The sequence below is a fragment of the Pseudomonas sp. PSPC3-2 genome, assembly GCF_049897085.1.
GTDB classification, from domain to species: Bacteria; Pseudomonadota; Gammaproteobacteria; order Pseudomonadales; family Pseudomonadaceae; genus Aquipseudomonas; species Aquipseudomonas paraveronii.
In genome coordinates this window covers 57450-172792 of record NZ_JAFCVO010000005.1, presented here as the reverse complement: position 1 = coordinate 172792, position 115343 = coordinate 57450, and the positions used below count along the sequence as shown (strand labels likewise).

The window sequence follows — 115343 nt, the reverse complement described above, 5'->3', positions numbered from 1 at the left end:
AGGATCGACGGGATGTCCGGCGATTTCAACACCATGAACCCGGCCTGTTCCACGCGCTGTTTGTGCAGCGATGTCACGCGGCCGATGTTGCTCAGGACTTTCTGCCCGACGTTCAAGCTGGAGGTCAGCGAGGCGGTCATCGACAGGTCGAGCAGTACACCGGCAAGCATCTTGTCCTTGTCGTCGAGGGACACGTTGCCGGCCCCGCCAATCAAGTCGGAACGGTTTTCACTGTCGGCCAGCCAGCGGGCCGTCTCGGACGTGGCGCCGCGATCCGACAGGGCAAACACCGAGGCGCCGAAGGCGGCGGACGAAGGCGCGGCGTCGGCGTGGATCGAGACGAACAGGTCGGCGCCCTTCTTGCGCGCGATTTCGGTGCGGCCGCGCAGCGGGATGAAGTAGTCGCCGGTACGGGTCAGCTCGGCGCGATAGCCTTTCATGCCGCTGACCTGGCGCTGCAATTCACGGGCGATGGCCAATACCACGTCTTTTTCATGCTGACCACGCGAGCCGGAAGCGCCCGGGTCTTCGCCGCCGTGACCGGCGTCGATTACCACGATAATGTCACGTTTACCCGCAGGCGCCGGCGGTGGCGGCGGCAACTTGACCTGCGGTTGCGACTGACTGACCGGCACAGCCGGCACGGTTGCCACACTCGGCGTCGGCGCGGGCGGTGGCGCGGCATCGGCGGCGTTGTCGTACAAGTCAACCACCAAGCGGTTGCCGTACTGGGCGTTGGGCGCCAGGGAGAAACTTTTCGGGGTCACGGCCTTTTTCAGGTCGATGACCACGCGCAGATCGGTCGGCGTGCGCTGGGCCGAGCGCATGCTGGTAATCGGGGTGTTGGCGGTAGACACCTTCAGCGGCGCGGCCAGGGTCGCACCGTTGATGTCGATCACCAGGCGATCAGGCGCCGTCAGGGTAAAGACGCTGTGCTGGACCGGGCCAGACAGGTCGAACACCAGTCGCGTGTTATCCGGCGCTCGCCACAGGCGAACACTCTTCACCTGTGAAGCAGCCAGAGCATTCACAGTCATTGCCGCAAGCAACACCCCTACGACAGCAACCAACGCGCGAAAGCGCATACCTAACCCCACCAATTATTTGAATTCCAATGCCAGAGCGGCGCACCACGACTCACCGCGCGCGCCCTGGGGCAACAACTTCAGCCGACGTCCGTGATCATGCGGCGTAATGGTAATGGTCAGGTCCGGCTTTGGCAAAAAGCCTGTGCCTTTATCTGGCCACTCGATCAGGCACAGCGCGTCATCCTCGAAATAATCCCGAATACCCATGTACTCCAGCTCTTCGGGGTCTACCAGGCGATAGAGGTCAAAGTGGAAGGCTCTTATCGCACCGATCTCGTAAGGCTCGACCAACGTAAAGGTCGGACTTTTCACCGCCCCCGCATGGCCCAACCCGCGAATGATCCCCCGGGACAGCGTGGTCTTGCCCGCCCCCAGGTCGCCTTCGAGAAAGATCAGCCCCGCCCCGCCCGTCACCTGGGCAATCCGATGACCGAACGCAACCATTGCCTCTTCATCTGCCAGGAAAAGGATTACTTCAGACACGGTGACTGTTCCTCAAGCAATTGACGAATGGCGGGTATCAGGTCGCTGGCAGCCAGGCCGCGACCAAAGGTGCCCTGCCGAGCTCCCGCCGTGGCGTGCAACCACACGGCCAGGCAACCGGCGTCATAAGCGGGCATGCCCTGCGCCAGCAACGCACCCACCAGGCCGGCCAAAACGTCGCCGAGCCCTGCGGTCGCCATGGCCGGATGGCCTTGGTCGCAGCGCGCAACGCGGCCGTCCGGGCTGGCAATCAAACTGCCCGCCCCCTTGAGAATAGCCACTGCGTTGAATTTCTGGCTCAACGCGCGCGCCACGTTAAGACGATTCGCCTGAACCTCTGCTGTCGACATCCCCATCAAACGCGCAGCTTCGCCTGGATGCGGGGTGATCAAGCAGTTGGCAGGAAGGCTTACGCTGCCGGTCGCCAGTTGATTCAAGGCATCGGCGTCCCAGACTTGCGGCTGTTTGGCATTAGCGGCGACGGACAGCAGGCTCTTGCCCCAGGCGGCATCACCCAGGCCCGGGCCGATGACGATAACCGAGATTTTTTCCAGCAACCCCATCAACTGGTTGGCCGAACTCACACCGACGGTCATGACTTCCGGCAAGCGCGCCAATGCGGCGGGCACATGTTCAAGGCGGGTCGCCAGGGACACCATGCCCGTGCCGCTGCGCAGCGCACTTTCGGCACTGAGCAACGCAGCGCCGCCAAAGCCTCTGTCACCACCAATGACCAGCAAGTGACCGAACTGGCCTTTATGGGCGTCCGGGGAACGCGCAGCCAGTCGCGGCAAATTGCCGGGCAACAGGGGCTGAACGTCGGTTATTTCGTGTTTTGTCTGCGGCATACGTCTTCAAGCTCCGATGTCTGGCAGAATTATACCCATCTAACCTGTGGTTTCCCGTGTCTCATGCCTGCTATTACCTCCGATCTGCCCGCGCTCGCCCAATCGATCAAAGACTGGGGCCGCGAGCTGGGCTTTCAACAAGTCGGCATCAGCGGCCTGGACTTGGCCGAGCATGAACAGCACCTGCAACGCTGGCTCGACGCGGGCTACCACGGCGAGATGGAGTACATGGGCGCCCACGGCAGCAAACGCTCGCATCCCGAAGAGTTGGTGCCGGGCACCTTGCGCGTGGTCTCGCTGCGCATGGACTACCTGCCCGGCGACACGCACATGGCGCAACTGCTGGCCCAACCGGAAAAAGCCTACATCTCCCGTTACGCCCTCGGCCGCGACTACCACAAGCTGATCCGCAAGCGCGTGCAGCAACTGGCCGAACGCATCCAGGCGCAAATCGGCCCCTTCGGCTTTCGCGCCTTTGTCGACAGCGCACCGGTGCTCGAAAAAGCCATCGCCGAAAAAGCCGGGCTGGGCTGGATCGGCAAAAATACCCTGGTCCTCAATCGCAAGGCCGGCAGCTACTTCTTCCTGAGCGAGCTGTTTGTCGACTTGCCGTTGCCGGTCGATCCGCCTCACGCTACCGAACATTGCGGCCGCTGTACCGCCTGCCTGGATATTTGCCCGACCAACGCGTTCGTCGGGCCCTATGTGCTGGACGCGCGGCGCTGCATTTCCTACCTGACCATCGAACTCAAGAGCGCGATCCCTGAAGACTTGCGCCCACTGATCGGCAACCGGGTTTTCGGTTGCGATGACTGTCAGATCGTTTGCCCATGGAATCGTTTCGCCCGCTCCACCGCCGAAAGCGATTTCAAGCCACGGCACAACCTGGATAACGCGCAACTGGCCGAACTGTTCATGTGGGACGAGGATAAATTCCTCAGCAGCACCGAAGGCTCGCCCCTACGCCGCGCCGGCTACGAGCGCTGGCTGCGCAACCTGGCGGTGGGCCTGGGCAACGCGCCATCAAGCATTCCGGTGCTGGAAGCCTTGAAGGCGCGCCGGGACTACCCCTCGGAGCTGGTGCGCGAACACGTGGAATGGGCGCTGAAGCAGCACGCCGAGCGTCAATGAACGTCGTCGTTGTAGACGAACTTGGGCATTTCCCAGTGAAAACGGATCGCCAGCAGGCGCAGGAGAAAGCCGCTGAACAGGGTGAGTAAGATCGCCTGCTCGCTCGGCAACTGCAGGTAGAGACACAGCAAGTAGAACCAGGCGGCGAGGAATGACACGCTGGCGTATAGCTCACGGCGAAAGATCAGCGGGATGTCGTTGCAGAAAATATCCCGCAGGATGCCGCCAAACACCCCGGTGATCACACCGCTGACCGACGCCACCAGCATACCGTGGCCCATTTCCAGGGCGGTCATGCAGCCGATCAGGGTGAAGGCAACCAAACCCACCGCATCCAGCGCCAGAAACAGCGAACGCAGGCGGCGCATGAGCGGTGCGATAAAGATCGTCACCAGCGCGGCGACGGACGTCAGCACCAGGTATTCCGGGTGCTTGACCCAGGTCAGCGGGTAATGCCCGAGCAGCACATCGCGCACCGAACCGCCGCCCAACGCCGTCACGCAGGCGATCAGCACCACGCCAAACCAGTCCATGCCGCGCCGACCGGCAGACAAGGCACCGGTCATCGCTTCGGCAGTGATGGCGATGAGGTAGAGCATCAACAGCATGATGGCGATCCTTACAATGTGGCGAGGGCGCTTGCTCCCGTTGGGCTGCGCAGCAGCCCCAGGTATCGGAGAATGGCGTGTGGCAGGTAGATCCAGATGGCTGAACCGAGCGTGCTGCGCACTCTAGCGGGAGCACGCTCCCTCGCCACAGAGAGCCGGCATCAAGCCTTGATGAAGTGCTTGCGGTAGTGCTGCAACTCGGCGATCGACTCACGAATATCATCCAGCGCCAAGTGAGTGCTGCCTTTATGGAAGCTGTCTTTGACTTCCGGCGCCCAGCGCGCGGCCAGCTCCTTAAGAGTGGACACATCCAGGTTGCGGTAGTGGAAGTAGCTTTCCAGTGCCTTCATGTGGGTATAAAGAAAGCGGCGGTCCTGGCAGATGCTGTTACCGCAGATCGGCGACTTGCCTTTGGGCACCCACTTTTCCAGGAAGGCGATGGTTTCGGCTTCGGCTTCGGCCATGCTGATGCGGCTGTCACGCACGCGCTGGGTCAGGCCGGAGTTGCCGTGGGTGCGGGTGTTCCACTCGTCCATGGTGGCGAGGATGGCGTCGCTGTGGTGGATGGCGATCACCGGACCTTCGGCCAAGGTATTGAGGTTGCTGTCGGTGACAATGGTCGCCATCTCGATGATGACGTCGGTGTCGGGGTTCAGACCGGTCATTTCCAGATCGATCCAAATCAGATTGTGTGGGTTTTGCATGGCTTGATTCTCTTGGCACCTTGGCGTAGCCGCACAGTTTAGCAGGCGGGGCCGTGCTAGACTCGCGACCGTTTTACCTAACCTTTGCATTATCGACACGGAACACCAATGGCCAAACGCCAGCTCAACCGTCGCCAAAACTGGCGCATCGAAAAGATTCAGGGCGAACGCGCCGCACGCGCCGCCAAACGTGAATCCTCCGCCGTGGAAGCGCTCGAGGGCGGCGACCTGGGCCCCGAACAAACGGGCCTGGTGATCGCGCACTTTGGTGTGCAGGTCGAAGTCGAGGCGCTCGAAGGCGAACTCGCCGGCCAGGTCTTCCGCTGCCACCTGCGCGCCAACCTGCCGGCGCTGGTGACCGGCGACCGCGTGGTGTGGCGTGCCGGCAACCAAGGCATCGGCGTGATCGTCGCCCAACTGCCGCGCACCACCGAACTGCGTCGCCCCGACAGCCGCGGCCAGTTGAAGCCGGTGGCGGCCAACGTCGACATGATCGTCATCGTCTTCGCGCCCCTGCCCGAGCCCCATGCCAACCTGATCGACCGTTATCTGGTCGCGGCCGAGCATGCGGGCATTCGTCCGCTGTTGTTGCTGAACAAATTCGACCTGATCGACGAACAGAACGCCCCGGCGCTCAACGCATTGCTGGCGGTCTACCGCACCCTGGGCTACCCGGTGCTGGAAGTGTCGGCCCATCACGGCAATGGCATGGAACAGCTACAACAGCAGTTGGACGGGCGCATCAGCGTGTTCGTCGGCCAGTCGGGCGTGGGCAAGTCATCGCTGGTCAACAGCCTGCTGCCGGAAGTCGACACCCGTGTCGGCCCGCTGTCGGAGCTGTCCGGCCAGGGCACCCACACCACCACCACCGCGCGGTTGTTCCACTTCCCCGGCGGCGGTGAGCTGATCGACTCCCCGGGCATTCGTGAATTCGGCCTCGGTCATGTCAGCCGCAGCGACGTGGAAGCCGGTTTCATCGAGTTCAACGACCTGATCGGCACCTGCCGCTTCCGCGACTGCAAACACGACCGCGAACCCGGTTGTGCCCTGCTCAAGGCGCTGGAAGATGGCCGCGTACAGCAACAACGGATGAACAGCTATCGGTCGATTATTGCGAGTTTGCCTGAGAGCAGTTACTAAACAGCGCATACAACAAGGCCGCGTTTATCGCGGCCTTGTTGTATGCAGCTTACGAGCCCTTGACAGGCGCCGTCGGGTCTTTCGCGCCGCCATCATCAAACAGGTTCAGCTTCTGCCGTAGCTCATGCGCCGGCAATGGCTCCTGCCCCGGCGGGATCGCGTTCGGGTCGACCGGTGCTCCGCCCTGCGCGCCCGCATCTGGGGTCGGAGGCGGTGGCGGCTGATCACCTTCAATCGCGCGCTGAGCCTTTTTGGTCAGCACAACAATATCGATCCGGCGGTTGATCGGGTTGAACGGCTCCTTGGCATCAAACAGCTGCGACGAAGCAAAACCCACCACCCGCGCCACTTGCGAGTCCGGGTAGCTGCCGGCCACCAACGCACGCCGGGCGGCGTTGGCGCGGTTGGCCGAGAGCTCCCAGTTGCCAAAGTCGCCTTGCCCCGCATACGGCTTGGCATCGGTATGGCCGCTGACGCTGATCTTGTTCGGCACGGCCTTGATCGTGTCGGCCATGGCCAGCAGGATGTCTTCAAAGTACGGTTTCAATCGCGCACTGCCGGAGTCGAACATCGGCCGGTTGGCGGCGTCGGTGATCTGGATGCGTAAACCGTCCGGGGTGATTTCGAACGAAATCTGATCCTTGAATTTCAGCAGCTGCGGGTTTTCGTCAACCTTGGTCTGCAACTCCTTCAGCAATAATTCGAGGCGCTCCTGCTCGACCTGTTCGGCCAGGCTTTCAACGGTTTTACGCTCGATCGGAATGTTTTCCTGCGGTGCCTCAGTCTTGACCTCAGGGTTGATGGTGCGCTCCGGCGCCAACTGCGGCGAACCGCCCAGGTCGATCACGAAGGGCGTGCCGCTTTCCGAGAAACCAATCGGGTCTTTGAAGTAACCGGCGATGGCGATCTTTTGCTCGGGGGTCGCGGTGGACATCAGCCACAGCACCAGGAAGAACGCCATCATCGCCGTTGCAAAGTCGGCGAAGGCGATTTTCCAGGCGCCACCATGGTGCCCCGCAGCGAAGCGCTTGACGCGCTTGATGATTATCGGCTGGTTGTTTTCCATGGCTTAGCGACCGCGAACCGCTTGTTCCAGCTCGGCAAAACTCGGGCGATGTTTCGGGTACAGCACCTTGCGACCGAATTCCACCGCCAGTGAAGGCGGCATGCCGGAGGCCGAAGCCACCAGGCTGGCCTTGATCGCTTCGTACAGATTGATTTCTTCCTTGGCATCGTGGGCCAGGGAGGTCGCGAGCGGGCCGAAGAACCCGTAGGCCGCGAGAATACCGAAGAACGTACCGACCAGCGCCGCACCCACGTGCATGCCGATGGCCGCCTGGTCACCCTCGCCCAGGGAGGCCATGGTCACCACGATACCGAGTACCGCCGCAACGATACCGAAGCCGGGCATGCCGTCGGCAACGCCGGTGACCGCGTGGGACGGGTGTTCCAGCTCTTCTTTGAGGCTGAACAATTCCATGTCGAACAGGCCTTCCAGCTCGTGGGGGGCCATGTTGCCGGAGGACATGATGCGCAAGTAGTCGCAGATGTAGGCGGTCATGCGCTCGTCTTTGAGCACTGCCGGGTACTTGGCGAAAATCGGGCTCGCCGAGGCGTCTTCGATGTCCGCTTCGATGGCCATCATGCCTTCACGGCGACTCTTGTTGAGGATCTCGTAAACCAGCCCCAGCACTTCCATGTAGAAGGTGTGGGAGAAGCGCGAGCCAAACATGCCCAGCGACTTCTTGATCACGTGCATGGTCATGTAGCCGGGGTTGGCCTGCAGGAATGCGCCGAATGCCGCGCCGCCAATAATCATCACTTCGAAGGGCTGGATCAACGCAGCAATCTTACCGTGAGATAGGACATAGCCACCGAGCACGCTTGCAAGGACGACGATGATGCCGATTATTTTAGCCATAGGGAATTTGTACTTGCGCCGTCGGGTTCATGGACATATTTGGAGGAACTGGAAAACTCTTGTTCTACTTATCGGCAAAACTGCGCCAGACTATAGACCGTCAAGGCGAAAAGCCAGTTCGGCCCGTTTAGGGCGTGTTGAAGTAAGTGATGATCGCGCCCCCAATCATGGCCAATGAAAAGACAGACCCATCTGTAAGACCCCTCTCTCTCGCGGCTTGGATCAAGTGCCTGGACGACGTTCGGCTGCCGGTTCCCCAGGCCAGCCACGACCGCGTGTGCAAAGCCATCCGCGATAGCCGCAGTTCTTTGCGAGATATTGCCGAGCTGATGCAGGGCAGCCCGTCGCTGGTACTCAGCGTGATGCGCGAGGCCAACAGCCACACCCATGGCAGCATGGCGGAACCGGCAGAAAACCTTGAAGTGGCACTTAACCGTCTCGGCCTCAAACGCGCCGAGGACCTGCTGGCACGCCTACCGTCAGTGCCGATGAATGAAATCCCCGTCGCCTTTCGCCAGCTGGTGCTGGTCAGCCGGCACGCGTCGCAGCAAGCCAGCGGTTTGTTCGCCAGCCGCCTGGCGCGGCTGTGGCAGGACATCCACTGGGGCAGCCTGCTGTTTCTGGCGCCGTTGTGGCCGATGGCGGTGGCCTACCCCAAGCTCCTGGAAGAATGGGAGCTGCGGGTGATCCACAAAGGTCAATCGGCGCGCCGGGTCGAGCAGGAATTGTTCGGCGTGCGCCTGCTGGACCTGTGCCTCGGCTTGACCGAAACCTGGCACCTGCCGATCTGGGTATCCCAGGGCTATCACCTGTTGCTGACCGAGCAACGCTTGCTGGTCAAGGCATTGCGCATCGCCCGCGAAGACGACCCACTGCGCCAGCAACAACTGCTGGATGCCGAGCCCAGTTTGCGGCGCTGGCTGAACCAGCCGGCCAATACAGTGTTGTTGGCTAACGGCCTGGCGATGTCGGCCCAGGAATCCTGGACCTGCCCGCATACCGAGCGCTGGCAATACCTCACCGCGCTGTACCTGCAACAGCCGTTGAGCGAGGTGCAGCAACAGGTTCACCAGCAAGCGGTGATCAACGCTCGCGCCACCTTGATGCCCGACCTCTGGCACCCGGCGCTGTCGCTGATCTGGCCGTGGCATGTACAGAAAATCCATCGCGGCCTGCTGCCCGCACCGCCGCCGACGGCCGAGGCCCTGGCCGTTTGGCGCAAGCGTTGCACCGAATTACTGGTGGAGCCGAGCCGCTTCGCCAACGCCATGCACCTGACCACCTGCGCCAAGGAAGCCCTGGAGGCCAGCGGCATGCAGCGCGTCTTGCTGTTCATGGCGGATCGCGCCCTGAGCACCTTGCGCGTCCACCAGGCCGCCGGCCTGCCGAGGGACGCCACGAACTTGAGCCTGGACGTGGTCAACAGCACGCTGCTGCAACGCATGCTCGAAAAACCCGCCCAAGTGCGCTTCACGCCCGACAACCACGCGCAATTCGCCGCATTGTTGCCGCCGATCCTGCGTCGCCTGTTCAACGGCGAACACCTGCTGTTGCGCTCACTGAGCTGCAATGGTCGGGTGGTCATGGTGATGATCGCCGACCAGGGTGGTGGGCCGCTCTCGGAAACCACCGTGCAGGCCTTCGGTAAAACCGCTCAATGCATCGAAAAAGCCCTGCACAGCTTTACCAACCGCACCGGTTGATGCTTGCGCTACAATCGCCGTCTTTTATCGCCAACATTTGTGCCCAGGAGACCTCACATGCCTGACTTCTCTGGCTTGCCGCTGGTGATCGAATCCAGCGACCTGCTTGGCCGCCTCGATGCCGACCAACTGATTCTGGTGGACCTCACCAGCGCCGCCCGCTACGCCGAAGGGCATATCCCCGGCGCGCATTTCGTTGACCCCAAGCGCACCCAACTGGGCCAGGCGCCAGCTCCCGGTCTGTTGCCGAACAAGGCTGATCTGGAGAAACTGTTCGGCGAACTGGGCCACACCCCGGACGCGACCTACGTGGTCTATGACGACGAAGGCGGTGGCTGGGCCGGGCGTTTTATCTGGCTGCTCGACGTGATCGGCCACACAAAATACCACTACCTCGACGGTGGCCTGCTGGCGTGGCTGGCAGACAAGCACCCGCTGTCTACCGAAGTGCCGGCCCTGGCTGGCGGGCCTGTCAGCCTCACCCTGCATGATGGCCCCACCGCGACCCGCGAATACCTGCAAAGCCGTCTCGGCGCTGCCGACCTGGGCATCTGGGACGCACGCGGCCCGCTGGAATATTCCGGCGAAAAAGTCCTGGCAGCCAAGGGCGGTCACATCCCCGGAGCCGTGAACTTCGAATGGACCGCCGGCATGGACAAGGCGCGCAACCTGCGCATCCGCCGCGACATGCCGCAGATCCTCGAGAACCTCGGGCTGACCCAAGATAAAGAAATCATCACCCACTGCCAGACTCACCACCGCTCTGGCTTCACCTACCTGGTGGCCAAGGCGCTCGGTTATCCGCGAGTCAAAGGTTATGCCGGTTCCTGGGGCGAATGGGGCAACCACCCCGACACCCCCGTCGAGATTTAAGGTTTAAGGACAGTTAATGAAAAAGCAGTTGTTCATCCTCAGCCAGTACTTGCTGCCGCACCACCTGCTGTCGCGTCTGGCCGGTTGCATTGCCGAGTGCCGCGTGCGCTGGTTCAAGAACGCCTTCACCACGTGGTTCGCCAAGCGCTATCAAGTGGACATGTCCCAGGCCCTGGTTGAAGACGTGACGGCCTACGAGCACTTCAACGCATTCTTCACCCGCGCCCTGAAAGACGGCGCGCGCCCACTGGATCAAACCCCGGGCGCCGTCCTGAGCCCCGCCGATGGCGCCGTCAGCCAGCTCGGCCCGATCGAACATGGTCGCGTGTTCCAGGCTAAGGGCCACAGCTTCAGCGTGCTGGAATTGCTGGGCGGCGATGCGGCCGTGGCTGCGCCGTTCATGGGCGGCGATTTCGCCACCATTTACCTGTCGCCGAAGGACTACCACCGGGTGCATATGCCACTGGCGGGCACCTTGCGTGAGATGGTCTACGTGCCAGGGCGGATTTTCTCGGTCAACCAGACCACCGCCGAGAACGTGCCGGAGCTGTTTGCGCGTAACGAGCGTGTTGTCTGCCTGTTCGACACCGAACGCGGCCCGATGGCGGTGGTATTGGTCGGCGCGATGATTGTGGCGTCGATTGAAACCGTATGGGCCGGCCTGGTCACGCCGCCCAAGCGCGAGCTGAAAACCTTCCGCTACGACGAAGCCGCGCGTGCGCCGATTCACCTGGAGAAAGGTGCGGAGCTGGGTCGCTTCAAGCTGGGTTCGACTGCAATCGTGCTGTTCGGGCCAGATCAGGTGACGTGGGCAGAAGCACTGGTGGCGGGTTCGCCCGTGCAGATGGGCCAGGGTATCGCATTGCCGAAAGCCTGATCCGAAACCTGCAAAAGTTTAATGTGGGAGGGGGCTTGCCCCCTCCCACATTTTTGACCACATTTGTCAGTTACAACTGACCATCGCGGTCGCGAAAGCCCAGCAAATACAGCACACCGTCTAACCCAAGGGTCGAAATCGCCTGCTTGGCCGATTGTTTGACCAGCGGCTTGGCACGAAACGCCACACCCAACCCGGCAATTGCCAGCATCGGCAAGTCATTCGCACCGTCGCCGACCGCAATGGTCTGTTCCAGACGCAAACCTTCCTTGTGCGCCAACTCCCGCAGCAAGTCAGCCTTGCGCTGCGCGTCGACGATCGGCTCCACGGCCACGCCGGTCACCTTGCCATCCACCACTTCCAGCTCGTTGGCGAACACATAGTCGATGCCCAGCTTGGCCTGCAATTGCTTGGCGAAGTAGGTGAAGCCGCCGGACAGGATCGCGGTCTTGTAACCCAGGCGCTTGAGTTCGGCGAACAGCGTTTCGGCGCCTTCGGTCAGGCGCAGGGAGGCACCGATCGAGTCCAGCACGCTGACATCCAGGCCTTTGAGCAGCGCCAGGCGCTCCTTGAAACTGGCGCGAAAGTCCAGCTCGCCGGCCATGGCGCGCTCGGTGATTGCGGAGACTTGCTCACCGACACCGGCGGCCTTGGCCAACTCGTCGATGACTTCGGCTTCGATCAGCGTGGAGTCCATATCGAACACCGCCAGGCGGCGGTTGCGGCGAAACAGCGAATCTTCCTGGAAGGCGATATCGACATTCAGCTCCTGGGCCACGCTCAGGAAGTCGGCACGCAAGGCTTGGGGGTCGGCCGGCTCGCCGCGCACGGAGAATTCGATGCAGCCCTTGCCCTGGTCAGCCGGCGTGTCCAATGGCATGCGGCCCGACAGACGGTCGATATGGTCGATATTCAAACCGTATTGCGCGGTGATCGAGCTGACGCGCTGCAACTGCTCGGCCGTCACTTTGCGGGTCAACAAGGTCACGATATGGCGCTTTTTGCCCTGGCCAGACACCCACTGCCGGTAATCCTCTTCGGACACCGGGGTAAAGCGCACCTGCTGATCCAGCTTGTACGCGGTAAACAGGATGTCCTTGAGGACGGACGACGCCTGCTCGGTGCTGGGAATTTCCACCAGAATCCCGAACGACAAGGTGTCGTGGATCACCGCCTGGCCGATATCGAGAATGTTCACACCACCCTGGGCCAAAACACCGGTAATGGCGGCGGTGAGACCTGGCCGGTCTTCCCCCGTGATGTTAATCAGGACAATTTCGCGCAAAGCGCACCCCCAGGCTGGAAAAAAACCGCATTCTACCCACTTTCAGTGACCACCGGGCACAGCCAACGCTTTGCCGGTCTTGGGCCTGTCGCTATACTGCGCGTCAATTTCACGGACTAAAGAGCCGAGCTCAAGTGAACCGGCCCACGCCAGTAAAAACCGATAACTTCTTCCTGCTGATCTTCCGGGCACTGCGCCACCGCCGTGTACCGATCGCATTACGCATCGCCAGCCATAACGTGATCCTGGTCGCTCTGGCACTGGTGATCTACGCCTGCGTGATGGGTTTGCAGTTCAAACAGGCCATGCACGAGCAAGCCGATGCCCTGGGCGAGAGCTTGACCACCCAGACCGCCACCTCGGCGACCGAACTGTTGGTGTCCAACGACATCCTCAGCCTCAACGTGCTGCTCAACAACCTGACCAAGAACCCGCTGGTGGCCCACGCCGCCATCTACAGCGTGGACAACCGGATCATGGCCGAAGCCGGGCAACGCCCGAAAAACGGCCTGTTGGGTGAAGCCGAAGGCCTGTACCAGAGCAATATCACGTTTCAGGATGTGAAAGCCGGCCAATTGCGCATCAGCCTGGACATGCAGCAATTCCAGCAGCCGATGACCATCAGCCTGCAAAGCATGGGCATCCTCAGCGCGATCCTGCTAGCCCTGGCCCTGGCCTTGAGCCTGCGCCTGGGGCGGCATATCTCCACGCCGCTGATGCAACTGCGCATCTGGCTGCGGGATATCGACGAACACACCCCGGCCACCGATCGTCAGGACGAGATCGGCGACCTTGCGCGCCAGCTTCACGCCAGCTTCGCCCCGGAACCGGTAGCGCCCGAGGTTGAACCCGAGCCCGAGTTCGACGACAGCGATTACGACGACGAGCCCGCCTTTGAAGTGCGCAACCTGCGCGACCCGGGCTTTGACGAAAGCGCGCCGGTCGCTGGCTTGAAACCGGCACCACGCCATGTGATCACGGCCGAAGAAGACGAGCTGGACGACGAAGATCCGTTCGCCGACCTGCGCGACACCTCCGCCAGCAGCCCGGTCGTCGCGCCGAAGCCCGCACCGGTAAGGAACGCCGAGCCCCAGCACAGTGCCGTCCTGGCCGTGCAACTGGGTGCCCAGGACCAACTGCGCCGCCTGCCCCGCGCCCGCCTGACGGAATTACTGGAACGCTACCGCGACTGCCTCGACCAGGCCGCCTCGCTCTACCAGAGCGAACTGCACACCTTGAACGATGGCAGCACACTGATGCTGTTCCACAGCGAAGACAGCGGCGAAGACTACCTGACCAACGCCATCTGCTGCGGCGAGCTGCTACGCGCCCTGGGCCATGAGTTGCAGATCGAAGTGGCCGACAGCGGCATCACGTTGCAGTTGCAACTGGGCCTGACCGTCGGCGACGACCTGTTCGGCATGAGCCAAATCGACCTGTTGCTGACCGAGATCGCCCAGGACGCCCTGGCCCTGTCCCAACACAGCCGCAACCTGTTGCTGGTGGAGCGCAAGATCAGTGAAGACACACTGATCCGCCAACGCGCACGTATCCGCCCGATTGCCAGCCCTGAGGGCGCCAGTTGCGTAGAACGCTTGATGGAGCCGTACCCATCGATGCTGGAGCGGCAATTGGCGCGAATGCACGAGACCCGTGCCAAGCACTGACTGACATGTGGGAGGGGGCTTGCTCCCGATGGCGGAGTGTCAGTCAAAACGGCTGCAACTGACACATCGCTATCGGGGCAAGCCCCCTCCCACATTTGGACTCCACACGCCTCAAGTAAATCGCGCACAAACAAAAGGCCCGCTGAATAAGCGGGCCTTTTTTGTTGGAGCCATTCAGATCAGAACCTGAACACTTCCATGTCCGTGCGGATCGGCGTAGCCATCGGAATTTTCGGCTTTTCCGGTGCAGCCGGCTTGGCCTGTACTGGCGCTTGCTTGCGCGGCGCCTCGGCGACCGGTGGCTGGTTGGCCAATGGTTTGAGGGCCACCGACAATTGCTGAGCCAGATGCTGCAACAGCACGCCCTGGGCCTGGACCTGGGACGCAGTGGTGCCGGCATGCTCTTCCTGCAGATGCACGATGCGGCTATCACGCACCTGGCCGCGGCGGTCGATCAAGCGCCATTGCGCATCGAGAATCGCCGGTTGCGAGGTACCGGAGTCGAGTCGGGTAATGGTCAGCAACACCTGCACATCCGGAGAAAAACCGGTGGGCGCAGGCGCCAGGACCACACGTTGACTGTCCAACTGACCCGCCACCTGGCGCAACATCAGTTGGTTGATGTCGGACGACAAGCTGCCCGCCCAACGACCATCGGTGGAACCTTGCAGGCTGCCGTCGTTCTGACGTTGCAGCAATGTTTCGCGTTGCAGGTAGTCAGCAACAACAACCGGGCCCAGCAAGACGGCCATGCCAGCGGCTTGAGCTGGCTGAGCCGGACTTCCGCTGTCCAGCTGGTACAGCGACACCGGCTGGTGTGTGCTGCAACCCGCCAGCCCGAGAAGGCCAGCGAGCACGAAAATAAAAGGAAGGCGTGGAGCAGTCATCATCCCATCCAGGCGGCTGCCACAAGGCAAACCACAATGTAATACTAAAAATAACCTAAACACGCTCGGCCACGCCGGCGCTGGAAAGGCCATATCATCCGTGAATATGCGCCATGACTCCAGCGCGAAAGCGTCGATCTACGCGTTAAATCGTAGATCGAGAGCTCTAATCCGCGCTAAACGGGCGTTTCCACCAGTAAAGCATCCACTCGCTGGAAACCACGAGGCAATTTATTGCCGCGCCGGCCGCGCTCACCCTTGTAGTGTTCAAGGTCGTCAGGGCGCAGCGACAACGTGCGCTTGCCGGCCTGAAGCACCAGGGTAGAGCCTTCAGGGATCACCGCGATGTCCGTCACGTACTCTTCGCGACTGGCTACCCGCTCGCCGGGAATACCGATGATCTTGTTACCTTTACCTTTACCCAACTGCGGCAGGTCGCTGATCTTGAACACCAGCAAACGCCCTTCAGTGGTCACCGACGCCAGCCAATTGCCCTGGCGATCGTCCACCGGACGCGGCAGGATCACTTTGGCGTTGTTCGGCAGACTCAACAGCGCCTTGCCGGCCTTGTTCTTGGCCTGCAGGTCTTCGCCCTTGACCACGAAGCCGTAACCCGCATCGGAGGCGATCACATACAGTGAGTCATCTTCCGGCAGCAACACACACTCGAAACTCGCCCCCGGTGGCGGCGTCAGGCGCCCGGTCAGCGGCTCGCCCTGCCCGCGCGCGGATGGCAAGGTGTGCGCCGGCACCGAGTAACTGCGCCCGGTGGAGTCGATAAACACCGCAAACTGGTTGGAACGCCCGGCAGCGGAGGTCTTGAAGCCATCGCCAGCTTTGTACGACAAGCCCGTCGCATCAATATCATGCCCCTTGGCGGAACGAACCCAACCCTTTTCCGACAGAACGACCGTAATTTTCTCGTTTGGCAACAGCTCGGTTTCTGTCAGTGCTTTCGCGTCTGCGCGCTCAACGATAGGCGAACGACGGTCGTCGCCATAGGTCTCGGCGTCTTTGATCAGCTCACTGCGCACCAGCTTCTTGAGCTTGGCTTCGCTGCCCAGCAGGGCTTGCAGCTTGGCTTGTTCCTTGAGCAACGCGTCCTGTTCGTCGCGCAACTTCATCTCTTCCAGTCGCGCCAATTGACGCAAACGGGTGTCAAGGATGTAGTCGGCCTGGATCTCGCTCAGTTCAAAACGCGCGATCAGGTCGGCTTTCGGGTGCTCGGCGGTGCGGATGATGTGAATCACTTCATCCAGGTTGAGGTAGGCAATCAGCAAGCCGTCCAACAGGTGCAGGCGGCGCTCGACCTTGTCCAGGCGAAATTGCAGGCGGCGACGCACGGTCTGCACGCGAAACTCCAGCCACTCCACCAGCAGATTGCGCAGGTTCTTCAGCTGCGGCTTGCCGTCCAGGCCGATGATGTTGACGTTGACCCGGTAGCTGGACTCCAGGTCCGTGCTGGCGAACAGATGCTGCATCAGCACTTCATGGTCGACCCGGCTGTTGGTCGGAATAATCACGATGCGGCACGGGTTTTCGTGGTCGGACTCGTCACGCAAGTCAGTGACCTGCGGCAATTTCGACGGCTTGGCCTGCATCAGCGCGGCGATCTGCTCCAGCACCTTGGCGCCGGACACTTGGTGCGGCAGTGCGGTGACGACAATGTCGCCGTCTTCGACGTGGTAGACGGCACGCATGCGCACCGAGCCCTTGCCGGTTTCGTACATTTTCAGCAGGTCGGCGCGCGGCGTGATGATTTCCGCTTCGGTCGGGTAATCCGGGCCCTGGATATGCTCGCAGAGCTGCTCGACCGTGGCTTTGGGCTCATCGAGCAAGCGCACGCAGGCCGCGGCGACTTCCCGCAGGTTATGCGGCGGTACGTCGGTGGCCATGCCAACGGCGATGCCGGTGGTGCCATTGAGCAGGATATTCGGCAAACGTGCCGGCAACACCAGGGGTTCGTCGAGAGTGCCGTCGAAGTTCGGGCCCCAGTTCGCGGTGCCCTGGCCCAGTTCGCTGAGCAGCACTTGCGAATAACGCGACAGGCGCGCCTCGGTGTATCGCATGGCAGCGAAGGACTTGGGATCATCCGGCGCACCCCAGTTACCCTGGCCATCCACCAGCGTGTAGCGGTAGCTGAACGGCTGGGCCATCAGCACCATGGCTTCATAGCAGGCCGAGTCGCCGTGGGGGTGGAACTTACCGAGCACGTCACCGACGGTACGCGCCGACTTCTTGTGCTTGGAATCTGCGTCCAGGCCCAACTCACTCATGGCGTAGATGATGCGCCGTTGTACGGGCTTCAGGCCGTCGCCGATATGCGGCAAGGCACGGTCCATGATCACGTACATGGAGTAGTTGAGGTAGGCATTTTCGGTGAAGTCAGCCAGCGACCGGCGTTCTACGCCGTCTAAGCTGTCTGCGAGGATGTCACTCATGCGGGCCTCATCATTGTTTGGTAAGGCGCCGCGGAAATGCCGCGGCGCCGGGTCAATTCAAAACAGGGGTGGCTCATGGCTGGGCGCTCCAGCCACCGGCGGGGGCGGCGAAACGATAGACCACCGGGCGTTTCTCACCATCGGCACGCGCGCCGAAATTATTGTCGATGCCCAACCAGGCACCGTCTGCGTCAAGCACCAGGGCTTCGGCCAGGCCATATGGCTGGGCGTAGCGCCGCTCGGGCGTCAGGGTTTCGTCGGCAAACGACCAGCACAGCTCGACCTTAGCGGTGACCGCATCGCGCCGACAAATCTGAAACGCATTGCGCTCCAGGGTAAACAACTTGCCGTTGAACAGCGCCAGGTCGGAAAAATCCTTGGAGACCGCCTTGGCGTTGGGGAACTGCGCCGGCTGCATTTCCTGGCCGGCCTCGCTCAACAGCACGCATGCGCCGTCGCAATCCCATAGGCTTTGCGGGCGTTTAATGGAGATCAGCCCACGCCGCTCACGCTCCGCCGCCAGCCAGATCTGATTGCCTTCGGGGTTCACCGCCAGGCCTTCGAACAAGGCATTGAAATGCAGCAACATACCGCTGGCGCGGGCTTCACGCACCATGCCGGGGGCGATTTTCAACCACTCGGGCGCACCGCTCGCCGGTACTTTCAGCACCGCCGCATGGGCTTCGCTGACCACGTAACGGTTACCGGCGGCATCGCAACTGATGCCTTCAAAATCCAGGTCGCCACCGCGAATCAGCGACGCGGCCTTGGTGCGCGAACGCAGCCCCCAGGGCAGGCCGGAGTCGGGCACCGGCGGCACGTCGATCGTCACCGTTTCGGCCTGCCAGGTCGGCGCGCTGATATCCAGGCGGTAGATCTGGTCGTCATCGCGGTCGGAAACCGTCCACAATTCTTTGCCACACAAGGCCAGGCCCGACAGGTTACCGCCGCGCATGCCGTCCACCGGGTGTTCGGACACCAGTTTGAGCTCAGCCACGGGCGCGGCGACCACCTGGGTGGCCGCCAACCCGCTCAACATCAGGATCGCCAGGGCGAAACCTGTGCGCATCAGCCCAGGACCTCGGCGAGGTTGCCTTTGGACTCCAGCCAGGACTTGCGGTCCGGCGCGCGTTTCTTCGCCAGCAGCATGTCCATCATTTCCGAGGTGGCGGCGAAGTCGTCCAGGGTCAACTGCACCAGGCGCCGCGTGTTCGGGTCCATGGTGGTTTCGCGCAGTTGCGGCGGGTTCATCTCACCCAGGCCTTTGAATCGCGTGACCTGTGGTTTGCCGCGTTTCTTCTCGGCGATCAGGCGGTCGAGGATGCCATCGCGCTCGCCTTCGTCGAGGGCGTAGAAAATTTCCTTGCCCAGGTCGATACGGTACAGCGGCGGCATGGCGACGTAGACGTGACCGGCATCCACCAACGGACGGAAGTGCTGCACGAACAGCGCGCACAGCAGGGTGGCGATGTGCAGGCCGTCGGAGTCGGCGTCGGCGAGGATGCAGATCTTGCCGTAGCGCAGTTGGCTGATGTCCGCCGCGCCGGGGTCGACACCGATGGCCACGGCGATGTTGTGCACTTCCTGGCTGGCCAGGACTTCGCTGCCATCGACTTCCCAGGTGTTGAGGATCTTGCCGCGCAACGGCAGGATCGCCTGGAATTCCTTGTCCCGCGCTTGCTTGGCGGAACCGCCGGCGGAGTCACCTTCCACCAGGAACAGCTCGGAACGCATCGGGTCCTGCCCGGCGCAATCGGCCAGTTTGCCCGGCAGTGCCGGGCCCGCGGTGATGCGTTTGCGCTCGACCTTCTTGCTGGCCTTGAGGCGACGCCCGGCGTTGTTGATCGCCAGCTCCGCCAGGGCCAGGCCCAGTTCCGGGTGTTCGTTGAGCCACAGGCTGAAGGCGTCCTTGACCACACCAGAGACAAACGCCGCCGCCTCGCGGGACGACAAGCGCTCTTTGGTCTGGCCGGAGAATTGCGGCTCCTGCATTTTCATCGACAGCACGAACGCGATGCGCTCCCACACGTCTTCCGGCGCGAGCTTCACGCCACGCGGCAGCAGGCTGCGGTATTCGCAGAATTCGCGCATGGCGTCGAGCAGCCCCTGGCGCAAACCGTTGACGTGGGTGCCGCCCTGGGCGGTGGGGATCAGGTTGACGTAGCTTTCCTGCACGCTGTCGCCGCCCTCGGGCAACCACAGCAGCGCCCAGTCAACGGCTTCTTTGTTCCCGGCCAGGCTACCGCAGAATGGCTCGTTGGGCAGGCGCTCGAAGTCGCTGACAGCGTCTTCCAGGTAGGAGCGCAGGCCATCTTCGTAGTGCCACTCGACCTTTTCGCCAGTGCCTTTGTCTTCAAAGGTGACCAGCAGGCCCGGGCACAATACCGCCTTGGCCTTGAGCACATGCTTGAGGCGGCTGATGGAGAATTTTGGCGAATCGAAGTATTTCGGGTCCGGGGCGAAGTACACGCTGGTGCCGGTGTTGCGCTTGCCAACGGTGCCGATCACCTGCAGGTCGGTGGCTTTGTAGCCATCGGCGAAGGTCATCTCATATTCGTTGCCGTCGCGCTTGACCCTGACCCGCACCAACGTCGACAAGGCGTTGACCACGGAAATACCCACACCGTGCAAGCCACCGGAGAACTGGTAGTTCTTGTTGGAGAACTTGCCGCCAGCGTGCAGTTTGGTGAGGATCAGCTCGACGCCCGACACGCCCTCTTCCGGGTGAATGTCCACCGGCATGCCGCGACCGTCGTCGGACACTTCCAGGGAGTGGTCCGCGTGGAGAATGACATGCACCGACTTGGCGTGCCCGGCCAAGGCTTCGTCGACGCTGTTGTCGATGACTTCCTGGGCAAGGTGGTTCGGCCGACTGGTGTCGGTGTACATGCCAGGGCGTTTACGCACCGGGTCGAGGCCCGAGAGGACTTCGATGGCGTCGGCGTTATAAGAGCTAGCGCTGGGAGTGGCCATGGGGTCTCGTCGTGATTCGTTCGATTAAAAAGTAACCTGGGATTTGCAAGGCAATTACAGTGCCGCGAAATCGAAGGATTGATACTGATCGGCGCCAATGCCGGCAAAGCTCAACAGCGCCGGCAACTGCCGGGCAAAACCCTGGTAACCGTGGTCGCCACCGGCCTGGATGCGCAAGGCACAGGCCCGGTAATACTGCTGGGCGAGGCGATAATCCAGGGTTTCGTCCCCGGTCTGCAACCACACCTGATAACGCGCGGCGTCCTGGGGGGCAGGGACTTCCAGCTCGGCCAGCGCCGTGACGTGATCGTGGGTCAGTTCCCAGGTTTCATCGGTGTAGAGGTTCTTCTGTGTGCCCAGGTAACCGTCGAACATCCGATGGGGGCTGACCGCCGGGTTGACCAGCAGCGCCTTGAGGCCATGGCGTTCAGCAAGATGGGTTGCATAGTAGCCGCCGAGGGAGCTGCCGACCAGCAGTGGCCGCCCCAGTTCCGCGATGGCCGCCTCCAACTGAGGAATCGCCTGACGGGGATGGTGATGCAGGGCCGGCACGCGCAACTGGTCGGCCAGGCCGAGGGTGTCCATCACACCGATCAACTGGCTGGCCTTATTGGACGCCGGCGCGCTGTTGAAACCGTGGATATACAGGATCGAAGCGGACATGCCGGGCTCTCCGTGCTTGCGCCAAAAAGGCGCAGTTTACAGGGATCGGAGTGGCGAGTCCCCTGTCTTCCAGTCACAGCGGAACCCATGTGGGAGGGGACTTGCTCCCGATGACAGGCTGCCAGTTGATACACGTGGCACTGAACCACCGCTATCGGGAGCACCCCCCCTCCCACCTTCAGTAGCCGTTGCTGGCGTAATCGACGGTAAAAGCAAAGTCTTTGACGCGCTCGACCCCAGTCTCCAACCGCCCGTCGGCATGCAGGCGCAGCCAGCGATAGCCTGGCGCCTCGGTGCTGACGTTGAAGTCTTCGCTGCCCGGCGCGAACTGGATGCAGGTGGACGGCGAGGCCAGCAGGCGCACGCCGTTGCGCTGGCGGTCGATCTCCTGGTGTACATGGCCCCAGAGCACGGCCCGGACCTGGGGAAAACGGTCCAGGACGGCAAACAGCGCCTCCGGGTTGCGCAAGCCGATGGGTTCCATCCACGCACACCCGATGGGCACCGGATGATGGTGGAAACACACCAGATGATGACGGTGCGGCGCTTCGCTCAAGGCTTGGGCCAGCAGTTGCAGTTGGCTGTCCTGCAGATAACCGGGCACCGAACCGGATACGGCGGAGTCCAGCAGGGTAATGCGCCAATTGCCAATGTCGACCACTGGTTCCAGCAGGTCGCTGTGCAGGGCGGCGTGGGCCATGATCTGCGGCTCGTCGTGGTTGCCGGGAATCCAGCGCGTCGAGACACCAAAGAACGCGGTCATCTCACGAAAGTGCTGATAGGAGGCCAGCGTACCGTCCTGGGACAAGTCCCCCGTGGCCAGCAGCAAGTCGACCTGGGGCTGCTGCTCGCGCACGAGGTCGATCACCCGTTGCAAACTTTCGCGGGTGTTCATGCCCACCAGCGTGGCGTCGGCCTCGGCAAACAGGTGGCTGTCGGACAACTGCACCAGCAACGCCGGTGCATCGTGGGTCACGGTGGATACGCGGGGCAAGGCGCTCTCCCAAGGCAATCACAGGAATGGACGTGTGGCGCGATTATGCTGGGCAGGACACAAAGAGGAAACCCAAGGAAGCAGACGCAGTTCACATCTACCGCACCACTGCGAACTCATGGCCCAGGGCCAGGCAGTGGCTCAACCATTCACCGAGGAACACATTGAGTTGTGCTTTCTCATCGGGCTGGTGCATGAACACATTCGGGTAAGGATAGATGCTGCGAAAGCGTCGCGCATGTTCGGCGCTGATGACTTCGGCCATTCGCGCATCGTGGTACACCTGTACTTCCAGTTGCGGCACCGGCAGCCACGGCAGGCTGTGTTCCTGGCGCACGCGCAGGGTGGTGGTGTAGGGGCAATTGACGATGACTTCCAGGGTCAGCACGCCGAGCATCTGGTCGCCATGGGTCACGGCGATGCGCCGCGCCTCGGGGGCGTGGCGCATGTCGGGCAGCAGGCGCATCAGCCGCGCATAGTTGGCCTCGCAGGCGGCTTGCAGCCCGATCAGGTCAACTCGGTATCGTTCCCGTGCCTTTACTGCCATAACCCCCTCACTTCCGCGCGATTGAGCGCTAGCCATTGCAAGGCAATAATGCTGGGTGCATTGGATATCCGACCATCACGCACCGCTTGCAAGGCGTCTTCGAAAGCCCAGGTGCTGACGCGGATATCTTCTGCTTCTTCTTCCAGTCCATGGACGCCACCGGCGCCCGAACTGTCGCAACGCCCCAGGTACAAGTGGACGAATTCGGTACTGCCGCCGGGCGAAGGGAAATATTGAGTGATCGGCCACAGTGCGGAGAATGTCAGCCCAGCTTCCTCTTCGGCTTCGCGGTGTGCAACCTCCTCCGGCGCTTCATCCTTATCGATCAGGCCGGCGACCATTTCCACCAACCACGGGTTAGCGGTACGGCCCATGGCGCCGACGCGAAACTGCTCGATCAGCACCACTTCATCGCGCTGCGGGTCATAGGGCAGCACGCACACGGCGTCATGCCGCACGAAGACTTCGCGGTTGATCACCCGGCTCATGCCACCGTCGAATTTTTCGTGGCGCAGTTGTACGCGATCGAGCTTGTAGAAACCCTGGTAGGCATTGTCGCGCTGAACGATCTCAATCGTGCTCGGCGTGGATTTCGCGATGTCCGTCATATCCTTCCTCGTTATGCCCGTGCAATTCGCGCCATCCTAACGCGCTCTCGCCGGTTGGCGCAGCCCCTTTCCGGTTGCCGGGATAGACGGCGGGCGTCAAACTCACTCTAATCAGCTTAGTGGCGAACTGACTGCCATGCCGGTAGTCGAAGCTCCATAAATTTCGCGCTTATCGACGGACGAAGACCCTACATGTCGCTTTTAAAAATCGCCTCCGTGGCGTGTATCGCCTTGACCCTCGGCGCCTGCCAGAGCCTGTTCCAACCGAGCTATCGCACCCCGCTGGACGCCACCCGCGACGCCAGCGAGCAAAGCAAGCCGGACTGCACCAACGCCGATTGCCCGCTGGTGAATATCGACACCGTGCATTTTGCCAAGGAGCCCAGGCTCGACGCGCTGATCGAACAACGCCTGCTGGAAATGACCCGCACCCGGTCGAGCGACCCGCTGCCGTCGAGCCTGGCGACCTACCGCGAGCAGTTCCTGAGCACCGCCGCACCACGCAACAGCATGTACTTGCAGGCCAAGGTACGTGAGCAGCATGACGGCTTGGTGATCGTCGAACTGTCCAGCTACCTAGACCAGGGCGCCACCCACGGCGAACCGGGCCGCGCCTTCATCAACTATTCGCGCCAGCAGCAAAAAGCCCTTTCGCTGAGCGACATGCTGCTGCCCGGCAAGGAAGAGGCCTTCTGGAAAGCCGCCCAGGTCGCACACAACAGCTGGCTGATCAGCACCCGCCTGAGCCTGGAGCCGGAATTCGTCAAGAGCTACCCGTTCCAGAAAACCCCGAACGTGGCGCTGACCTCCGGTGGCGTGACCCTCAAGTACCCCACCACCACGATCGCGCCCTATGCCCTGGGCCATGTCGAGCTGCAGATTCCTTACTCGCGCCTGGAAGGCATCATCAAGCCTGAGCTGGTGCCTGCACGCCGTTGAAGGCGCGCCCGAGGATGAACTGCAACAGCCCTGCCAGCACCAGTGCCGGCAGGGTCGCGCCGATATCCGGATACAGGTTGGCCAGCAGGTGGTAGGTGCCTATGCCACCCAGCCAGGCCAGCAGCGCCGTCCAGCGTAGCGTGGCGAGCACGCCCTGGCCGCGGCGGCGCAGGATGAAATGATCGACCAGCACCACGCCAAACAGCGGCGCGAATACCGAGCCGATCAACAGCAGAAAGTTCTGGTACTGCGCCAACGGAGCAAAGCAGGCGATCAGCGTGCAGAGCACACCGATGGCCAAGGCCAGGTGCTCGACTTTCAGGCGCAACAGAATCCCGCTGGACACCGCCGCCGAGTGAATATCAGCAAAGGCGTTTTCCGACTCATCCAACAGGATCAGCAACAACGGAATCCCCAGCCCTGCGCCAGCCAGCGCCAGCAACAGCGCGTTCACTTCACCGCTCGGCGCAAACGCCAGGGTGTAGGCCACACCCAGGCTCATCAGCCAGAAATTACCGATAAAGAAGCCCAGCGCCGTGCCGCCGAACACGCTTTTCGCGCGTTTACCGAAGCGCGAGTAGTCGGCGATCAGCGGCAGCCACGACAGCGGCATGGCGATGGCGATATCAAACCCCACCGCGAAGGGCATCGATCCGTCACCGGGCTGGGCCCACAGTGTGGCGAGGTCGGCCTTGGCGAACAGGTTCCAGGTCTGCCACAGGCAGGCCGCTAGCAGCAGCCAGATGCCCCATTTGCGCAGGATCTGCCTTACGAACGTCAGTGGGCCACTGACCGCCAGCAGGGTCGCCAAGCCACCGAAAAATAGGGTCCACAGCAGCGGGCTGGCAAACAGGCTGCCGTCGCTGAACGCCCGCGCGCCCAACAGGCTGGCGGCATCGCGCATGACGATGAGTTCAAACGCGCCCCAGCCGATCAGCTGCAGCAGGTTCAATAATGCCGGCAGGCTCGCGCCTTTGGCGCCGAGGCTGAGCTTGAGCGCGGCCATGGCGGACAAGCCGGTGTCGCTGCCGATCACACCGACGGCGGCGAGCAACAGCACGCCGACCAGGGTGCCGAGGAAAATCGCCAGCAACCCACCGGCCAGGCCCAGGCCCGGTGCGAGTAGCGCGCCGGTTTGCAGGACCATCAGGCCGATGCCGAGGGAGAACCACAGGGAGAAGAGGTCGCGGGCGCCGAAGACGCGTTTGTCAGTCGGCACTGCGATGTCGGGGGAATAGGTGCTGGGTTGAATGCTCAAGGATGGAATCTCTGAGGGGCATTTGTTGTTTGAAAGATTGTTATCGGGGGCAAGCCCCCTCCCACATTTTGAATGGTGAACACGTTCAAGTGTGGGAGGGGGCTTGCCCCCGATAAGGCCATTAAAAGCGCCTACAACCTCGGATCAGACCTTCTTGTAGAGCTGGCTGCCTTCCTGCTTGAACCGCTCCGCCTGTTCGGCCAAGCCCTTGGCCACTTCCACATCTACCGCATCGATGCGCTGGTTGGCCGCGTATTCACGCACTTCCTGGGTGATTTTCATCGAGCAGAACTTCGGCCCGCACATCGAACAGAAATGCGCGACCTTGGCCGAGTCCTTCGGCAGGGTTTCGTCGTGATACGAGCGTGCAGTGTCCGGGTCGAGGCCGAGGTTGAACTGGTCTTCCCAACGGAACTCGAAGCGCGCCTTGCTCAGCGCGTTATCGCGGATCTGCGCGCCGGGATGCCCTTTCGCGAGATCGGCTGCATGCGCGGCGATCTTGTAGGTGATGATCCCGGTCTTCACGTCATCCTTGTTGGGCAAGCCCAGGTGTTCCTTGGGCGTGACGTAGCAGAGCATGGCGCAACCGAACCAGCCGATCATCGCCGCACCGATGCCGGAGGTGATGTGGTCGTAACCCGGCGCGATGTCGGTGGTCAGCGGGCCGAGGGTGTAGAACGGCGCCTCGTCGCAGCATTCGAACTGCTTGTCCATGTTCTCCTTGATCAGTTGCATCGGCACGTGGCCGGGGCCTTCGATCATGGTTTGCACGTCGTGCTTCCAGGCGGTCTTGGTCAGCTCGCCGAGGGTTTCCAGCTCGCCGAATTGCGCGGCGTCGTTGGCGTCGGCAATCGAACCTGGGCGCAGGCCGTCGCCGAGGGAGAAGCTGACGTCATAGGCCTTCATGATTTCGCAGATTTCGTCGAAATGCGTGTAGGTGAAGTTCTCTTTGTGGTGCGCCAGGCACCACTTGGCCATGATCGAACCGCCACGCGAGACGATGCCGGTGACGCGCTTGGCGGTCAGCGGCACGTAGCGCAGCAGGACGCCGGCGTGGATGGTGAAGTAGTCGACGCCCTGCTCGGCCTGTTCGATCAGGGTGTCGCGGAACAGCTCCCAGGTCAGGTCTTCAGCGGCGCCGCCGACTTTTTCCAGGGCCTGATAGATCGGCACCGTGCCGATCGGCACCGGCGAATTGCGGATGATCCATTCGCGGGTTTCGTGGATGTGCTTGCCGGTGGACAGGTCCATCACCGTGTCCGACCCCCAGCGAATGCCCCAGGTCAGTTTCGCCACTTCTTCTTCGATGGACGAACCCAGGGCGCTGTTGCCGATGTTGCCGTTGATCTTCACCAGGAAGTTACGGCCGATGATCATCGGTTCCAGTTCGGTGTGGTTGATGTTGGCCGGGATGATCGCGCGGCCACGGGCGATTTCTTCGCGCACGAATTCCGGGGTGATGATCTTCGGCACGCTGGCGCCGAAGCTGTAGCCGGCGTGTTGCTGATCGAGCAGGCCGCTGGCGCGGGCTTCTTCGAGCTTCATGTTTTCGCGGATGGCGACGTATTCCATCTCAGCGGTGATGATGCCTTTGCGCGCGTAGTGCATCTGGGTGACGTTGGCACCGGCCTTGGCACGGCGCGGGTTCTTCACATGGGCAAAGCGCAGCGCGGTCAGTTCGGCATCCGTGAGGCGCTGCTGGCCGAAGTGCGAGCTCAGGCCGGACAGGCGTTCGGTGTCGCCACGCGACTCGATCCACGGCGAGCGCACATCGCCCAGGCCCTTGCGCACGTCGATGATGACGTTGGGGTCGGTGTAGGGGCCGGAGGTGTCGTAGACCACCACGGGGGCGTTGATCTCGCCGCCGAAATCGGTGGGGGTCACATCAAGGCTGATTTCGCGCATCGGCACAAGGATGTCCGGGCGGGTGCCTTGCACGTAGATTTTTTGCGAGCGGGTAAAGGGTTGCACGGAGCCGGAGTCGACCTTGGCCGATTCACTCAAATGCACGGTATTTTTTGGTGTTGTACTCATCACGGGCTCTCCAACTATCCAGGCGGTGGATTTTTGTCGGAGCGAACCTGTGACGGATGGACGCACTGAAAACAGTGCTGTGCTCGGTACGCGAGAGCTGTTCGATGGTCGAACGTTCATCCCGGACGAAGCACAAGAGGACTCGCCGGGTGACGAGAAATCTTGTTCCCTACGCAGGCGCTAACCTGATCAGGTTCAACGGGATCCGGTATTTACCGATCTCAGCCTTCCAACAAGGCACCCCGACAAGAACGCGGCCAGTCTAGACCAGGGTGGGGGCAAATTGCCAATAGCGGAGCAAACGGCGTGATGAATGGCGCAATTGCAGGATTGTTGTGCCGTGTAACCGCCACTACACTCGGGGACTGCCCCAATGCTTGACGCCAGGAATGGCCAGCCGTAGCGTTGGGCGATAAATTATTACCGTAATATTCACACTAGGGATCAATTCATGCTGCGCAAACTCTCACTGGCGCTTGCCGTGTCTTGTGCGACCAACGGAATGGTCTGGGCAGCTGAAGCGCCCTTGTCCGCCAGAACCGACCTGGTCAGCGTTTACCAGGAAGCGGCGAACAACAACGCCGACCTGGCCGCCGCCCGCGCCCAATACGACGCGCAAAAAGAAGTGGTGCCCCAGGCCCGCGCAGGCTTGCTGCCCAACCTGTCGGCCGGTGCCGATATCAACAATTCGCGCACCCAGATCGACACCCCGGCCGCCACCGCCAACCGCGATGCGCATTCCTGGCGCGCGACCTTGAGCCAACCCTTGTTCCGTGCCGATCGCTGGTTCCAGCTGCAAGCCGCCGAAGCCGTCAACGAACAGGCTGCGCTGCAACTTTCGGCCACCGAACAGAACCTGATCCTGCAAAGCGCCGAGAACTACTTCGCCGTGCTGCGTGCCCAGGACAACCTGGCTTCTACCAAGGCCGAAGAAAACGCCTTCAAGCACCAACTGGACCAGTCCAACGAGCGCTTCGATGTGGGCCTGTCGGACAAGACCGACGTGCTGCAATCGCAGGCCAGCTACGACACCGCGCGAGCCAACCGGATCGTCGCGCAACGTCAGGTGGATGACGCCTTCGAAGCACTGATCACGCTGACCAACCGCCAATACAACTCGATCCAGGGCATTGTGCATACGCTCCCGGTGCTGCCGCCGCTGCCGAACGACGCCAAGGCCTGGGTCGAAACCGCCGGCCGCCAGAACCTGAACCTGCTCGCCAGCAACTACGCGGTCACCGCTGCCGAGGAAACCCTCAAGCAGCGCAAGGCTGGGCATGCGCCGACCCTGGACGCCGTGGCGCAGTACGAAAAAGGCGATAACGACGCCCTGGGCTTCAGCAACCCGAATGCCTTCGGCACGCCTTACGGCGGCGATGTCTCGCAACGCACCATCGGCCTGCGCCTGAATATCCCGCTGTACAGCGGCGGCCTGACCAGCTCGCAAGTGCGCGAATCGTATTCGCGCCTGGGCCAGACCGAGCAGCAACGCGAAGGCCTGCGCCGCCAGGTGGTGGAAAACACGCGCAACCTGCACCGCGCGGTCAACACCGACGTAGAGCAGGTCCAGGCACGCCGCCAGTCGATCATCTCGAACCAGAGCGCGGTGGAAGCCACGGAAATCGGTTATCAGGTGGGTACGCGTAATATCGTCGACGTGCTCGACGCCCAGCGCCAGCTCTATGCGTCGGTGCGCAACTACAACAATAGCCGCTACGACTACATCCTCGACAGCCTGCGCTTGAAGCAGGCAGCGGGCACGTTGAACCCAGGAGATCTGCAGGACCTGGAGCGCTATCTCAAGGCCGACTACAACCCGGACCGCGACTTCCTGCCGCCGGACCTGGCCAAGGCCGCCTCCGAGCAGTTGAAGGCCCGACCTGGCTACTAATGTGAGAGGGGGCTTGCTCCCGATAGGGCGTGTCAGGTGCACCAATGTTGACTGACGCACCACAGAACCGATGTGGGAGGGGGCTTGCTCCCGATGGCGGCGTGTCAGTTGACATGACTTCATCTGGCACACCGCTATCGGGGGCACGCCCCCTTCCACATTTAGTGCGTTATCAGCCTATCCAGGCCATCCAGTAAACGGGTTAGCGCGCCCTGGTTGGCCTGCATCACCTTAAGCCCCGCCTGCGCCATCCGCTGGGCATCCTGCGGCAGCTCGAACAACTGCCGCACGGCCTCGGCCAAGCCTTCGGCGTCATCCACCTCACGCAACGCCCCGGCGTCGCGCAGCATCGCGCTGATTTCGAGGAAGTTGAACCGGTGCGGCCCCATGATCACCGGCTTGCCCAACGCCGCCGATTCCAGCGGGTTATGCCCGCCAGTCGCCACCAGGCTGCCACCGACAAACGCGCTGTCGGCCAAGGCATACAGAAACAGCAACTCGCCCATGGTGTCACCGAGTAATACGTTGGTGTGCGCGGTGACCGGCTCGCCACTGGAGCGGCGCACCGTGGTGAACCCTTGTTGCCCGCACAGCTCAAACATCGGGCCGAAGCGTTCCTGATGGCGCGGCACCAGAATCAGCAGCGCATTGGGGTAGCTGGCGAGCAGTTGGCGATGGGCCGCGAGCACCACCGCATCTTCGCCCTCGTGGGTGCTGGCGGCGATCCACACCGGGCGCTCGCTGGCACCCCACTGCTCGCGCAACGCGGCCGCGCGCGCCAGTAGCTCGGGGTCGATGGTCAGGTCGAACTTGATCGAGCCGGTCACTTGCACCGTGTCCGGCCGCGCGCCCAGGCTGCGAAAACGCTTGGCCTCGGTCTCAGTCTGCACAGCAAACAGGCTCATTTCTGCCAGCATCGGCCCTGTCAGCTTGGCGAAACGTGCATAGCCCTTGGCCGAACGCGCCGACAACCGCGCATTGGCCAGCGCCACCGGAATCCCGCGTTGCGCGCAGGCGTGGATGTGGTTGGGCCACAGCTCGGTCTCCATGATCACGGCCAGTTTCGGCTGTACACGGTCGAGAAAACGCTTGGCCGCGCAGGGCACGTCATAGGGCAAGTAGCAATGCTGGACGCGCGGTTCATTCGCGAACAACGCCTGGATACGCTCGGAGCCGGTCGGCGTCATGCACGTGACGGTCATCGGCAGCTCTGGATAACGCTCCAGCAGGGCACGGATCATCGGCGCGGCGGCGATGCTTTCGCCCACCGACACGGCGTGCACCCAGATCCCGCCCGGTTGCATCAGCGGCAAGCCGTAAGAGAACCGCTCGCCCACGCGTTTGGCATAGGCTGGCGCCTTGCGCGCACGCAGCCACAGACGTAAAGCCACCAACGGCAGCGCCAGGTAAAACAGACAGCTGTAGAGAGTTCTATTCATGGCGGCGGAGTTTATCGGCTTTTTCAGTCGATCGCCTGCAAGCACTCGGCAAAACGCTCGGCGAGAAAGCGCGCGGCGGGGCCCAAGGGTTCATCGCGGCGCCATACCAGCTCAACAACTAGGGCCGGCGGGGTCCATTCGCTGTCGAGTTCGACCATCTGGTTCTGATAGGCCGGGTATTGCACGACATGCCGGGGCAACCAGGCCCAACCCAGGCCACGGATAAGCCATTCGGCCAGCACGTAGAAGCTGTCGGCGCGCCACACCTGCGGGCTGGCAGCCTCGCTGCCGGGGTAGACGCTGGTCTGGGTCGACATCAGCAACTGGCGATATTGCGCCAACCCCTGGCAGTCCACGGTTTTCTGCGCCGCCAGCGGATGGTTGCGCCCGCACACCGTGACCATTTCCACACTGCCGACGACCCGACGCTCCAGCGCTTCGGGGATTTGATCGTGATAGAACAACATGCCCAGATCGGCCCTGCGTTCCACCAGCTTGCGTGCGACATCGCCTTGGGCCGCGCTGGAAAGCTGCACTTCAAGGTTGGGAAATCGACCGGCCAGGGCGTCAAGGCTATCGAGGACCGGCTGATAAAGCATCGCCTCATCCTGGGCCAGCCGCAGGCAGGCTTCTTCGCCGCGCACCAACGACATCGCGCGGCCATTGAGGCGTTCGCACTGGCGCAGCACTTCCCTGGCCTCTTCGAGCAGCACCGTACCAGCCTCGGTCAAGCGGGGCTGACGGCCACTGCTACGCTCGAACAGGCTGACGCCCAGGTCCGCTTCGAGCAAGGCGATGCCGTTGCTGACCGCCGACTGGGCCTTGCGCTGCTGACGCGCCACGGCCGAAAACGAGCGCTGCTCGGCGACGCTGACGAACAGGCGCATCTGCTCCAGGTTCCACTGCACACTCATGGCGTGACCCATCTTTAATTCGGATAGGTAATGACTTTACCCCATCTGGCGACGCGCTAAAATGCCGACCTTATCCAGCGCGCTCTACACCGAGGACTGCCCCATGACTCCTGCTTACTATTACCTCGCCATCGCCATCTGCTCGGAAGTGATCGCCACCGTTTCCATGAAAGCCATCAAGGGCTTGAGCACACCGATCCCGCTGCTGCTGGTGATCGTCGGCTACGGCGTGGCGTTCTGGATGCTGACCCTGGTGGTGCGCACCGTGCCGGTGGGTGTGGCCTACGCGGTGTGGGCCGGGATGGGCATTGTGATGGTCAGCATTGCGGCGCTGTTTATCTATGGGCAAAAGCTCGATCTACCGGCGATGCTCGGGATGGGATTGATCGTGCTGGGCGTGGTGGTGATTCAGTTGTTCTCGAAAACCGCCGGGCACTGACAGCCCTCCTAATATTGATCCCGGGCAAAAATCGATCCATTGAGCCTGTATACTTGGCACCTTGATTTGAACACTGAGGTTGCCCATGCCATCCGTTATTTCCACCGACGTTCTGATTGTCGGCGCCGGGGTTGCCGGCCTCTGGCTGAATGCGCGCCTGCGCCGCCAGGGGTTTTCCACGGTGCTGGTGGAGAACGCCACCCTGGGTGGCGGGCAAAGCGTGAAGTCCCAGGGGATCATTCACGGCGGTGCGAAATACGCGCTACACGGCGCCCTCACCGGGGCCTCCGAAGCGATTGCCGATATGCCGCGGCGCTGGCGCGAGGCCCTGGCCGGTAACGGCGAGCTGGACCTGACTGGCGTGCGCCTGCTCTCCGAAGCCCATTACCTGTGGTCCCCCGGCACACTCGCGGGCAATCTCACCAGCTTCTTCGCCAGCAAGGCCGTGCGCGGCCGTGTCGATCAGGTCAAAGGCGACGACCTGCCGCCGGCCCTGCAAGACCGTCGCTTCAAGGGCAAGGTCTATCGCCTGGCGGAATTGGTCATCGATGTACCCAGCCTGATCGAACGCCTGGCGCACCTGGCCGGCGACGGTTTGCTCGCCGGGCAGCACATCGAACCGCTGCGGGAAAACGACACACTGGTCGGCTTGAAAGTCGACGGTCGCGAGATCCGCGCCCAGCGCATCATCTTGAGCGCCGGCGGCGGCACTGCCGACCTGCTCGCCGCCCTGGGCCTGAGCCAGCCGGCCATGCAAATACGCCCGCTGCACATGATCATCGCCAAAGGTCCGGGCTTGAAGCCGCTGTACGCCCACTGCCTGGGCGGCGGCACCAAACCGCGTATCACCGTGACCACGCACCCGGCCGCCGATGGCAACTGGGTGTGGTACATGGGCGGTGATATCGCCGAGGCCGATGGTGTAGCGCGCACGCCTGAAAAACAAATCGCCACGGCCCAGAAAGAGCTGGCGCATCTGCTGCCGTGGATCGACATGAGTCACACCGAATGGGCCACCCTACGCGTCGACCGTGCCGAGCCGCTGCAGTCGGGCCTGACGCGCCCCGACAACGCCTTCCTCGCCGAACAGGGCCGCCTGCTCGTAGGCTGGCCGACCAAACTGGCCCTGGCGCCGGACTTCGCCGACCGGGTGATCCACGCCCTAGAACGCGACGGCATCCAACCCGGGCCTGCCACTCCGCTGCCCGAGTTGCCCAAACCGGCCATCGGCCAACCGGCCTGGGAGCAACTGTTGCCATGAGCCTGCCCACCCTGCACGACCTGCACCGCCCGCTGGGCAGTACCGGCCTGCTGGTGTCGCCGCTGGGCCTGGGCACCGTCAAGCTCGGTCGCGACCAGGGGGTCAAATACCCTAGCGGTTTCCAGATTCCCGATGATGACGAAGCGCGCCTGCTGCTGCGCCAGGCCCGTCAGTTGGGCATCAACCTGATCGATACCGCGCCGGCCTATGGCCGTAGCGAAGAACGCCTGGGGCCGCTGTTGCGTGGACAGCGCAAAGAATGGGTGATTGTCAGCAAGGTCGGCGAAGAGTTCGACAATGGCGTGTCCCGTCACGATTTCAGCGCGGCGCATACCCGGCTGTCGATCGAACGCAGCTTGAAACGCTTGGAAACCGACTTCATCGACCTGGTGCTGGTGCATTCCGACGGCAACGACCTGCACATCCTCAACGATTGCGAGGTTTACCAGACCCTGGCGGACTTGAAACAAGAGGGCAAAATTCGCGGTTTCGGCTTCTCCGGTAAAACCGTCGAAGGCGGCGTGAAGGCTCTGGAACAGGGTGATTGCGCGATGGTCACCTACAACTTGAACGAACAGGCCGAGAAAGCCGTCATTGATTATGCGGCCGCCCATGGCAAAGGCATCCTGGTAAAAAAAGCCCTCGCCAGCGGCCATGTGTGCCTGGAGCCGGGAATGGACCCCATACGTGCCAGTTTCATGTTGTTGTTTGCGCAAACGGGCGTCGCCAGTGCTATTGTCGGGACCATTAATCCGCTACACCTGGCTCACAACGTGGCGACCGCTGCCCAGGTCATTCGTCAACTATGATGCCGCCGACGCGGCCGCCCCGACGTTAGAAGGAGCCGACATGTCGCGAACGCTCATAAGAAAAAACCCCAGCAACTTCAAGACTCTGCCACTGCACGTTGAAGCCACCCCCGAAGGCCTGAGCTACCAGAGCGTGGGCATGCCGCTCAACTTTGCCCAGACCCTGCAACGGCGCAAGCCGGTAGACGTGGCAGACCCTGAGCGTTTCGCCCTCGAACTGGCCAACCTCGGCGTGTCGGTACGCCTGACCCTGCATTGGCAAAACAAGGATTACTGGGTGCTGGTACGCCAACGCCGCCAGGACCGTGGCGACGTAGTGCTCAAGCTGATTTCCGGCTACGTCCCCGCCCATGAACTGAACCTGCCGCTGCACACCGCCATCCAGGAAATTGCCGAAGAGTGCCTGCTGGAGACGCCCGAAGGCTGGCTCAGCGGGCGCTTCAACGACACCTGGCTACCGGCGCCGTACTCCACCGCGCTGCATTACCGCGAAGCCCTGCCGTTTCGCTTGAGCCCCTTGTCCGGCGCAGCCCGCCCGGTGCGCTGCGCGACCACGCAACTGATAGAGCGTCCACGGGCCTACGTCCACTTGCCCACAGCGTCACTGCAGTTGATTTATGACTTGCGCCTGGAAGTGCCCAAGGAAGCCAAGTCCCTGAGCCTGTTCCATGTGGATGAGCGACTCGAAGGCGATCAACTGGTCGCACGCCTGGACCGCCAGCGCCCGGACCTGTACCTGATGCCATTGAAGGACGGCCAACCCCTCGCCGAGCTGTACACCGTCAAGAAAGATCAGCTCTACCCGGCCAGCACGCGGGGTTTGTACCTGGCGGAGAGCTTCGCCCAGCAGGAAGGCTGGGTGGTGCGCGACGAGCGGATTCGTTGGAAGGATTGGCTCAGGCAGCAAGGCCTGGCAGCCCCGGAAAAAGAGTCGAAACTCAAGCGCCTGACCGGCAAGGCGCGGCAGATGTTGCGTAAGATCGTGCCGAAGAAAAACGCCAACAGCTAAAGACCGACACCAAAAACTGTAGGAGCGAGCTTGCTCGCGCCTACAGATACAGGGCAAACGATCAAGCCTTGAGCAAACGTTCCAGCCCCACTTTCAACGGTGTGGGCTCGGGCAGTTTGAAACTGGCCAGCAACCGTTGATTATTCGCCCGCGAGTGGCGGATATCCCCCGACCGCGCCGGCCCGTAGGTCACGGCAGGCAGCGCGCCCACCGCTTCTTCCAACGCCTGCAGCACCTGCTTGAGGGTGGTGGTGCGGTTCCAACCGACGTTGATCGCCCCCAAAGGCGCGTCGGCGGCTTCGATGGCCTGCACCAACACGTCCACCAGGTCTTCCACATACATAAAGTCGCGGGTTTGCTCGCCATCGCCGAACACGGTAATCGGCAAGCCTTGCTGGGCACGTTCGCTGAAGATGCTGATCACGCCGGAATACGGCGACGACGGGTCCTGGCGCGGCCCGAAGATATTGAAGAAGCGGAAAATCACCGGCTCCAGGCCATGCTGGCGGCGGTAGAAATCCAAGTAATGCTCACCGGCCAACTTGTCGGAGGCATAGGGCGTCAATGGCGCCTTGGTGGTCTCTTCGTCGATCGAAGCGCCTTCGCCGTTGTTGCCATACACCGCGGCGCTGGAAGCAAACACCACGCGTTTGACCCCGGCCTTGCGCATGGCTTCGCAGACATTCAAGGTGCCGACGAAATTGCTCTGGTGCGTGCTGACCGGATCATCCACCGACGCCTGCACCGAAGCCACCGCTGCCAGGTGCACCACCGCCGTCATGCCGATGGCGGCACGCGCCACCTGATCGGCGTCGGCCACATCGCCTTCCAGCAGTTCGACACGAGGATTGTCCAGCGGCAGGTTGCTGCGTTTGCCGGTGGACAGGTTATCCAGCACCCGCACCGCGTAGCCCTTGGCAAGCAATGCATCGACCAGGTGCGAGCCGATGAAGCCAGCACCGCCGGTGATCAGGACGCGCTTCTTGGCTTCACTCATTGTTGCGGATCTTCTCGACAATAGCGGTGGTCGAGCTGTTCTCGACCAACCCCAGCACTTTGACCTTGCCGCCGTAGGCGCTGACGATGTCGGCCCCTACCACCTGATCGACGGAATAGTCGCCGCCCTTGACCAGTACGTCGGGCTTGACCTGGGCCAGGAGGTTTTCCGGGGTCGCTTCCGGGAAGCTGATTACCCAGTCCACCGCGCCCAGGCCAGCCAGGACTGCCATGCGTCGATCGACACTGTTGATCGGACGACCCGGGCCCTTGAGGCGGCTGACCGACGCATCGTCGTTGACCGCGACGATCAGGCGATCGCCTTGGGCGCGCGCCTGCTCCAGGTAAGTCACGTGGCCGGCGTGCAGGATGTCGAAGCAGCCGTTGGTGAACACAATGCTTTCGTGGTGGGCCCGCGCATCGTCAATCGCCAGCAGCAATTGCTCGAGACTCAACACGCCACGCTCCGAGCCTTCGGAACGCTGGATCGCACGACGCAGTTCGGGCGCGCTGATCGCGGCGGTGCCGAGCTTGCCGACTACGATGCCCGCCGCCAGGTTGGCCAGGGCCACAGCGTGGGGCAACTCCTCCCCGGCCGCGATGGAGGCAGCCAGGGTGGAAATCACGGTGTCGCCGGCGCCGGTGACATCAAATACTTCACGGGCCCGCGCCGGCAGGTGCATCGCCGCGTGGCCTGGGCGCAGCAAGGTCATGCCGTGCTCGCCGCGGGTCACCAGCAAGGCACCCAGGTCGAGGTCGGCCATCAGCGCCGCGCCCTTGGTCACCAGCTCGTGCTCATCGGCGCAACCGCCGACGATGGCTTCGAACTCGCTGAGGTTCGGCGTGATCAGGCTGGCGCCGCGATAGATCGAAAAGTCCTTGCCCTTGGGGTCGGCCAGCACCGGGATATTGCGAGCCTTGGCGGCCTGGATCAGCATCTGGTGGTTCTTCAGGGCGCCTTTGCCGTAGTCGGACAACACCAGCACCTTGATGCCTTCGAGCAACTCATCGACCTGCGCACTGAGGGCCAGGGCGTCGGTGGCGAAGGGCTCTTCGAAATCGATACGCAGCAGTTGCTGGTGACGGCTCATGACCCGCAGCTTGACGATAGTCGGCTGATGGGCAATGCGCTGGAACAACGCGCGCACGCCAGCACCGCGCAAGCTGTTGGCCAGGCTGTCGGCGGCTTCGTCGTCGCCGGTCACGCCCACCAGGGAAGCTGGGGCGCCGAGGGCGGCAATATTGAGGGCAACGTTGGCAGCGCCACCTGGACGGTCTTCGATTTGCTCGACCTTGACTACCGGTACCGGCGCCTCAGGGGAAATCCGTGAGGTTCCGCCATGCCAGTAACGGTCGAGCATGACATCGCCGACCACCAAGACAGGGGCTTGATCGAATCGCGGCATGGACAACTTCATGGAGCAACCCACATACAAAATGAACAGGGGCGCGATATTAGCACAGGGTTACAAGAGGCTTGTGGGGGTGTGACAGAAGATGTTGCAGGAACCTGGGTGAGGCGGATTGCCCGCCTCACCCGGCTTGTCAGGTGATATCCGCCGACACGGGTGCATCCAGGCCCATGGAATGCAGGCGGGCGTAATAGCCGTTCAGTGCGAGCAATTGGGCGTGGGTGCCGCGCTCGACAATACGACCGTCGTCCATCACCAGGATCAGGTCAGCCTTCTCGATGGTGGACAGGCGGTGCGCAATCACCAGGGTCGTGCGGCCTTGCATGACCTTGTCCAGCGCCGCCTGAATGTGGCGCTCGGACTCGGTGTCGAGGGCGGAGGTGGCCTCGTCGAGAATCAGCAGCGGCGCATTCTTGAGCAAGGCGCGGGCAATTGCCAGCCGCTGGCGTTGACCGCCGGACAGCAGCACGCCGTTTTCGCCGACCTGGGTGTCGAAGCCTTTAGGCAACTGGTCGATGAAGTCCTTGGCGTAGGCATCCATCGCGGCAGCTTCGATGTCGGCCCGTGGCGCGCCGGCCAGGTCGCCGTAGGCGATGTTGTTGGTCACGGTGTCGCTGAACAGGGTCACGTGCTGGGTCACCTGGGCGACGTGCTTGCGCAGGTTGAGCAGTTTGTAGTCTTCGATCTCGACACCATCGAGCAGGATTTCACCGTGTTCATGGTGGTAGAAACGCGGAATCAGGCTGGCCAGGGTCGACTTGCCGCTGCCCGAGCGTCCCACCAGAGCAATCATCTGCCCAGGCTCAGCGGTAAAGCTGATGTCCTTGAGCACATGGCGTTCGGTGCCGGGGTAGGTGAAGTTGAGGTTACGCACTTCCAGGCGGCCACTGACCTTGTCGCGTTCGATTGTGCCTTTGTCGACTTCAGGCTCTTCGTCCAGTTGCTCGAAAATGCTTTCGGCGCCCGCCACACCCTTCTGGATGGTCGAACTGACTTCCGACAGTTGGCGGATCGGCTTGGGCAGCAGACCGGCAGCGGTGATATACGCCACCAGATCACCCGCCGTGGCCTCACCGCGCAGCAGCAGCACCAGGAACATCAGTGCGGCCATGGCGGTGTAGATCACCAGTTGCAACATCGGGGTGTAGACCGCACCGGTCTTGTTCATGCGCAGTTGTTTATCGGTGTTGCCTTGGCTCGCGGCGGCAAAGCGACGCTGCTCATAGCTTTCGCCACCGAAGCTGCGCACCACACGATAGCCCTGGATGGTCTCGGAGGCCACATGGGTCACGTCCCCCATCGCCACCTGGATTTTCTTGCTCTGCTTGCGAAATTTCTTGCTGGTGCTGCCGACCATCAGCGCAATCATCGGCAGGATCGCCAGCATTACCAGGGTCAGCTTCCAGTTCATCCACAGCAGGTAACCGAACAGAAACACCACCGTCAGACCTTCGCGGATCACGACCTTGATCGCATCCGTGGCCGCCCCGGTGACCATGGTGACGTTAAAGGTGATGCGCGAAATCAGGTGCCCGGAGTTATGGGTATCGAAATAGCGGTTGGGGAGCACCAGCAGCTTGTTGAACAGTTGAACCCGCAGGTCGTGCACCAGTCCCAGGGAAACCTTGGCCAGGTAATAGTTACCCAGGAAAGACCCCAGGCCCTGCCACGCGGCGATCAGGATGATCAGCAGCGGCACGGCCATCAGCAACTTCAGGTCCTTGAACAACGGAATATTGGGCAGGAACACCACATCGGGATTGCTCAGGCCATCCACGAAATACTTGAGTATCCCGGCGAGCATGGGCTGGGTGGACGCAAAGATCACGAAGCCCACGATACTCAGCACGAACATGCCGATATACGGTTTCACATAGCCCAGCAGCCTGAAATAGATTTTCAGGCTGGATTCCTGGTCCGCTTTGGGCGGTGCGTCACTCATGTGTCGAGCTCACTGATTGGATAAGACACGAACTTTATCACAAGCGTCGGGTTTGGCCCGAGCCCAGACCAAGACACTGGCCAGCGCAATCGGCAACCACGAGATGAACCACTCGGCCCGTGGCGTACCCGTGAGGCTTGCAGCATCGAACTGCATGGCCAGGAACGAGAACACCCACATGCCTATGATGCCCTTGCCATAGAGAGTGTCGCGGGCCTTCCAGGCTTGCCACAACACACCGAACCACAGCCCGCACCACAGCAGCAGCCCCGGCAGGCCCAATTCGATGGCCACGTGGGTGAACAGGTTGTGGGCGTGGTCGAAGTAGAGATTATCGGCAAAGACTTTGTAATCACCGCCCAAGCCCAGGCCGGCCCACGGATGCTCGGCGATCATCTGCAAGGCGGCCATAAATATCTGTGGCCGGTAGGAGACACCACGGGCCAGCATCAACGATTGCATGGCAAAGAACACCGCCAGCGCGGCCACGACCGCGACGACGGCAATCACTGCGGAACGACGGTCACGGCACCAGGCGGGCATGGCCACGACCGTCAGCAGCAGTGCCAGTGCGGCCCCGCGGCTTTGGCTGAGCACCACGAACAGACCGAGCAGCGCGATGGACAAGACCCACGCCACTTGCATCCAGCGACCACGCGGCAACCAGTGCAATAGCCAGACTGCCGCCAGGCCAATCACGTAGGCGCCAAGAATCGGATGATCCAATTGCCCCAACCCGCTGAGACGGGCGTTCCAATCATTATGCTCAAGACCATAAAACTTGATGATTGCCAGCAGCGACGACAAGGCGAGCCCGAAACCACCCCACTGCATCACGCGAATGACCTGCTCGGTACGGCCACAGGCGAATACCGGAAAAAACAGCAGGAACACGCCGATATACAGCATACGCTTGGCTTCGCGCGAAGGATCTTCGGCATTGGTCCACGTCAGGCTGACTGCACCCCAGACGGCGAGCGCTGCGACCATCAGGCACATCCAGCGCTGTTCGCGCCAGACCTCCTTGAGACGCTCACGCGCCGACCAGGCAAAGACCATGGCCGGCAACCAGAGAAACAGGGTCAACCCTTGTTGATAAATCTTGTTGGTCGGCGCGAAGGCAATCGCTAGCAAAAACCAAAGCAACCCAAAAAACATCCATCCCTGCGCCCAACGACTTGCCTGCATCACCCGCTCCTGAATACGTTCAACCCGCCACCCGGCATGGTTAAAACCTGAAATTTTCGGCATTATTACCGACCACTGTGCCCCGCGACTCCCACAAGGCTTTCCAACAATGCAATGTTCAAGGCTTGCCCAAGTCGATTTAACCGCGATGATTGAAGGCGCCAGAGTCCTAGAGAAGGACAGCTACGGCCCGAAAGTCTACCTGCTGGCCGACGGGAATATCCTTAAACTGTTTCGTCGCAAACGTCTGTTTTCGTCCGCGCTGTTTCGCCCGTATTCCAAACGGTTCATCGACAACGTGGCGCAACTGCAGCAACGCGGCATTCCGACCTTGACCGTTCTTGCATTCTTTCAACTGGCAGCGCCCGGCATGACCGCCGTGCTGTATCGACCGTTGCCGGGGGAAACCCTGCGTCAGATTTCCAACAAGGAAGGCTTTGACTGGCAATCGAACCTCGACCCGCTGGTGGCACTCATCCGTCGATTGCATGCTGCGGGCATCTACTTCCGCTCATTGCACCTGGGCAATATTGTCGTGACGCCAGACAACGAAATGGGGCTGATCGACGTGGCCGACATGCGCTTTCTGCGCGCCCCCCTTAGCCCGGAACTCGCACGACGCAACTTGCAGCACTTCGCGCGTTATATTGCACGCGAGAAGCTGAACGATCGCTTTCCAATGCCCGCACTGGAGCAAGCACTGCTAGCGGCATGAAAACAGGCGCTGGGAGGTTTCACTGAAGTCTTTCCAGGCTTGCTCCGGCGCCAGCGCCCGCGACTGAGCCGCGAGCACCTCCCGCGCGGACGTGGCAAATGCATGGGCCATCAGATGGCCCCAGGCCTGCACATCGCCCGATGGGGCGTACCAGCCCGCATCCGCCAGCTGTTCGCGGAACACCGCCAAGTCACTGGTCAGCACCGGCACACCGGCCATCACCGCTTCCTGCAGGATCAACCCCAAACCTTCTTGCGTCGACGGAACGGCCACCCAGTCAAAGGCCCGGTAAAGCGTCGCCGCGTCCGACAGATGACCAGACAGTGACACCTTGCCCTGCAAGCCGAGCTGCTCGATACGCGCCTCAAGGGCAGACCTCGCCTGCCCCTCGCCGACGATCACCAGGCGCGCATCAGGCCAATCTGGCGACACGCCGGCGAATGCCTCCAGCAAACAACCAAATCCCTTGTCATCGACCAGCCGACCGACCGCACCCAGCACCGGCGCAGCGTCCAACGGCAGTCCCAGGCGCATCCGGGCCTGCTCCCGAGAAAGCGCGGCAGCACAAAAAGCGACAGGGTCGAAAGCGCTGCGCAGCACCGCCACAGGCCGTTGCAGGTAACACTCAAGCGAGTCAGCCAGCGTTTGCGACACCGCCGCCAGCGTCAACTGCGCCGCCGGGAACTGCCCGAACAGCGCCTGGTCGGCCCGACGCAAGCGCGTGGCACCATGAAATAAAACCACGGCCCGCACCTGCGGCAAGCGCTTGAGCATCGGCAGCATCACCCGGGCGACGCCCACGCCGTCGAGCAGTACGACCTCCAAGCCGTCGGGCAGCGCCTTTTGAAAACGCGCCCGCAACCTCGGCATCAGCAACTTCCACAGGTGTTTGCCCTTGATCTGGGCCGAGGAGAGTTTCCACTCCAGCGCCGGCTCGCCCGCCGCTGCACTGCCCTGAAGCAGCCAGGTGTCGCCCGGCGCAAGGCCGACGACGTGGGACAGTATCTGTTGATGAACCTTCTGCACCGAGGCGTAAGCAGTTCCACCGGCCCACATGATGTTGAGGATACTCATCGAAAAAATGACCTTATGCGGCGTTGTGGTGGCTTGTCATACGTAACTAACGGATCAACCAGCCGATACCAACACCCAGTATCAGCATGGCTACCAGCTTGATCCGCTCTCGACGCTTGCGCCGAGCCTTGTTCAAGCGTTCTTCTGCTGTCGCCACATGCAGGCCGAAGCCGGTATGCAGGACCGCATCGCCTTCCAGGGTCACAGCGCCCAGATTCAACTGCGCGTACCGCCTGGAAAGCCCCTTTTCACCCTCGAACCCTGCATAGGGTGCGCACAACCGGTACTCCTTGATCCGCCGCAGGCCCGGGTTCAGCGAGAAGCCCTGCCACTCTGGCTTGTCGGACAACAAGGGATAACAAGGCACACCGCCGATCACTTCGCGCGGCCCCAGATGGATGTAGGGACTGTGCACCTGCAAGTCGTACACGTAGTTGCGCAACCAGACTTGAAGAATGTCGGGACGTAGCTCCAGCACCACCTTGGAATCCTCGACAAAACCGGGTCGATAAAACGCCCAGTCATCTTCGCAGTGGAATATGTAGGGGGTATTGACCGACTCGTAAGCCAAATCAATGGATGCTAGTTGCCCAAGTTTCGGGCGGTTGATCAAGAATTTGCAATGACTGCGCCAGTGCTCAGGAATCGCCAGGCGTACGGCCTCATCGCCGGAGTCTTCGGTAATAAAGACTTCGCGTATATCGGCGGTATTGAACAGATCGAAGGACTCAAGCGTACGCTTCAACAAATCGAAGCGACCGCAACTGGTCACCACGAGCGTTATGTTGCTTTGATCGGAGAATTGCATGCCTGCCTCGATGATACCATAAAGCCACTATTTTAGGCCAGGTTGACCGCCATCAAACGCCCATCGTCAAACGTAACCGCTCCAGTAAACTCAAGGGCGCCCGGGGCCGCAGGGGTGGCTGGAGTGCATCGACAATGCGCTGGCCGATACGGGCAAAGCTGAACTGGCTGACAGCCAGGTCTTGCCCGTTACGTGCGATGTCTGCCGCCAACTGCGGGTCGGAGCGCAACACCGACAGCTTTTCCTGCAACTGCGGGATGTCTTTGTAGAACACCACATTGACCATGTCCTTGAAGCCAAGGGCCTGGTTTTCGGCGGCACCTTGATCGAACGCCAGCAACACGCAGCCGCAGGCCATGGCCTCGAAGTTCTTGATCATGTACTCGCCCATGCCCACATCGGCACTGATGAAAAAACGGATACGGTTGAGGGTCGCGCAGTATTCCTCACCGGACTTGGTACGTGTCACCACCAAAGGTTCAACCTGTGCCAACTGATCAAGCAACGCTTTGCGACCACTGTAAGCCACGCTGTTGGTGCTGCCGACAAACGCCAGCTCGATGTCGCGCTCGCGCCGTTCTTCGACTGGCGGTGCCTGCAACAGCGCCTGGTCGTAGCCCTTGGGCACAAATACCGCGTCAAAGCCTTCCGCGCGCAGGCGCTCGGTGACCATATAGCCGGAGCTGATAACCCGTGCCCATGGCAAACGGCGGTAGTGCGCGCTGAACTTGCCAGTGTACTTGCAGGGAATGTAGTTCTGGTAAGCATCGTGCTCGAGGATCACCAGATTAGGGATCGAACGAATGAACCCGGCCTGGCGGATTTCCTGTTTGAAACGCAGGAAGAAGACAATGCGGTCATAGCGGATCACGTCGACTTCACGGCGGAAGTAGGCCCGCAGGTTGCGCTGCTCGTCGCTGCTCAACCAGCGCGTATCGCACTCGCAGTGCGCGGCCACGCCTTCGTAGAGACGATCCAGAATGGCGCGCTGTTCTTTCTGCACCAGAAACAAAACTTTCATGACTTTCCCTTTCACAAATGCCAGAACAACTCATGCCGTCGTACGGCCTTGCGGAAAAACTCGTTCTCACCATAGGGCGACGGCGCACGACCCGCCAATACACGCTGCAGCCAGCGTCGGACACGGCGCTTGAGCGGCGGCGTGGGCTGCAGGTCATGCATCATGCCCAGCGCCATGGCCTTGTCGCGCTGTTGGGCCAGCGAAAGCGGCAGGCTGCAGGGCCGCAGCTCCAGCGTGTCGTCGAACAGCGGCGGCAAGGCAATCCCGGCGCCCGCGTCACCCATGGGCCAGCGGTCGTTGTCGTGCAGGTGGTTGGCATAACCCAACACAGTCGTGGGTTGCCACGCCAGCCCTTGCAGGGCCTCGATCACCGCTTGCTGCGCGCAGACATGGTCCGGGTGCGGGTCGAGCACCGGGTGGGGCAACACGATCACCTCGGGACGTGCGGTCAGCAGCAATTGGCGCAGGTCCGCCAGCAGGTTGTTCCAGGTCGGCAGGCCGTCATGGTCCGCCGGCAACGGGAAAGAGTTGAATTGGCGAAACAAGCGGATATCCGACAGATCCGCCTCGCGCGAAGCGATGGGCTGATCCGGCGCGGCGCGCATCGCCGACAATTGCAGGCAGAAATAACCCAATTGCACGCAATGCTCCTGCGGCACGCCAGCCCAACGCGGCACGGCGATGCTGTCCCAGGCGCGCAGACGTCCTTTGATCCGCGCAGCTTCGACCGAGTCCAGGCCCATCTTCTGAAAGTGCTCGGCTTCGATTTCGCCCGCAGTGAGGGTCACGATCCAGGGCTTCTCGGCCTGACTGTAAAGACCGAAAGCCGCCAATTCGGCATCGTCGGCATGGGGCGCGATGACCATTACCCGTTGCTCCGAATAATCTGGAGTGGCCCAGGCCCACAGCCGTGGTGCGCCCTGCAGGCTGCAAAAACGCCCGTGCAGGCGCAGTTCGCCTGCCATCAGGGCCGGGGCCAGGCCGCTGAGGTTGAGGTAACGGACGCCATTCACGCCGCGCTCGAATGTCTGCCGGTCGCTGCTGTCTGCACCGAGGACGTCAATGGCCGGGTCCAGGAAGCGCCCCAGCCAGCCGCTCTTGACCTTGACGGCCAACACCAACGTCGCATCGGCTTCCAGGGGCGAATCAACCCGCAGTCGCCCGCCCTCGAAGCGAACATCAGTGCGCTGCGCGTCCGCCGAAAAACGGTATTGATAATCTTCGCGTGGCTCATAGAACAGGTGATCAGCAAACCAGGCTTCATGGGCTGCCCAGGCCAGCACGCCGAGTACAAACGGCAGCCACCAGGCAACACAGATACCGATCAACACCAGCAGCACCAAGCCGATCAATACGCCGATGCGCTTGTTGCGCCGGTGGCGCTTGAGCAGTTGCTGTTTGCGACTCATACGGTCAGCACCGGCACAGGGTTGCACCAACGGTCCTTGTACTCCCGGTCGGCGCGCCCGAAGGAAAACCGCAGCGGCTTACCGACTTCACGCGCCTGCTCCCAGGCGCTCTGGGTGTTGAGGAAACTCAGCACGCTGCCCGGGCTGAACGCACGGGTTTCGGGATCGACGCCGCCGTTGACGTATTCCACGCTGATCCACTCAGGCGACTCGACCCGATACACCAGTTGGACCGCAATCGGCGCATCATTAAGGAAAATCACCGAGCCGATCAGCCACTCGCGCAGCAGCTCAATCACCTCGGCCATGTGCTCGGCACCCGTAGCGACAAAACCCCAGCGCCGCAGGAACAAATCGCAGTAGATCGCCGCCAGTTCCTGGCTGGAAAACTCACTCACCGGCCGCACCACGCCACCGGCCTCTTCCAGCAGGCGCAGTTCGCGGCGCTGGTTGTAGCGGAATTTCTTCGACAGTTCTTCCGGGGTACGGGCCATGGCCAGTTGCTCGGCCTGGGGCTTGAGGCCGCTGAAGCGGCCTTCGTTCAGGGTCGACAGGTAACGGGCGCGGTGCCGCAAGGGCGCCTGGGCGTCAGGTGCGGCGGGCAGGATCAACTCGGCATTGCCCAGGTCGAACAGGCCCTTCTTGCCCCGTCGTTTGAGCACATCCTTGGACAACGCCAGGTCCCGCCCCCAGGTGGCGATGCATGCCTTGAGTGCGCCCTCTTGCTCCCAGGCCAGGTAACGCACCGGGATGTCGGCCAGCCCCGCCAAGCGCTCGATCACCTGGGGATGGGTGGCGACACTGCCGCCAAAACGCTGCCAAGCCTCGTTGTAGAAAGGCGCGTCAACGACGGACCAGCCCCGTTCGCGCCAGCCTTGAAATCGATTGAGCATCAAGCCCCCGCGGTCAGTTCAATAACGTGCGGCAATTGCCAGAAGGTATCGCGTACCGCCTGATCCGAGAAGCGCGTGCGCAGGCGCTCCAGCATCATCTCGGCGCACTGCAGTTGCTGGTGGTGATCCATCGCCGCCAGATGCTGCAGACCCTGGGCAAGATGTTCGGCATCGCCGAAGGGAAACAGGATACCGACACCTTCGACCACTTCCTTCGCCCCGCCGCAGGCCGTGGCCAGCAAGGGCACGCCGGCCGCCATGGCTTCCAGCAGCACCATGCCGAAAGGCTCATGGTCGGAGCTCAGGGCAAACACATCAAAGGCCCGGAAATACCGGCGAGCCTCAGGCACCTGGCCGAGGAACAGCACCTTGTCGGCGATGTTCAGCTCATGCGCCAGGTGCTTGAGGTCTTGCTCCAGGCGCCCGCTGCCGAGGATCGCCAGGCGGCTTTCGGCCGGCAAGTGCGGCAGCGCCAGGGCAAAGCCCTTGAGCAGCGTGGCCTGGTCTTTGTCCGGATGCAGGCGACCGACATTGCCGACCACCCATTCGCACGGCGACAACCCCAGCGCAGCGCGCGCCTCGTGCACGGGCACCTGGCTGGCCTGCATGGCCTCGACGTCGATACGGTTATACAAGGTCTGGATACGTGCCGTCGGCCACGCTAGCAGGCAGCGGCGCATGTCGTCACGCACCGCGTCAGACACCCCCAGCAGGCTCAGGCGCTTGCGGAAAATCCCGGCAAACAGCTTGCGACTGCGGCGCTGGTAGTCACCGAAGGCGTGATGCACGCCAATCACTGGCAGCCGCGTGCCGAGCAACGCGATATAGATCGGCTTGAAACGGTGGGCAATGCAGAAACTGAAGTTGCGCGACGCGGCGATCTTGCGCAGCTTGCCGATGGCGCCCAGCTTCAGGCCACGAATGGCCTTGGAGCTGAATTCCATGAACAACACTTCATCAGATGCGCAACCAGCGGCCACTTCGGGATCGGCGACCCCGGTGAGAAACACCGTGGTCACCTTGTAGCCGGTGCCTGCAAACAAACTAGCGTACTGCCGGGCGCAGTCCAGGAACGGCCCGTCATAGCCGTGGCAGAACTGCAGAATGTGGCGGTCAGCCGATCGCGTCATAAGGGTCCACGCCGTCCTTGACCACCAGGATGTCTTCCATGATCAGGTACTGCAGATCGGAACCGAAGAACATGTTCAGCGCGTCGGTCGGCGAGCAAATCATCGCTTCGCCACGACGGTTGAGCGAGGTGTTCAGGGACACGCCGTTACCGGTCAGCACTTCCAGCTCTTTCATCATGTCGTAGTAGCGCGGGTTGTATTCGCGCTTGAGCACCTGGGCGCGGGACGTGCCATCTTCATGGACCACCTCCGGTACGCGGGCCTTCCACTCTTCCGACACTTCAAAGGTGAAGGTCATGAACGGCGCCGGGTGATCGACCTTGATCATCAGCGGGGCCACGGTGTCGAGCATCGAGGGGCAGAAAGGCCTCCAGCGCTCGCGGAACTTGATCTGATGGTTGATGCGGTCAGCCACGCCGGTGGCGCTCGGGCAACCGATGATCGAACGACCGCCCAAAGCACGCGGGCCAAACTCCATGCGGCCCTGGAACCAGGCCACCGGGTTGCCGTCGACCATGATCTTGGCGATGCGTTTAGGCATGCTGTCGATCTTGCGCCAGTTCGGCTTGCTCGGGTGCTTGGCGCAGGCGGCGATCACGTCTTCGTTGCTGTAGGACGGGCCGAGATAGACGTGCTCCATCTTCTCCACCGGCACACCACGGGCGTGGGACACGTAAGCGGCTGCGCCCACGGCGGTGCCGGCATCGCCGGACGCCGGCTGCACGAACAGCTCCTTCACGTCGTTACGGGCAATGATCTTCTGGTTCAGCTTGACGTTCAGCGCACAGCCGCCAGCGAAGGCCAGCTTGCCGGTTTCCTTGAGGACGTCGCCCAGATAGTAGTCGATCATCTGCAGGGACAGCTTCTCGAACAGCGCCTGCATGCTCGCCGCGTAGTGGATGTAAGGCTCATCGGCGATGTCGCCTTCGCGCTTGGGACCCAGCCACTCGATCAGCTTCGGCGAGAAGTAGAAACCCTTGCCCTTCTCTTTGTAGCGACGCAGGCCGATGACGTTGGCATAGTCGGTGTTGATCACCAGCTCGCCGTTTTCAAAGGAGGCCAGGCGCGAGAAATCGTACTTGCTGGCATCGCCATAAGGCGCCATGCCCATGACCTTGAACTCGCCGTCGAGCATCTCGAAACCGAGGAACTCGGTGACCGCGCCGTACAGGCCGCCGAGGGAGTCCGGATCGTAGAATTCCTTGATCTTGTGGATCTTGCCGTTTTCGCCGTAGCCAAAGAACGTGGTGGCGTACTCACCCTTGCCGTCGATCCCCAGGATCGCGGTTTTCTCCTTGAAACCGGAGCAGTGGTAGGCACTGGAGGCGTGGGCCAAGTGGTGTTCAACCGGCTCGATCTTGATTTTCTTCGGATCGAAGCCCAGTTGCTCCAGGCACCAGACGATCTTGTTGCGGTAGCGCTTGTAGCGACGGTTGCCCATCAGGATCGCGTCAAGGGCGCGGTCCGGGGCGTACCAGTAACGCTTGGCATAGTGCCAACGCGCTTCACCGAACAGGCTGATCGGTGCGAACGGGATCGCGACCACATCAACGTCGGAAGGCTTGATACCGGCCTGTTCCAGGCAGAACTTCGCTGATTCGTAGGGCATGCGGTGCTTTGCATGCTTGTCGCGAACGAAGCGTTCTTCCTCGGCGGCCGCAATCAGCTTGCCGTCGATATACAGGGCTGCGGAAGGATCATGGCTAAGGGCGCCGGACAGGCCAAGAATCGTCAATGCCACAGGGGTCTAGCCTCTTTTAGTCTGCATGCAGGCGCGCTGCGCCTGAAAAAAGTGTGCTTCCCGTCTGGGCAGGAAACAGCTAAAGGGCGGGATTATAGCTTAAAAGCAGGGGGAAGCTGTTAGCGGCAAGCATCAAGGAGGCTCAGCGGAAGATCTCGATGCTGCCGTCCTTGTTCTGACGGTAGATCGTATAGGGCAGGACCAGCGTATCCAGCACGCTGGAGCCGATGAACTCGATAGCGATGATCGGGAAGGCATTGTTCTCGTGGTCCGACAGGGCTCGCTCATTCAGGCTTTTTTCAGGGACGGGCTCGGCATTGAGCGTACAAAACCCGTAGATCACCCCGCTGTAGATGCGCGGGATGTTCTCGCAGTAGCTGCGAGATTCCTTGAGGTTCTGACTGGCGACGGCGTCCGGGCGAAAGACGGTGTTGATCGTTCCGCAACCGCAGAGCGTCAGCAGGGTTGCGGCCAGCAGCACTTGGGTTCCATGGTTCACGAAACACTCCTTTGATACCGCAGACCCGACACGCCGACGCGCCGTGCAAGAAAGATCCGAAGCGGTCAAGCTCGCGATGGGATTGAAGGCCTTCTTCAACCGGCAGCGCCGATCTCCCTCGGCAAGCGCTGATCGATGACCTGATACAGTGCACTGCCTTGCGGCCAATTACGCATAAAGCGTGCGCGGTCCTTGGCAAACGCCGCGGCGAAGCTGGCGACGGAGCTGTGCTGATGCATCGCATCCAGGTCGATCAACGCCCAGCGGCCGTCGTGCCAGAACAGGTTGTGGCCCTTGAAATCGCCATGACTGATGCGCTCGCGTATCAGCTCGGCGAACAGATGGTCCAGCGCGAGCAGTTCGTTTTCAGGCGCGTCGCCCTGCTCCACATACGGCGCAAAGCGTTCGATGATGTCCGGCCCTGGCAGGTATTCAGTGACCAGGTAAGCACGGCTGCGCAGCCAGAAAAAACGTTTTTCCAGCACGGCCAGCGGCTTGGGCGTGGCAATGCCGAGGAACGCCAGGCGATTGCCTTCGCGCCAGGAATGCCAGGCGCGGCTCGGGCGCCAGAAGCGCTTGAGCCAATGGGCAAAGCCCTTGATGTTGTAACGTTTGATCACCAGCGGGCGGCCGGCCACCTCGACCTTGGCCACGCTGGCCGCACCGCCGGTCTTGTACAAATGCCCCTGGTCGAGCAACGCATCGGCCTGCTCCAGCACCGGGAGCATCGCGGGTTCTTCCTCGCGACGGATCGCACGCAAGCCAAACGCGCCGCGCACCACGCTGAACAGCGTGCATTCGCGGCCGACCTTGTCGAGGAAGTCCTTCAGGCGCCAGTTGCTGACCTTGCGCACCTGCTTCTCCAGGGCTTCCAGCGGTAACGCGTGCTCGCCGTTGCTCAGCAAGTAATACACCAGCAATTCTTCGGTAAACGGTGCGAGGTTTTTCGGCAACTGAGCGAAAAACACCCCGAGGTTTTCCAGCACCCGGTTGCGCGACAGCGGCTGGCCCGCCTGTTCCACACAGATCCCGCCGCCATCGATCAGGTACAGCTTGCCGCTCTGGCGCAGCAGGTTGTCCAGGTGCAGGTCTTCCTGCCACAGGCCCTTGGCGTGCATGCGGGCAATCGCGCCCAGCGCTTCAGCGAGCACGGCGGTCTGCTCATCGGCCAACGGCGGCAAGCCTTCGACCGCCTGCCAGGCATCGGCCAGGCTTTCGGCGCCGTCGATAAACTCAAACAGCAGCCAGCCGCCCTCGCCTTCCTGCAAACCATCGGCCAGCAGCAGCGGCGTGGTCAGGCCTTGTTCGGCCAACAGGCGCACGCCCTTGAGCTCACGCTGAAAATGCCGCGCCGCCTTGCTGCCCACCAACAACTTGGCCAACACCGCGCGACCGCGCCAAACGGCCGCGCCCACATAGCGCTGGCCCGGCAGCACGCGCAACAGGCTGAGCAATTGCAGTTGGCCGGGGCCCGCCGCGTCCGCCAGTTCGATCGTCATCGGCAGGCTCGGTGTGCGGCCGGCATTTTTCAGCGCGGATAAACGCATCAGCGGCTCTCCTTGTGACTGCGGCGAGCGGTCAGGCGCTGCTGCCAGGTGGCGACCAGCGGGCTGTCTTCAGGGTGCTCCAGATATACCGCGAGCAGGTGACGAATTTGCGCATCCGACCACTGCGGCGCACGGCGCAACAGCGGCTCCAGGTCCTTGACCCGGTCACGCCACCCAAACAGCAGCGGACGGGTTTTTTCCAGGTCGATCAGCTGCGCGGTGTAACCGTCACCGGTGGCCCGCAGGAAAATATGCTTGGGGTAAAAACAACCGTGGACCTGACCCACGCTGTGCAGGCGGCGCGCCAATTGGCCGCAGGCCAGCAGGATCGCACGATGCTGGGCGTCGCTCAGTTGCGACCACTGCTCGAGCAACGAGTCCAGGTCATTCCAGCCGTCCAGGGCGCGGGTCAGCAGCATTGCGCGGTGCTCGCCGGCGACTTTGCGCTCACCGTAGAACGCCGCCTGCAAGGCCGGGATGCCCAACGTGCGATAACGACTGATGTTGCGAAACTCGCGGGAAAAACTCGGCTCGCCAAACGGTCGGTGCAAGCTGCGCGTGAGGTAGTTGCTCTGGCGCTTGAGGTAATAACCGCAGCCGTCGAGCTCCAGACGAAACACGCTGCTCCAGCCGCCATGGCTGGTGTTCGGCTCGTCCACCGCGTCCAGTTGCTTGGCCCACAGGGCATCGAAGTGGGCGAGGCCGTTGCGCTCCAGCAGGGCGCGGTCTTCGGCCGCCAGGAAATCACTCATTCACGTCCCTCGAAAAACTTCACCACATGGCGAATTCGCTGCTTGTCCGACGTACTCAGGTGCGCGCGTTCGCGGTATTGCAGGTAGAAGCGCAGGCGCTGGGTGGCCGACAGGTGATACTTGGCCACCTTGTCCAGGCAGGCCAGGTCTTTGGTGATGCGGTATTTGAGCCAGAACCCGCGCCAGAAGTCGCCGTTGGGGCAATCGATCAGGTACAGGGTGCGCTGATCATCGATCAGCAGGTTGCGCCATTTCAAGTCGTTATGGGTAAAGTGATGATCGTGCAGGGTACGCGTGTATTCGGCGAGCTGGCGGCTGACCGCATCGACCCACGCAGGGTCTTTGAGGCGCACATCGTTGCGCTCGGCCAGCACCGACAAGTCCTCGGTCCTGGGCAACTCACGTGTGATCAGCGCACCCCGGGCGTACGCCAGGCCATTACGCTCCAGACCCCAAGCGACCACGTCGGCAGTGGGAATGCCCCACTTGGCGAAACGCTTGAGGTTCTGCCATTCGGACTTCACCCGCGGCTTGCCCAGGTAGCGGCGCAGGCCCTTGCCGGCACCGACATAGCGCTTCACGTAATAATTGACCCCACCACGCTCCACCCGGATCACTTCCGACAGCGGGTCGCGGGTCAGCCGCTCGCCTTGCAGGGCGAACACCGCTTCAAGGCTTCCAAAATCATTCGCCAGGCCAGCGTATGCGGGTTCCAGGTTCCAACCCGCCATCAGAGCGCATCTCCGTAACGTTGTTTGCGCGCATAGAGCTTGTCGGCCTTGCGTTGCATCAGGTCCAGCGACGCCGATTGCTCGGCCAGGATCTGGCGTAGCGGCTGGCGGAAGTAGCCCTTGAGGAAGCGCAGTTTGTCGCGTCGGGTCAGGCCGATATCCAGTGCCGAATAATACAACGCGGACAAGTCCTTATCGCGCCAGCGCAGCGGCAGATGGGCCCGCAGTTGGGCGCGGTGCAGGTCGATGACCGAGAGTTTGAGGTTGCGCGCATCGATCGGCTGTGAAGTGTCCAGCAGGAAGTGGCAGAGGTAGCAGTCGCGGTGATTGACGCCGCCCCGGTGCATGTCACCGACCATGCGCGCGAGTTCCGCGGTCAGGGCATGACGCAGCGCAGGGGACGGCGGTTCGGCGACCCAGTTGACGGCCAGGTCTTCCAGGCTGATGGTCGGCGCCAATTCTTCGGTGATGATGAACGAGTGCTGATCGGCCGGATTGTTGCCCTTTTCGCCGAAAGCCACGCCAGTCATAGTCGGCACGCCGAGGTCCTGCAGGCGATGGATAGCCGCCCACTCGAGGCCGGCACCCAGCACCGGCAACTTGGCGGTGATCAGGTTCTTGAAGATTTCGCCCCAGCCGATGCCCCGGTGGATCTTCACGAAATACGGGCGACCCTCAACCTCGGTGCGCAATGTGCGACGCGCCGCCAGTTCGCGAAATACCTGGCCTTGCAGTTTCTCGACTTCGGCAAAGGCATCGAGCCCGTCCCATAAGGTCTTGAACGGTTCGGCAAGAATCAACTTCATCGTTTTGGCTCCGCCAGAATCACATCCGCAGCGCACTGCGGCATGCTGTAGAGGTCGGCCGTCTCGGCAAAGGCCAACCCATTGCGGCTCCAGGCCGTGCGCTGTGCAGTGTCGGTGAGCATACGGGACAGGTACTCATTGAGCTGCGCTTGTTCGAACGGCTCATCCAGCACCAGGCCGCTGTCGGCTTCGGCGATGTAATGGGCATACCCACACACTTTCGATACCAGCACCGGCAAACCGGCCACCAGAGCTTCGAGCAGAACGGTGCCGGTGTTTTCGTTGTACGCCGGGTGAATCAACAGGTCGGCGCCCAACAGGAAACGCGGGATATCGCTGCGGCCCTTGAGGAACTGCACGTTATTGCCCAGCCCCAGAGTAGCGCTTTGCAGTTGGAATACTTTGGGGTCGTCCTGGCCGATGACAAGCAGGCGCGTGCGTTTTTTCAGCTCGGCCGGTAACGCGGCCAGGGCCTTGAGGCTGCGGTCCACGCCCTTGGTCTTGAAGCCCGAGCCGATCTGTACCAGCAGCAGGTCATCGTCGGCCAGGTGGAATTCCTGGCGAAAACCTTCGCGGATTTCGGCAGCGTTCGGTGGTGCGCGGCGGTCCTGGGCAATGCCCGGCAGCAGCAGGTGGAAGCGCTCCAACGGGGTGTCGTAATGCTTGATGAACAGCGGCTGCTGCACTTCGGAGATCATCAGGATTTCGGTCTTGGCGTCCTTGGCGAACACCGCGCGCTCGTACTCGGCAAAGTGGCGATAGCGGCCAAAGCAGCGGTACATCGAGTGACGCAGGTTTTGCGCCTTGTCTTCGAAGCAGCCGTCGGCGGCGTAGTAAACGTCCAGCCCCGGCATTTTATTGAAGCCAACCACGCGGTCCACCGGGCGCTTGGCCAGGTCGGCCTGAATCCAGGCGTAGAGTTTTTCGTTGCGTCGATGGTTGAACAGCGCCTTGACCGGCGCCACCAGCACTTCGAAGCCGGGCGGCACATCGCCCTCCCAGATCAGGGTGTAGACACGGATCTGATGACCGCGCTGCTGGCACTCCAGGGCGATACGCATGAAGTCGCGTTGCAAGCCACCGAACGGGAAATACTTGTACAGAATAAACGCCAGTTGCATCAGTGCATCTCCTCGGCCAGTAACAACGTGCTCAGCCGGCTCGCCACACGCTCGGGGTTTAGCCGCGTGAAGCACAGGGGCGATTCGCGCTTGAGGTCGAACCGACGCAGATCGTCGGCCGTGGGTTGATAAGTACATTGCTTTTGCAGGCAGGGCGCACACGGGAAGTCGCTGGCCAGGTGAATCTGGCGCTTGCCGTAGGCGCCGGTCAGGCCAGGGTTGGTGGGGCCAAACAGGGAAATGGTCGGCACGTCCAAGGCCGCGGCCAGGTGACCGAGGCCGGTGTCTACCGCGACACAGGCGCGGGCGCCAGCCAGAACACGGGCGACGCCGGCAAGGTTCAATTTGGGCAGCACCTCGGCGTTATTCAAGCCGTGGGCCAGGCGTTCGGCGCGGGCCTTTTCGGCGGCATTGCCCCACGGCAACTTCACGTCCACGCCCAGGCGGCCCATGCGTTCTGCCAGCTCGCGCCAGTAGGCTTCGGGCCAGTGCTTGGTGTCCCAGGTGGTGCCGTGCAACAACAACACAAAGGGTTTTTTCGGCGGCAGGCCGAGCAGCTTGTCGACACTCAGGCCGTAGTCGCCCAAGGCCTTGGGCAAGTCATAACCGAGGGCGACGGCGAACAGTTGGCGCAAGCGCTCCACCGCATGCTGCCCACGGGCTACGGCCAGGCGCCGTGAATAAAAGTGCGCCGCGATCGGTTCACGGGCCGAATGCTTGTCGAAACCGGCCACCGGGGCACGCACGTAGCGAGTCAGCCAGGCACTTTTCAACAGGCCTTGGGCGTCGATCACCAGGTCGTATTTGGTCGACTGGATACGTTGTTTGAAGCGCCGCCATTCGCCACTTTTGAAGGTTTGCCAGAGGTTTTTGCGCCAGCGGCGTATCGCCACCGGAATCACCTTGTCCACCGCCGGGTGCCAGGTGGGGATCTCGGCAAAGCCTTCTTCCACCACCCAGTCGAACCGGATGCCCGGGATCGCCCGCGCCGCATCGGTCAGTGCCGGCAACGCATGGATCACGTCGCCCAGGGATGAGGTCTTGATTACCAGTACCCGCAACTCAGTGAACCTCGACCACAGTGCCCTGCAACCGCTGCAAGGCATCGCTGACCGGTTGCGGCAGCAACTGGCGCAAGCAGTTGTAGTGGCCGAAACGGCAGGTGCGTTCAAAACACGGGCTGCAATCCAGGCCCAGGCGCACCACTTCGACCTTGTCGGCCAACGGCGGCGTAAAGCCTGGGGAAGTCGAGCCGTACACCGCGACCAGCGGGCGGTTCAACGCCGCCGCGACGTGCATCAGCCCGGAGTCGTTGGACACCACCGCATCCGCGCAGGACAGCAAGTCGATAGCCTCGGCCAGCGAGGTGTCGCCACTGAGGTTCACTGCCTCTTCGCGCAGGCCGGGGATAAGACGCTGGCGAATGTCTTCACCCACCGCATGATCGTTTTTCGAGCCGAACAGCCACACCTGCCAGCCTTCGCGGACCTTCATCTCCGCGACTTTGGCGTAATGCTCCGACGGCCAGCGCTTGGACTCGCCAAACTCGGCGCCGGGGCACAGGGCGAGCACCGGACGGTCGAGGGCCAGGCTGAACTTGGCCAGGGCCGCGTCGCGGGTGATCGGGTCGATCTGCAGGCTCGGGCGCGGGTACGGCGTCGGCAACTCGGCACCCGGCGCGTAAGCCAGGGCCATGAAGCGTTCGATCATCAGCGGGTAGCGCGCCTTGTCGAGCTTGCGCACGTCATTGAGCAAGCCGTAGCGAAACTCGCCGCGCCAGCCGGTGCGCTGGGCAATGCCGGCGAAAAACGGCACCAGCGCCGATTTCATCGAGTTGGGCAACAAGATCGCCTGGTCGTACTGGCCGGCCAGGGATTTGCCGATGCGACGGCGGGTCGCCAGTTCGAGGGCGCCATGGCCGAGCGGGAAGCTCAAGGCCTTGCGCACTTGCGGCATGCGCTCAAGGATCGGCCGGCTCCACTCAGGGGCGAGCACGTCGATTTGGCAGTCGGGATGACGTTGTTTCAGGCACTGGAACAGTGTCTGCGCCATCACCATGTCACCGACCCAACTGGGCCCAACGATCAGAATATTCATGTAGTTTCCACAAACGATGCGGGGAGGCTTACGCCTCCCCGCCTCGATGATTACTGTAGGGCGTGCAGTGTGTGGGAACAGGCTTGCTCGCGATAGCATCACCGCGGCCTGATAGACAGACCGTAGCGCCTGCACCGCGAGCAAGCCCGCTTCCACATAAAGCCGGTTTCCACATTAGATTGGCGTCGCTCATTAAATCGAGTGTCAGCTTAACCCCAGTGCCTGCCAGATTCGCATCACCTGGCGCCGTTCGTCGGCGAACTGATCCCCGGCCACCGTACCGGCCTCTTTCTGCAAGGCCTGGCGGTGAGCCGCGGAACGGTAAGCTTTATACACCTCGCGCAGCAAATGGGCATCGGCGGCGGGCATCAGCCCGACCTGCTCCAGGCCCTCTAGAATGCGGATATTGTCGGTGTAGCGCAGCAACGATGGATGTTGCGCAGACCACGCCAAAGCCGCGTATTGCACCATAAATTCAATATCGACGATACCTCCGGCGTCCTGCTTGAGGTCGAACGCCACTGTGGGTTCGAAGGCATTGGCGCCGGTACCGGCCGCCGTGGCCCGGGTCCCCAGGTTGTCGCGCATCTTGGCGCGCATCTCGCTGACCTCCTGGCGCAGCTTCGTCAGGTCGCGCTCACGACCCAACACCTTGGCCCGCACCTGCTCGAAGGCGCGGCCCACATCCTGGCTGCCCACCAGCACCCGCGCGCGGATCAGCGCCTGATGTTCCCAGGTCCAGGCTTCGTTTTCCTGATAGCGCGCGAAGGCACCGAGGGAGCTCACCAACAAACCGGATGCGCCCGAAGGTCGCAGGCGCATATCCACTTCATACAATTGCCCCGAGTTGGTCTGCGTGGTCAGCAAGTGAATGATCCGCTGGCCCAGGCGCGTAAAGAACTGCGCGCCGTCAATCGGCTTGGCGCCATCGGTTTCGGCCTGCGGGTCGCCGTCGTGGATAAACACCAGGTCCAGGTCAGAACCATGCCCCAATTCGATACCGCCGACTTTCCCATAACCGACAATGATGAACCCAGGATCGCACAAGGTGCCGTCCAGCCGTTGCGGCGCGCCGTGGCGAGCGACGGTCTGGCGCCAGGCCAGGGCCAGCACTTGTTCGAGGATGGCTTCGGCGAGCCAGGTCAGGTAGTCGCTGACTTTCATCAGCGGCAGGCTGCCGGCGATTTCCGAGGCGGCCACCCGCAGGCGGTGGGCTAGCTTGAAGTGCCGCAGGGCTTCCATCTGCTGCTCAAGGTCATCTTCGGGGATGCGCGTGAGGCGTTCGCGCAATTCGGCGGCGAGTTCCGGCGCCAACGGCGGTTTGAACAAGCGGCCCTCGTTGAGCAATTCGTCGAGCAACAGCGGGAAGCGGGTGATCTGTTCGGCGATCCACGGGCTAGCGGCGCACAGGGTCAGCAGGCGGCGTAGGGCGTCGGGGTTTTCCGTGAGCAACACCAGATAGGCGGACCGGCGGGCGACGGCTTCCACCAGCGGCAATACGCGCTCCAGCACCAGGTCCGGGCTGACGTGCTCGACGGCCTGGGCCAGCAGACGCGGGATAAACGCATCCAGGCGCTCGCGACCGAGGCGTTGCATGGCGCGCAGTTGCGGGCTCCCGCGCAGGCCGGCCAGGGCTTTGAGCGCTTTGGGCGCGTCGGTGAAACCGCCTTCGGCCAATTGGCGGCAGGCCGCGTCTTCGTCCTGGGACTCTTCCCATAACGGCAACCATTCCCCGCCGACGACCAATTCGCGTTCTTCGCCGTCTTCTTCATCCGGATCAGCGATCACCTGGCGGAAATGCCAGTCCACCCGCCCACGCCAGTACATCAGGCGCTCATGGAACGCGGCCCAATCGGCAAAGCCGAGCATAAAGGCAATGCGCGCCTGGTCTTCGGGGCTGTCCGGCAGCATCTGGGTCTGGCGATCGGCAATCGCCTGGATCGCATGCTCGGTGTAACGCAGGAATTCGTAGCCATCGCGCAACTCGGCGATCACCGCCGGCGGCAGGTAGCCCTGCCCTTCCAGGGTGCCCAGCACCTTGAGCAATGGCCGTTGTTGCAGGCTGAGGTCGCGCCCGCCATGGATCAGCTGGAACGCCTGGGCGATAAATTCCACTTCGCGGATGCCGCCCGAGCCGAGCTTGATGTTTTCGGCCATGCCCTTGCGCCGCACTTCCTGCTGGATCAACTGCTTCATGGTGCGCAGCGCTTCGATGGCGGAGAAGTCCAAATAGCGGCGGTAGACGAACGGTCGCAGCATATCGAGCAACTGCGCACCGGCCACCTGATCGCCGGCCACGACGCGCGCCTTGATCATGGCGTAACGCTCCCAGTCGCGGCCCTGGTCCTGGTAATACTGTTCCAGCGCATTGAAGCTGAGCACCAGCGCGCCGGCTGAGCCGTAGGGCCGCAGGCGCATGTCGACCCGGAAGACAAAACCGTCGACGGTCATCGGGTCGAGGGCCTTGATCAATTTTTGACCCAGGCGAATGAAAAATTCCTGGTTATCCAGGGCGCGCTTCACGCCCACCGTCTCGCCGCCCTCGGGATAGGCGAAGATCAAGTCGATATCGGATGACAGGTTCAGTTCCACCGCACCGAGCTTGCCCATGCCGAGGATCACCATGTGCTGCGGCTCACCGCTGCGGCCCCCGGTCGGCGTGCCGAATTGTGCGCAATGGCGTTGGTACAGCCATTGGTAGGCCTGGTCGATGCTGGCGTCGGCCATGTCGGAGAGCTCGCGACAGGTTTGCACCAGGTCCGCCTGGCGGGTCAGGTCGCGCCAGATGATGCGCACTTGCTGGCGGGTGCGCTGGCGGCGTAGGACGCGGCCCAGCTCATCTTCTGTTTGGGCCTGTTGCACAGCACCGGCGATTTGCCCGCACAGCTCGCCCGGCGCAAAGCCACGGTCCAGCTCGCCCCAGGCGACCAATTCGAGCAACATCAAAGGGTCACGAACACTCTGTTCAATGACGAAATCACTGGCGGCGCACACGCGGGCGAAGTCGGCCCAGCGTTGCGACGTCCACGCGCAAAGGCCATGATCGTCGTCCAGCGCAGCCACTGCATCACGAAATGACTGCACTGCCCGATCGGCGAACGGCAAAAGAATGGCCGGCAGTTCGGCCAGCGTTGGAAGGCTCATGGTCTATCCTTGATCGGCGTGTTATGGGCTTGTTGCTGTGAACGCAGGAACCACGCTCGGCAAAGGACTGTCGAACAAAAGTTATAAATAGCTGAAAATTCATAAATTTTGGCAGGCAACATTAAACTTCTACCTTTTCTTGTTCGCAAAAGATCAACGATAACGATTATGCTCACCTAACTGACCGAGTACCCCGCTCAGTTTTGTGTAGTTTTACTACTCGTATATACATTCGAAAGGCTGAAATGGCCGACGATTTGTAGTAAAACTACAGGACGCCGGAACAACCTCCGGCCATCCAAGAATCTATGTCGTCTGCCCACAAGGCCAGTCGCAAACTTCAGGCAACCGATTCTGGTAGCCTTTCCGCCCTGGAGCAAGCCATGCAAGACCTCGATCCCGTCGAAACCCAGGAATGGCTGGACGCCCTGGAATCGGTTCTCGACAAAGAAGGCGAAGACCGTGCTCACTACCTGATGACCCGTATGGGCGAACTCGCGACCCGCAGTGGCTCGCAACTGCCCTACGCCATCACCACGCCATATCGCAACACCATCCCTGTTACCCACGAAGCACGCATGCCTGGCGACCTGTTCATGGAACGCCGCATTCGCTCGCTGGTACGTTGGAACGCCATGGCGATGGTAATGCGCACGAACTTGAAAGATTCTGACCTGGGCGGTCACATCTCCAGCTTCGCGTCCAGCGCAACCCTGTATGACATCGGCTTCAACTACTTCTTCCAGGCCCCGACCGACGAACACGGTGGCGACCTGATCTACTTCCAGGGCCACACCTCGCCAGGCGTCTACGCCCGTGCGTTCATGGAAGGTCGCATCAGCGAAGAACAGATGAACAACTTCCGCCAGGAAGTTGACGGTCAGGGCCTGTCGTCCTATCCGCACCCTTGGCTGATGCCTGAGTTCTGGCAGTTCCCGACGGTTTCCATGGGTCTGGGCCCAATCCAGGCGATCTACCAGGCGCGCTTTATGAAGTACCTGGAAGCCCGTGGCTTCATCCCCGAAGGCAAGCAGAAAGTCTGGTGCTTCCTGGGCGACGGCGAGTGCGACGAGCCGGAATCCCTGGGTGCCATCTCCCTGGCCGGCCGCGAGAAGCTGGACAACCTGATCTTCGTCATCAACTGCAACCTGCAGCGCCTCGACGGCCCGGTTCGCGGCAACGGCAAGATCATCCAGGAACTCGAAGGTGTGTTCCGCGGTGCTCAGTGGAACGTGACCAAAGTCATCTGGGGCCGTTTCTGGGACCCACTGCTGGCCAAGGACGTCGACGGTATCCTGCAACGTCGCATGGACGCAGTCATCGACGGCGAGTACCAGAACTACAAAGCCAAAGACGGCGCGTTCGTGCGTGAACACTTCTTCAACACGCCGGAACTCAAGGCGATGGTTGCCGACCTGTCCGACGACGAGATCTGGAAACTCAACCGTGGCGGCCACGACCCGTACAAGGTCTACGCGGCGTACCACGAAGCGGTCAACCACAAAGAACAACCGACTGTCATCCTGGCCAAGACCATCAAGGGTTATGGCACCGGTGCCGGCGAAGCGAAGAACACCGCGCACAACACCAAGAAAGTCGATGTCGACAGCCTGAAGTTGTTCCGCGACCGTTTCGACATCCCGGTCAAGGACGAAGAGCTGGAAAACCTGCCGTTCTTCAAGCCGGAGCCGAACAGCGCCGAAGCCCGTTACCTGAGCGAGCGTCGTGCCGCACTGGGCGGTTTCGTGCCACAGCGCCGTGCCAAGAGCTTCAACATCCCGACACCTGCGCTGGATACCCTCAAGGCTATCCTCGACGGCTCGGGCGACCGTGAGATCTCCACCACCATGGCCTTCGTGCGAATCCTCGCGCAACTGGTCAAGGACAAGGAAGTCGGTCCGCGCATCGTGCCGATCATCCCGGACGAAGCCCGTACCTTCGGTATGGAAGGCATGTTCCGTCAGTTGGGCATCTACTCCTCCGTCGGCCAGCTCTACGAGCCAGTCGATAAAGACCAGGTGATGTTCTACAAAGAAGACAAGAAGGGCCAGATCCTCGAAGAAGGCATCAACGAAGCGGGCGCCATGAGCTCCTTCATCGCTGCCGGGACCTCGTACTCCAGCCACAACCAGCCGATGCTGCCGTTCTACATCTTCTACTCGATGTTCGGCTTCCAGCGTATCGGCGACCTGGCCTGGGCAGCAGGCGACAGCCGTACCCGTGGCTTCCTGATCGGCGGCACCGCCGGCCGGACCACGCTGAACGGCGAAGGCCTGCAACACGAAGACGGTCACAGCCACATCCTGGCGGCCACCATTCCGAACTGCCGCACCTTTGATCCAACCTACGGCTATGAGCTGGCGGTGATCATCCAGGACGGCATGAAGAAGATGACCCAGGAGCAGCAGGACGTTTTCTACTACATCACCGTGATGAACGAGTCCTACCAGCAACCTGCCATGCCGGCCGGTGTCGAGGAAGGCATCATCAAGGGCATGTACCTGCTCGAAGAAGACACCAAGGAAGCAGCGCACCACGTGCAACTGATGGGCTCCGGCACCATCCTGCGCGAAGTGCGTGAAGCGGCGAAGATCCTGCGTGACGACTTCAACGTCGGCGCCGACGTGTGGAGCGTGACCAGCTTCAACGAACTGCGTCGCAACGGCCTGGCCGTAGAACGCAACAACCGCCTGCACCCGGGCCAGAAGCCTGAGCTGAGCTACGTCGAAGAATGCCTGACTGGCCGTAAGGGTCCGGTTATCGCGTCCACCGACTACATGAAGCTGTTTGCTGAACAAATTCGCCAGTGGGTCCCGTCCAAGGAATTCAAAGTCCTGGGCACCGACGGTTTCGGCCGCAGTGACAGCCGCAAGAAGCTGCGTCACTTCTTCGAAGTCGACCGTCACTTCGTGGTGTTGGCAGCCCTGGAAGCCTTGGCTGACCGTGGTGAGATCGAACCCAAGGTGGTGGCTGACGCCATCGTCAAGTTCGGGATCAACCCGGAAAAACGCAACCCACTGGACTGCTGAGGAGACTTTTTGTGAGCGAACTCATTCGCGTACCTGACATCGGCAGCGGTGAAGGTGAAGTAATCGAGCTGTTTGTGAAGGTCGGCGACACCGTCGAAGCCGACCAGAGCATCCTGACCCTGGAATCGGACAAGGCGAGCATGGAAATCCCGGCTCCCAAGGCCGGCGTGGTCAAGAGCCTGAAAGTGAAGCTGGGCGATCGCCTGAAAGAAGGCGACGAACTGCTGGAGCTGGAAATCGAGGGCGCCCCCGATGCGGCTCCGGCTGCTGCCGCTGCTGCAGCGGCGCCGGCTGAAAAACCTGCTGCTGCCGCCGAGGCCCCAGCGGCCCCAGCGGCCCCGGCTGCTGCACCGGCTGCGGCCACCGTTCAGGACATTCATGTCCCGGACATCGGTTCGTCGGGCAAGGCCAAGATCATCGAGCTGCTGGTCAAGGTCGGCGATACCGTCGAAGCCGACCAGTCGCTGATCACCCTGGAGTCCGACAAGGCCTCCATGGAAATCCCTTCGCCGGCTGCCGGCGTGGTGGAAAGCATCGCGGTCAAGCTGGAAGACGAAGTCGGCACTGGCGACTTCATCCTCAAGCTGAAAGTCCAAGGCGCTGCGCCGGCGGCTGCTCCAGCACCGGCCGCTGCGCCGGCTGCCAAGGCTGAAACCGCCCCTGCTGCCGCTGCTCCGGCACCGGCTGCAAAAGCCGAGGCCGCACTGGCCCCGGCGGCTGCACCGGCGCCAAGCGGCGCCAAGGTTCACGCCGGCCCTGCTGTGCGCCAACTGGCCCGTGAATTCGGCGTCGAGTTGAACGCCGTCGCGGCCACCGGTCCTCATGGTCGAGTGCTCAAGGAAGACGTGCAGGTTTACGTCAAATCCATGATGCAAAAGGCCAAGGAAGCCCCGGCTGCCGGCAACGCTACCGGTGGCGCGGGCATCCCGCCGATCCCGGTCGTGGACTTCAGCCGCTTCGGCGAAACCGAAGAAGTGGCGATGACCCGTCTGATGCAAATCGGCGCGTCGAGCCTGCACCGCAGCTGGCTGAACATCCCGCACGTGACCCAGTTCGACCAGGCCGACATCACCGACCTGGAAGCTTTCCGTGTTGCGCAGAAAGCCGTGGCCGAGAAGGCCGGCGTGAAACTGACTGTGCTGCCACTGCTGCTCAAGGCCTGCGCGCACCTGCTCAAGGAGCTGCCGGACTTCAACAGTTCGCTGGCGCCAAGCGGCAAGGCGATCATTCGCAAGAAGTACGTTCACATCGGCTTTGCGGTCGACACCCCGGATGGCCTGCTGGTGCCGGTCATCAAGAACGTCGACCAGAAGAGCCTGCTGCAGCTTGCGGCCGAGGCTGCTGCGCTGGCGGCCAAAGCCCGCGACAAGAAGCTCACCGCAGACGACATGCAAGGCGCGTGCTTCACCATTTCCAGCCTCGGCCACATTGGAGGCACTGGCTTCACGCCAATCGTCAACGCGCCGGAAGTAGCGATCCTGGGTGTTTCCAAGGCGACTATCCAGCCGGTATGGGACGGTAAAGCGTTCCAGCCGAAGCTGATGTTGCCACTGTCGTTGTCCTACGATCACCGTGTGATCAATGGCGCGGCGGCTGCACGCTTCACGCAGCGCCTGAGCCAACTGCTGAACGATATCCGCACCATCTTGCTGTAAGCCGCGATAGGCCTCCCTGGTAACCGGGAGGCCTGATTGCATCGATTTCCGAGCGCCACGCTCGTTCCTCAACCCCGCCACTTGGCGGGGCTTTTTTTGTACAAATAAACAGGTTTGTACACCTTCCGTCGCCTCGACTGCAGAAATCACCTACGCAACCGATATAATCCATATAGCACTTAGCCTTCATCCTCTCTTGTCAGCCCGGCCTGCATGATGCAACCTTGCGGCAGGCAACAGTAAAGAGGGCGAGAGCCCGGCGCCGTGTGCGTTTTTTCAAGTGAGCTTCCCCATGAAAAGCCAACCCGATGTTGCCCGGACGGCGGCCGAGGTAGTGACGCAATTACCGGTGCCTTCGCGCCTCGGTATGCTGCGTTTCGAGCGGCAGAATGAGGCAAGCTGGGCCCTGCTCTACCTAGACCCCAATTGCGAGCGCCCATTCGGCCTGCCGGCGGTCGAACTGTGCGCCTTGATCGGCTCGCCCTACGCCAGCCTGATGGAGCCGCAGGCGCGCTATCAACTGCACGATGCGATCCAGCAGCAACTGACCGAGAGCCCTCATTACCTGGTGCGCTACACCCTGCACACCAACGACGGCCCCCTGAGCCTGCTGGAAATGGGCGAAGCCTACAAACAACACAATCGCCACCTGCTGCGGGGCTACCTGATGGTGGTCGACGGCGTGTTCAGCGAGAGTCCGTCGACGACGCCAACGGCAGACCTGGAAAGCCAGAACAGCCGCCTGCAGATCGCCCTGGAACTCAACCAGCGCGCGCAACAGGAACAGTTGCTGCACCTGGAACGGGTGCGCGCCCAGCAAGCGTTGATCCTGCTGCTCGCCCGCCAGCGCTACACCACGAACAATTCGCTGCAGGAAGCCGCCGAGCTGATCACCCGCAGCGCCTGCGACATCTACCAGATCGATTGCGCCAGCATCTGGAACCTCGAAGACCAGCGCCTGGTGCCGATCTCGGCGTACCACCGCGCCGATCAGCAGCACCACTTGCCCGAGCCGATTGACGCCAGCGGCTTTCCGGACTACCTCGAAGCCCTGCAAACCAGCCGTGCGATCGACGCCAGCAACGTCAAGCCCGACCTCCGCACCCGCGAAATGGCCGAATCCCTAAAGGCCAAAGACACACATGCAATGCTCGACGCGAGCATCCGCGTCGATGGTCAGGTCGTTGGCGTGTTGTGCCTGGAACAAGGCGGCGACACGCGCGTCTGGCAGTCCGACGAAATCGCCTTTGCCGGCGAGCTGGCGGATCAGTTCGCGCAAGTGATCAACAACCACAACCTTCGTGCCGCCACCAGCGCGCTGCACCTGTTTCAGCGCGCCGTGGAACAAAGCGCCAACGCCTTCCTGCTGGTCAATTGCGATGGCGTGGTGGAGTACGTCAACCCCAGTTTTACCGCGATCACCCAATACAGCACCGAAGAGGTCCACGGCCATCGCCTGGCGCAATTGCCGGCGCTGGAAAACCTCAACGAGCTGTTGTTCGACGCGCCATCGAGCCTGGCCCAGAGCAACAGTTGGCAGGGTGAATTCAAAAGCCGGCGCAAGAACCTGGAACCCTATTGGGGCCAATTGTCGATCTCCAAGGTCTATGGCGACAATCACGAGCTGACCCACTACATCGGCATCTACGAAGACATCACCCAGACCAAGCTGGCGCAGCAGCGCATCGAGCGCCTGGCCTACACCGATAACCTGACCAACCTGGGCAACCGCCCGGCGTTCATCCGCAACCTCGACGAACGCTTTGCCCGCGACAGCGACAGCCCGATCTGCCTGTTACTGGTGGACATCGACAACTTCAAGCGGATCAACGACAGCCTCGGCCACCAGACCGGCGACAAGCTGCTGATCAGCCTGGCCCGGCGCCTGCGCAACAGCCTCAGCGCCGGCGGCAGCCTGGCGCGCTTTGCCAGTAACGAGTTTGCGGTATTGCTCGACGAGACCGACCTGGAGAGCGGCCAGTTCGTCGCCAGCCAACTGCTGGCGACCCTCGACAAGCCGATGTTCGTCGACAACCAATTGATCAGCGTCACCGGCTCCGTGGGCCTGGCCTGCGCGCCGTTGCATGGCCGCGACCCGCAAACCCTGATGCGCAACGCCGGGCTAGCCCTGCACAAGGCCAAAGCCAACGGCAAACACCAGGTGCAGGTGTTTACCGAAGCACTGAACGCCGAGGCCAGCTACAAGCTGTTTGTGGAAAACAACCTGCGTCGCGCCCTGACCCAGAACGAGCTGGACGTGTTCTACCAGCCCAAACTGTGCCTGCGCAGCGGCCGCTTGCTGGGCATGGAGGCGCTGCTGCGCTGGAACCACCCGGAAAAGGGCATGATCCGCCCCGACCAGTTCATCAGCGTGGCCGAAGAAACCGGCCTGATCATCCCCATCGGCAAATGGATCGCCCGCCAGGCCTGCCGCATGAGCAAGCAACTGAGCGCCGCCGGCCTGGGCAACCTGCAGGTGGCGATCAACCTGTCGCCCAAGCAGTTCTCCGACCCGGACCTGGTGGCCTCGATTACCGCGATCCTCAAAGAAGAAGAGCTGCCGGCCAACCTGCTCGAGCTGGAGTTGACGGAGGGCCTGCTGCTGGAAGCCACCGAGGACACCCGCCTGCAACTGGACCAGTTGAAGAGCCTGGGCCTGACCCTGGCCATGGACGACTTCGGCACCGGTTACTCGTCGCTGAGCTACTTGAAAAAATTCCCGATCGACATCATCAAGATCGATCGCAGCTTTATCCACGAAATCCCGGACAACCAGGACGACATGGAAATCACCTCCGCCGTGATCGCCATGGCCCACAACCTCAAGCTCAAGGTCGTGGCCGAAGGCATCGAGACCGCCGATCAGTTGGCGTTCCTGCGTCGGCACCGTTGCGACGTCGGCCAGGGCTATCTGTTCGACCGGCCTATTCCCGGTTCAGAGCTGCTCGAGAAGCTTAAACGCTATCCTCGCGGGCCAATCGCCTGACAGCGCTGTAACACTCGGGCACACTGGCTGTCTGACTCTTTACTGTTAACTCAACCTGACGAGAGGACTGCTCATGGTCTTGCGCTCGGAAATTCTGGTGAACAAAAACGTGCTTCCTACTGCAGAACAAGCTTTGCCCGGCCGTGAAACCCCGATGACCCTGCCGGAAACGCACTTCGTCAACGGCAACCCGCTGCTCGGCCCGTTCATCGACGACGTCGGCTTCGCGATCTTCGGCCTGGGATGCTTCTGGGGGGCGGAGCGCAAATTTTGGCAGCGCGATGGCGTGGTCAGCACCGTGGTCGGCTATGCCGGCGGCTACACGCCGAACCCGACCTACGAAGAAGTCTGCTCGGGCCTGACCGGCCATAGCGAAGTGGTGCTGGTGGTGTATGACCAGGCCAAGCTGAGATACGAAGACTTGCTGAAGATGTTCTGGGAGCTGCACAACCCGACCCAAGGCATGCGCCAGGGCAATGACATCGGCAGCCAGTACCGTTCAGTGATCTACGCCACCACGCCGGAGCAATTGACGGCGGCGCAGGCCAGTGCGCAGGCGTATCAGCAAGAGCTGAGCAAGGCCGGCCTGGGCACCATCACCACGGAAATCGACGAAGCCCCGACGGTGTACTTCGCCGAGGCGTATCACCAGCAATACTTGGCGAAGAATCCGCAGGGCTACTGTGGGATCGGCGGCACCGGCGTGACTTGCCCGATCTAAAAAAATGTGGGAGGGGGCTTGCCCCCGATTGCAGTATGTCAGTCTCAGTATCTTTAACTGAACCACCGCTATCGGGGGCAAGCCCCCTCCCACATTGATTTGCGCCAGACTCGGTTACTCGGCAATCAGCCAATCCATCTGCCACCCGCCCTGGGTCTGGCCCAGTTGCTTGGACAGCCACGGCAGCAGCTCACGCAATTCCTCTTCCAAACCCCACGGCGGGTTGGCAATCGCCAGGCCCGAGCCGGTCAGGGTGTTGGGCGTGTCCAGCGGATGCACCAGCAATTCCACGCGCAACAACTTCGGCGCACCGGTGCCGGCCAGGTCCTGGTAGAAACGGCGCAACATGCGTTGGTCCTTCACCGGATACCAGATCGCCGCGACCGTCTGGCGCATGCGGCTGACCGCCTCCTTGAGCGACGCCGCACAGCGCTGCATTTCGTCGAGTTGCTCAAATGGCGGATCAATCAGCATCAAGGCACGCTTTTCCTGCACCGGCAGCATGGCGCGCGGCACATGCCAGCCTTCGCCCAGGTGAACCTTGACGCGGCGATCACCCTTCATGTTGTCCTTGAGCAACACGCCGTCTTCCGGGTGCTTTTCATTGAGCAGCACGCGGTCCTGGGGACGGGTCAGGCGTCGTGCCAGTTCCGGCGAACCTGGGTAATAGCGCAATTGGCCATCCGGGTTCATCTCGTGCAGCACGCGCATGTAGTCGGCGGTCAATGGCGGCAGGTCGCTCTTGCCCCACAGACGGGCGATGCCCTCCAGGTATTCACCGGTGCGGTTGGCCTGGTCGCCCTGCAAGTCGTACAGACCGATGCCGGCATGGGTGTCGAGGTAGGCGAACGGCTGCTCCTTGCGCGACATCAAGGCGATGAGTCGGGTCAAGGTCAGGTGTTTGAAGACATCGGCGTGGTTGCCGGCGTGAAAGGCGTGACGATAATTCATGGTTGCTCCTGCGCAGGGGGCGAAGTTTACCTGCTACACGGGCAAAGGTGCAGGGGCGCATGCCGGGCGGTGCTTATGCCGCAAATACAGGTGTACGACTGAAAACAATCTAACCCCTACTCTGTGTGCGGGCTTGCCCGCGATGCAACTGACGCGGTATTACCTGCACACCGCGATGAAGCCATCGCAGCCAAGCCAGCTCCCACCCTGCCTGGGGGCGCCCATAAAAACCAAGGAGGTCAACAAAAACCATGAAAGACGCCACCATCGCCCTGCACCACGGCTTCAAGTCCGACCCGACCACCAAAGCCGTCGCGGTGCCGATCTATCAGAACGTCGCCTTCGAATTCGATAATGCCCAGCACGGCGCCGACCTGTTCAACCTGGACGTGCCCGGCAATATCTACACGCGGATCATGAACCCGACCAACGATGTGCTGGAACAGCGCATGGCCGCGCTCGAAGGCGGTATCGCTGCGCTGGCCGTGTCCGCCGGCAGCGCAGCGATTCATTATGCGATCCAGACCTTGACCCGCGCCGGTGACAATGTCGTCACCACGCCGCAGCTCTACGGCGGCACCTACACCCTGTTCGCCCACCTGCTGCCGAGCTTCGGCGTCGATGTGCGCTTCGCCCGCGACGATTCCGCCGCCGCCATCGCCGAACTGATCGACGACAACACCAAGCTGGTCTACTGCGAGAGCATCGGTAACCCGGCAGGCAATATCATCGACATCGAAGCCCTGGCCGATGTGGCCCACGCCCGTGGCGTACCGCTGATGGTGGACAACACCGTGGCCACGCCGATCCTGTGCAAACCGATCCAGTTCGGCGCCGATATCGTGGTGCATTCGGTGACCAAATACGTCGGCGGCCATGGCAACTCCCTGGGCGGCGTGATTGTCGACAGCGGCACGTTCCCCTGGACGAAACACGCGGAAAAATTCCCCGGCCTCAACCAGCCCGAGCCGGCTTACCACGGCGTGGTCTACACCGAAAAATTCGGCCCCGCCGCCTTCATCGCCCGCGCCCGCACCGTGCCACTGCGCAACACCGGCGCAGCGCTGGCGCCGATGAACGCCTTCCTGCTGCTGCAAGGCCTGGAAACCCTGGCCCTGCGCATGGAACGCCATACCGAGAACGCACTGAAGGTCGCGCAATTCCTGCAAGATCACGCCGAAGTGGAGTGGGTCAGCTACGCCGGCCTACCCGATCATCCGCACCACGCACTGGCGCAGAAATACATGCAGGGCAAACCCTCGGCGATCCTGTCGTTTGGCCTCAAGGGCGGCTACGCAGCCGGTGTACGCTTCTACGACGCCCTGCACATCTTCAAGCGCCTGGTGAACATCGGCGACGCCAAATCCCTGGCCTGCCACCCGGCGTCCACCACCCATCGCCAGATGAACGAGCAGGAACAGGCCAAGGCCGGCGTGAAACCGGAGATGATTCGCCTGTCGGTGGGGATTGAGGCGATTGAAGATTTGATCGAGGATCTGCAACAGGCGCTGGCTGCAACGCACGTCTGAGGCCAGGTCATCGGCCCGTGCGTCATGGCTGACATCCGCATGGCGCGCAAAGCAGGCGACCTTGTGCCGCGAGGTCGTCGGCGTAAAGGCAGTGAAAATTCACGCCTCTGTCGGAAACATACCGCAACTCAGTAGCCCTTTTCCCAAAAGCAAAAAACCACCGAAAAATCCCCCGCCAAAACCACGACACCACTCGAACCGCTCTTTAAATTGCGCAGCCATGCTCATTCAAAAAGGACTGTTTCCATGGCAAGCAACGACCTCCCTTCGAACCGATCACTATGGCTGGGGAGTCGCTAATGCCTCAGCCCTATGCCTTCATCAATGACCGCCAACAAACCTCGGTGGAGCTCAAGGCAAGTTTGCGCTTGAGCCCATACGCCGAAGCCAAGTTCGACACCCTCAATACTCACATTCGCAATGTTGTCGTACTGCCAGGACAGTTAGTGATCATCGGTGACGAAACCACTGCGATCTTCACCCCGCAAGAGTCACACTTGATGCGAGCCGCCTGGGATATTCGGCATAGCGTGATGGCCGCAGGTGGGGATGCTTTTGCACTGCACAACTATGACTTGCTGAAAAACCTGTTGAGCAACTCCCTACGCGGCAGGTTGGGCAGGCTATGCGTGGTCTATGTCGCAATCGCTCTGCCGCGATGGAATGCAAAACGTGGCGTCGTTGATTTAAAGCAGGTTGAGGCGTTTCCGAGCCGCCTGAAATTTGTTCTTCACGGGACAGCATTCATCGGGCTACTCGGCGTTGGAGGCACAACGATCTTTCATTTCCGTAACCAATTGAGCTTGTAAGCACCCGACCGCGACGCATTGTTCATAAAAAAGGCCCGACATTCAAAAAATGCGGGCCTGTTTCATTTCAACGAGTCGCCAAAACCTACCGATTACTTGTTGAGGTTGTAGTCTTTCTCCGCAGCATCAAAGCGCTCAACCATACCCGCAGTCGGCGCGCCCAGCTTGCTGACGATGTAGATCGCCAGGCTGGCGAAAATGAAGCCTGGGATGATTTCGTACAGGCCCAACAATTCGAAATGCTTCCACACGATCACGGTGATCGCGCCAACCAGAATGCCAGCCAGTGCGCCGTTGCGGGTCATCTGTTTCCAGATCACCGAGATCAGTACCACGGGGCCGAACGCGGCACCGAAACCGGCCCAGGCGTAGCTCACCAGGCCCAACACGCGGTTATTCGGGTTGGCAGCCATGGCGATGGCGATCAACGCCACCAGCAGCACCATGACACGGCCGACCCACACCAGTTCAACCTGGGAGGCGTTCTTGCGCAGGAAGGTCTTGTAGAAGTCCTCGGTCAGGGCGCTGGAGCACACCAGCAATTGGCAGCTCAGGGTGCTCATGACCGCCGCCAGAATCGCCGACAGCAGAACGCCAGCAATCCATGGGTTGAACAGCAGCTTGGCCAGTTCAATGAACACACGTTCGTGGTTCTCGTTGACCGGGCCGGCCACTTCCGGGTGCGCCGAGAAGTAGGCAATACCGAAGAAGCCCACGGCCACGGTGCCGGCCAGGCACAGGATCATCCAGGTCATCGAAATGCGACGCGCCTTGGCGATCGACTTCACCGAATCCGCCGCCATGAAGCGCGCGAGGATGTGCGGCTGGCCGAAGTAACCCAGGCCCCAGCCCATCAGCGAGATGATGCCGATGAAGCTGGTGTTTTTCAGCATGTTGAAGTTGTCGGGGTTCTTCGCTTCGATCGCCAGGAACGTGGTGTCGATGCCGCCAGTGGCCAGCAGCACGATGATCGGTGTGAGGATCAGCGCGAAGATCATCAGGGTGGCTTGTACGGTGTCGGTCCAGCTCACGGCCAGGAAACCACCCACGAAGGTGTAGGCAATGGTCGCCGCAGCGCCGGCCCACAGGGCGGTCTCGTAGGACATGCCGAAGGTGCTTTCGAACAGGCGGGCACCGGCTACGATGCCGGAAGCGCAATAGATGGTGAAGAACACCAGGATCACCACCGCAGAGATGATCCGCAGCAGGCCGCTTTTATCTTCGAAACGGCTGGAAAAGTAATCCGGCAGCGTCAGGGCGTCGCCGTTGTGCTCGGTCTGCACGCGCAGGCGACCGGCCACGAACAGCCAGTTGAGGTACGCACCGACGATCAGGCCGATGGCGATCCAGCTTTCCGACAGGCCGGACATGTAGATTGCACCCGGCAGGCCCATCAACAACCAGCCGCTCATATCGGAAGCACCGGCTGACAAGGCAGTCACCACGCTACCGAGGCTGCGACCGCCCAGGATGTAATCGGAAAGGTTGTTGGTGGAGCGATAGGCCATTAAGCCGATCAGCACCATTGCTGCGATGTAGATCACGAACGTGATCAGGGTTGGATTGCTAACGCTCATAGAAGTGACGCCCTGGCTTTGTTTTTATGTAGCGGCGGTCTGTCAGACGGCCACCCACTGATTCAGTGAGTGGATGTACCTACATCGCACGCATTTATGACTGACGTTTCCCCAGGAAAGCCGCCAGCCGATGAACCGCACCATAAGCGCGGTTGCACCTTGGCCGCGAATGCTATTCAACAAAGCAAATAAGGTGCAACCAGTTTCTTGCGAATAAGTTGCACCTTGATGTGTTTTGCTCAAAACACCCCGTTTTTGCTCCTTTTCGGAGCAAGCACAGCCGATCTCAGAAGCAAATGCACAAAATCGAAGCGGATTCGGTCGAGGTCTGGTTTTTTTCCGATTGAACGTCGAAAATTTCATGCATAAAAAGGGTTGCACCCGGTTGCACCTCTTCCAGAGCGAAGCTAATCTTGCCGCCAGCTGATGCCACTCGGTAGTGGCACCCATGAGGATAAGAAAATGGCTACGACCACCCTTGGGGTCAAACTCGACGACCCGACCCGCGAACGCCTGAAGGCGGCCGCGACCTCCATTGATCGCACGCCGCACTGGCTGATCAAGCAGGCGATTTTTAATTACCTGGAGAAACTAGAGGGTGGTGCAACCCTGACCGAGCTCAATGGCTTGAGCAGCAAGGAAGCCGATGATGCCGGCGAGGTCCAGTCCGAACACGCCCACCAGTGTTTCCTCGAGTTCGCCGAGAGCATCCTGCCGCAATCCGTCCTGCGCGCCTCGATCACCGCCGCTTACCGTCGCCCTGAGCCGGAAGTGGTGCCGATGCTGATCGAACAGGCTCGCCTGCCGGCACAGATGGCCGAAGCCACGAATAAGCTGGCCGCGTCGATTGCAGAAAAACTGCGCAATCAGAAGAGCGCCGGCGGCCGTGCCGGCATCGTCCAGGGCTTGCTGCAGGAATTCTCCCTGTCGTCCCAGGAAGGCGTGGCACTGATGTGCCTGGCCGAAGCGCTGCTGCGCATCCCCGACAAAGGCACCCGTGACGCACTGATCCGCGACAAGATCAGCACCGGCAACTGGCAGCCGCACCTGGGCAACAGCCCGTCGCTGTTCGTCAATGCCGCCACCTGGGGCTTGCTGCTGACCGGCAAACTGGTCTCCACGCATAACGAAACCGGCCTTACCTCGTCCCTGAGCCGCATCATCGGCAAGAGCGGCGAGCCGATGATCCGCAAGGGCGTCGACATGGCCATGCGCCTGATGGGCGAGCAGTTCGTCACCGGCGAAACCATCGCCGAAGCCCTCGCCAATGCGAGCAAGTTCGAAGCCAAGGGTTTCCGCTATTCCTACGACATGCTCGGTGAAGCCGCACTCACCGAACACGATGCACAGAAGTACCTCGCGTCTTACGAGCAGGCCATTCATTCCATCGGCAAAGCCTCGAACGGCCGTGGGATTTATGAAGGCCCGGGCATTTCCATCAAGCTGTCGGCCCTGCACCCGCGTTATAGCCGCGCCCAGTACGAACGCGTGATGGACGAGCTGTACCCGCGCCTGCTGTCCCTGACGTTGCTGGCCAAGCAATACGACATCGGCCTGAACATCGACGCCGAAGAAGCCGACCGCCTGGAGCTGTCCCTGGACCTGCTCGAACGCCTGTGCTTCGAGCCGCAACTGACCGGCTGGAACGGCATCGGTTTCGTGATCCAGGCCTACCAGAAGCGTTGCCCGTATGTGATCGACTACGTCATCGACCTGGCGCGCCGCAGCCGCCACCGCCTGATGATCCGCCTGGTAAAAGGCGCGTACTGGGACAGCGAAATCAAGCGCGCCCAGGTCGAAGGGCTGGAAGGCTACCCGGTGTATACCCGCAAGGTGTACACCGACGTGTCCTACATTGCCTGCGCACGCAAACTGCTGTCGGTGCCGGAAGTCATCTACCCGCAGTTCGCCACGCACAACGCCCACACCCTGTCGGCCATCTACCATATCGCCGGTCAGAACTATTACCCCGGCCAGTACGAGTTCCAATGCCTGCACGGCATGGGCGAACCGCTGTACGAGCAGGTAGTCGGCAAGGTTGCCGATGGCAAGCTGAACCGTCCGTGCCGCGTGTACGCACCGGTCGGCACCCACGAAACCCTGCTGGCCTACCTGGTGCGTCGCCTGTTGGAAAACGGCGCCAACACCTCGTTCGTCAACCGCATTGCCGACCAGTCCATCTCGATCCAGGAACTGGTGGCCGATCCAGTGGCCAGCATCGAGCAAATGGCGACGCTGGAAGGCGGCTTCGGCCTGCCGCACCCGCGTATCCCATTGCCGCGTGACCTGTACGGCAGCGACCGCGCCAACTCGGCCGGTATCGACCTGGCCAACGAACACCGCTTGGCGTCGCTGTCCTGCGCCCTGCTGGCCACCGCACACAACCACTGGAAAGCCGCGCCGATGCTGGGCTGCGCCGCCAGCAATGAAGCCGCTGCGCCGGTGCTGAACCCGTCCGACCTGCGTGATGTGGTCGGCCACGTACAGGAAGCCACCGTCGACGACGTCGACAACGCGATCCAGTGCGCCATCAACGCCGGCCCGATCTGGCAGGCCACCCCGCCCGCCGAGCGTGCCGCGATCCTCGAACGTGCCGCCGACCTGATGGAAGGCGAGATCCAGCCGCTGATGGGCCTGCTGGCCCGTGAAGCCGGCAAGACCTTCGCCAATGCCATCGCCGAAGTGCGTGAAGCCGTGGACTTCCTGCGTTACTACGCCGTGCAGGCGCGTCACGATTTCACCAACGACGCCCACCGCCCATTAGGCCCGGTGGTCTGCATCAGCCCGTGGAACTTCCCGCTGGCGATTTTCAGCGGTCAAGTCGCCGCTGCACTGGCCGCCGGCAACCCGGTACTGGCCAAGCCTGCCGAGCAAACCCCGCTAGTGGCCGCACAAGCGGTGCGCATCCTGCTCGAAGCCGGCATTCCGGAAGGCGTGCTGCAACTGCTGCCGGGCCGGGGCGAAACCGTCGGTGCGCGTCTGGTCGGTGATGAGCGCGTCAAAGGCGTGATGTTCACCGGTTCCACCGAAGTCGCACGCCTGCTGCAGCGCAATGTCGCCGGGCGCCTGGATGCCCAGGGCCGGCCGATTCCGCTGATCGCCGAAACCGGTGGTCAGAACGCGATGATCGTCGACTCCTCGGCCCTGACCGAACAAGTGGTCATCGACGTGGTGTCGTCGGCCTTCGACAGTGCCGGCCAGCGTTGCTCGGCCCTGCGTGTCCTGTGCCTGCAGGAAGATTCTGCAGACCGCGTCATCGAAATGCTCAAGGGCGCCATGGCTGAATGCCGTCTGGGCAACCCTGAGCGCCTGTCGGTGGATATCGGCCCGGTGATCGACGCCGACGCCAAGGCCGGCATCGAGAAGCACATCCAGGCCATGCGCGACAAAGGCCGCGCCGTGTACCAGGTGGCGATTGCCGACGGCGAAGAGATCAAGCGCGGCACCTTCGTGATGCCAACCCTGATCGAACTGGAAAGCTTCGACGAGCTGCAACGGGAGATCTTCGGCCCGGTGCTGCACGTGGTGCGCTACAAGCGCAAAGAGATCGACCAGTTGATCGGCCAGATCAACGCTTCCGGCTACGGCCTGACGCTGGGCGTACACACGCGCATCGACGAGACCATCGCCAAGGTGATCGACAACGTTCATGCCGGTAACGTCTACGTCAACCGCAACATTGTCGGGGCTGTGGTCGGCGTGCAGCCGTTTGGCGGCGAAGGTTTGTCGGGCACCGGCCCGAAAGCCGGTGGCCCGCTGTACCTGTACCGCCTGCTGTCGACGCGTCCTACCGATGCGATCGAGCAATCCTTCGCTCGGGGTGATGCATTGTCCGCACCGGACGTGCGCCTGCGCGATGCCATGAGCCAACCGCTGACCGCCTTAAAAGCCTGGGCCGACAGCAACACGTTCAGCGAACTGAGTGCCCTGTGCAGCCGGTTCGCCGCGCAATCGCAAAGCGGTATCACCCGCCTGTTGGCCGGTCCGACCGGCGAGCGCAACAGCTACGCCATCCTGCCCCGCGAGCATGTGCTGTGCCTGGCGGAAGTGGAAGGCGACCTGCTGACCCAACTGGCGGCGGTATTGGCCGTCGGCGGTTCGGCGGTATGGCCGGAAACTGAGCTGACCAAAGCCTTGTTCCCACGCCTGCCGAGGGAGATTCAGGCGAAGATCAAGCGTGTGGCCGACTGGACCAAGGACGAAGTCGTGTTCGACGCAGTCCTGCACCACGGCGACTCCGATCAACTGCGCGCGGTTTGCCAGCAAGTCGCCCAGCGTGGCGGGGCGATTGTCGGGGTGCATGGTTTGTCCCAAGGCGAAACTGCAATTGCCCTGGAGCGTTTGGTGATCGAGCGTGCGTTGAGCGTCAACACCGCAGCAGCCGGTGGTAACGCCAGCCTGATGACCATCGGCTAACTGCCGAAACGCGGTCAACATGTGGGAGGGGGCAAGCCCCCTCCCACATTCGACTGCATTTAAACTCCTCGTCCGCGTTCTGCCCCTCCATCACCCAGATCAATCTTGCTAGCCGCCCTCCATTCCCGCACTTAGACTCAGGCCCCTTCCCACACAGGTAAGCCGCCATGTCCGAGACGCTACTCAGTTCCCGCAATCTGGCTTTCGAGCTGTACGAAGTCCTTGATGCCGAGGGCTTGACCCAGCGCGAGCGGTTTGCCGAACACAATCGCGAAACCTTCGACGCGGCCATCAGTACCGCCCGGAACATTGCCGAGAAGTACTTCGCGCCGCATAACCGCAAGAACGACGAAAACGAACCACGCTACGAGGACGGCAAGGCCATCCTGATTCCGGAAGTCAAACCGGCGGTGGACGCCTTCCTCGAAGCGGGCTTTCTCAATGCCGCGCGCAGTTTCGAAGCCGGCGGCATGCAGTTACCGACATTGCTGTCCCAGGCCTGCTTCGCGCACTTCCAGTCGGCCAACGCCGCGTCAACGTCCTACCCGTTCCTGACCATGGGCGCCGCCAACCTGATCGAAAGTTTCGGCACCGAGGAGCAGAAGCAACGCTTCCTGCAGCCGATGATCGAGGGGCGTTTCTTCGGCACCATGGCCCTGACCGAGCCCCATGCCGGCTCGTCGCTGTCGGACATTCGGACCCGCGCCGAGCCTGCGGCGGACGGCAGCTATCGCCTCAAGGGCAACAAGATTTTTATCTCCGGCGGCGACCACCCACTGTCGGAAAACATCGTGCATATGGTCCTGGCCAAGCTGCCGGACGCGCCGGCCGGGGTGAAGGGTATTTCGCTATTTATCGTGCCCAAATTCCTGGTCAACGACGACGGCAGCCTGGGCGAGCGCAACGATGTGTTGCTGGCCGGGCTATTCCACAAGATGGGTTGGCGCGGCACCACGTCCACAGCGCTGAACTTCGGCGATAACGGGCACTGCGTCGGCTATCTGGTGGGCCAGCCGCACCAAGGCCTGAGCTGCATGTTCCAGATGATGAACGAAGCGCGCATCGGCGTCGGCATGGGCGCGGTGATGCTCGGTTACGCCGGTTACCTGTATTCCCTGGAGTACGCACGCGAACGTCCGCAGGGCCGCCTGCCGGACAGCAAAGACCCGAGCACCGCGCCGGTGTCGATCATCCAGCACGCCGACATCAAGCGCATGCTACTGACCCAGAAAGCCTACGTCGAAGGCGCCTTCGACCTCGGCCTGTATGCCGCACGCCTATTCGACGACACCACCACGCTGGCAACCGACGGCGAGCGCAAGCACGCCCACGAACTGCTCGACCTGCTGACTCCGATCGTCAAATCCTGGCCCTCGGAGTTCTGCCTCAAGGCCAACGAGCTGGCGATCCAGATTCTCGGCGGCCACGGCTACACCCGTGAATACCCGGTGGAGCAGTACTACCGCGACAACCGCCTCAACCCGATCCATGAAGGCACCCACGGCATCCAATCCCTGGACCTGCTCGGGCGCAAGCTGGCGCAGAACGGCGGCGCCGGCCTGAAGCAGTTGATTCGGTTGATCGCCGAAACGGGCGCACGGGCGCAGCAATACCCCTCGCTGAATGCCTTGAGAGAGCCGCTGGAACACCTGGTGGCGCGCCTGCAAAGCGTGACGATCGGCCTGCTGACGGATCTCGCCCAAGGCAAAGTCAACAGCAGCCTGGCGAATTCGGCGCTGTACCTGAAGGTGTTCGGACACACGGTGATTGGCTGGCGCTGGCTGGAGCAGGCGATTCGCGCCGAAGAAGGCCTGGCCAAGGGGAATGCGGCGGACACCGTCTTCTATAAAGGCAAGCTCCAGGCAGCCCGGTACTTCCTGACCTGGGAAGTACCGGGCTGCCATCATGAACTGGCAATTCTCGAGGCCCGCGATGATACGTGCCTCGGCATGCAGGATGAGTGGTTCTAAGGCTGGCCGATAGCCTTGGAAATCACCTCGACCGTGGCGCTGACTTGCTCTTGGTAACGGTCGAGTTCCTGCTGGTGACGCTGTTGCATTTCGATCTGCTCGGCGCACAGGTTCAGCGCGGCCAGCACCAATAGCTTGTCACCGATCAGGGTCGGGTACTTTTGCTTGGTAGTCGCCAGGGAGGCCTTGAGCAGGGTCACGGCGCGCATCAGGGTTTGATCTTCTCCGGCCGGAGCCTTGATCGAGTAATCCTCTCCGAGAATCGAAACGACCTTTATCCCTTCGTTCATGCGCTGACAGGACCTGCGCTCACACGCTCAACCAACGCCTGGATACGCGCAGCGGTGGCGCCGTTCTTTTCTTCCTGCTCCATCAGGTTCAGTTGCAGGCTGTCGTTCTCATCCTTGGCGCGGGCCAGTTCCGCCTTGAGGGATTCATGAGTGCCCAACAGGTCGTGATTCTGCTGTACCAGGTCGCTGACCAGTTGTTCCAGTTGACTGAGGGATGCTTCTAACATTTTGATTTCCTGGGCTTTTAAAAGGGCGGTGACGATAAAGAAAATTCACCTCGGATGCCAGGGTTATCCCCGGCGCGCAGCCCGATGGTTAAGGGCCGGGCCACACTTTCGAGCCTTAGTGACTGCATTTCCCCCATCAGGTTCCTGAATCGGCCCAACCCCTCGTCAGATGCGATAAAAGCACATGCGCTTTTAGATTTTAGTCGTACTGCCGATAGGTGATGCATTTCCCGCCTCATGGCCGCGTGGATCGCGCATCTTCCCAGGGTTCCCGCATGTCTCTTCGTAATATGAATATCGCGCCGCGCGCCTTCCTCGGCTTCGCCCTGATTGGCACACTCATGTTGTTTCTCGGTGTGTTCGCCCTCAACCAAATGAGCAAAATCCGCGACGCTGATCTGCGACCTGGCCGACCAGCGAGTGGTCGCGCCTGGCGGTGGATTTGAATGGGATGGTCGCGCGGTTTCGCCTCTAAAAATGTGGGAGGGGGCTTGCCCCCGATTGCGGTGTATCAGAATCAGATGTGCTGACTGACACTCAGCTATCGGGGGCAAGCCCCCTCCCATATTTAGATCGGCGCCCGTCGTTAAAACCTTTTTGACAGCGCGGCAATTCAACAGGTTAGAATCGCTGGCACGCAGACTGCATGGTCAGAATGCGCCCGTCTTAATTTTGCCCATGGAGTACTGCCTTTGAATGCGACAACCATCAACAGCCTGTTCTTGATCGGCGCGTTGCTGGTGAGTGCGAGCATTCTGGTGAGCTCTCTTTCGTCCCGCCTGGGCATCCCGATCCTGGTGATCATCCTGGCCGTGGGCATGGTCGCCGGCGTCGACGGCGGCGGCATCATCTTCGATAACTACCCGACCGCCTACCTGGTGGGCAACCTCGCCCTGGCCGTGATCCTGCTCGACGGCGGCTTACGCACACGGGTGGCAAGTTTTCGCGTGGCACTCTGGCCGGCGTTGTCGCTGGCCACGGTGGGGGTGTTGATTACCACCGGCCTCACCGGCATGGCCGCAGCCTGGCTGTTCGACCTCAATATCATTCAAGGCTTGCTGATCGGCGCGATTGTCGGCTCCACCGACGCCGCCGCAGTCTTCTCGCTGCTCGGCGGCAAGGGGCTCAACGAACGGGTCTCCGCCAGCCTGGAAATCGAATCCGGCAGCAACGACCCGATGGCGGTGTTCCTGACCGTCACCCTGATCGACATGCTCGCCAGCGGCCAGACCGGCCTGCACTGGAGCCTGCTGATTCACCTGGTGCGCGAGTTCGGCATCGGCGGCTTCATCGGCCTGGGCGGCGGCTGGCTGATGCTGCAGATGGTCAACCGGATCAACCTGGCCAACGGCCTGTACCCGATCCTGGTGATCGCCGGCGGCCTGTTTGTCTTCGCCTTGACCAACGCACTGCACGGCAGCGGCTTCCTCGCCGTGTACCTGTGCGGCCTGGTGATCGGCAACCGCCCGGTGCGCAGCCGTCATGGCATTTTGCATATGCTCGACGGCATGGCCTGGCTCGCCCAGATCGGCATGTTCCTGGTGCTGGGCCTGCTGGTCACGCCCCACGATCTGCTGCCGATTGCGCTGCCCGCCCTGGGCCTGGCGCTGTGGATGATCCTGTTTGCGCGGCCGCTGTCGGTGATGGTCGGCCTGCTGCCGTTCAAGGCGTTCCACGACCGTGAAAAAGCCTTTATCGCCTGGGTCGGTTTGCGCGGCGCGGTGCCGATCATTCTTGCGGTGTTCCCGCTGATGGCCGGCCTGCCCCATGCGCAGCTGTACTTCAACCTGGCGTTCTTTATCGTGCTGGTCTCGCTGCTGGTGCAAGGCACCAGCCTGCCGTGGGTGGCCAAGCTGCTGAAAGTAACCGTACCACCGGAGCCGGCGCCGATTTCCCGCGCTGCCCTGGAAGTCCACGTCACCAGCGAGTGGGAGCTGTTCGTCTACCGCCTGGGCGCGGAAAAATGGTGCATCGGCGCAGCCCTGCGCGAACTGAGAATGCCCGAAGGCACGCGCATCGCGGCACTGTTCCGTGGCCAGCAACTGCTCCATCCGTCGGGTAGCACGGTGCTGGAAGCCGACGACCTGCTCTGCGTGATCGGTCACGAACACAACCTGCCAGCCCTGGGCAAACTGTTCAGCCAGGCGCCGCAACGCGGCTTGGATTTGCGCTTCTTCGGCGACTTCGTCCTCGAAGGCGACGCCCAGCTCGGCGCGGTATCGGCGTTGTATGGCCTGCAACTCGAAGGCATCGACGCGGACATGCCATTGAGCCACTTCATCACCCAGAAAGTCGGCGGCGCGCCGGTGGTCGGCGACCAGGTGGAGTGGAACAACACGATCTGGACCGTCGCGGTCATGGACGGGAACAAGATCGGCAAAGTCGGCGTCAGATTCCCCGAAGGAAGTCGCCCGGGCCCCGGACTCTTCCTCTAAACTGCGGGGCAACACTGCCCCGTTTCTTCACCTTGCTCGACCGGTCTCTATGCCTACCCTGCGCACTTTTCTCGCCACTGCCCTGCTGGGCCTGACCCTTTGTGTCGGCAGCGTATACGCCGCCGACCCGCCCAACGCCGACGCTATCCAGCAAACCCTGGACAAGCTGCCCGACCGCAAGCTGCCCGACGCCGACATGAAGGCGCTGCAGGCGATCCTGCAGCAGACGTTGACCTACCTGGGCAACAAGCAGGATTACGAGCAGCGCCTGGCCGATCTCAAGCGCCAGTTGCAAGACGCCCCGCGCCTGACCAGCGAAAACCAGCGCGAATTGACCCGGCTCAAGGCGACTAAAGTCGTCCCGGTGGCCCAGCGCTACGCCACCTTGCCGGTGCCGCAACTGGAGCAACTGCTGGTACAGCGCACCACCCAGCAAGGCGACCTGCAAAAAGACCTGGCCGACGCCAACAGCCTGACCATCGCCGCCCAGACCCGCCCCGAGCGCGCCCAGACCGAAATCAGCAGCAGCCAGACGCGCATCCAGCAGATCAACGCGACCCTCAAGGCTGGCAAGGACAATGGCAAAACCCTCAGCGCCGACCAGCGCAACCAGTTGAACGCCGAACTGGCGTCGCTGAATGCACTGATCCCGCTGCGCCGCCAGGAACTGGCCGGCAACAGCCAACTGCAAGACCTGGGCAACAGCCAGCATGACCTGGTGGTGGAAAAAACCGCGCGCCTGGAGCAAGAGATCCAGGACCTGCAAACCCTGATCAACCAGAAACGCCTAGCCCAGTCCCAGCAGACGGTGACCCAACAGTCCATCGAAGCTCAGAAAGCCGGCGGCAGCAGCCTGTTGGCCACGGAAAGCGCGGCCAACCTGAAACTGTCCGACTACCTGCTTAAAAGCACCGACCGCCTCAACGACCTGACCCAGAAGAACCTGCAGACCAAGCAGCAACTGGACACCGTGACCCAGAGCGACTCGGCGCTGGACGAGCAGATCAACGTGCTCAAGGGCAGCCTGCTGCTGTCGAAGATTCTGTACAAACAGAAGCAGGCCTTGCCGCGCCTGACGGTCGACCGCGACCTGGCGGACAACATCGCCAACATTCGCCTGTACCAGTTCGAGGTCAACCAGCAACGCGAACTGATCAGCTCGCCCAGCACCTACGTGGATAACCTGCTGGCCAACCAGCCGCCGGATGAGGTCACCCCGCAATTGCGGCGCACCCTGCTGGAACTGGCGATTACCCGCAGCGACCTGCTCGAGCGCTTGAGCCGCGAGCTGAGCGCGCTGCTCAATGAATCGATCACCCTGCAACTGAACCAGAAACAACTGCTCAGCACCGCCACCAGCCTGCGTGCGACCCTTGATGAACAGATGTTCTGGATTCCCAGCAACAAGCCACTGGACACCGAGTGGCTGGAAACCGTCCCGGATCACCTGAGCAAGCAAGTCACCTCCCTGCCCTGGGCCTCCAGCGTCAGCGAACTGTACGACGGCCTGACCCAGCGCCCGCTGCTGTTCCTGCCGTTGCTGCTGTTGATCGGCGCGCTGCTGTGGCGGCGCAATGCCTTGTACGCACGCCTGAAAAAGGTCCACCTGGACATCGGCCACTTCAAGCGTGACAGCCAATGGCACACGCCCCAGGCGATCCTGGTGAATATCCTGCTGGCCATGCCCGTAGCCCTGGGCCTGGCGTTATGCGGTTATGCGTTGCAGATCGACGCCCGCGGGCAAAACGCCAACCTGGGCGCCGCACTGTTGCAGATCGCCCAGGCGTGGATGGTGTTTTACACCGCCTACCGAATCCTCGCGCCGGGCGGCGTAGCCGAATTGCACTTCCGCTGGGAACGTCCGCAGGTCGAATTCCTGCAAGGCTGGGTGCGCAAGCTCGGGCTCGTGGTACTGGCGCTGGTGGCCGTGGTGGCCATTGCCGAGCATCAGCCGGCGGCACTGGCCGACGACGTGCTCGGCATCGGCGTGGTGCTGACCTGCTACGCGCTGATGGCCTGGCTGTTGGGCCGCCTGCTGTTGCACAGCACGACCCACGAGAAAGCCTCACTCTTTCGCAAAGGCGCGGGCCTGTTGTTTACCGCGCTGCCCATCGCACTGTTTATCGCCGTGTGCTTTGGCTATTACTACACCGCCCTGAAGCTCAGCGATCGGTTGATCAACACCCTGTACCTGCTGATGTTCTGGCTGGTGATCGAAGCCACGTTCGTCCGCGGCCTGGGCGTCGCGGCCCGGCGTCTGGCCTATTCGCGGGCGCTGGCAAAACGCCAGGCCGCCAAAGAAGCCGGCGACGGCGAGGCGGTGATCGAAGAGCCGACCCTGGACATTGAACAGGTCAACGAACAATCCATGCGCCTGATCCGACTGGCCCTGCTCGGCGGCTTCATCGCGGCGCTGTACTGGGTGTGGTCGGATCTGATCTCGGTGTTTTCCTACCTGGACAACGTCACCCTCTACGAATACACCAGCGGCACCGGGGCCAATATCAGCATGGTGCCGATCAGCATCGGCGACATGCTCGGCGCGCTGATCATCATCGGCATCACGTTCGCCCTGGCGCGCAACCTGCCCGGTTTGCTGGAGGTGTTGGTGCTGTCCAAGCTGGACCTGGCCCAGGGCAGCGCCTACGCCACCACCACATTGCTGTCTTATGTGATTGCCGGCGTGGGGTTTGTCTCGACCCTGTCGACCCTCGGCGTGAGCTGGGACAAGTTGCAATGGCTGGTGGCGGCGCTGTCGGTGGGACTGGGCTTCGGCATGCAGGAGATCTTCGCCAACTTTATCTCCGGCATCATGATCCTGTTCGAGCGCCCGGTGCGGATCGGCGACACCATCACCATCGGCAACCTGTCAGGCACGGTGAGCAAGATCCGCATCCGCGCCACCACCATCACCGACTTCGACCGCAAGGACATCATTGTCCCGAACAAAACCTTCATCACCGGGCAACTGATCAACTGGTCGCTGACCGACACCATTACCCGGGTCACCCTCAAACTCGGCGTGGACTACGGCTCCGACCTCGACCTGGTGAAGGCCCTGCTGCTCCAGGCCGCGCGGGAAAACCCACGGGTCCTGAAAGACCCCGAACCGCACGTGTACTTCCTCAATTTCGGCGAAAGCACCCTCGACCACGAACTGCGCATGCACGTGCGTGACCTCGGTGACCGCAACCCGGTGGTCGACGAAGTGAACCGTTTTATCAACCGTGAGTTCAAGAATAACCATATCAACATCTCGTTCCGGCAGATGGAGGTTTACCTGAAAAACCTGCACGGCCAGGAGTACAAACTGGTGCCGGTGGAAGACGAAAAGCACACCGTCGCCAACCCGGCCAAGGCCCCAGACGCACCGCAGCCACCGCCAGGCAAAGTGGTCGACGCACCCGAGCCGCCGCCCTCCACGCTCGACTAAAGCGCCTATCCCCAGCAGAATGCTCGGACATTCTGCTGGAGATGGCCGGTGAAAGCCCTCGACGAACTGACCTTCGACAACCGCTTCGCACGCCTGGGCGACGCGTTCTCAACCCACGTCCTGCCCGAGCCCCTCGACGAACCGCGCCTGGTCGTGGCGAGCGACGCCGCCATGGCCCTGCTCGACCTCGACCCGGCCGTAGCAGAAACACCCGTATTCGCCGAGCTGTTCGGCGGCCACAAACTGTGGGCCGAAGCCGAACCGCGCGCGATGGTGTATTCCGGGCATCAATTCGGCTCCTACAACCCGCAACTGGGCGATGGCCGTGGCTTGCTGCTCGGCGAGGTGTATAACCGCGCCGGCGAACACTGGGACCTGCACCTCAAGGGCGCCGGGCAGACGCCCTACTCGCGCATGGGCGATGGCCGCGCAGTGCTGCGCTCGTCGATTCGGGAGTTCCTGGCGTCAGAAGCGCTGCACGCACTGGGCATCCCCAGCAGCCGTGCGCTGTGCGTGATCGGCTCCAGCACGCCGGTTTGGCGTGAGAAGCAGGAACGCGGGGCGATGGTGTTGCGCCTGGCCCATAGCCATATCCGCTTCGGCCATTTCGAATACTTCTACTACACCAAGAAGCCCGAGCAGCAGGCGGAACTGGCGGAACATGTATTGAAGCTGCACTTCCCCGAGTGCCAGGAACAGCCCGAACCGTACCTGGCGATGTTCCGCGAAGTCGTCGAACGCAACGCCGCACTGATCGCCAAATGGCAGGCCTATGGCTTCTGCCACGGGGTGATGAACACCGACAACATGTCGATCCTCGGCATCACCTTCGACTTCGGGCCGTTTGCGTTTCTCGACGACTTTGACGCGCACTTCGTCTGCAACCACTCCGATCATGAAGGGCGCTACTCCTTCAGCAATCAGGTGCCGATCGGGCAGTGGAACCTCAGTGCGCTGGCACAGGCGCTCACACCGTTCATCAGCGTCGATGCCTTGAAAGAAACCCTCGGCCTGTACCTGCCACTGTACCAGGCGCACTACCTGGACCTGATGCGCCGCCGGCTGGGGCTGACCACCGCCGAAGACGATGACCCGCAACTGGTGGAGCGCTTGCTGCAGTTGATGCAGAACAGCAGCGTTGACTACACGCTGTTCTTCCGGCGCCTGGGCGATGAGCCGGCGGCGCTCGCGCTGGCGCGGTTGCGTGACGACTTTGTCGACAGGCTCGGGTTCGATGCCTGGGCCGACGCGTACAAGGCCCGCGTGACACGCGATGGCGAGTACAGCGAAGAACAGCGCCGTGCGCGGATGCACGCGGTGAACCCGCTGTACATCCTGCGCAATTACCTCGCACAGAACGCCATCACCGCCGCCGAGTCGGGGGATTACAGCGAAGTGCGACGGCTGCAAGAGGTGTTGAGCAAGCCGTTTGAGGAACAGCCGGGGATGGAGCAGTACGCGCAGCGGCCGCCGGATTGGGGCAAGCATTTGGAGATTAGTTGTTCTTCGTAAGGAGACATCGACAGCCGATCGCCCATCGTCCTGGGCATGATCAGATGAACATGTCCACCGGCACCTTGAAGAACTCCGCCAGCCAACGAATCTGCCGCACGTTGAGCTGGCGCTTTCCACTGAGGATTTCTGAGACAACCGATTGAGCACCAACACCTGGCAAATCACTCTGCGTCAAACCATGCTCCTGCATCATCGATCGCAATACGTCGACGCCGCTCGCCTCTGGTACTGGCCAATGCTCCAAGTCATACGCCTCGACCCAGTCACCGATGATATCGACCACCCCCATCAACGGGTGCGCTTCGTCTTCCCCGACGATATCCAACAATTCGTCGAGCGCTTCCACCAGGACGTCATAGTCAGCCTCCGTTTTAGGCTTACGCAACAGCGGCGATATGAATTGCCAGTGCTCGGCTACTTGCTCGATCAGTACACTCATTTTCCAGTTACTCCTTCCATTTACCCTTGTCGTATTCCCGGTGGTCCAGAACATGCCGGATATAAAGGCGTTGCATGCGGTAGCGCACAGCCGCAACGAGTCTTAGCTTGTTGCCGCCAATATTGAAGACGTGTAATACCCCCACCTTATCCACTGTGGGGAAAACCGATCTCAACGCCGCAAAGTCTTCAGGACTGAGGACTTTTATTTTCCGATACCACTCATCCAACGCACTGGCTGAATGGGGCCATTTTTCCTTGGCATTTCGGATTTGCTTCGCACTAATCACTCGCATGCAACATCCCTATCGCATCTTGCTATGAAGGTTAAACCCGACCGCCAATTATCGCAATTTGCTATAACTGCGAACGGACCAATGGTGCTATGTCGAACAAGCCCTCAAAGCCTAGATAGCCCTGCACAAATCCACCCAGGCGAATCTGTGAGCATATGCGTCGTCGCCCTCGATCTTGATAAAACCTATGCCCGACTCCAAATAGGATCTATTGGCCAGTCTCAAAGGAGCGCCACCATGTCCAACCCTCTCGTCATTCCCTGCCCGCACTGCAACGGTCTCAACCGCATCCCCGGCGAACGCCTGGCTGACGCGCCGAAGTGCGGGCGCTGCAAGCAACCGGTGTTGTTGAACCAGCCTTTTGAGCTGAAACAGGGCGACTACGCCAGTCAGATCAAGGGCGACCTGCCGTTGCTGGTGGATGTGTGGGCCGAGTGGTGTGGGCCGTGCAAATCGTTCGCGCCGGTGTTTGAGCAGGCGGCTCGGCAGTTAGAGGGTAAATGTCGGTTGGCCAAGCTCGACAGCGAGGCCAATCAGCAGTTGTCAGCGCAGTTGGGGATTCGCTCGATTCCCAGTTTGATTCTGTTCAAGAACGGCCGCGAAGTGGCGCGCCAGAGTGGGGCGTTTCCGTTACCGCAGTTGATGAGCTGGCTGCGTAGCCAAGGGGTTTAACCCGACCTTGAGCACAACGCAGGCCAGTGTGGTGCTTTAGGTCAGGCGTTTTCCAGCAGGTTATGCAACTCCACAAACTGCTGCGTCAGCTTGTGCCGTGGGTCCAGGTGGATCAGTGGTTTGTTCTGCTGGTGCGACTCACGCATGCGTACCGAACTCGCCAGATACACCGGCAGCACCGGTAAGCCTTCGGCAATCAACTCGTCGAGCATCTGCTGCGGCAGGCTCGCCCGCGCCTGGAACTGGTTGACCACGATGCCTTCCACTTCCAGGCCTTCGTTGTGGTCTTCCTTCAATTCTTCGATTTCCGCCAGCACGCCATACAGAGCCTGGCGCGAGAAGCTGTCGCAATCGAAGGGGATCAATACACGATCAGCCGCAATCAGCGCCGAAACCGCATAAAAATTCAACGCCGGCGGGGTATCCAGGTAAATCCGGTCGTAGTCTTCGCTCAGCTCATCCAGCAGCTTTCGCAACTTGTTGATCTTGTGCTTGGCCTCGAGCTTGGGCTGCAAGTCCGCCAGCTCGGCGGTGGCGGTGATCACGTGCAGGTTGTCGAACGGCGTTTCGTAGATATCCACCCGGTTTTTCTTGGCGAACGGCCCGGAAGACAGGGTTTGCTTGAAGAACTCGGCAATACCCATCGGGATATCGTCGCCAGTCAGCCCAGTGAGGTACTGAGTGGAGTTGGCTTGTGCATCAAGGTCCACCAACAGGGTTCGATAGCCTTCACTGGCGCTGACCGCCGCCAGGTTACAGGCGATGCTGGACTTGCCAACCCCGCCTTTTTGATTGAACACCACGCGCCGCATGGAAAAACCTCCGGGTACCAATGAATGCCCGAGTGTAGAGGGCAAAAGCGCCTGTTAGCTACCTCGTTCATCCATGCACTGCTGCATTGATGCCCGGATGCAGGACTCAACGTACAAATGAAAAGGAACAGTCCGACAATCCAACTCGGCTCTCAGCCGAGGACAATCTGTAAATCTTCCCCTGCAAATTGTAATCAGCCGTGAACAATTGTTTACCAAAGTTTGCTAGAACCCCGCAGCACCGGGATAATGCACGCCATTCGGCTGTTGCTCCCTGTCCCGGTATTCGGGGCCAGTGGCCGCACATGGAAGCCCGCAGGGGCGGGATAACTTCTCAGTGATCAATTTCAATATCGCCCAATGGCGCGCCTGGGCCCCGGGCCTCGAAAGTGCGGACGACTGGCGCGCCTGGTGCAAGGCCCCCGTGTTGCTGCCCGCCAGCGAAGCCTCCCCCGACGTCTCGTTTTTACCGGCCATGCAGCGCCGCCGCCTGAGCCGCCTGGCGCGCATGGCATTCAGCGTAGGCTGGCCGATGGCCGAGGGTTTGCAAGACCTGCCGCTGGTGTTCATTTCCCGCCACGGCGAAACCCCGCGCACCCTCGACATCCTTAGCGACCTGGCCAACGACCAGCCACTGTCACCGACCCAGTTCAGCCTGTCGGTGCATAACGCGGTGATTGGCTTGTGGTCGATCCTGCGCAATGAAACCAGCGAAATGACCGCCCTTGCCGCCGCCGGCGATGGCCTGGAACACGGCATGCTCGAAGCGGCCGCGCTGCTCCACGAAGGCGCACCGGCGGTACTGCTGGTGATCACCGAGGAGCAGCCCCCCGAGGCCTACGCCAGCTGGATCATGGATGTACCCTTCCCTTACGCCCTCGGCCTGCTGCTGACACCAGGCGACGAGTGGCAACTGGGACTCACCAGCAGCACTGTCCAACCCACTCACACCCAGTGGCCCCACGCCCTGAACCTGCTGCGTGCCCTGTTGACCGAACAGGGCGCCTGCCAACATGCCTGGAAGAACCGCGTATGGAACTGGCAACGCAAACCGTGAACGATAAGCCACGGGACGCCTACTATTGGCGCCTGCTCGCCACCGCCGCCAGCTTCACGCTGTTTGGCGTCGGCGGCCTGTGCCTGCGTTTGTTGGTATTTCCGTTGCTCAGTTGCCTGCCGGGGACTGCCAAGCAGCACCAACGGCGTGCGCGCCACACCATCAGTCGCCTGTTCTGGTTGTTCATTCGGATGATGCAGCGCTTGGGCATTCTGACTTTCAGTGTCGACGGCGCCGACAAACTCGGGCGCCCCGGCCAGATGATCGTCGCCAACCACCCGTCACTGATCGACGTGGTATTCCTGATCGGCCTGATGCGCCAGACCAACTGCGTGGTCAAGCAGAGCCTGTTTCAAAACCCGTTCACTCGTGGACCGGTGCGCGATGCCGGCTACATCAGCAACGACGGCAGCGCGGACATGCTCGACGCCGCCGCCGATGCCCTGCGCGAAGGTCAGACCCTGATCATCTTTCCAGAAGGCACCCGCACCACACCCGGCGCGGCGCCTGCCTTTCATCGCGGCGCCGCCGCGATTGCGTTGCGCGGTGCGACAATCATCACCCCCGTGGTGATCAAGGTCAGCCCGACCACCCTGACCAAGGCCGAACCCTGGTATCGCATTCCTAAACGCCGCTTTCACTTCAGTTTACGGGTGGGTGCCGATATAGAACCACAGGCGTTCGCCGCACTCGGGCCCGCGCCCCAGGCTTCACGCAAGCTCAACGATTACCTGCATCACTATTTCATTAAGGAGCTCGCCGAAGATGAGCAACCCAAACAGCCTTGAGCACGACATAAAGACGCTGATCATCGAGGCCCTGGGCCTGGAAGACATCAGCGTCGACGACATCAAAAGCGAAGATCCCCTGTTCGGCGAAGGCCTGGGCCTGGACTCAGTCGATGCCCTGGAACTGGGCCTGGCGATCCAGAAAAAGTACGGCATCAAGATAGATGCCGACGCCAAGGACACCCGCAATCACTTCACCAACGTGGCCAGCCTTGCGGCGTTCGTCACGGCCAGAAAGGCAGCTTGAGACCGTACCATGCAAACTCGTGACGATATTTTCAACACCCTGCGCGCTGCCTTGGTGGAACTGTTTGAACTGGAACCTGAACGCATCACCCTCGACGCCAACCTGTACCAGGACCTGGAAATCGACAGCATCGACGCGGTGGACCTGATCGACCATATCAAGCGCCAGACCGGCAAGAAGATCGCGGCCGAAGAGTTCAAGACCGTGCGCACCGTGAATGACGTGGTTGAGGCGGTGTACCGTCTGGTCGCGCCTGCCGCATGAGCCGGCTGATCGGCCTTGGCCTGTTGCTGGCGGGGCTGCTGTACCCCTTTGCGGTGTATTACGGCACCGAACACTTTGCACCTTGGCAATTCGGCCTGCTGCTCGGCGGCCTGTGGTTGCTGCGCGCGCTCACGGGTGCACGGCGCCCCGGCAGCCGCTGGATGGCAGCGGCGATCATCGTGTTTTGCCTGGCCCTGGCCTGGTTTGACAACCCGCACCTGCTGCGCTGGTACCCGAGCCTGGTCAGTGCGTTCATGTTGACGCTGTTCGGCCTGAGCCTGAAATACGGCCCGCCGATGGTCGAGCGCCTGGCACGCATGACCGAGCCGCAATTGCCGCCGAAAGCCATTGTGTATACGCGCCAGGTCACCGTGGTGTGGAGCGTGTTTTTTCTGTGTAATGGCCTGCTCGCCGCCGCCCTCACCCTGTGGGCGCCACTGAGCTGGTGGACGTTGTACAACGGCCTGATCGCCTACGGGCTGATGGGGCTGTTGTTTGCCGTGGAATGGCTGGTACGACAAAGGGTTCGAGGCCGCGTATGAATGGGTTGAAACTTGAGCACTTGCTGCTTGAGCCGTTGGAACAGCGCTGGGTCACCACCGAGCCTGCGATGAATCACGCCCAACTGTGGGAGCAATCTCTGCGCCTGGCGGCAGGCCTGCACGCACGCGGCATTCAGCGCGTGGCCGTGCATCTGGAAGACGCCGGCCTGCTGGCGATCGCCCTGCTGGGTGCCTGGCGCGCCGGCGTCGGCGTGCTGCTGCCCGCCGATCTGCAACCGCAGACCCGCCAACGCTGGGCCGATGCCGTCGACGCCTGGCTGACCGAAGCGGCCGATCTGGACGTGCTGTATCAAGCGCCGTTGAGCCCTGCCGCGCTCGATCTGGATGCCTGCCAGTTAAGCCTGTGTACCTCCGGTTCCAGCGGCGAGCCCAAGCGCATCGACAAGACCCTGCGCCAACTGGCCAACGAGGTGCAGGCGCTGGAAGCGCTGTGGGGCGCAGATCTTAAAGACGCGTGCATCATCGGCAGCGTCGCCACCCAGCACATCTACGGTTTGTTGTTCCGCGTGCTATGGCCGTTATGCGCCGGCCGCACCTTCGTGCGCCGCCAACTGGCCTTCCCGGAGGATTTGCAGCGCGCCAGCCGCGAGCACGCGCAGTTCGCCTGGGTCGCCAGCCCGGCGCTGCTCAAGCGGATGGGCGACAACCTCGACTGGCCGGCCCTGAGCCAAGTGTCGCGGGTGTTCTCCTCCGGCGGCGCGTTGCCCATCGACGCGGCCGCCAGCCTGTACGAGCGCTTGCAGCAATGGCCGACGGAAATCCTCGGCAGCTCGGAAACCGGCGGCATTGCCTGGCGCCAAGGCGCGCAACCGTGGCAAGCGTTCGCCGACGTAAAACTGAGCCAGGACGCCGACGGCGCCCTGTGCATCGCCTCACCGTACCTGCCCGTCGGGCATATCGAACAGACCGCCGACGCCGCCCGCCTGCATGCCGACGGCCGCTTCGAACTGCTGGGCCGCCTGGATCGCATCGTCAAACTGGAAGAAAAACGTATCTCCCTGCCCATGCTCGAACAGGCCCTGATGGCGCACCCCTGGGTCGCCGACACTCGCCTGGGCGTGGTCCAGGAAAACCGCGCCAGCCTCGGGGCCCTCGTGGTGCTGAGCGCCGACGGCCTGCATGCCCTGCGCAACCAGGGCCGGCGTACCGTCACCCAAACCCTGCGCCAACACCTCAGCCAACACTGCGAAGCCCTGGCCCTGCCGCGTCGCTGGCGTCTACTGCGGCACTTGCCCCTGAACAGCCAAGGCAAGCTGCCCCAGGCCGACATTGAAGCACTGCTGCTCGCGCCCCGGCCAAAAGCACCCGACGTGCTGGAGCAAGTCGAAGCCGACGGCGAATGGACCCTGCAACTGAGCATCCCGCCGGACCTGGCCTACTTCAGCGGCCACTTCCCGGTGACGCCAGTGCTGCCGGGCGTGGTGCAGGTGGAGTGGGCGTTCAACCTCGGCCAGCAACTGCTCGACCTGCCGGCGACCTTTGCCGGCATGGAAGTGCTCAAGTTCCAGCAACTGGTGCGCCCCGGCGACCAGATCGAACTGCACCTGCGCTTCGACCCGGAACGCAGCAAGCTGTATTTCGCCTACCGTAACGGCGTCGCGGCCTGCTCCAGTGGCCGGATTCAACTGGAGGCGACAGATGATTGAGCTCTTGTGGCGAGGGAGCTTGCTCCCGCTGGGCTGCGAAGCGGCCCCAATACAGGCGACCGAAATCATCCAGGTTAATTGCGCAGCCTGGGTTGGGAGCGCTTCGCACTCCAGCGGGAGCAAGCGCCCTCGCCACAAGGTGAGCGGTAACCTTAAGAAGGTGCATCATGCATAACCCCTGCGCCCTGATCCCGGTCTACAACCATGAAGCCGCCGTACCGGCCGTGGTCCACAGCCTGCTCGACAGCGGCCTGCCGTGCCTGCTGGTGGACGATGGCAGCAGCCCGGCGTGCGCGGCGGTGCTGGCGCAATTGGCGAGCCTCGACAACGTCAGCCTGCTCACCCTGCCGAGCAACCAAGGCAAGGGCAGCGCCGTGATGGCGGGTTTCCGCGAAGCAGCGCGCCTGGGCTTTACCCATGCCCTGCAAGTGGACGCCGACGGCCAACACGACCTGCGCGAAGTCGAGAACTTTATCGACACCTCACGCCGGCACCCCACGGCGGTGATCTGCGGCTATCCCGAATACGACGACAGCGTGCCCAAGGGCCGCCTGTACGCGCGTTACCTGACCCACGTGTGGGTGTGGATCAATACGCTGTCGCTGCAGATTCGCGATTCGATGTGCGGCTTTCGCGTGTACCCGCTGGCACCGACCCTGGCCCTGATGAACTCGGCCTACATCGGCACCCACATGGATTTCGACTCGGACATCCTGGTGCGCCTGGCCTGGCGCAACCAGCCGATGCGCTGGCTGCCGACCAAGGTGCATTACCCCGCCGACGGCCTGTCGCACTTCCGCCTGTTCCGCGACAACGTGCGCATCTCGGCCATGCACACCCGGCTGTTCTTCGGCATGTTGGTGCGCGCACCGATGATTCTGTGGCGACGGTGGCAGGCATGAGCGACAGCGGCAAACACTGGGCCGACCGCGAAGAGCGCGGCAGTTTCTGGCTGATGAAACTCACCGCTGTCGCCGCCAAGCTGCTCGGGCGCCGGCTGTTGAGCCCGCTGTTGTACGGCATCGTGTTGTACTTCTTCCTGTTCGGCCGCACCGCGCGCCAGAGCGTCTGGCAATACCAGCAGCGCCTGGCGCAATGGAGCGGCCGCGATGAACTGCGCCCGACCCAGCGCAAAGTCTTCGGCCAGTTCATGGCGTTTGCCGATGCGCTGCTGGACAAGCTCGACGTGTGGAACGGCAAGCTGCGCATCGAGCAGATCGAAATCAACGACCCGGCGCAATTGCGCGGCCAATTGCGTGGCGAACGCGGGCAGATGCTAGTGGGCGCACACCTGGGCAACCTCGAAGTGTGCCGCGCGCTCGCGGAGATTGGCGAAAAAGTCACCATGAACGTGCTGGTCCACACCAAGCACGCCGAACGCTTCAACCGCCTGCTGGGCGAAGCCGGCGCGACCCATTTGCGCCTGATCCAGGTCAGCGAGCTGGACCCGGCCACCATGCTGCTGCTCAGCCAACGCCTGGACGACGGCGAATGGCTGGCGATTGCCGGTGACCGCGTGCCGCTGCACGGCGGGCGCACGGTGCGCGTGGACTTCCTCGGCCACGATGCCGCCTTCCCCCAAGGCCCGTGGCTGCTGGCCGGGCTGCTGAAATGCCCGGTGAACCTGCTGATGTGCCTCAAGCACCAGGGCCGCTATCGCCTGACCATCGAACCGTTTACCCAACTGATCGAATGGAAACGCAGCACCCGCGAGCAGGTCATAACCCTGTGGACCGCGCGCTACGCCGCACGCCTGGGCCAGTTCTGCCTGGAAGCGCCCCAACAATGGTTCAACTTTTACCCTTTCTGGAAGACCGATGACGACGCATCTTGAGCCGGTAACGTTTGGCGAACGCGCTTTGCGCATTGAAGACGTATTGGCCCTGGCCAACCGTCAGGTGCCCACGCACTTGCAGGACGATGCCGCCTATCGCCAGCGCATCGCCAAGGGCGCGCAGTTCCTCGACTCGCTGCTGGACAAGGAAGGCGTGATCTACGGCGTGACCACCGGTTATGGCGACTCCTGCGTGGTGGCCGTGCCGTTGCAGCACGTCGAAGCCCTGCCGCGTCACCTGTACACCTTCCACGGTTGCGGCCTGGGCAAGTTGCTCGACGCCCAAGCCACCCGCGCCGTGCTCGCGGCGCGTTTGCAGTCGCTGTGCCACGGCGTGTCCGGGGTGCGCGTGGAACTGCTCGAGCGCCTGCACGCGTTCCTCGAACACGACGTGCTGCCGCTGATCCCGGAAGAAGGCTCGGTGGGCGCCAGCGGCGACCTGACGCCGCTGTCCTACGTGGCCGCGACGCTGTCCGGCGAACGCGACGTGCTGTTCCGTGGCGAACGCCGCCAGGCCATCGACGTGCACCGCGAACTGGGCTGGGAACCGCTGGTACTGCGCCCCAAGGAAGCCCTCGCGCTGATGAACGGCACCGCCGTGATGACCGGCCTCGCCTGCCTGGCCTTCGCCCGCGCCGACTACCTGCTGCAACTGGCCACGCGCATCACCGCGCTGAACGTGGTGGCGCTGCAAGGCAACCCGGAACACTTCGACGAGCGCCTGTTCGCCGCCAAACCGCACCCGGGGCAGATGCAAGTCGCCGCGTGGTTGCGCAAGGATCTGGCGATTGATGCGCCGACCGCGCCGCTGCACCGTTTGCAGGATCGCTACTCGTTGCGCTGCGCGCCCCACGTCCTCGGCGTGCTGGCCGACAGCCTGAACTGGCTGCGCTCGTTCATCGAGATCGAACTCAACAGCGCCAACGACAACCCGATCATCGACGCTGAAGAAGAGCGCGTGCTGCACGGCGGGCACTTCTATGGCGGGCACATCGCCTTCGCCATGGACAGCCTCAAGACCCTGGTGGCCAACGTCGCCGACCTGCTCGACCGCCAGCTCGCGCTGCTGGTCGACGTGCGTTACAACCACGGCCTGCCGAGCAACCTGTCGGGAGCCCCGGCCGATCGCGCGATGATCAACCACGGCTTCAAAGCCGTGCAGATCGGCACCAGCGCCTGGACCGCCGAAGCGCTGAAAAACACCATGCCGGCCAGTGTGTTCTCGCGCTCCACCGAGTGCCACAACCAGGACAAAGTGAGCATGGGCACCATCGCCGCCCGCGACGCAATCCGCGTGCTGGAACTGACCGAGCAAGTCGCCGCCGCCACCCTGCTCGCCGCCAACCAAGGCGTGTGGCTGCGCGCCCAGGCCGCCGAAGCGCGCCCGCTGCCGCCGGCGTTGGCGGCGATGCACAGCGAGCTGGCCAAAGACTTCCCGCCGGTGATCGAAGACCGCGCCCTCGAAGGCGAACTGCGCCTGTGCCTGCAACGCATCGCCGAACAACACTGGAGGCTGCATGCGTAGTCAGGGCGTGCTGCATTGCGACACTGAAATCCTCGTGCCGTTTTTCGACATCGACACCATGAACGTGGTCTGGCACGGGCACTACGTGAAGTACCTGGAAATCGCCCGCTGCGCCCTGCTCGACACGATCGGCCACAACTACACGGCGATGCTCGAATCGGGCTACGCCTGGCCGGTGATCGACCTGCAACTGCGCTATGTGCGCGGCGCTACCTTCGGCCAGACGATCAACGTGCGCGCCAGCCTGGTGGAATGGGAGAACCGTTTGAAGGTCAACTACCTGATCACCGACCGCGCCAGCGGCGAACGCCTGACCCGCGCCAGCACGGTGCAAGTGGCGGTAGACATCGCCAGCCGCGAGATGCAACTGGCGTCCCCCACAGTCTTCACCCACGCCGTCGAAAGGGCCTTGAAATGCTGACCCCTGTAGGAGCGAGCTTGCTCGCGAAGATCGTCAACGATAACGCTGGTCACCCGACACCCCGTGGTGCCCTCAGGTTTTTCGCGAGCAAGCTCGCTCCTACAGTGTTCGCGTTGTTTGGTTTTTCGGCGGCGGCCCATGCCTTCGACCTACAGCAACTCAGCGACCAGTTGGCCAAACCCAGCGTGATCCACGGCAGCTTCATCCAGGAAAAACACCTGCGCGCCCTGCCGCAACCCTTGGTCAGCAAAGGCACCTTCGTCCTGGCCAAGGACCACGGCCTGCTGTGGCTGCTCAAAACCCCGCTGCAACAGGATTACCGCATCAGCGCCCAAGGCATTGCGCGGCGGGATGCCAATGGCTGGCAAACGCTGCCGAACAAGAGCGCCGGGGCCGAGCAGAACCGCCTGTTCCTCGCCGTGCTGCAGGGCGACAGCAGCGGCTTGCAGCGTGACTTCGACTTGCAACTACAGGGTGAAGCCGAGCAGTGGAAGCTGACGCTGACCCCGCGCTCGCTGCTGCTCAAGCAAGTGTTCAATCAGATCAATATCGACGGCGGCACGCTGGTACACACCATAGAACTGCTGGAAACCCAGGGCGACAGCACCGTGCTGCGCATGCAGGACAGCAGTGCCGACCTTCCCCTGAGCGCTGCGGAGCAACACGACTTTGCCCAGTGAGCGTTTATTGCCGCGCCTGTTCCTGATCCTGCTGGTGGCCGTGCTGGCGCTGGCCGGCTGGCAATGGCGCCATGGCGCGCCGTTGTCGGCCAACCTGATGGAACTGGTGCCGGGTAGCACGCCGGACGCCCTCGAACTGCAAGCCGAACAGCGCATGCAGGAACCGCTGAACCGCGAAATGCTGGTCCTGGTGGGGCACGCCGACCGCCAGCAAGCGGTCAACGTAGCCGAGCAATTGGGTGAGCGCTGGCAAGCCAGCGGCCTGTTTGAAAAAGTCCAATGGAACCTGCAAGCCGACCTGCCGGCGCTGCGTGCGCAGTTGTTGCGCGGTCGCCTGTCGATGCTCGCGGCCAAGGACCGCGAGCAACTGATCGACCACCCCGACGCGTTCATCCAGCAGCGCGTGCAAGCGCTGTTCGACCCGTTCACCGGGTTCAGCCTGGTGCCGAGCCAGGACGACTGGCTGGGCCTGACCGGGCGCATTCAGAACAGCCAGCCGCAGCGCGGCGCGGTGCAATTGGATATCGGCAGCGGCACGTTGATCGCCGATGCCGACGGCAAGAGCTGGGTGATGCTGCGCGCGCGCACCACCGGCAATGCCTTCGATATGAAACTGCCGCTGCAAGTCGCCGATTTGCTCCAGGCCAGCCGCGCCCAGGCCGCCGAGCACGGCGCGCAACTGCTCGCGGCCAGCGGTTTGCTCTACGCCGCCGCCGGGCAACAGCAAGCCTCCCGCGAAATCACCTGGGTCGGCGGCGGCGCGACCGTCGGCATTCTGCTGCTGTTGCTCCTGGCGTTCCGGCGCTGGCGCGTGCTGCTGGCCTTCGTGCCGGTGCTGGTGGGCATGCTGTTCGGCGCGGTGGCCTGTGTGGCGCTGTTCGGGCATATGCATGTGATGACGCTGGTGCTCGGCTCCAGCCTGATTGGCGTGGCGGTGGATTACCCGCTGCACTACTTGTCGAAAAGCTGGAGCCTGCAGCCGTGGCGCAGTTGGCCGGCGTTGCGCCTGACCCTGCCGGGCCTGAGCCTGAGCCTGGCGACCAGTTGCATCGGCTACCTGGCGCTGGCCTGGACGCCGTTCCCGGCGCTGACCCAGATCGCCGTGTTCTCCGCCGCAGGCCTAGCCGGTGCATACCTGTGCGCCGTGTGCCTGCTGCCGGCGCTGCTCAACGGTGTCGAACTGCGCCCGGCGCAATGGCCGCTGCGCATCGCCGAAGGCCTGTGGCTGATGCGTAGCGGGTTGATCAAACGGGTGCCGAGCGCAGTGCTGCTGGTGTGGGTGCTGCTGTTTTGTGCCGGCGGCTTGTGGCAATTGAACAGTAAAAACGATCTGCGCCAGTGGATCGGCGCCCCGCCGCAATTGCTGCAGGAAGCCCAGGCCGTGGCGCGGATCACCGGGTTCCAACCCACCAGCCAGTTCTTCCTGGTGCGCGCCGACAATCAGCAGCAGTTGCTGGAACGCCAGGCCGCCCTGGGCCAGCGCCTGGAGCAGTTGGTGAATATGGACAAGCTCCAGGGTTATCTGGCGCTCAATCAACTGGTCAACCTGCCCGCCGAGCAACAACAGTTGCGCGAGGCCCTGAATAAACTGCCAGAGCACTGGCAGCCGCTGCTCGACCTCGGCGTGCCCGTCGGCGCACTGCAAGCCGAAGTCGCGCAACTGCAAGCGCTGCCCACCGAAGACATCGACGCCGCACTGCTCGGGCCGCTGGGCGAACCCTGGCGCACGCTGTGGCTGGGCCCGGTCGACGGCGGCGTAGCAGCCATGGTCAGCCTGCAAGGCTTGAACAACCCAGCGCTGCTGCAGGTGCAGGCCGTGGACTTGCCGGGAGTGCAACTGGTGGATCGCCTGGGGGATTTGAACCGGGTGTTCGCCGCCACGCAGATCAGCGCGGCTGAATTGAAACTGATGTCCTGCGGGCTGATCGTGCTGTTGCTGATCGTGCCCTTCGGGTTTGGCGGCGCACTGCGCATTGTCGCCCTGCCGTTGCTGGCCGCGCTGTGCAGCCTGGCCAGCTTCGGTTGGCTGGGCCAGCCGCTGACGCTGTTCAGCCTGTTCGGCCTGCTGCTGGTCACCGCCATCAGTGTCGACTACGCGATCCTGATGCGTGAGCAGATCGGCGGCCCCGCGGTGAGCCTTTTGGGAACACTGCTGGCGGCGCTGACGACGTGGTTGTCGTTTGGCCTGCTGGCGGTGTCGAGTACGCCTGCGGTGAGTAATTTCGGCCTGTCGGTCAGCCTGGGCCTGGCCTTCAGCTTTATGCTGGCGCCCTGGGCCGGCCGCCAGAAGCATGCCTCATGAATGTGATTATCGCCAAACTGGCAAGGAGCCCTCGTGCCCATAGTTGAAATGGAACGTCGCCAGGTGGTGGTGATCGGTGCCGGCCCGTCCGGTGCCATCGCCGCCGCGCTGTTAAAGCGTAAAGGGCATGATGTGCTGATTATCGAGCGCCAGCATTTCCCGCGCTTTTCGATTGGTGAAAGCCTGCTGTCGCACTGCATCGACTTTATCGAAGAAGCCGGCATGCTCGACGCCGTGCAGGCGGCGGGTTTCCAAGTAAAAACCGGTGCCGCGTTCGCCTGGGGCGAGCGCTACAGCGCGTTTGATTTCGCTGACACGTTCAGCCACGGCAAGCCGACCACCTTCCAGGTGCAGCGCGGCGAGTTCGACAAGTTGCTGGCCGATCAAGCAGCGTTGCAAGGCGTCGACATCCGTTACGGCGAAACCATCGTCGGCGTGGATTTCAGCGGTGAAACCCACTACCTGCATGTGCGCCGGGAGAACGGCAGCGAGTATCACGTCAAAGCCAAATTCGTGCTTGATGCCAGCGGCTATGGCCGCGTACTGCCGCGCCTGCTGGACCTCGAAGCGCCGTCGGACTTCCCGGTGCGCCAGGCGGTGTTCACCCATGTCGAGGACCGCATCGAACACCCAGGCTTCGACCGCACCAAGATCCTCGTGACAACCCACCCGACCCAACGCGACATCTGGTTCTGGACCATTCCGTTCAGCAACGGCCGTTGCTCGGTAGGTGTGGTGGCGGCCAAGGAGCATTTTGCCGGCCGTGACGCCGATCTCGACGCCTGCCTGCGCGGGTTCATCGACGAAACCCCGAGCCTGTCCGGCGTGCTGCAGAACGCCGTGTGGGACACCCCCGCGCGCACCATCGGCGGCTACTCGGCCAACGTCAAAACCTTGCACGGCCCGGGCTTTGCGCTGCTGGGCAACGCGGCAGAATTCCTCGACCCGGTGTTCTCCTCGGGCGTGACCATCGCCATGCGTTCGGCGAGCATGGCGGCCGGCGTGCTGCATCGTCAGCTCAACGGCGAAGCCGTGGACTGGCAGCGCGAGTTTGCCGAACCACTGAAGCGCGGCGTCGACACCTTCCGCTGCTACGTTGAAGGCTGGTACGCCGGGACGTTCCAGGATGTTATTTTTCACGCCGGCAGCTCGCCGGAGATTCGCCGGATGATCAGCTCGATCCTCGCCGGCTACGCCTGGGATGAGCGCAACCCGTTTGTCAGCGAGCCCAAACGGCGGTTACGGATGTTGTCGGAAATTTGTGCAGGGGATGCCGTGTGAGCAGTCAGTACTTAAGCAAGAATTACGTCGAAGAAACCAAGTTCGGCTTCTGGTTCCTGCGCAGCCACACCTGGCAGCACCACGTGTTGCGCGTGGCGATCAACGACCTGCGCCGCCTGTTCAGCGAGCCGCTGCCGGTGGCGCCGGTATTGCTGGACGCCGGCTGCGGCCAGGGCAAATCCTTCAAGCTGCTACAGCAAGTGTTCGAGCCGTCGCGCCTGATCGGGCTGGATGCCGACCCGCACAGCCTTGAGCTGAGCAAGGCGGAGGCCGCGCGCCAAGGGCTGAACGTCGAGCTGATCGGCAGCGACTGCGCCACCCTCAACGTCGCGGACGCCAGTGTCGATATCCTGTTTTGCCACCAGACCTTCCATCATCTGGTTGAGCAGCATCGCGCACTGAAAGAGTTCTATCGGGTGCTCAAGCCCGGCGGCTATTTGCTGTTTGCCGAGTCCACCGAGGCCTATATCGACACCTGGGTGATTCGCTGGCTGTTCCGCCACCCCATGCAGGTGCAGAAAAGCGCCGAAGAGTACCTGCAGATGCTGCACGAACAGGGCTTTGAGTTCGGCGCGCAGAACGTCTCGTACCCCTACTTGTGGTGGAGCCGGGCCAGTGATTTCGGCCTGCTGGAACGCTGGGGCCTGCGCAAGGCACCGCCGGTGGGCCAGCGCGAGGAAACCCTGGTCAACTGCGTGGCACGCAAGCCCTTGGCGAGCGCGGCACCATGATGCGTTTGCTGCTGATCGGCTGCCTGTTGCTGCTGAGCGCCTGCGCCAGCCAACCGTCATTGCCGGAAAGAGCCCCGGCACTCGCCTTGCCAATGCAACTGCACGTGCAGCGCCTGGCGGACGGCCAGAGCCAGGACTGGTTGCTGGTGATCCAGCGCGAAGGCCGTGCGATTCGCTGGTCGATGATGGACCCGCTGGGCATCCCCCTGGCCCGGCAAAAACTGATCGACGGCCAGTGGCAGGCCGACGGGTTGCTGCCGCCCAATCCCCAGGCGCGCGAGCTGTTCGCCGCGTTGCTGTTTGCACTGAGCTCGGCGGATGACCTCCGCGCGCTTTACCCGAACGCCCAAGCGATGGACCTGACGCGCACCCTGCCGGGCCATTGGCAAATCGTGTATCAGTCATCCGAGGTGTTTCGCGTGAACATGAGCGGGCAGCCCCTGAGCTATCGCATCACCCCGCTGGGAATGGCGCGATGACCGCCTACCTCAATGCCCTCGGCGTGATCTGCGCCCTCGGGCGCGGCCAGGCCGACGTCAGCCGCAGCCTGTTTGCCGGCGACTGCTCCGGCATGCGCGCCGAAAGCGGCTGGGTGCCCGAGCGGGTGCTGCCGGTTGCCGGTGTGCCGGGCGAACTGGCGACCATCCCGCCCGAGCTGGGCCAGCAGAGCAGCCGCAATAACCAGTTGTTGCTGGAAGCCGCGTTACAGATCGAGGACGAGATCCGCCAGGCGATCCAACGCTACGGCGCGGCGCGGGTCGGCATTGTGCTCGGCACCAGCACCTCGGGCATCGACGAAGCCAGTCGCGGCATTGCCCATTACCTGCGCGATCACCAGTTCCCCGGCGACTATGACTACCAACAACAGGAACTCAGCGCCCCGGCGAACTTCCTCGCCGACTGGCTGCAACTGAGCGGCCCGGCCTATGTGATTTCCACCGCCTGCACCTCCAGCGCCCGCGCCTTGATGAGCGCCCGGCGCCTGCTGGACCTGGGGGTGTGCGATGCGGTGATCTGCGGCGGCGTCGACAGCCTGTGCAAGCTGACCCTCAACGGCTTTAGCGCGCTGGAGGCGGTATCGAGCGAGCGCTGCAACCCGTTTTCGGTGAACCGCAACGGCATCAACATCGGCGAAGCGGCGGTGCTGTTCCTGATGACTCGGGAACCCGCCCCCATCGCGCTGCTGGGCAGTGGCGCAAGTTGCGATGCGCACCATATCTCCGCGCCGGAGCCTGGCGGTAAAGGCGCCTTGCAGGCGATGCGCAAGGCCCTGGCCAGCGCTCGCTTAACGCCGGAGCAGATCGGCTACCTGAACCTGCACGGCACCGCCACCCAACACAACGACGCCATGGAAAGCCTGGCCGTCGCCAGCCTGTTCCCCGACGGCGTGGCCTGTTCATCGACCAAACCGATGAGCGGCCACACCCTGGGCGCGGCCGGCGCGCTGGAAGCGGCGTTCTGCTGGCTGAGCCTGGCCCACGGCCGGCTGCCCCCCCACGTATGGGACGGCCAGGGCGACCCGGCGCTGCCCGCCTTGCAGTGGGCACGCAACGGCGCCGCCCTGGAAAAACGCTGCCTGATGAGCAACTCGTTTGCGTTCGGCGGCAACAACGTCAGCCTGATTATCGGAGAGGCCCCATGATCGATTGGCCACTCGCCACACTGCTGCCCCATGCGGGCGACATGATCCTGCTCGACCAGGTGCTGTCGTTCGATGAAGAGCAGATTCACACCCGCCTCACCGTCAAGCCCGGTGGCTTGTTCAATCGCCCGGACGGCAGCCTGCAAGCCTGGGTCGGTATCGAGCTGATGGCGCAAAGCGTCGCGGCCTACGCCGGTTGCCGCGCGCGCCAGAACGGCCAGGCGGTAGAACTGGGCTTCTTGCTGGGCACACGTAAGTTCGAGTGCAACGTCGAGCACTTCCCAGCCGGTACCGAGCTGACCATCCACGGCCTGCGTTCCCTGGAAGACGACAACGGCATGGGTGTGTTCGAATGCCACCTGACCGGCGAGGGTATCCACGCCAGTGCCCGCCTGAACGTATTTAGACCGCCCCAGGCGGCCACCTATTTAGATGAATCGAAGGACGAAACGCCATGACTGAATCCGTACTGGTCACCGGCTCCAGCCGTGGCATCGGCCGCGCCATTGCCCTGCGCCTGGCCCAGGCCGGGCACGACATCGTGCTGCATTGCCGCAGCGGTCGAGCAGAAGCCGACGCGGTGCAGGTCGAGATCGAGGCCCTGGGCCGCAAGGCGCGGGTGCTGCAATTCGACGTTTCCGAGCGTGCCGACTGCAAGGCAATCCTCGAAGCCGACGTGGAGCAACATGGCGCGTATTATGGCGTGGTGCTCAACGCAGGCCTGACCCGCGACGGCGCGTTTCCGGCCTTGTCGGAAGACGACTGGGACGTGGTGATGCGCACCAACCTCGACGGTTTCTACAACGTGCTGCACCCGGTGATGATGCCGATGATCCGTCGGCGCGCAGCCGGGCGTATCGTGTGTATCACCTCGGTGTCCGGGCTGATCGGCAATCGCGGCCAGGTCAACTACAGCGCCTCCAAGGCCGGCCTGATCGGCGCGGCCAAGGCTCTGGCCATCGAGTTGGGCAAGCGCAAGATCACCGTCAACTGCGTCGCCCCGGGCTTGATCGACACCGCGATGCTCGATGAAAACGTGCCGGTGGAAGAGCTGATGAAGATGATCCCGGCGCAGCGCATGGGCACGCCGGAAGAAGTCGCCGGCGCGGTGAATTTCCTGATGTCGGCCGAAGCAGGCTATATCACCCGCCAGGTCTTGGCCGTGAACGGAGGTCTGTGCTGATGAAGCGCGTGGTAGTAACCGGCATGGCCGGCATGACCTCCCTGGGCAGCGACTGGGACACCATCGCCGCCAACTTTCGCGCCAACCGCAGCGGCATCCGGCGCATGGACGAGTGGGACCGTTTTAGCGAATTGAACACGCGTCTGGCCGGGCCGATCGATGACTTTGTCGTGCCCGCGCACTGGACGCGCAAACAACTGCGCAGCATGGGCCGCGTATCGCGCCTGGCGGTGTGGGCGGCGGAACAGGCGTTAAAAGACGCCGGCTTACTCGGCGACGAGTCGATCAAGGACGGGCGCATGGGCGTGGCCTGCGGCTCGTCCACCGGCAGCACCGACGAGATCAAGGCCTTCGGCAACATGCTGCTCAACTCGGTGGCCGAGGGGCTGAACGCCAACTCCTATGTGCGCATGATGCCCCACACCACGGCGGCGAATATCAGCATCTTCTTCGGCCTCACCGGGCGCTTGATCCCCACGTCCAGCGCCTGCACCAGCGGCAGCCAGGGCATCGGCTATGCCTACGAGGCGATCAAGTTCGGCCGCCTGCCGCTGATGCTCGCCGGCGGCGCCGAAGAGCTGTGCCCCACCGAAGCCATGGTGTTCGACGCACTCTACGCCACCAGCCTGAAGAACGATGCACCACAGACCAGCCCGCGCCCCTACGACAGCGGCCGCGACGGCTTGGTGATCGGCGAAGGCGGCGGCATGCTGGTGCTCGAAGAACTGGAACACGCCCTGGCCCGTGGCGCGCATATCCACGCCGAAATTGTCGGTTTCGGCAGCAACGCCGACGGCCAGCACACCACCCGCCCGGAACAGAAAACCATGCGCCGCGCCATGGAGCTGGCCCTGGAAGACGCGGGGCTTGAGCCCTCGGCCATCGGCTATGTGAACGGCCATGGCACCGCCACCGACCAGGGCGACATCGCCGAGACGCTGGCCACCCACAGCCTGTTCGGCAGCCGCATGCCCATCAGTTCGCAGAAGAGCTTCCTTGGCCACACCCTGGGCGCGTGCGGGGCGCTGGAGTCGTGGTTCAGCATCGAGATGATGAACCGCGACCAGTACGTCCACACCTTCAACCTGGATTCAGTCGACCCGAAGTGCGGCGAGCTGGATTACCTGCAAGGTGAGTTTCGCGAGATGCACCACGACTACGTGATGAACAACAATTTTGCCTTTGGCGGCGTCAACACCTCGTTGATCTTCCGCCGCTGGCCCTGACTTTTAACCGACTGGAGAAAACGGAATGTCTTCCTTGCTACGCGCCACCCTGATCACCCTGGCCCTGCTGACCAGCGCCGGTTGCACCAGCAAACCGGTGCTCAACACCCAGCACGACTTGCCAGCGAGTGCCCAGATCAGCGAAGAAAAAGTCAAACAGGTGATCGTCGCCGCCCTGCAAAAACGCGAATGGACCGTGCTACGCCAGAGCCCCCAACGGGTGCAGGCCGAGATCACTGTGCGCAACCAGTACTACGCCGCCATCGACATCCGCTACACCCGCAACAGCTACGCCATCACCTACCGCGACAGCCGCGACCTGGGCTACAAGGACGGCAAGATCCATCGCAACTACAACCGTTGGGTGAGCATGCTGGATCGGGACATCATGGCGGGGTTGCGTTCGGCTGGAATGCAGTAGACCCGGAAACGACAAAGGGCGCCTTTCGGCGCCCTCTTCACAAACAGGTTGGCTTGTCATCGCCGCTTCCTGCCTGGCTCTGCGATTGCTGGTTGCCCAGGATCCTCAGAGTCTCACAAGCCCCTTTCGGGAACTCGGGCAGTATGCCTGAAAACCTCCCCTCAGCAATTGCAGGCAAACCGCCGCTCATCTGCCGCTAAACTCACCGCAACCCAAGCGCGCTGCGAACCGCCGCCTTACGCCTCAACAACTCCACAAACGCCTTCGCCATCGGCGTTTGCACGTCCTTGCGCTGCACCAGCCACACCGCCGTCACCGCCTCCTGATCGAGCAAGGTGCGATAGACCACGCCATCGATGCGGATGCGCTGGTAAGACGCCGGCAGCACCGACACGCCCAACCCCGCCGCCACCAACCCGATGATGGTCATCGCCTCCCTGGCTTCCTGGGCAAAGTGCGGGCTGAAGCCGGCGTCGCGGGCGAGGTTGAGCAGTTGCGCGTAGAGGCCGCTGCCGTAGCTGCGCGGGAAAAACACGAACGGTTCGTCTGCCAATTGCGCCAGGTGCAAACCGCACTCGCTGCCTTGCACCAAGGGATGACCGGCGTTGAGCACCGCCACCAAGGGTTCGCGCATCAACTCCACCACACTCAGCGAATCCGGCAACGGCAGCGGGCGCATCAAGCCGACCTGGATCGACTCATCCACCAGCGACTCGGCGACCACAGCGCTGCTCATTTCCTGCAAATTCAGGTGGACCGCCGGGAACGCCTGACGAAACGCAAAGATCGCCTGGGGGATGCTCGAATTGAACGGCGCCGACGACGTGAAGCCGATCTTCAGTTCACCCAGCTCACCCAACTGCGCCCGGCGTGCCACATCTGCGGCCTTATCGACTTGCGCCAGCACCAGTCGCGCCTCGTGCAGGAACAACCGCCCGGCTTCGCTCAGCTCGACCCGACGGTTGGTGCGTTCGAACAAGCGCGCGCCCACCTCGTGCTCCAGCGCCTGGATCTGCTGGCTCAGAGGCGGTTGCGAGATGCCGAGGACCTGCGCCGCCCGGCCAAAATGCAGTTCTTCGGCGACGGCAATGAAGTACCGTAGATGACGTAATTCCATAGCAATACCATTAGGTCGTAAAAGCTATCAAACAGGTCGAACAATATATTGGAAAGAATCATTAGGCAGCTATATTCTTTTTCAGATTGCCGGTCCTGGCAGGCTTTTCCTCCCCGAGGTCCCCGTGAAATCTGCTGTCGCTCCATTCGCTCAAGAAGTCCCGCCGACCGCCCTGGATGAGGTCGTGGCGCAGCTCAATGACGCGTACATCGAAAAAGGCACGCCGATGTTCATGCGCACCGTGTTGGCGCTGTTCTCCGGCGGGTTCGCGACGTTTGCCCTGCTGTATTGCGTGCAGCCGATGATGCCGGCGTTGTCCCACGAGTTTTCCATCAATGCGGCGCAAAGCAGCCTGGTGCTGTCGGTGTCTACGGCGATGCTCGCCCTGGGCCTGCTGATCACCGGGCCGATTTCCGACACGCTGGGGCGCAAGCCGGTGATGGTCGCCGCGTTGTTCTGCGCCGCGCTGGCCACCATCGCCAGCGGCCTGATGCCGAGCTGGGAAGGGATTTTGCTGATGCGCGCGCTGGTGGGGCTGTCGCTGAGTGGCCTGGCCGCCGTGGCGATGACGTACCTGAGCGAAGAGATCCACCCCCAGCACATCGGCCTCGCCATGGGCCTGTACATCGGCGGCAACGCCATCGGCGGCATGAGCGGGCGGCTGATCATTGGTGTGTTGATCGACTTCGTCAGTTGGCACACGGCAATGCTGATCATCGGCGCCCTGGCCCTGATCGCCGCGACGGTGTTCTGGAAAATCCTCCCCGAATCGCGCAACTTCCGCGCCAGTAGCCTCAAGCCGCGCAGCCTGGTGGACGGCTTTGTCGTGCACTTCAAGGACGCGGGCCTGCCGTGGCTGTTCCTCGAGGCCTTCCTGCTGATGGGCGCGTTCGTGACGATGTTCAACTACATCGGCTACCGCTTGCTGGCCGACCCGTATGACCTGAGCCAGGCCGTGGTCGGTCTGCTGTCGCTGGTGTACCTCTCGGGCATCTACAGCTCGGCGAAAATCGGCTCCCTGGCCGACCGCCTCGGCCGCCGCCGCGTGCTGTGGGCCACCATCGTGTCGATGCTTGCCGGCATCGTCCTGACCCTGTTCACCCCGCTGTGGCTGGTGATACCCGGCATGCTGGTGTTCACGTTCGGCTTCTTCGGCGCCCACTCGGTGGCCAGCAGCTGGATCGGCCGCCGCGCGGTGAAGGCCAAGGGGCAAGCGTCGTCGTTGTACCTGTTCTGCTACTACGCGGGGTCGAGCGTTGCCGGCACCGCGGGTGGGTTCTTCTGGCACTTCGCCGGGTGGAACGGGATTGGTGGGTTCATCGTCGCACTGTTGATCGGCGCGTTGCTGGTGGCGCTGAAGCTGGCGAAACTGGCGCCGCTGCAAACGGCCTGACAAACAAAAACGCCCGGCATAAGCCGGGCGTTTTTTATTGCGCGCCAATCACTCGTGATACTGCGCCGACAACTCATGCACCGCACGCAGGAACGCGCCGGCATGTTCCGGGTTCACTTCCGGCGTAATGCCGTGACCCAGGTTGAACACATGCCCGCTGCCCTTGCCGTAGCTGGCCAGGATACGCCCGACTTCGGTGCAGATGGCTTCCGGCTTGGCGTACAGCACGGTCGGGTCCATGTTGCCTTGCAGCGCGACCTGGTTGCCGACGCGGCGGCGGGCTTCGCCGATGTCGCAGGTCCAGTCCAGGCCCAGGGCATCGGCGCCGACATCGGCGATGCTTTCCAGCCACAGGCCGCCGCCCTTGGTGAACAGGATCACCGGCACTTTACGGCCTTCGTGTTCACGGATCAGGCCGCTGACGATCTTGCGCATGTAGGCCAGGGAGAACTCCTGGTACGCCGCCGACGACAGGTTGCCGCCCCAGGTGTCGAAGATCTGCACCGCTTGCGCGCCGGCCATGATCTGGCCGTTGAGGTAAGAGGTGACCGACTGCGCCAGCTTGTCCAGCAGCAAGTGCATGGCCTGTGGGGTGTCGTAGAGCATGGCCTTGGTCTTGCGGAAGTCTTTCGACGAGCCGCCTTCGACCATGTAGGTGGCCAGGGTCCAGGGGCTGCCGGAGAAGCCGATCAGCGGCACGCGGCCATTGAGCTCGCGGCGGATGGTGCTGACGGCGTCCATCACGTAACCGAGGTCTTTGTGCGGGTCCGGGATCGGCAGCGCTTCGATGTCGGCCAGGGTGCTGATGACTTTCTTGAAACGCGGGCCTTCGCCGGTCTCGAAGTACAGGCCTTGGCCCATGGCGTCAGGAATGGTGAGGATATCGGAGAAGAGGATGGCCGCATCCAGTTCCGGGTAGCGGTCCAACGGCTGCAGGGTGACTTCGCAGGCGAACTCCGGGTTCATGCACAGGCTCATGAAGTCACCGGCCTGGGCGCGGCTGGCGCGGTATTCCGGCAGGTAGCGACCGGCTTGACGCATCATCCATACAGGGGTGACGTCAACGGGCTGCTTGAGCAGGGCACGAAGGAAACGGTCGTTCTTGAGGGCAGTCATGTCGGCATCCGCAAAAAAAGTACGGGCATTTTCTCAGAGCGCGACGCAAAAGGCACGGGATGAGCCGTGCCTTTTTTCTATCGCGTTGATTTACGACAATCTCTTGGGCACATCAAAACCAAATGTGGGAGGGGGCTTGCTCCCGATTGCAGTGTGTCAGTCTCAGTATCTTTAACTGAACCACCGCTATCGGGGGCAAGCCCCTCCCACATTTTGGCCACATTTCAAAGATGAAATGGGTTAGACCTGCAGGTAATCCAGGATCCCTTCGGCGGCATTGCGGCCTTCGAAGATCGCCGTTACTACCAGGTCGGAGCCGCGCACCATGTCGCCACCGGCGAAGATTTTCGGGTTGCTGGTCTGGTGCTTGTACTGGCCTTGTTCCGGGGCGACGACGCGGCCCTGGCTGTCGGTCTGGATCTGGAACTGCTCGAACCACGGCGCCGGGCTTGGGCGGAAGCCGAACGCGATGACCACGGCGTCGGCCGGGATGATCTCTTCGGAACCCGGGATCGGCTCAGGGCTGCGACGGCCACGGGCATCCGGTTCGCCGAGACGGGTCTCGACCACCTTCACGCCTTCGACGCGGTCTTCACCGACAATCGCGATCGGCTGGCGGTTGTAGAGGAATTTCACGCCTTCTTCCTTGGCGTTCTTCACCTCTTTGCGCGAGCCCGGCATGTTCGCTTCGTCACGACGATACGCACAGGTCACGGACTTGGCGCCCTGGCGGATCGAGGTGCGGTTGCAGTCCATCGCGGTGTCGCCACCGCCCAGCACCACGACCTTCTTGCCTTTCATGTCGACGAAGTCTTCCGGCGACTTTTCAAAGCCCAGGTTGCGGTTGACGTTGGCGATCAGGAAATCGAGCGCGTCGTGCACGCCCGGCAGGTCTTCACCGGCAAAGCCGCCTTTCATATAGGTGTAGGTGCCCATGCCCATGAATACGGCATCGTATTCGGCGAGCAGTTGCTCCATGGTCACGTCTTTGCCGACTTCGGTGTTCAGGCGGAACTCGATGCCCATGCCGGTGAACACTTCGCGACGGTGGCTCAGGACGGTTTTTTCCAGCTTGAACTCGGGGATACCGAAGGTCAGTAGGCCGCCGATTTCCGGGTTCTTGTCGAACACCACCGGGGTCACGCCGCCACGCACCAGCACGTCGGCACAGCCCAGACCCGCCGGGCCCGCGCCGATGATCGCGACGCGCTTGCCGTTCGGCTTGACCTTGGACATGTCCGGGCGCCAGCCCATGGCGAAGGCGGTGTCGGTGATGTACTTCTCCACCGAACCGATGGTCACCGCGCCGAAGCCGTCGTTGAGGGTGCAAGCACCCTCGCACAGACGGTCCTGCGGGCACACCCGGCCGCAGACTTCCGGCAGGGTGTTGGTCTGGTGCGACAGCTCGGCGGCGGCGAGGATGTTGCCCTCGGCCACCAGTTTCAGCCAGTTGGGAATGAAGTTGTGCACCGGGCACTTCCATTCGCAATACGGGTTACCGCACCCCAAGCAGCGGTGGGCCTGGTCGGCCGAGTGCTGGGGTTTGAAGGGTTCGTAGATTTCCACGAACTCTTTCTTGCGTTGACGCAACAGTTTCTTCTTCGGATCTTTGCGCCCGACATCGATGAACTGGAAGTCGTTATTCAGACGTTCAGCCATGTTAAAACCTCATCAAACTCTTCAGGCGCATATCACTGCGGGTTGGCACGGATGCTGGAAAGCAACGATTTCAGGTTGGCAGCCTTGGGCTTGACCAGCCAGAAACGACGCAGGTAATCATCAAGGTTCTCAGCGAGGTTACGACCCCATTCGCTGCCGGTTTCCTCGACGTACTCGTCCAGCACGTGCTGCAAGTGGTTACGGTGGGATTCCATCGCTTCGCCGCTGATCCGCTGGATCTCGACCAACTCGTGGTTGACCCGATCGACGAAGGAGTTGTCCTGGTCCAGCACGTAGGCGAAACCGCCGGTCATGCCCGAACCGAAGTTGTAACCGGTCTTGCCCAGTACCGCGACAAAGCCCCCGGTCATGTACTCGCAGCAGTGATCGCCAGTGCCTTCCACCACCGTGTGGGCACCGGAGTTACGCACGGCGAAACGCTCACCGGCCGTACCGGCGGCGAACAGCTTGCCGCCGGTGGCGCCGTACAAGCAGGTGTTGCCGATGATGGCACTGTCCTGGGTCTTGTAGACGCTGCCTTTAGGCGGAACGATCACCAGCTTGCCGCCGGTCATGCCCTTGCCCACGTAGTCGTTGGCGTCACCTTCCAGGTACATGTGCAGGCCGCCGGCGTTCCACACGCCGAAGCTCTGGCCCGCGGTGCCGGTGAAGCGGAAGGTGATCGGCGCCTTGGCCATGCCCTGGTTGCCGTGCTTGCGCGCGATTTCGCCGGAGATGCGTGCGCCGATGGAGCGGTCGCAGTTGCAAATGTCCATGCTGAATTCGCCGCCGCTGGCGTCGTTGATCGACGAAGTGGCCATCTCGACCATCTTCTCGGCCAGCAGGCCTTTGTCGAACGGTGGGTTGCGCTCCACCTGGCAGAATTGTGGCTTGTCTGCCGGGATGTGATCGCTGCCCAACAGCGGCGTCAGGTCCAGGTGTTGTTGCTTGGCGGTCTGGCCTTCGAGGATGTCCAGCAGATCGGTGCGGCCGATCAGCTCTTCGAGGGAGCGCACGCCCAGTTTGGCCAGCCACTCACGGGTTTCTTCGGCGACGTAGGTGAAGAAATTCACCACCATGTCGACGGTGCCGATGTAGTGATCCTTGCGCAGCTTCTCGTTCTGAGTGGCGACGCCGGTGGCGCAGTTGTTCAGGTGGCAGATGCGCAGGTATTTGCAGCCCAGGGCGATCATCGGCGCAGTGCCGAAGCCGAAACTTTCGGCGCCGAGGATGGCGGCCTTGATCACGTCGAGGCCGGTTTTCAGGCCGCCGTCGGTCTGCACGCGGACTTTGCCGCGCAGGTCGTTGCCGCGCAGGGTCTGGTGCGTTTCGGCGAGGCCCAGCTCCCACGGTGCGCCGGCGTACTTGATCGAGGTCAGCGGCGAAGCGCCGGTGCCGCCGTCGTAGCCGGAGATGGTGATCAGGTCGGCATAGGCCTTGGCCACACCGGCGGCGATGGTGCCCACGCCGGCTTCCGCGACCAGTTTCACCGAGACCAGGGCCTGCGGGTTGACTTGTTTAAGGTCGAAAATCAGCTGCGACAAGTCTTCGATCGAGTAGATGTCGTGGTGCGGCGGCGGCGAAATCAGGGTCACGCCCGGCACCGCATAACGCAGCTTGGCGATCAGACCGTTGACCTTGCCGCCTGGCAGTTGGCCGCCCTCACCGGGCTTGGCACCCTGGGCGACTTTGATCTGCAGCACTTCGGCGTTGACCAGGTATTCGGGGGTTACACCGAAACGGCCAGTCGCCACTTGCTTGATTTTCGAGCTCTTGATCGTGCCGTAGCGCGCCGGGTCTTCACCGCCTTCGCCGGAGTTGGAACGCGCACCCAGGCGGTTCATGGCTTCGGCCAGGGCTTCGTGGGCCTCGGGCGACAAGGCGCCCAGGGAAATACCGGCGGAGTCAAAGCGCTTGAGGACCGATTCCAGCGGTTCGATTTCGCTGATGTCCAGCGGCGTATCCAGGGTTTTCACCTTGAACATGTCGCGGATCATCGACACCGGGCGGTTATCCACCAGCGCGG

The 115343-nt window shown here is 62.2% G+C and carries 97 protein-coding genes and 1 riboswitch (2 of these 98 cut by a window edge); of the genes, 46 read left to right on the top strand and 51 right to left on the bottom strand.

Annotation, left to right across the window (positions count from 1 at the left end; all coding sequences use genetic code 11):
• The 3 genes in view from ACP7CJ_RS10900 to ACP7CJ_RS10890 are tightly spaced (at most 15 nt apart) and all read right to left on the bottom strand, a layout consistent with a single transcriptional unit that may run on beyond the window.
• Positions 1-1085: the 5' portion of an N-acetylmuramoyl-L-alanine amidase gene (locus ACP7CJ_RS10900; RefSeq protein WP_276196062.1), read on the bottom strand. The gene continues 337 nt to the left of window position 1, outside the view; 1085 of the gene's 1422 nt are visible here — the first part of the coding sequence; the start codon lies at positions 1083-1085; its stop codon lies beyond the left edge, outside the window.
• Between the two features lie 15 nt (positions 1086-1100).
• A complete protein-coding gene (tsaE, locus tag ACP7CJ_RS10895) occupies positions 1101-1571 on the bottom strand; it encodes a tRNA (adenosine(37)-N6)-threonylcarbamoyltransferase complex ATPase subunit type 1 TsaE (protein WP_247408696.1) in 471 nt (156 codons plus the stop codon).
• Positions 1559-2419, bottom strand: a complete 861-nt coding sequence (locus ACP7CJ_RS10890) for an NAD(P)H-hydrate dehydratase (protein WP_276196061.1) — start codon at positions 2417-2419, stop codon at positions 1559-1561. The genes tsaE and ACP7CJ_RS10890 overlap by 13 nt, the downstream gene beginning before the upstream one ends.
• A gap of 63 nt (positions 2420-2482) precedes the next feature.
• On the opposite strand from ACP7CJ_RS10890, the gene queG reads away from it, so the two are divergent.
• Positions 2483-3550: a tRNA epoxyqueuosine(34) reductase QueG gene (gene queG, locus ACP7CJ_RS10885; RefSeq protein WP_247401853.1), complete on the top strand. Its 1068-nt coding sequence runs from the start codon at positions 2483-2485 to the stop codon at positions 3548-3550.
• On the opposite strand, the gene ACP7CJ_RS10880 is transcribed toward queG, so the two are convergent.
• Positions 3544-4161 (bottom strand): trimeric intracellular cation channel family protein, encoded by a 618-nt coding sequence (locus tag ACP7CJ_RS10880; protein WP_276197888.1) that lies wholly within the window; start codon positions 4159-4161, stop codon positions 3544-3546. The genes queG and ACP7CJ_RS10880 overlap by 7 nt on opposite strands.
• A gap of 158 nt (positions 4162-4319) precedes the next feature.
• Positions 4320-4862 carry an oligoribonuclease gene (gene orn / locus ACP7CJ_RS10875; protein WP_426100405.1) on the bottom strand — a complete coding sequence of 181 codons (543 nt, stop codon included), beginning with the start codon at positions 4860-4862 and terminating at the stop codon, positions 4320-4322.
• A gap of 108 nt (positions 4863-4970) precedes the next feature.
• Here orn and rsgA point away from each other — a divergent pair, with 108 nt between their 5' ends.
• A complete protein-coding gene (gene rsgA / locus ACP7CJ_RS10870) occupies positions 4971-6002 on the top strand; it encodes a small ribosomal subunit biogenesis GTPase RsgA (RefSeq protein ID WP_071491684.1) in 1032 nt (343 codons plus the stop codon).
• A 49-nt stretch (positions 6003-6051) separates the two neighbouring features.
• Here rsgA and motB read toward each other — a convergent pair whose 3' ends face one another.
• Both motB and motA read right to left on the bottom strand, forming a co-directional pair.
• Positions 6052-7068 (bottom strand): flagellar motor protein MotB, encoded by a 1017-nt coding sequence (gene motB, locus ACP7CJ_RS10865; RefSeq protein WP_247401846.1) that lies wholly within the window; start codon positions 7066-7068, stop codon positions 6052-6054.
• Positions 7069-7071: 3 nt separating this feature from the next.
• Positions 7072-7923: a flagellar motor stator protein MotA gene (gene motA / locus ACP7CJ_RS10860; protein WP_276196056.1), complete on the bottom strand. Its 852-nt coding sequence runs from the start codon at positions 7921-7923 to the stop codon at positions 7072-7074.
• A 167-nt stretch (positions 7924-8090) separates the two neighbouring features.
• Here motA and ACP7CJ_RS10855 point away from each other — a divergent pair, with 167 nt between their 5' ends.
• Genes ACP7CJ_RS10855 through asd form a run of 3 tightly spaced genes read left to right on the top strand, consistent with a single transcriptional unit; the run spans position 8091 to position 11376 of the window.
• Positions 8091-9626 (top strand): HDOD domain-containing protein, encoded by a 1536-nt coding sequence (locus ACP7CJ_RS10855; RefSeq protein WP_276197887.1) that lies wholly within the window; start codon positions 8091-8093, stop codon positions 9624-9626.
• Positions 9627-9683: 57 nt separating this feature from the next.
• Entirely contained in the window at positions 9684-10499 is an 816-nt protein-coding gene (gene rhdA / locus ACP7CJ_RS10850; protein WP_426100407.1) for a thiosulfate sulfurtransferase, read from the top strand.
• Between the two features lie 16 nt (positions 10500-10515).
• A complete protein-coding gene (gene asd, locus ACP7CJ_RS10845; RefSeq protein WP_276196054.1) occupies positions 10516-11376 on the top strand; it encodes an archaetidylserine decarboxylase in 861 nt (286 codons plus the stop codon).
• Positions 11377-11446: 70 nt separating this feature from the next.
• On the opposite strand, the gene serB is transcribed toward asd, so the two are convergent.
• Positions 11447-12661 carry a phosphoserine phosphatase SerB gene (serB, locus tag ACP7CJ_RS10840; protein WP_247401834.1) on the bottom strand — a complete coding sequence of 405 codons (1215 nt, stop codon included), beginning with the start codon at positions 12659-12661 and terminating at the stop codon, positions 11447-11449.
• A gap of 134 nt (positions 12662-12795) precedes the next feature.
• Between serB and ACP7CJ_RS10835 the strand changes: the two genes are divergently transcribed.
• The gene (locus ACP7CJ_RS10835; protein ID WP_426100409.1) at positions 12796-14328 is read left to right on the top strand and encodes an AhpA/YtjB family protein; all 1533 of its coding nucleotides are present in this window, start codon (positions 12796-12798) and stop codon (positions 14326-14328) included.
• Positions 14329-14507: 179 nt separating this feature from the next.
• On the opposite strand, the gene ACP7CJ_RS10830 is transcribed toward ACP7CJ_RS10835, so the two are convergent.
• From ACP7CJ_RS10830 to ACP7CJ_RS10795, 8 genes are all read right to left on the bottom strand, one after another.
• Positions 14508-15215 carry a PqiC family protein gene (locus ACP7CJ_RS10830; protein ID WP_276196050.1) on the bottom strand — a complete coding sequence of 236 codons (708 nt, stop codon included), beginning with the start codon at positions 15213-15215 and terminating at the stop codon, positions 14508-14510.
• 176 nt (positions 15216-15391) lie between these two features.
• Entirely contained in the window at positions 15392-17656 is a 2265-nt protein-coding gene (parC, locus tag ACP7CJ_RS10825; protein WP_276196049.1) for a DNA topoisomerase IV subunit A, read from the bottom strand.
• A 73-nt stretch (positions 17657-17729) separates the two neighbouring features.
• Positions 17730-18725, bottom strand: coding sequence for an esterase-like activity of phytase family protein (locus tag ACP7CJ_RS10820; RefSeq protein WP_426100411.1), 996 nt, complete (start codon positions 18723-18725; stop codon positions 17730-17732).
• Positions 18725-20629 carry a DNA topoisomerase IV subunit B gene (gene parE / locus ACP7CJ_RS10815; protein ID WP_276196047.1) on the bottom strand — a complete coding sequence of 635 codons (1905 nt, stop codon included), beginning with the start codon at positions 20627-20629 and terminating at the stop codon, positions 18725-18727. The genes ACP7CJ_RS10820 and parE overlap by 1 nt, the downstream gene beginning before the upstream one ends.
• A 54-nt stretch (positions 20630-20683) precedes the next feature.
• Positions 20684-21292 carry a YqiA/YcfP family alpha/beta fold hydrolase gene (locus tag ACP7CJ_RS10810; protein ID WP_426100413.1) on the bottom strand — a complete coding sequence of 203 codons (609 nt, stop codon included), beginning with the start codon at positions 21290-21292 and terminating at the stop codon, positions 20684-20686.
• A gap of 178 nt (positions 21293-21470) precedes the next feature.
• Entirely contained in the window at positions 21471-22286 is an 816-nt protein-coding gene (gene cpdA / locus ACP7CJ_RS10805) for a 3',5'-cyclic-AMP phosphodiesterase (RefSeq protein WP_276196045.1), read from the bottom strand.
• Positions 22287-22383: 97 nt separating this feature from the next.
• The gene (locus tag ACP7CJ_RS10800) at positions 22384-22833 is read right to left on the bottom strand and encodes a DUF1249 domain-containing protein (protein ID WP_276196044.1); all 450 of its coding nucleotides are present in this window, start codon (positions 22831-22833) and stop codon (positions 22384-22386) included.
• Complete coding sequence (locus ACP7CJ_RS10795; protein ID WP_276196042.1) at positions 22824-23441, bottom strand: NUDIX domain-containing protein; 618 nt, start codon at positions 23439-23441, stop codon at positions 22824-22826. The genes ACP7CJ_RS10800 and ACP7CJ_RS10795 overlap by 10 nt, the downstream gene beginning before the upstream one ends.
• A 192-nt stretch (positions 23442-23633) precedes the next feature.
• On the opposite strand from ACP7CJ_RS10795, the gene ACP7CJ_RS10790 reads away from it, so the two are divergent.
• Positions 23634-24380 carry an RsiV family protein gene (locus ACP7CJ_RS10790; RefSeq protein WP_276196040.1) on the top strand — a complete coding sequence of 249 codons (747 nt, stop codon included), beginning with the start codon at positions 23634-23636 and terminating at the stop codon, positions 24378-24380.
• On the opposite strand, the gene cytX is transcribed toward ACP7CJ_RS10790, so the two are convergent.
• Both cytX and thiC read right to left on the bottom strand, forming a co-directional pair.
• The gene (gene cytX / locus ACP7CJ_RS10785; protein WP_426100415.1) at positions 24349-25638 is read right to left on the bottom strand and encodes a putative hydroxymethylpyrimidine transporter CytX; all 1290 of its coding nucleotides are present in this window, start codon (positions 25636-25638) and stop codon (positions 24349-24351) included. The two genes, ACP7CJ_RS10790 and cytX, sit on opposite strands and share 32 nt — an antisense overlap.
• Positions 25639-25782: 144 nt before the next feature.
• Entirely contained in the window at positions 25783-27672 is a 1890-nt protein-coding gene (thiC, locus tag ACP7CJ_RS10780) for a phosphomethylpyrimidine synthase ThiC (RefSeq protein ID WP_426100417.1), read from the bottom strand.
• 149 nt (positions 27673-27821) lie between these two features.
• Positions 27822-27927: riboswitch (TPP riboswitch) on the bottom strand.
• 196 nt (positions 27928-28123) lie between these two features.
• On the opposite strand from thiC, the gene ACP7CJ_RS10775 reads away from it, so the two are divergent.
• The gene (locus ACP7CJ_RS10775) at positions 28124-29563 is read left to right on the top strand and encodes a TolC family outer membrane protein (protein ID WP_276196037.1); all 1440 of its coding nucleotides are present in this window, start codon (positions 28124-28126) and stop codon (positions 29561-29563) included.
• Positions 29564-29724: 161 nt separating this feature from the next.
• Here the strand turns inward: ACP7CJ_RS10775 and waaA are convergent, their stop codons facing one another.
• The gene (waaA, locus tag ACP7CJ_RS10770; RefSeq protein WP_426100419.1) at positions 29725-31002 is read right to left on the bottom strand and encodes a lipid IV(A) 3-deoxy-D-manno-octulosonic acid transferase; all 1278 of its coding nucleotides are present in this window, start codon (positions 31000-31002) and stop codon (positions 29725-29727) included.
• Positions 31003-31025: 23 nt separating this feature from the next.
• On the bottom strand, positions 31026-31916 hold the full coding sequence (locus tag ACP7CJ_RS10765) for a LysR family transcriptional regulator (protein WP_426100421.1): 891 nt from the start codon (positions 31914-31916) through the stop codon (positions 31026-31028).
• Positions 31917-32019: 103 nt separating this feature from the next.
• Between ACP7CJ_RS10765 and ACP7CJ_RS10760 the strand changes: the two genes are divergently transcribed.
• From ACP7CJ_RS10760 to ACP7CJ_RS10745, 4 genes are all read left to right on the top strand, one after another.
• The gene (locus ACP7CJ_RS10760) at positions 32020-32355 is read left to right on the top strand and encodes a DMT family transporter (protein WP_247408357.1); all 336 of its coding nucleotides are present in this window, start codon (positions 32020-32022) and stop codon (positions 32353-32355) included.
• Between the two features lie 85 nt (positions 32356-32440).
• Positions 32441-33616: an NAD(P)/FAD-dependent oxidoreductase gene (locus ACP7CJ_RS10755; RefSeq protein WP_276196033.1), complete on the top strand. Its 1176-nt coding sequence runs from the start codon at positions 32441-32443 to the stop codon at positions 33614-33616.
• On the top strand, positions 33613-34425 hold the full coding sequence (locus tag ACP7CJ_RS10750; protein WP_276196032.1) for an aldo/keto reductase: 813 nt from the start codon (positions 33613-33615) through the stop codon (positions 34423-34425). Before ACP7CJ_RS10755 ends, ACP7CJ_RS10750 begins: the two co-directional genes overlap by 4 nt.
• A gap of 40 nt (positions 34426-34465) precedes the next feature.
• Positions 34466-35434, top strand: a complete 969-nt coding sequence (locus tag ACP7CJ_RS10745; protein WP_276196030.1) for a metal ABC transporter ATPase — start codon at positions 34466-34468, stop codon at positions 35432-35434.
• Between the two features lie 61 nt (positions 35435-35495).
• Here the strand turns inward: ACP7CJ_RS10745 and ACP7CJ_RS10740 are convergent, their stop codons facing one another.
• The 4 genes from ACP7CJ_RS10740 to ACP7CJ_RS10725 all read right to left on the bottom strand — a co-directional run bounded on the left by ACP7CJ_RS10740 (position 35496) and on the right by ACP7CJ_RS10725 (position 40972).
• Positions 35496-36431, bottom strand: coding sequence for an NAD-dependent epimerase/dehydratase family protein (locus ACP7CJ_RS10740; protein WP_276196028.1), 936 nt, complete (start codon positions 36429-36431; stop codon positions 35496-35498).
• Positions 36424-37848, bottom strand: a complete 1425-nt coding sequence (gene hldE, locus ACP7CJ_RS10735) for a bifunctional D-glycero-beta-D-manno-heptose-7-phosphate kinase/D-glycero-beta-D-manno-heptose 1-phosphate adenylyltransferase HldE (protein WP_276196027.1) — start codon at positions 37846-37848, stop codon at positions 36424-36426. The genes ACP7CJ_RS10740 and hldE overlap by 8 nt, the downstream gene beginning before the upstream one ends.
• A gap of 127 nt (positions 37849-37975) precedes the next feature.
• Positions 37976-39784, bottom strand: a complete 1809-nt coding sequence (gene msbA / locus ACP7CJ_RS10730) for a lipid A export permease/ATP-binding protein MsbA (RefSeq protein ID WP_426100423.1) — start codon at positions 39782-39784, stop codon at positions 37976-37978.
• 9 nt (positions 39785-39793) lie between these two features.
• A complete protein-coding gene (locus tag ACP7CJ_RS10725) occupies positions 39794-40972 on the bottom strand; it encodes an O-antigen ligase family protein (RefSeq protein WP_276196025.1) in 1179 nt (392 codons plus the stop codon).
• A gap of 148 nt (positions 40973-41120) precedes the next feature.
• On the opposite strand from ACP7CJ_RS10725, the gene ACP7CJ_RS10720 reads away from it, so the two are divergent.
• Positions 41121-41687 (top strand): toluene tolerance protein, encoded by a 567-nt coding sequence (locus ACP7CJ_RS10720; protein ID WP_276196023.1) that lies wholly within the window; start codon positions 41121-41123, stop codon positions 41685-41687.
• On the opposite strand, the gene ACP7CJ_RS10715 is transcribed toward ACP7CJ_RS10720, so the two are convergent.
• The 16 genes from ACP7CJ_RS10715 to glnE form a co-directional block, all read right to left on the bottom strand.
• Positions 41676-42761 (bottom strand): glycosyltransferase, encoded by a 1086-nt coding sequence (locus ACP7CJ_RS10715; RefSeq protein ID WP_426100425.1) that lies wholly within the window; start codon positions 42759-42761, stop codon positions 41676-41678. The genes ACP7CJ_RS10720 and ACP7CJ_RS10715 overlap by 12 nt on opposite strands.
• A 46-nt stretch (positions 42762-42807) precedes the next feature.
• Positions 42808-43569 (bottom strand): glycosyltransferase family 2 protein, encoded by a 762-nt coding sequence (locus tag ACP7CJ_RS10710; protein WP_426100427.1) that lies wholly within the window; start codon positions 43567-43569, stop codon positions 42808-42810.
• Between the two features lie 52 nt (positions 43570-43621).
• The gene (locus ACP7CJ_RS10705; protein WP_426100429.1) at positions 43622-44590 is read right to left on the bottom strand and encodes a glycosyltransferase family protein; all 969 of its coding nucleotides are present in this window, start codon (positions 44588-44590) and stop codon (positions 43622-43624) included.
• Between the two features lie 11 nt (positions 44591-44601).
• Positions 44602-45999 (bottom strand): PIG-L deacetylase family protein, encoded by a 1398-nt coding sequence (locus ACP7CJ_RS10700; protein ID WP_426100431.1) that lies wholly within the window; start codon positions 45997-45999, stop codon positions 44602-44604.
• Entirely contained in the window at positions 45996-46892 is an 897-nt protein-coding gene (locus ACP7CJ_RS10695) for an antimicrobial resistance protein Mig-14 (protein WP_426100433.1), read from the bottom strand. The genes ACP7CJ_RS10700 and ACP7CJ_RS10695 overlap by 4 nt, the downstream gene beginning before the upstream one ends.
• A complete protein-coding gene (locus ACP7CJ_RS10690) occupies positions 46892-48022 on the bottom strand; it encodes a glycosyltransferase (protein WP_426100435.1) in 1131 nt (376 codons plus the stop codon). Before ACP7CJ_RS10690 ends, ACP7CJ_RS10695 begins: the two co-directional genes overlap by 1 nt.
• Complete coding sequence (locus ACP7CJ_RS10685) at positions 48006-49763, bottom strand: carbamoyltransferase family protein (protein ID WP_426100437.1); 1758 nt, start codon at positions 49761-49763, stop codon at positions 48006-48008. The genes ACP7CJ_RS10690 and ACP7CJ_RS10685 overlap by 17 nt, the downstream gene beginning before the upstream one ends.
• 142 nt (positions 49764-49905) lie before the next feature.
• Entirely contained in the window at positions 49906-50262 is a 357-nt protein-coding gene (locus ACP7CJ_RS10680) for a YceK/YidQ family lipoprotein (protein WP_276196013.1), read from the bottom strand.
• Positions 50263-50357: 95 nt separating this feature from the next.
• Positions 50358-51809, bottom strand: coding sequence for a lipopolysaccharide kinase InaA family protein (locus ACP7CJ_RS10675; RefSeq protein WP_276196012.1), 1452 nt, complete (start codon positions 51807-51809; stop codon positions 50358-50360).
• Positions 51809-52561 (bottom strand): lipopolysaccharide kinase InaA family protein, encoded by a 753-nt coding sequence (locus tag ACP7CJ_RS10670; RefSeq protein WP_426100439.1) that lies wholly within the window; start codon positions 52559-52561, stop codon positions 51809-51811. Before ACP7CJ_RS10670 ends, ACP7CJ_RS10675 begins: the two co-directional genes overlap by 1 nt.
• Positions 52558-53292: a lipopolysaccharide kinase InaA family protein gene (locus tag ACP7CJ_RS10665; protein ID WP_276196008.1), complete on the bottom strand. Its 735-nt coding sequence runs from the start codon at positions 53290-53292 to the stop codon at positions 52558-52560. Before ACP7CJ_RS10665 ends, ACP7CJ_RS10670 begins: the two co-directional genes overlap by 4 nt.
• Positions 53292-54098 (bottom strand): lipopolysaccharide core heptose(I) kinase RfaP, encoded by an 807-nt coding sequence (rfaP, locus tag ACP7CJ_RS10660; protein WP_276196007.1) that lies wholly within the window; start codon positions 54096-54098, stop codon positions 53292-53294. The genes ACP7CJ_RS10665 and rfaP overlap by 1 nt, the downstream gene beginning before the upstream one ends.
• On the bottom strand, positions 54095-55219 hold the full coding sequence (locus ACP7CJ_RS10655) for a glycosyltransferase family 4 protein (RefSeq protein ID WP_276196006.1): 1125 nt from the start codon (positions 55217-55219) through the stop codon (positions 54095-54097). The genes rfaP and ACP7CJ_RS10655 overlap by 4 nt, the downstream gene beginning before the upstream one ends.
• The gene (gene waaC, locus ACP7CJ_RS10650) at positions 55219-56280 is read right to left on the bottom strand and encodes a lipopolysaccharide heptosyltransferase I (protein ID WP_426100441.1); all 1062 of its coding nucleotides are present in this window, start codon (positions 56278-56280) and stop codon (positions 55219-55221) included. The genes ACP7CJ_RS10655 and waaC overlap by 1 nt, the downstream gene beginning before the upstream one ends.
• 1 nt (position 56281) lies before the next feature.
• Positions 56282-57316, bottom strand: a complete 1035-nt coding sequence (waaF, locus tag ACP7CJ_RS10645; RefSeq protein ID WP_426100443.1) for a lipopolysaccharide heptosyltransferase II — start codon at positions 57314-57316, stop codon at positions 56282-56284.
• Between the two features lie 204 nt (positions 57317-57520).
• Entirely contained in the window at positions 57521-60460 is a 2940-nt protein-coding gene (glnE, locus tag ACP7CJ_RS10640) for a bifunctional [glutamate--ammonia ligase]-adenylyl-L-tyrosine phosphorylase/[glutamate--ammonia-ligase] adenylyltransferase (protein ID WP_426100445.1), read from the bottom strand.
• A gap of 383 nt (positions 60461-60843) precedes the next feature.
• Here glnE and aceE point away from each other — a divergent pair, with 383 nt between their 5' ends.
• The 4 genes from aceE (at position 60844) to msrA (ending at position 68851) form a co-directional block, all read left to right on the top strand.
• Positions 60844-63489: a pyruvate dehydrogenase (acetyl-transferring), homodimeric type gene (aceE, locus tag ACP7CJ_RS10635; RefSeq protein WP_247407726.1), complete on the top strand. Its 2646-nt coding sequence runs from the start codon at positions 60844-60846 to the stop codon at positions 63487-63489.
• An 11-nt stretch (positions 63490-63500) separates the two neighbouring features.
• Positions 63501-65144, top strand: coding sequence for a dihydrolipoyllysine-residue acetyltransferase (gene aceF, locus ACP7CJ_RS10630; RefSeq protein ID WP_426100447.1), 1644 nt, complete (start codon positions 63501-63503; stop codon positions 65142-65144).
• Positions 65145-65436: 292 nt separating this feature from the next.
• Complete coding sequence (locus tag ACP7CJ_RS10625) at positions 65437-68130, top strand: putative bifunctional diguanylate cyclase/phosphodiesterase (RefSeq protein ID WP_276196000.1); 2694 nt, start codon at positions 65437-65439, stop codon at positions 68128-68130.
• A 73-nt stretch (positions 68131-68203) separates the two neighbouring features.
• Positions 68204-68851, top strand: coding sequence for a peptide-methionine (S)-S-oxide reductase MsrA (gene msrA, locus ACP7CJ_RS10620; protein ID WP_426100449.1), 648 nt, complete (start codon positions 68204-68206; stop codon positions 68849-68851).
• A 114-nt stretch (positions 68852-68965) separates the two neighbouring features.
• Here the strand turns inward: msrA and ACP7CJ_RS10615 are convergent, their stop codons facing one another.
• Entirely contained in the window at positions 68966-69802 is an 837-nt protein-coding gene (locus ACP7CJ_RS10615) for a 23S rRNA (adenine(2030)-N(6))-methyltransferase RlmJ (protein WP_247397281.1), read from the bottom strand.
• Between the two features lie 251 nt (positions 69803-70053).
• Between ACP7CJ_RS10615 and ACP7CJ_RS10610 the strand changes: the two genes are divergently transcribed.
• Complete coding sequence (locus tag ACP7CJ_RS10610) at positions 70054-71331, top strand: O-acetylhomoserine aminocarboxypropyltransferase/cysteine synthase family protein (RefSeq protein ID WP_276195997.1); 1278 nt, start codon at positions 70054-70056, stop codon at positions 71329-71331.
• A 299-nt stretch (positions 71332-71630) separates the two neighbouring features.
• Positions 71631-72140, top strand: coding sequence for a hypothetical protein (locus tag ACP7CJ_RS10605; RefSeq protein ID WP_426100451.1), 510 nt, complete (start codon positions 71631-71633; stop codon positions 72138-72140).
• A 92-nt stretch (positions 72141-72232) separates the two neighbouring features.
• Here the strand turns inward: ACP7CJ_RS10605 and putP are convergent, their stop codons facing one another.
• Positions 72233-73717, bottom strand: a complete 1485-nt coding sequence (gene putP / locus ACP7CJ_RS10600) for a sodium/proline symporter PutP (RefSeq protein ID WP_247397270.1) — start codon at positions 73715-73717, stop codon at positions 72233-72235.
• A 462-nt stretch (positions 73718-74179) separates the two neighbouring features.
• On the opposite strand from putP, the gene putA reads away from it, so the two are divergent.
• Both putA and ACP7CJ_RS10590 read left to right on the top strand, forming a co-directional pair.
• Positions 74180-78133, top strand: coding sequence for a trifunctional transcriptional regulator/proline dehydrogenase/L-glutamate gamma-semialdehyde dehydrogenase (gene putA, locus ACP7CJ_RS10595; protein WP_426100453.1), 3954 nt, complete (start codon positions 74180-74182; stop codon positions 78131-78133).
• Positions 78134-78300: 167 nt separating this feature from the next.
• A complete protein-coding gene (locus ACP7CJ_RS10590) occupies positions 78301-80103 on the top strand; it encodes an acyl-CoA dehydrogenase (protein ID WP_426100455.1) in 1803 nt (600 codons plus the stop codon).
• Here the strand turns inward: ACP7CJ_RS10590 and ACP7CJ_RS10585 are convergent.
• Together ACP7CJ_RS10585 and ACP7CJ_RS10580 are read right to left on the bottom strand one after the other, a co-directional pair.
• Complete coding sequence (locus ACP7CJ_RS10585; RefSeq protein WP_253392967.1) at positions 80100-80393, bottom strand: cell division protein ZapA; 294 nt, start codon at positions 80391-80393, stop codon at positions 80100-80102. The two genes, ACP7CJ_RS10590 and ACP7CJ_RS10585, sit on opposite strands and share 4 nt — an antisense overlap.
• The gene (locus tag ACP7CJ_RS10580) at positions 80390-80620 is read right to left on the bottom strand and encodes a hypothetical protein (protein ID WP_276195988.1); all 231 of its coding nucleotides are present in this window, start codon (positions 80618-80620) and stop codon (positions 80390-80392) included. The genes ACP7CJ_RS10585 and ACP7CJ_RS10580 overlap by 4 nt, the downstream gene beginning before the upstream one ends.
• 692 nt (positions 80621-81312) lie before the next feature.
• Between ACP7CJ_RS10580 and ACP7CJ_RS10575 the strand changes: the two genes are divergently transcribed.
• From ACP7CJ_RS10575 to selO, 3 genes are read left to right on the top strand one after another with little or no spacing between them, the layout of a single operon-like run.
• Entirely contained in the window at positions 81313-83055 is a 1743-nt protein-coding gene (locus ACP7CJ_RS10575; RefSeq protein WP_276195987.1) for a potassium/proton antiporter, read from the top strand.
• 49 nt (positions 83056-83104) lie between these two features.
• Positions 83105-86488, top strand: a complete 3384-nt coding sequence (gene mscK, locus ACP7CJ_RS10570; RefSeq protein ID WP_276195985.1) for a mechanosensitive channel MscK — start codon at positions 83105-83107, stop codon at positions 86486-86488.
• A 48-nt stretch (positions 86489-86536) separates the two neighbouring features.
• Complete coding sequence (gene selO, locus ACP7CJ_RS10565) at positions 86537-88000, top strand: protein adenylyltransferase SelO (RefSeq protein ID WP_426100457.1); 1464 nt, start codon at positions 86537-86539, stop codon at positions 87998-88000.
• A gap of 40 nt (positions 88001-88040) precedes the next feature.
• Here the strand turns inward: selO and ACP7CJ_RS10560 are convergent, their stop codons facing one another.
• Both ACP7CJ_RS10560 and ACP7CJ_RS10555 read right to left on the bottom strand, forming a co-directional pair.
• The gene (locus tag ACP7CJ_RS10560) at positions 88041-88442 is read right to left on the bottom strand and encodes a helix-turn-helix domain-containing protein (RefSeq protein WP_198718327.1); all 402 of its coding nucleotides are present in this window, start codon (positions 88440-88442) and stop codon (positions 88041-88043) included.
• A 7-nt stretch (positions 88443-88449) separates the two neighbouring features.
• The gene (locus ACP7CJ_RS10555) at positions 88450-88737 is read right to left on the bottom strand and encodes a type II toxin-antitoxin system HigB family toxin (protein WP_276195982.1); all 288 of its coding nucleotides are present in this window, start codon (positions 88735-88737) and stop codon (positions 88450-88452) included.
• A 237-nt stretch (positions 88738-88974) separates the two neighbouring features.
• Here ACP7CJ_RS10555 and trxC point away from each other — a divergent pair, with 237 nt between their 5' ends.
• A complete protein-coding gene (trxC, locus tag ACP7CJ_RS10550) occupies positions 88975-89409 on the top strand; it encodes a thioredoxin TrxC (protein ID WP_276195980.1) in 435 nt (144 codons plus the stop codon).
• 41 nt (positions 89410-89450) lie between these two features.
• On the opposite strand, the gene ACP7CJ_RS10545 is transcribed toward trxC, so the two are convergent.
• Positions 89451-90221, bottom strand: a complete 771-nt coding sequence (locus ACP7CJ_RS10545; RefSeq protein ID WP_247397237.1) for a ParA family protein — start codon at positions 90219-90221, stop codon at positions 89451-89453.
• A gap of 337 nt (positions 90222-90558) precedes the next feature.
• Here ACP7CJ_RS10545 and ACP7CJ_RS10540 point away from each other — a divergent pair, with 337 nt between their 5' ends.
• From ACP7CJ_RS10540 to ACP7CJ_RS10445, 20 genes are all read left to right on the top strand, one after another.
• Entirely contained in the window at positions 90559-91278 is a 720-nt protein-coding gene (locus ACP7CJ_RS10540) for a beta-ketoacyl synthase chain length factor (protein ID WP_276195977.1), read from the top strand.
• A complete protein-coding gene (locus tag ACP7CJ_RS10535; protein ID WP_276195976.1) occupies positions 91254-92066 on the top strand; it encodes a lysophospholipid acyltransferase family protein in 813 nt (270 codons plus the stop codon). The genes ACP7CJ_RS10540 and ACP7CJ_RS10535 overlap by 25 nt, the downstream gene beginning before the upstream one ends.
• Positions 92044-92313, top strand: coding sequence for a phosphopantetheine-binding protein (locus ACP7CJ_RS10530; RefSeq protein ID WP_247397227.1), 270 nt, complete (start codon positions 92044-92046; stop codon positions 92311-92313). Before ACP7CJ_RS10535 ends, ACP7CJ_RS10530 begins: the two co-directional genes overlap by 23 nt.
• Before the next feature lie 9 nt (positions 92314-92322).
• Positions 92323-92577, top strand: a complete 255-nt coding sequence (locus ACP7CJ_RS10525; protein WP_276195975.1) for an acyl carrier protein — start codon at positions 92323-92325, stop codon at positions 92575-92577.
• Positions 92574-93119 carry a hypothetical protein gene (locus ACP7CJ_RS10520; protein WP_276195974.1) on the top strand — a complete coding sequence of 182 codons (546 nt, stop codon included), beginning with the start codon at positions 92574-92576 and terminating at the stop codon, positions 93117-93119. Before ACP7CJ_RS10525 ends, ACP7CJ_RS10520 begins: the two co-directional genes overlap by 4 nt.
• A complete protein-coding gene (locus tag ACP7CJ_RS10515; protein ID WP_276195973.1) occupies positions 93116-94786 on the top strand; it encodes an acyl-CoA synthetase family protein in 1671 nt (556 codons plus the stop codon). Before ACP7CJ_RS10520 ends, ACP7CJ_RS10515 begins: the two co-directional genes overlap by 4 nt.
• Before the next feature lie 167 nt (positions 94787-94953).
• On the top strand, positions 94954-95688 hold the full coding sequence (locus ACP7CJ_RS10510) for a glycosyltransferase family 2 protein (RefSeq protein ID WP_276195972.1): 735 nt from the start codon (positions 94954-94956) through the stop codon (positions 95686-95688).
• The gene (locus ACP7CJ_RS10505; protein WP_276195970.1) at positions 95685-96620 is read left to right on the top strand and encodes a glycosyl transferase; all 936 of its coding nucleotides are present in this window, start codon (positions 95685-95687) and stop codon (positions 96618-96620) included. Before ACP7CJ_RS10510 ends, ACP7CJ_RS10505 begins: the two co-directional genes overlap by 4 nt.
• Positions 96604-98145: an HAL/PAL/TAL family ammonia-lyase gene (locus ACP7CJ_RS10500; protein ID WP_276195968.1), complete on the top strand. Its 1542-nt coding sequence runs from the start codon at positions 96604-96606 to the stop codon at positions 98143-98145. Before ACP7CJ_RS10505 ends, ACP7CJ_RS10500 begins: the two co-directional genes overlap by 17 nt.
• The gene (locus tag ACP7CJ_RS10495; RefSeq protein ID WP_276195966.1) at positions 98138-98566 is read left to right on the top strand and encodes an acyl-CoA thioesterase; all 429 of its coding nucleotides are present in this window, start codon (positions 98138-98140) and stop codon (positions 98564-98566) included. The genes ACP7CJ_RS10500 and ACP7CJ_RS10495 overlap by 8 nt, the downstream gene beginning before the upstream one ends.
• Positions 98560-99246, top strand: coding sequence for an outer membrane lipoprotein carrier protein LolA (locus ACP7CJ_RS10490; RefSeq protein WP_426100459.1), 687 nt, complete (start codon positions 98560-98562; stop codon positions 99244-99246). The genes ACP7CJ_RS10495 and ACP7CJ_RS10490 overlap by 7 nt, the downstream gene beginning before the upstream one ends.
• On the top strand, positions 99236-101548 hold the full coding sequence (locus ACP7CJ_RS10485) for an MMPL family transporter (protein WP_276195964.1): 2313 nt from the start codon (positions 99236-99238) through the stop codon (positions 101546-101548). Before ACP7CJ_RS10490 ends, ACP7CJ_RS10485 begins: the two co-directional genes overlap by 11 nt.
• 33 nt (positions 101549-101581) lie before the next feature.
• Positions 101582-102829 (top strand): NAD(P)/FAD-dependent oxidoreductase, encoded by a 1248-nt coding sequence (locus ACP7CJ_RS10480; RefSeq protein ID WP_276195963.1) that lies wholly within the window; start codon positions 101582-101584, stop codon positions 102827-102829.
• Complete coding sequence (locus ACP7CJ_RS10475; RefSeq protein WP_321850089.1) at positions 102826-103560, top strand: class I SAM-dependent methyltransferase; 735 nt, start codon at positions 102826-102828, stop codon at positions 103558-103560. Before ACP7CJ_RS10480 ends, ACP7CJ_RS10475 begins: the two co-directional genes overlap by 4 nt.
• On the top strand, positions 103557-104039 hold the full coding sequence (locus ACP7CJ_RS10470; RefSeq protein WP_276195960.1) for a hypothetical protein: 483 nt from the start codon (positions 103557-103559) through the stop codon (positions 104037-104039). Before ACP7CJ_RS10475 ends, ACP7CJ_RS10470 begins: the two co-directional genes overlap by 4 nt.
• Entirely contained in the window at positions 104036-105202 is a 1167-nt protein-coding gene (locus ACP7CJ_RS10465; RefSeq protein WP_276195958.1) for a beta-ketoacyl-[acyl-carrier-protein] synthase family protein, read from the top strand. Before ACP7CJ_RS10470 ends, ACP7CJ_RS10465 begins: the two co-directional genes overlap by 4 nt.
• A complete protein-coding gene (locus ACP7CJ_RS10460) occupies positions 105199-105660 on the top strand; it encodes a 3-hydroxylacyl-ACP dehydratase (RefSeq protein WP_426100461.1) in 462 nt (153 codons plus the stop codon). Before ACP7CJ_RS10465 ends, ACP7CJ_RS10460 begins: the two co-directional genes overlap by 4 nt.
• On the top strand, positions 105657-106385 hold the full coding sequence (gene fabG / locus ACP7CJ_RS10455; RefSeq protein ID WP_247402202.1) for a 3-oxoacyl-ACP reductase FabG: 729 nt from the start codon (positions 105657-105659) through the stop codon (positions 106383-106385). The genes ACP7CJ_RS10460 and fabG overlap by 4 nt, the downstream gene beginning before the upstream one ends.
• A complete protein-coding gene (locus ACP7CJ_RS10450) occupies positions 106385-107611 on the top strand; it encodes a beta-ketoacyl-ACP synthase (protein WP_276195956.1) in 1227 nt (408 codons plus the stop codon). The genes fabG and ACP7CJ_RS10450 overlap by 1 nt, the downstream gene beginning before the upstream one ends.
• A gap of 25 nt (positions 107612-107636) precedes the next feature.
• The gene (locus ACP7CJ_RS10445) at positions 107637-108032 is read left to right on the top strand and encodes a hypothetical protein (RefSeq protein ID WP_426100463.1); all 396 of its coding nucleotides are present in this window, start codon (positions 107637-107639) and stop codon (positions 108030-108032) included.
• A 202-nt stretch (positions 108033-108234) separates the two neighbouring features.
• On the opposite strand, the gene ACP7CJ_RS10440 is transcribed toward ACP7CJ_RS10445, so the two are convergent.
• Positions 108235-109149 (bottom strand): LysR family transcriptional regulator, encoded by a 915-nt coding sequence (locus ACP7CJ_RS10440; RefSeq protein WP_276195953.1) that lies wholly within the window; start codon positions 109147-109149, stop codon positions 108235-108237.
• 124 nt (positions 109150-109273) lie between these two features.
• On the opposite strand from ACP7CJ_RS10440, the gene ACP7CJ_RS10435 reads away from it, so the two are divergent.
• A complete protein-coding gene (locus tag ACP7CJ_RS10435; RefSeq protein WP_276195952.1) occupies positions 109274-110542 on the top strand; it encodes an MFS transporter in 1269 nt (422 codons plus the stop codon).
• Positions 110543-110590: 48 nt separating this feature from the next.
• On the opposite strand, the gene hemE is transcribed toward ACP7CJ_RS10435, so the two are convergent.
• The 3 genes from hemE to gltB form a co-directional block, all read right to left on the bottom strand.
• Entirely contained in the window at positions 110591-111658 is a 1068-nt protein-coding gene (hemE, locus tag ACP7CJ_RS10430) for a uroporphyrinogen decarboxylase (RefSeq protein WP_276195951.1), read from the bottom strand.
• A gap of 240 nt (positions 111659-111898) precedes the next feature.
• Positions 111899-113317 (bottom strand): FAD-dependent oxidoreductase, encoded by a 1419-nt coding sequence (locus tag ACP7CJ_RS10425; RefSeq protein ID WP_426100465.1) that lies wholly within the window; start codon positions 113315-113317, stop codon positions 111899-111901.
• Between the two features lie 32 nt (positions 113318-113349).
• Positions 113350-115343 carry the 3' end of a glutamate synthase large subunit gene (gene gltB / locus ACP7CJ_RS10420; protein WP_276195950.1) on the bottom strand. 2452 nt of this gene lie beyond the right edge of the window, so the window shows 1994 of its 4446 coding nt (coding positions 2453-4446); its start codon lies off the right edge, out of view; the stop codon is at positions 113350-113352.

Bases quoted from the DNA above. Each gene is read 5' to 3' on its own strand.
- ACP7CJ_RS10890 (WP_276196061.1), bottom strand. From the start codon at position 2,419: ATGCCGCAGACAAAACACGAAATAACCGACGTTCAGCCCCTGTTGCCC.
- queG (WP_247401853.1), top strand. From the start codon at position 2,483: ATGCCTGCTATTACCTCCGATCTGCCCGCGCTCGCCCAATCGATCAAA.
- orn (WP_426100405.1), bottom strand. From the start codon at position 4,862: ATGCAAAACCCACACAATCTGATTTGGATCGATCTGGAAATGACCGGT.
- rsgA (WP_071491684.1), top strand. From the start codon at position 4,971: ATGGCCAAACGCCAGCTCAACCGTCGCCAAAACTGGCGCATCGAAAAG.
- motB (WP_247401846.1), bottom strand. From the start codon at position 7,068: ATGGAAAACAACCAGCCGATAATCATCAAGCGCGTCAAGCGCTTCGCT.
- motA (WP_276196056.1), bottom strand. From the start codon at position 7,923: ATGGCTAAAATAATCGGCATCATCGTCGTCCTTGCAAGCGTGCTCGGT.
- ACP7CJ_RS10855 (WP_276197887.1), top strand. From the start codon at position 8,091: ATGGCCAATGAAAAGACAGACCCATCTGTAAGACCCCTCTCTCTCGCG.
- rhdA (WP_426100407.1), top strand. From the start codon at position 9,684: ATGCCTGACTTCTCTGGCTTGCCGCTGGTGATCGAATCCAGCGACCTG.
- asd (WP_276196054.1), top strand. From the start codon at position 10,516: ATGAAAAAGCAGTTGTTCATCCTCAGCCAGTACTTGCTGCCGCACCAC.
- ACP7CJ_RS10830 (WP_276196050.1), bottom strand. From the start codon at position 15,215: ATGACTGCTCCACGCCTTCCTTTTATTTTCGTGCTCGCTGGCCTTCTC.
- parC (WP_276196049.1), bottom strand. From the start codon at position 17,656: ATGAGTGACATCCTCGCAGACAGCTTAGACGGCGTAGAACGCCGGTCG.
- ACP7CJ_RS10820 (WP_426100411.1), bottom strand. From the start codon at position 18,725: ATGCGCACAGGTTTCGCCCTGGCGATCCTGATGTTGAGCGGGTTGGCG.
- parE (WP_276196047.1), bottom strand. From the start codon at position 20,629: ATGGCCACTCCCAGCGCTAGCTCTTATAACGCCGACGCCATCGAAGTC.
- ACP7CJ_RS10810 (WP_426100413.1), bottom strand. From the start codon at position 21,292: ATGTCCGCTTCGATCCTGTATATCCACGGTTTCAACAGCGCGCCGGCG.
- ACP7CJ_RS10800 (WP_276196044.1), bottom strand. From the start codon at position 22,833: ATGGCAGTAAAGGCACGGGAACGATACCGAGTTGACCTGATCGGGCTG.
- ACP7CJ_RS10795 (WP_276196042.1), bottom strand. From the start codon at position 23,441: ATGACGGACATCGCGAAATCCACGCCGAGCACGATTGAGATCGTTCAG.
- ACP7CJ_RS10790 (WP_276196040.1), top strand. From the start codon at position 23,634: ATGTCGCTTTTAAAAATCGCCTCCGTGGCGTGTATCGCCTTGACCCTC.
- thiC (WP_426100417.1), bottom strand. From the start codon at position 27,672: ATGAGTACAACACCAAAAAATACCGTGCATTTGAGTGAATCGGCCAAG.
- ACP7CJ_RS10775 (WP_276196037.1), top strand. From the start codon at position 28,124: ATGCTGCGCAAACTCTCACTGGCGCTTGCCGTGTCTTGTGCGACCAAC.
- waaA (WP_426100419.1), bottom strand. From the start codon at position 31,002: ATGAATAGAACTCTCTACAGCTGTCTGTTTTACCTGGCGCTGCCGTTG.
- ACP7CJ_RS10765 (WP_426100421.1), bottom strand. From the start codon at position 31,916: ATGAGTGTGCAGTGGAACCTGGAGCAGATGCGCCTGTTCGTCAGCGTC.
- ACP7CJ_RS10760 (WP_247408357.1), top strand. From the start codon at position 32,020: ATGACTCCTGCTTACTATTACCTCGCCATCGCCATCTGCTCGGAAGTG.
- ACP7CJ_RS10755 (WP_276196033.1), top strand. From the start codon at position 32,441: ATGCCATCCGTTATTTCCACCGACGTTCTGATTGTCGGCGCCGGGGTT.
- ACP7CJ_RS10750 (WP_276196032.1), top strand. From the start codon at position 33,613: ATGAGCCTGCCCACCCTGCACGACCTGCACCGCCCGCTGGGCAGTACC.
- ACP7CJ_RS10745 (WP_276196030.1), top strand. From the start codon at position 34,466: ATGTCGCGAACGCTCATAAGAAAAAACCCCAGCAACTTCAAGACTCTG.
- ACP7CJ_RS10740 (WP_276196028.1), bottom strand. From the start codon at position 36,431: ATGAGTGAAGCCAAGAAGCGCGTCCTGATCACCGGCGGTGCTGGCTTC.
- hldE (WP_276196027.1), bottom strand. From the start codon at position 37,848: ATGAAGTTGTCCATGCCGCGATTCGATCAAGCCCCTGTCTTGGTGGTC.
- msbA (WP_426100423.1), bottom strand. From the start codon at position 39,784: ATGAGTGACGCACCGCCCAAAGCGGACCAGGAATCCAGCCTGAAAATC.
- ACP7CJ_RS10725 (WP_276196025.1), bottom strand. From the start codon at position 40,972: ATGCAGGCAAGTCGTTGGGCGCAGGGATGGATGTTTTTTGGGTTGCTT.
- ACP7CJ_RS10720 (WP_276196023.1), top strand. From the start codon at position 41,121: ATGATTGAAGGCGCCAGAGTCCTAGAGAAGGACAGCTACGGCCCGAAA.
- ACP7CJ_RS10715 (WP_426100425.1), bottom strand. From the start codon at position 42,761: ATGAGTATCCTCAACATCATGTGGGCCGGTGGAACTGCTTACGCCTCG.
- ACP7CJ_RS10710 (WP_426100427.1), bottom strand. From the start codon at position 43,569: ATGCAATTCTCCGATCAAAGCAACATAACGCTCGTGGTGACCAGTTGC.
- ACP7CJ_RS10705 (WP_426100429.1), bottom strand. From the start codon at position 44,590: ATGAAAGTTTTGTTTCTGGTGCAGAAAGAACAGCGCGCCATTCTGGAT.
- ACP7CJ_RS10700 (WP_426100431.1), bottom strand. From the start codon at position 45,999: ATGAGTCGCAAACAGCAACTGCTCAAGCGCCACCGGCGCAACAAGCGC.
- ACP7CJ_RS10695 (WP_426100433.1), bottom strand. From the start codon at position 46,892: ATGCTCAATCGATTTCAAGGCTGGCGCGAACGGGGCTGGTCCGTCGTT.
- ACP7CJ_RS10690 (WP_426100435.1), bottom strand. From the start codon at position 48,022: ATGACGCGATCGGCTGACCGCCACATTCTGCAGTTCTGCCACGGCTAT.
- ACP7CJ_RS10675 (WP_276196012.1), bottom strand. From the start codon at position 51,809: ATGCGTTTATCCGCGCTGAAAAATGCCGGCCGCACACCGAGCCTGCCG.
- ACP7CJ_RS10670 (WP_426100439.1), bottom strand. From the start codon at position 52,561: ATGAGTGATTTCCTGGCGGCCGAAGACCGCGCCCTGCTGGAGCGCAAC.
- ACP7CJ_RS10665 (WP_276196008.1), bottom strand. From the start codon at position 53,292: ATGGCGGGTTGGAACCTGGAACCCGCATACGCTGGCCTGGCGAATGAT.
- rfaP (WP_276196007.1), bottom strand. From the start codon at position 54,098: ATGAAGTTGATTCTTGCCGAACCGTTCAAGACCTTATGGGACGGGCTC.
- ACP7CJ_RS10655 (WP_276196006.1), bottom strand. From the start codon at position 55,219: ATGCAACTGGCGTTTATTCTGTACAAGTATTTCCCGTTCGGTGGCTTG.
- waaF (WP_426100443.1), bottom strand. From the start codon at position 57,316: ATGAATATTCTGATCGTTGGGCCCAGTTGGGTCGGTGACATGGTGATG.
- glnE (WP_426100445.1), bottom strand. From the start codon at position 60,460: ATGAGCCTTCCAACGCTGGCCGAACTGCCGGCCATTCTTTTGCCGTTC.
- aceE (WP_247407726.1), top strand. From the start codon at position 60,844: ATGCAAGACCTCGATCCCGTCGAAACCCAGGAATGGCTGGACGCCCTG.
- ACP7CJ_RS10625 (WP_276196000.1), top strand. From the start codon at position 65,437: ATGAAAAGCCAACCCGATGTTGCCCGGACGGCGGCCGAGGTAGTGACG.
- msrA (WP_426100449.1), top strand. From the start codon at position 68,204: ATGGTCTTGCGCTCGGAAATTCTGGTGAACAAAAACGTGCTTCCTACT.
- ACP7CJ_RS10615 (WP_247397281.1), bottom strand. From the start codon at position 69,802: ATGAATTATCGTCACGCCTTTCACGCCGGCAACCACGCCGATGTCTTC.
- ACP7CJ_RS10610 (WP_276195997.1), top strand. From the start codon at position 70,054: ATGAAAGACGCCACCATCGCCCTGCACCACGGCTTCAAGTCCGACCCG.
- ACP7CJ_RS10605 (WP_426100451.1), top strand. From the start codon at position 71,631: ATGCCTCAGCCCTATGCCTTCATCAATGACCGCCAACAAACCTCGGTG.
- putP (WP_247397270.1), bottom strand. From the start codon at position 73,717: ATGAGCGTTAGCAATCCAACCCTGATCACGTTCGTGATCTACATCGCA.
- putA (WP_426100453.1), top strand. From the start codon at position 74,180: ATGGCTACGACCACCCTTGGGGTCAAACTCGACGACCCGACCCGCGAA.
- ACP7CJ_RS10590 (WP_426100455.1), top strand. From the start codon at position 78,301: ATGTCCGAGACGCTACTCAGTTCCCGCAATCTGGCTTTCGAGCTGTAC.
- ACP7CJ_RS10585 (WP_253392967.1), bottom strand. From the start codon at position 80,393: ATGAACGAAGGGATAAAGGTCGTTTCGATTCTCGGAGAGGATTACTCG.
- ACP7CJ_RS10580 (WP_276195988.1), bottom strand. From the start codon at position 80,620: ATGTTAGAAGCATCCCTCAGTCAACTGGAACAACTGGTCAGCGACCTG.
- mscK (WP_276195985.1), top strand. From the start codon at position 83,105: ATGCCTACCCTGCGCACTTTTCTCGCCACTGCCCTGCTGGGCCTGACC.
- ACP7CJ_RS10560 (WP_198718327.1), bottom strand. From the start codon at position 88,442: ATGAGTGTACTGATCGAGCAAGTAGCCGAGCACTGGCAATTCATATCG.
- ACP7CJ_RS10555 (WP_276195982.1), bottom strand. From the start codon at position 88,737: ATGCGAGTGATTAGTGCGAAGCAAATCCGAAATGCCAAGGAAAAATGG.
- trxC (WP_276195980.1), top strand. From the start codon at position 88,975: ATGTCCAACCCTCTCGTCATTCCCTGCCCGCACTGCAACGGTCTCAAC.
- ACP7CJ_RS10545 (WP_247397237.1), bottom strand. From the start codon at position 90,221: ATGCGGCGCGTGGTGTTCAATCAAAAAGGCGGGGTTGGCAAGTCCAGC.
- ACP7CJ_RS10535 (WP_276195976.1), top strand. From the start codon at position 91,254: ATGGAACTGGCAACGCAAACCGTGAACGATAAGCCACGGGACGCCTAC.
- ACP7CJ_RS10530 (WP_247397227.1), top strand. From the start codon at position 92,044: ATGAGCAACCCAAACAGCCTTGAGCACGACATAAAGACGCTGATCATC.
- ACP7CJ_RS10525 (WP_276195975.1), top strand. From the start codon at position 92,323: ATGCAAACTCGTGACGATATTTTCAACACCCTGCGCGCTGCCTTGGTG.
- ACP7CJ_RS10520 (WP_276195974.1), top strand. From the start codon at position 92,574: ATGAGCCGGCTGATCGGCCTTGGCCTGTTGCTGGCGGGGCTGCTGTAC.
- ACP7CJ_RS10515 (WP_276195973.1), top strand. From the start codon at position 93,116: ATGAATGGGTTGAAACTTGAGCACTTGCTGCTTGAGCCGTTGGAACAG.
- ACP7CJ_RS10510 (WP_276195972.1), top strand. From the start codon at position 94,954: ATGCATAACCCCTGCGCCCTGATCCCGGTCTACAACCATGAAGCCGCC.
- ACP7CJ_RS10505 (WP_276195970.1), top strand. From the start codon at position 95,685: ATGAGCGACAGCGGCAAACACTGGGCCGACCGCGAAGAGCGCGGCAGT.
- ACP7CJ_RS10500 (WP_276195968.1), top strand. From the start codon at position 96,604: ATGACGACGCATCTTGAGCCGGTAACGTTTGGCGAACGCGCTTTGCGC.
- ACP7CJ_RS10495 (WP_276195966.1), top strand. From the start codon at position 98,138: ATGCGTAGTCAGGGCGTGCTGCATTGCGACACTGAAATCCTCGTGCCG.
- ACP7CJ_RS10490 (WP_426100459.1), top strand. From the start codon at position 98,560: ATGCTGACCCCTGTAGGAGCGAGCTTGCTCGCGAAGATCGTCAACGAT.
- ACP7CJ_RS10470 (WP_276195960.1), top strand. From the start codon at position 103,557: ATGATGCGTTTGCTGCTGATCGGCTGCCTGTTGCTGCTGAGCGCCTGC.
- ACP7CJ_RS10465 (WP_276195958.1), top strand. From the start codon at position 104,036: ATGACCGCCTACCTCAATGCCCTCGGCGTGATCTGCGCCCTCGGGCGC.
- ACP7CJ_RS10460 (WP_426100461.1), top strand. From the start codon at position 105,199: ATGATCGATTGGCCACTCGCCACACTGCTGCCCCATGCGGGCGACATG.
- fabG (WP_247402202.1), top strand. From the start codon at position 105,657: ATGACTGAATCCGTACTGGTCACCGGCTCCAGCCGTGGCATCGGCCGC.
- ACP7CJ_RS10450 (WP_276195956.1), top strand. From the start codon at position 106,385: ATGAAGCGCGTGGTAGTAACCGGCATGGCCGGCATGACCTCCCTGGGC.
- ACP7CJ_RS10445 (WP_426100463.1), top strand. From the start codon at position 107,637: ATGTCTTCCTTGCTACGCGCCACCCTGATCACCCTGGCCCTGCTGACC.
- ACP7CJ_RS10440 (WP_276195953.1), bottom strand. From the start codon at position 109,149: ATGGAATTACGTCATCTACGGTACTTCATTGCCGTCGCCGAAGAACTG.
- hemE (WP_276195951.1), bottom strand. From the start codon at position 111,658: ATGACTGCCCTCAAGAACGACCGTTTCCTTCGTGCCCTGCTCAAGCAG.
- ACP7CJ_RS10425 (WP_426100465.1), bottom strand. From the start codon at position 113,317: ATGGCTGAACGTCTGAATAACGACTTCCAGTTCATCGATGTCGGGCGC.